Origin of the sequence: Pseudomonas sp. RIT-To-2 (assembly GCF_029623465.1) — a bacterium.
GTDB lineage: Bacteria > Pseudomonadota > Gammaproteobacteria > Pseudomonadales > Pseudomonadaceae > Aquipseudomonas > Aquipseudomonas silvicola.
Window position 1 is genome coordinate 55,704 of record NZ_JAPYKM010000013.1, and the last position, 100,501, is coordinate 156,204.

The following is a 100,501-nucleotide window of genomic DNA, read 5'->3' on the forward strand; positions in this document are numbered from 1 at the left end:
TCGACTCGGAAGTGCTGCGCACCTTCGTCGCCATCGCCGACGAGGGCGGTTTTACCCGCGCAGGGGAGCGGGTCAACCGCACTCAGTCGGCGGTGAGCATGCAGATGAAACGCCTGGAAGAAGACATCCTCCAGCGCCAGCTCTTCGAGCGCGACGGCCGCCAGGTACGCCTCACCGCCGAGGGCCAGATTCTGCTGGGGTACGCGCGGCGCATTCTCAAACTGCACAGCGAGGTGTTCACCACCCTGCGCCAACCGCACATGGTGGGTACGGTGCGCATCGGCACCCCGGACGACTACGCCATGCGTTTTCTGCCCGGCATTCTGTCGCAGTTTGCCCAGGCCTACCCGCTGGTGCAGGTGGAGGTGCACTGCGAAAGTTCGAAACAGCTGATGGCCCGCCAAGACCTGGACCTGACCATCGTCACCCGCGAGCCGGGCACGGAAATCGGCCAATTGCTGCGCCAGGAGCGCTTCGTCTGGGCCCAGGCCCAGGGCTTCACGCCCCATGAACAGAGCCCGGTGCCGCTGGCGATGTTCAACAGCGACTGTTTCTGCCGTGCCTGGGCGTGCCATGCCCTGGACGCCCAGCAAAAACCTTACCGCGTGGCGTACACCAGTCCCAGCCTGGCCGCGATCATGGCGGTGGTCAGCGCCGGGCTGGCGGTAACCGCCCAGTTGCAAAGCCTGATCACCGCCGACATGCGCATTCTGGGCGAGGCCGAAGGCCTGCCGCTGCTGCCCATGGCCAGCATCGTGCTGCTGCGCAACGACAGCAGCCGCAGCGACATTACCGAATGCCTGGCCGACCATATTGCCGAAGGTTTCAAGCGCTGATCATTTAACGAACTCTCGGCGATGTTCACCGCTCAAACCTTTCAACACGCCATTGAAAGGCTAAGGCGGATTAGCTGGCGCATTAAACACCTTGACGCTAAATTCGCCGCCACCAATTGAATCAAGGATCAGCATGAACGCCGACCGCCCCACTTCCAGCGCTGCCGAAGGCCACTGCGACGATCTGCTGCTCGACAGCCAATTGTGCTTTGCCCTCTATTCCACCTCGCTGCTCATGACCAAGGTCTACAAGCCGTTGCTGCAGGCCCTGGACCTGACGTACCCGCAGTACCTGACCATGATGGTGCTATGGGAAAAGGACGGCCTGACAGTGGGTGAAATCAGCACGCGGCTGCTGACCGACCCGGGATCGTTGACCCCGCTGCTCAAGCGCCTGGAGGCCGAGGGCCTGCTCAGCCGGACCCGTAGCCGCGAGGACGAGCGCGTGGTGATCGTCGAACTGACCGACCAGGGCCGCGCGCTGCGCGAGAAGGCCAAGAGCATTCCGGGGTGCATTCTGGCGGCCACGGGCGGCTCGGTGGAACGCTTGCGCCAGTTGCAGGGCGAGTTGCTGGAACTGCGCGGCAACCTGCACGACAGCCTTTGATGCTGCCCTCGTTGTAGCCGCTGACGTGCCCTCAAAAGCTCGCTGGAAAGCGAGCGCTGCCGGGCCAATACACCTTGCAGACTTACCGTTCGTCCTGAGCATCGAATTATTATCTTGCGCGCAAACTATTAACGCACTAATCTAATTTCGTACGCAGACAAACGCGCCCTCCAGCGCCACCCCTATCAAGCAGAACGAGGTGTCACCATGCAAACTCTCTACACCGCAACCGTAACCGCTACCGGTGGCCGCGACGGCCGTGCTGTATCCAGCGACAACATCCTGGACGTCAAACTGGCCACCCCCAAGGCCCTGGGCGGCGCCGGCGGTGAGGCCACCAACCCGGAACAACTGTTCGCCGCCGGGTATTCGGCCTGCTTCATCGGCGCCCTGAAATTCGTCGCTGGCCAGTCCAAGCGCGCCTTGCCGGCTGACACCCAAATCACTGCCGAAGTCGGCATTGGCCAGATCCCCGGCGGCTTCGGCCTGGATATCGACCTGCGCATCAGCCTGCCGGGGCTGGAACAAGCCGACGCCCAGGCACTGGTGGACGCCGCCCACCTGGTGTGCCCGTACTCCAACGCCACGCGGGGCAACGTCGATGTGCGCCTGCACGTCAGCGTCTGATAAGACAGCGCCCACAAAAAAGCCCGACTCAAGGTCGGGCTTTCTCGTTACAAGGGCTGGGCCAGAATTACTTGGCGCGGCCTTTGTAGGAACCGCCTTCGCGGGTATCGATCTCGATCATGTCGCCGATCTCGATGAAGTCGGCAACGCTCAGCTCGGTGCCGTTCTTCAGTTTGGCAGGCTTCATGACCTTGCCGGAAGTGTCGCCACGCGCCGAACCTTCGGTGTAGTCAACCTGACGCACGATAGTGGTCGGCAGCTCTACCGAAACCAGGCGGCCTTCGAAGAACACGGCTTCGCAGACGTCGGTCATGCCTTCTTCAACGAACGGCAGAACCGATTCGATGTCTTCGGCGTTCAGTTCGTACATGGTGTAGTCAGTGGTGTCCATGAACGTGTAGGAATCACCGCTGATGAAAGACAGGGTGGCTTCCTTGCGATCCAGGATCACGTCGTCCAGCTTGTCGTCGGCGCTGTAGACGGTTTCAGTCTTGTAGCCGGTCAGCAGGTTCTTCAGCTTGGTCTTCATGATCGCGCTGTTACGGCCCGACTTGGTGAATTCAGCTTTCTGAACCAGCCAAGGGTCGTTGTCGATACGGATCACGGTACCGGGTTTAAGCTCTTTACCAGTTTTCATTGCGGATATCCGAATTTGGATGGATTTACAAAAATCTAGGCCGCGTATCATATCCAATTTCGGTAAAAGTTCACCAGCGCCGATGCAAGATCAGGCTGAGCGGCTTGTGTTTCGCACCATTTCTGCGCATTCGCCTGCAACTCATCCCAGTGCGCCAGCACCTGCCGCCATGGCTCGGCCATGCTCAGCCCCTGGTTCCAGGCACGCCACAACAGGGTCAGGGCCTGCCCGGCATCCGGGCTCAAAGCCTCGACGTAGAGCGAGAGGAAGGCTTCCAGTTTTTCCCAGTGGGCATACTCCTCCTGCTCATAGATGTGCCACAACAGAGGCCGGCCAGCCCACTGGGCTCGCACAAAGGAATCCTCGCCCCGCACGGCGTTGAAATCGCAGCACCACAGCAGGCGATCGTACTGATCCTGCCGGACGAATGGCACCACTTGCACGGTCAGGCTGCCGCGCCGATGGGCGGCGCCTGGCACCAGCTCGGCCTCCGCCAGCCAGGCTTGCACATCGCCCAGAACACGCCCCTGGGGTACCAGCACATGCGTGGGCGTTTCAGCTGCCGCCAGCGCATCAAGCCAGTCGGCCAGGCTGGCATTCTCGTAGGCGAACAAGGACATCAGTCGCGCCCCGGGCGCCACGCTCACACCAAGGCTGGCGAGGAAGGCCTGGCGCGCCGGGCCGTCAGCCTGGAACAGGCGCCGCTGGTCCAGCAGGCCAGCCTCACGCAGCAACCCGCCGGTCTTGGCCTCGAAGCCGGGAAAGAAGAAATACTTCTGCAGGCGGTCGGGCTGCGGTGACGGCAAGCCATGGCAGCCCGACACCCAGGTCTCGGCGCTCAGGTATTCCAGGTTGAACCACAAGGCCGGCGTCGGGCGCGCGGCCATGGCCTGACGGTACTCAGGTGGCAACTTGCACCCGAAGGCTTCAACCACTACGTCGGCAGCGCTGACCGCAAGCCATTGCTGCGGCCATTGGCAGATTTCCACGCCCTCCTGCCACTGGCGCGCCCTGTGCGGCTCAACACTGGGCCACAGCCGCTCGAAGGACTTCAGGTCGTCCACCCAGAGGCGTACCGCCAGCCCGTGTTCGGCCGCCAGTTGGCGCGCCAGGCGCCACGTGACACCGATGTCGCCGTAGTTATCGACCACTACGCAGAAAATATCCCAGGAGGTTTTCACGCCCGCTTTCATCACCGCCCTCCAGGTAAATGGGCCATTGTAGAGGCAAAGTCGCCGCCAGCGGCCACACTCATGCGACAATCATGACCTTGCCCACCCCGCCAGGAGGCCGCCATGCCCTACCGCCCCAACCACCGTCAACTGCTGGTCACCCTCAACCCCGCGCAACTGGTAGGCTGCATCGCCCTGGGCCTCTGGCTGGGCTTTCTGGCCATCGCCCTGACCACGTGGCTGGGCTACAAGCTGTTCTTCAATGCACCTTTGCCCATCACCACCCCGGCGCCACCGCCCCCGGCCATGAACACCCCCGAGGGCGAATCACCCATGTTCGAGCAATACCAGAACAACCTGCGTCGACAGGAACAGAGCCAAGGCGATGCGCAGAACCACAACCAGGACCCCAAGTGCCAGTTCTGGCTGCAACAGGACCGCACCGCGCCGACTGACAAGAGCCGTACCAATGTACTCAAGTTCTGCAATTGACATGGACAAGCACACCCTGCGGCAACTGATCGTCGCGCGCCTGGCCGAAGATTTCGACGTACTGCAACGGGCTGCGCAAACCGCCTACGAGACAGCCACCCACGAAGAAAACGTGGCAGAGAACAAGTACGACACGCTGGGGCTTGAAGCCTCGTACCTGGCGACCGGCCAGGCACGGCGCATGGAAGAAATCCGCCAGGCACTGGGGTTGTTCCAGCAGCTGACCTTGCGTGACTACGACCCGGCGCGTGGCATTCAGGTGGGTGCGCTGGTCACGCTGGAAGCAATGGATGGCACCTTGCAGTGGCTGTTCCTGGGGCCGGAAGCGGCCGGGCTGAAAGTGCGGCTGGCCGAGTGCCTGGTTACGGTGATAACCCCGCGCTCGCCATTGGGCCAGGCACTGCTGGGCAAGTTCGAGGATGACGACGTGGCGATTGTGGTGGCGGGCATGCAGCAGACGTTCACGGTGACACACGTGCGTTAGGCAGCCAGCATCCCCCACGGACCGATGCCTGGCCCCGACCTGGTCTACAGTGAAAGCCTTCCTTCACGCCCGTGAGTACCTGGAGAACCCCCATGTCGAACACCCAACCCTTCACCGGTAAAGTCGCCCTCGTACAGGGCGGGTCGCGCGGCATCGGCGCCGCCATCGTCAAACGCCTGGCCGCCGAGGGCGCCGCGGTGGCGTTCACCTATGTCAGCTCCCAGGGCCCGGCCCAGGCCCTGGCCGATGGCATCACCGCCCAAGGCGGCAAGGCCCTGGCCATCAAGGCCGACAGCGCCGACGCCGTGGCCATTCGCGACGCAGTGGCCCGCACCGTCGATGCGTTCGGCCGTCTGGACATTCTGGTCAACAATGCAGGCGTGCTGGCCATCGGCCCGCTGGACGAGTTCAGCCTGGAAGACTTCGACCGCACCTACGCCATCAACGTGCGCAGCGTGTTCATTGCCAGCCAGGCGGCAGCCCGGCACATGACCGAGGGCGGGCGCATCATCAATATCGGCAGCACCAATGCCGACCGCATGCCCTTCGCGGGCGGCGGCGCCTATGCCATGAGCAAATCGGCACTGGTGGGCCTGGTCAAGGGCCTGGCCCGCGACCTGGGCCCTCGCGGCATCACCATCAACAACGTGCAACCAGGCCCTGTGGACACCGACATGAACCCGGCCGACAGCGACTTCGCCGAGAGCCTGATGGGCTTCATGGCGGTCAACCGCTATGGCCATGTGGACGAGATTGCCGGTTTTGTCAGTTACCTGGCCAGCGCCGAGGCGGGCTATATCACCGGCGCCAGCCTGACCATCGACGGTGGTTTCGGCGCCTGATCGGCAAGCGTCCGTTCGAGCATGGCGACAAACGCCGCTGCCGCCGGGCTCGGGGTGTTCGCCCACACCGCATAGACCCGGCGCACCGGCGCGTCACTGATGGGCATTGCCACTACCCCCTGGAAGCCTAGCGCCACGCCGGCCGGCACCAGCCCCACCGCCAGGCCGCGTTGCACGAACTGCTCCACCAGGCGCATGTCGGTGATCTCGAACTGTACCTGGTGGGCCACCTGGCCGGCGGCGAACGCCTCGTCGGTCTGGCGGCGGGCCCCCGTACCTGCGGCAAAGTCCACCAAGGGCTGGTCCGCCAGCTGCGCCAGCGCCAAGTGGGGCAACCGCGCCAGCGGGTGGTCCGGGTGCACCACCGCCATCAACTCCTCGTCGCCCAGGGCCCGCGTCGCCACGCCTTGCACCGCCGCGCCAGGCCATACGCCAATCAGCGCGACATCCATGCGCCGGGCGCGCACTTCCTCCACCATCCATTCGCTGCGCCCCACATTGAGGTGGATGCGCACATCGGCGTACTGCTGATGAAAGGCAGCGATCAATGCGACCAGGTCCAAGCCGGTCAGCGACGAAATCATCCCCAGGCTCAGCCGCCCGCGCACTTGCCCGCACGCCGCCGCCACCTCGTCACCAATGCGTCGCGTCGCCTCCATGGCCGCCCGCGCGCTATGAACGAACGCCTCCCCTGCCGGGGTCAGCGCCACACGCCGGGAGGTGCGCTCGAACAACTGCGCGCCCAGTTGCCGCTCAAGCCGGGCGATCTGGTGGCTCAGTGCCGACTGCACGGTGTGGCAGCGCTCCGCCGCACGCGTAAAACTACCCTCTTCGGCCACGGCCAGGGCGTATTCGATCTGCTTGAGGTTCATCACGGCTATCTCGTTTTACGATCGTTTCGATGACAACAATACATTTGTGTCATGGATCCACACTACCGATACTCGCGCCATCTTCCACTGCCTTGGAATACCCGCATGCCCGCCTCCCGTGAAACCCCATTGAGCAGCGCCCTGATCCTGCTGATGGCCATCGCCACCGGCCTTACAGTAGCGAGCAACTATTACGCCCAGCCATTGCTGCACACCATCGCCCAGCACCTTGGGCTCAGTACGGCGACGGCCGGCACCATCGTCATCACCGCCCAACTGAGCTATGGCGCCGGGCTGTTCCTGCTGGTGCCGCTGGGCGACCTGCTGGAACAGCGCAGGCTGATCGTCGGCATGACCCTGCTCAGCGCCGCCGGCCTGTTGATCAGCGCCTCCGCCCCCAGCCTGCCGGTGTTGCTGCTGGGCACGGCCATGACCGGGCTGTTCTCGGTGGTGGCCCAGGTGCTGGTTCCCATGGCCGCCAGCCTGGCTAACCCGGAGCGCCGCGGGCGCGTGGTCGGCACATTGATGAGCGGCCTGCTGCTGGGCATCCTGCTGGCCCGCACCGTGGCCGGGCTGGTGTCGTCGCTGGCCGACTGGCGCGCCATCTACCTGCTGGCCGCCGCGCTGCTCACGGTGTGCGCCATCGCGCTGCGCTGCTCATTGCCGCGCCGCCAGCAGTCGGCCGGGCTCACCTACCCGCAACTACTCGGCTCAGTGCTGACGCTGTTCGTCGAAGAGCCCGTGCTGCGCTTGCGTGCGGCGCTTGGTTTGCTGTCGTTCTGCCTGTTCGGCCTGTTCTGGACGCCCTTGGCCTTCCTGCTGGCCTCAACGCCCTACGGTTATTCCGACGCAGTGATCGGCCTGTTCGGCCTGGCGGGTGCCGCCGGCGCCCTGGCCGCCAATGCCGCCGGCCGCCTGGCCGACCGTGGCAAGGGACACGTGGCCACCCTGGGCGGACTCGTCGCACAGTTGGCCGCCTGGCTCATACTCGCCTTTGCAGACCACTCGCTCGCAGCACTGCTGGCAGGCGTGCTGGTGCTCGACCTGGCGGTGCAGTTGTTGCACGTCAGCAACCAGAACGCGGTTTACGCCCTGCGCCCGGCAGCCCGCAACCGCCTCAACGCGGGTTACATCACCTGCTATTTCATCGGCGGCGCCCTGGGCTCGACCCTCGGTGCGCAACTGTATGAGCGGCTGGGGTGGATGGGCATCGTCGGCGCTGGCGTGGTCATCAGCCTGGTGGCCATGGGCATCTGGCTCACCCGTGAAACAGCAGGCAACGTGCGACCGCACACTTCGTCGCCCGACATTGACTTGCCCCAGCGTTAAGCTATTCCGAAGGGTTGAATATCAATGCATTCAACCTGGAAATCCCTCATGAAGCTCACAATAAAAGCTGGAGATTTCTTGCAGTGTGAAGGCGAATACAGCAATGGATCGCTCACGCTCAAGACTGCCACCCACCCCTCGCCTGGCGAACGCATTCCCGTCAGCCGCATCAAGAACATCACGGTCGCCAACCATGAGATCAACCGCAGCCTCGGCGGCGCGCTGGGCTGGGGCATGGCCGGCGCCCTGGTGCTGGGGCCGGTCGGCCTGGTGGCGGGGTTGTGGCTGGGGGGCAAGGAAGAGCAGGTGACGTTCATCGCGACCCTGAAGGACGGGCGCAAGCTGACGGCGGTGGCCGATAGTCGTACGTTTTCCAAGCTTAATGGGACCTTGAATGAGCGGCGGGTTTCCTGATGTATTTCCTGGGCGTGGAACATAGGTATACCAAGCGATGCTTTCAGTCGGGAGGCTGCCTTCGGCCAGGAGCTGCCGATCCCACCCCCCCAGTCACGCACTGTAGCCGCTGCCGACAGGCTGCGCTGGCCGCTGGGTACGCTGGAGATTTCCAGTGTGGTTGAATGCCAGCGCAGCCTGCGGCAGCGGCTACAGTGCTGGGCCCGCCCATCCGCAATGGGTCGTTAGCGATCAGACGTGACCGGCCGTTATCGCCACTTAGACGCCCTTGACGGAGAGTTATTAGCGGCCAATTGCAGGCCGAATTGCAGCCGAGAAGTAACCTCCAAGCCAGAATGGTTCATGATACGCCAGCGAATTTCCTTTCAACCTGGTCCTGCTCACGCCCCCCATTTTTCCAGCCTCGGAGTTCTTCAGCGTATCGCTGAGAATCAACAACGCGCGGCCGCAGCTCGGCAATCTCGACCCTACCTTTGGTCGTAAATCCGGTCGCATCCAAGGTATGGGCCAAAGTAAGGGCTGTGATTTTTTTCAAAAACGCAAAAACGAAAAAGCCCTGAATAATCAGGGCTTTTTCGTTCAAATATGGCGGTGAAGAAGGGATTCGAACCCTTGATACAGTTTCCTGTATACACACTTTCCAGGCGTGCTCCTTCAGCCACTCGGACACTTCACCGTTTCTCTTCAAACATGTTCTGTCTGTCGAGGCGCGCTAATGTAGTCGAAAGCTTTTCCGATGGCAAACATTTTTTTCAGATTTTTCATGCGGTTATGCCCTTTCGGGTAAAAACGCCTGTATTCACGGCAAACCGGCCACCGCGGCGCTGTACACGCGCAGGCACGGGGCCCGGGCCGTGGCGCGTGACCGAGCAGTCAGTCACGGCGCTTTACCTCGGCGAGCGGGCTGAGTAACGTCTGCGGCAAAACCTAATAAAGGAATACCCGTCATGAGCGAGTTGATCGACTACCAACTGGACGATGGCGTCGCCACGCTGACCCTGAGCAACGGCAAGGTCAATGCGATTTCCCCCGACGTGATCGCTGCGTTCAACGCGGCGCTGGATCGCGCAGAGCAGGACCGCGCCGTGGTGATCATCACCGGGCAGCCCGGTATTCTGTCCGGGGGCTATGACCTCAAGGTCATGACCGCGGGCCCGCAACAGGCAATCGGCCTGGTAACCGCTGGCTCTACCCTCGCACGCCGACTGCTGTCGCACCCCTTCCCCGTCATCGTCGCCTGCCCCGGCCACGCGGTGGCCAAGGGCGCTTTCCTGTTGTTGTCGGTGGACTACCGTATCGGCGTCGAGGGGCCGTTCAGCATTGGCCTGAACGAAGTGCAGATCGGCATGACCATGCACCATGCGGGTATCGAGCTGGCGCGCGACCGGCTGGGCAAGGCTGCGTTCCACCGCTCGGTGATCAATGGCGAAATGTTCAACCCGCGTACCGCGGTGGATGCCGGCTTCCTGGATGTGGTGGTGGGCGCCGAGCAACTGCGCGACACCGCCCTGGCCGCGGCGCAGCAATTGAAGAAGATCAACATGAGCGCCCACCGCAAGACCAAGCTCAAGGTGCGCAAGGCGCTGCTGGAACTGCTGGACGACGCGATCATTCGTGACCAGGAGCATCCGCTCTGACACGGCCTCGAGCCCCCACGCCGAGACTCGCGGTTGTGCAGGTGTGGTCCATTTAGTTAATTGATCCAATCCCGCAGGGGACCTTACACTCCAGCGCTCTGCCAAAGGTGAGTCGCTGGATGCTTTTTATCGTTCGCATGTTTCTGATGGGCCTGCATTTTCTTGCAGTGGGTGGCGTGGGCCTGGTGATAGGCCTGTGCCGGCCGTTCCACCCCGACAACAGCCGGGTGTTCGCCCGCCTCTATTCACGCCCCGCCATCAGGATTCTGGGGCTGACACTGGATGCCCAGGTGCGCCCGCTGTTCGAACAGCCGCCCGGCTGCGTGATCATCGCCAACCACCAATCGAACTACGACCTGTTCGTGCTGGGCCAGGTGGTACCGCGCCGCACGGTGTGCATCGGCAAGAAGAGCCTCAAGTGGGTGCCCTTCTTCGGCCAGCTGTTCTGGCTGGGCGGCAATGTGCTGATCAACCGCGGCAACGCCTACCAGGCCCGGCGTGCACTGCAGACCACCACCCGCACGTTGAAGCGTGATACGTCCATCTGGGTGTTTCCCGAAGGCACGCGAAACCAGGGCAGCGAGCTACTGGCCTTCAAGAAAGGTGCGTTTCAGATGGCCATCGATGCTGGCGTTCCTATCGTGCCGCTGTGTGTCAGCCGCTATGCCCGCAGTGTGCGCTGGAACCGCTGGCGTGCCGGACGCGTGGCAGTACGCTCGCTACCGGCGATTCCCACCCAGGGCCTGACCAGCAAGGACATCCCGGTGTTGATGCGCCAGTGCCGAGAGCAAATGCAAGCGTGTATCGATGAGCTGGAGCGCGAGTTGCACCACGCTTGAACCCTGCGCGGCTTGCCGACTCTCAACACTGAGACCAAGCTGCATTGACTGCCACCAGTACAAGAAGCCAAACCATGGGTAGAGTGGTTGCCGCGGCGGTATACAGCGCCGGAAAGAAAGTCGTGGACATCAGCCTGGACGAAGGCGCGGCATGGGCGAAGAAGCCCGGCCATTTCGTCTGGATCGGCCTAGAGCAACCCAGCGCCGCCGAGCTGGCCACGCTGCAACGCCAGTTCGGGCTGCACGAGCTGGCCATTGAAGATGCGCTGGAGAAGCACAGCCGCCCCAAGCTGGAAACCTTTGGTGACGCGCTGTTCATCGTCACCTATTCACCGGTGCGCCACGAAGGCAAGCTGGAGTTCATCGAAACCCATATCTTCGCTGGCCAAGGCTATGTGATCACCGCCCGCAATGGCCATTCCGCGTCGTACTCGCTGGTACGCCAGCGGTGCGAAGCACGGCCGTTGCTGCTGGAGCACGGTGAGGACTTCGTGCTGTACGCTTTGCTGGATTTCGTCACGGAAAATTACCAGCCGGTCAGCGAAGCCATTCATGCCGAGATCGAGCAGATCGAAGCCAATGTGCTGGCCGACTGCCTGCGCGAAGCCGATGTGCAGCGCTTGCACAGCCTGCGACGGGAATTGCTGCGCCTGCGCCGCTATGTGGCGCCCATGGTGGAGATCAGCGAAGAGTTGCAGCGCCTGTCGTTCCCCTTTATCGACAAGAACATGCGCCCGTATTTCCGCGACGTGGAAATTCATGTCACCCGGCAGATGGAAGACCTGGGCACCATGCGCGATATCGCCAGCCAGACCATCGAAGTGGGCATGCTGCTGGAGTCGTCTCGCCAGAGCATCGTGCAGCGCAAGTTCGCGGCATGGGCGGCGATCCTGGCGTTTCCCACAGCGGTGGCCGGCATCTACGGCATGAACTTCCAGAACATGCCGGAGCTGCATTGGCAGTACGGGTATTTCGCGGTGCTGGGGGGCATTGCGGTGGGGTGCAGCGCGCTGTACATCAGCTTCAGGCGTTCAGGCTGGCTGTAATGTGGGGGCTGGCCAGGCCAGCCCCCACCGGTTACTTCTGCGCCACGAAACGCAACATCCACTCACCGACCACCGTGCCCTGGTGCTCACGCGCCAGGCTGGCCACAGCGGCGCTGTGAACAGCTTGGCCCAGGCTCTGGGCACGCAGGTCGAGCAACGCGCGGGAATAGTCGTGCTGGAATTCCGGGTGCCCCTGGAAGCACAGCACCTGGTTGCCAATGTGATAAGCGGCGTTCGGGCAGAACGCGCTGGAGGCGACCACCGTGGCGCCTTCCGGCAGCGCCGTGACCTGGTCCTGGTGGCTGATCAACAGCGCCAGCTCGCCGGCGGGCGGGTTCATCCATTCGGCCTGGGTGTCGACCTTGTAGTCATGCACGCCCACGCCCCAGCCCTGGCTCGCACGCTCGGCCCGCCCGCCCAGCAGCAAGGCCAGCAACTGGTGGCCGAAGCATACGCCCAACAGCTTGTCGCCCCGCTTGTAGCGCTCCAGCAGGTAAGTCTTGAGGGTTTGAATCCAGGGGTCGGTACCGAAGGAGTCGGCCTTGCTGCCCGTGACCAGGTAGGCGTCGAACACCTCATCGTCAGCCGGGTAATCACCGTTCAGCACGTTATGAATGACGAATTGCGCAGCGATGGGCTGGCGCGCGAACAACTGCTCGAACATCCGGCCGTAGCCCTGGTATTGCTCGACCAGCTCCGGCCGCAGGACATCGGTTTCCAGGATGCAGATACGTAACGACATAGAAAAAGTACCCGACACAGTAAGAGGCAACAGTGCACGGCGCTGAGACTGCGCGAAACGACGCCCGCTGGCAAGTCCACCGGTGCAGGGAGGCAACCGACGCTACCGTTCAGCGGCGCCTGACGAATGGTCATTCACCGCCAAAGGGAGTCTACGGGCAACCAGCCTCTCTAGCATGGGAATCACTTTGTTGTTCCACTGAATACTAGACAGATTGGCAATGATGTCGCGATAGGAACAGATGAAAGCGTTCTAAGGCACAGCCCGCGCGGGCCCTACTGTTACAAATATCGCCTTGGGTGGCTCGATTCAGCGTCAATGGATATCGAGCAGGCGATCGCTCCACCAGGTGCACGTCTTCGCCTGGCCAACAAGGCCCGCAGTCGGCGCAAAGGAAGAATAACAAGAAGGCAGCCAACCATGTTCAAACACGACAAAGTACGTCAGGCCGGCATTATCGTCGCCATCACCACGCTGTTGCTGATACTCCCCAACCTCTCGCGGCTGTTCGGGTGAGCTCACAGGGAAAAGCGCCAGATAAAAATTGCCCCACTCGCTTTCGAGGCCCGTGCATCTGTGCCAATCTTCCAGACTGAACCCCTGGAGATTGGCCCATGCGCAGATGGATTGCCCCCCTCGTATTACTGATGAGCGCCCACGCCAACGCCTACGTGGACATTGATGAAGCGGTGGACCAGATAGGCAACGGCGTAGTCATTCTCGATGTGCGCAACTATGACCAGTTTGCCGCAGGCCATATCAACAATGCGCTGCAGGTGGACATTGCGCTTCGCCCCCTCTCTTCCAGCGACACCGATGCCCGTGGGCTGGCGTACCAGTTGGCCAAGGTGATCCAGAACAAGAGTCAGGTGGTGGTGATGTACAGCGACACCGATGCGAACGCCGACAAGGCCGAAGCCGCGCTGAAGAAGGCGGGCTTCCTGAGCATCGTCAACGGTGGCAATTACATGGACTTGAACTCGGCGTTGTTCCGGCTGTGCCAGAAGGACAACTTCTACTGCTGAGTCGCGCGAACCTGCCGGTGCCGGACGGCCGCGAGCTTGCAGAACTGCAAAGCTCGCGATCAGGCCAGCACCTGCCCGTCATTGGACCTGTATCTGCACCTGTGTCGTCGGGGTGACCACCACCTTGGCGTGCATCTGCTCGAAGCCACCGCCACGGCGCATGCCGCGCACCGGGCAGGCGTCCAGGTAATCCAGCCCTACCGCCAGCTTCAAGTGCCGCTCCGGCTTGGCCAACTCGTTGGTCACATCAAAGCTGTACCAAGCGTCATCAAGCCACGCCTCAGCCCAGGCATGGCTGGCCAGGTGCTCGCTGTCACCACTGAACAGGTAACCCGACACATAGCGCGCTGGCACCCCCAGACTGCGGGCGCAGGCCAGGAACGCATGGGTGTGGTCCTGACAGACCCCGGCACGGGCTGCGAACGCCTGGGCAGCGCTGGTATGCACCTCCGTTGCGCCGGGGGTGTAGGTCATGTGCTGATTCAAGGCGTGCATCAGGTCGATCAGGGCGCTGCGGTCATTGCGCTGCTTGCACTGTTGGTCAGCGAAAGCACGCAGCGCCTCATCGGCCTCGGTCAAGCGGGTGAAACGCCGGAACGGCAGCGGTGATTGCGACTCATGCTCGGCCTCGCGGGTTTCGTCGATGTCCACCTGGCCACGGGCGCCGATGATGATGTCGTGGTGCGGTTCGTCCAGGGTCAGTACATGCAGGATATTGCCGAACGGGTCCAGTTGCGCACGCACATGGCGGGGCAGGTCCAGTTGCCAGCTGAGCACGTGCTGGCGCTCGCTGTCGTGCGGGGTCAGGCGCAGGTACTGGATGCTGGCGCGCACCTCGTCCTCATAATGGTAGGCGGTCTCGTGGCTAATGGAGAGTCTCATACAGCCTCCAGGTAGGAACTGTGAATGGCGTTGCCCAATTCGGCGACCTTGGGAATGAATTCGGTGAGCCAGGCGTGCAGGCCTTCGTCGAGGATTTCGCCGATGCCGGTGTAGCGCAGGCGCGCGTCCAGCTCGGCGGCCAGGCGCTGGGCCGGGCGGCCGTTGAGGCCCGGCAACGAGGCCAGGATCTGGTCGATCTCCTCGGTGCAGGCGCGCAGCGAACGCGGTACGTCGGCGCGCAACAGCAACAGTTCGGCCACGTTGTGGGCCGATGGCGCGTCACGGTAGATCTCGGTGTACGCCTCGAATGACGACAATGCACGCAGCAGCGCGCTCCATTGGTAGTAGCTGCGCGCCGAGTTCTCATCCACCAGTTCGGCTTCATCGCCGAGCATTTCATAGCGTGCATCCACCAGGCGCAGGGTGTTGTCTGCGCGCTCGATGAACGTGCCCAGGCGAATGAAGCGAAACGCATCGTTGCGCATGATGGTGCCGTAGCTGGCGCCACGGAACAGGTGCGAGCGCTCCTTGATCCATTCACAGAAGCGGCTGAGGCCATAGCGCCCCAACCCCTGCTCGGCGATGCCGCGAATTTCAAGCCAGGTGGAGTTGATGTTTTCCCACATGTCGGCGGTAATGCGCCCACGTACCGCATGGGCGCTGGCACGGGCCGCGCCCAGGCAGCTGTAGATACTGGCCGGGTTGCTGGCATCCAGGGCGAAGAAATGCAGCAGCCGTTCGGCGTGCAGCTTGCCGTGACGCTCCAGGTAATCGTCCAGGGTGCCGGTGATCAGCAGCGGCATGGCCATTTCGTCCAGGCCGTCGCCGCGGCCGTCCTGTGGCATCAGCGACAGGGAATAGCTGACGTCGAGCATCCGTGCGAGGTTTTCGGCCCGCTCCAGGTAGCGCGACATCCAGTACAAGTCAGAGGCAGTTCTACTCAGCATTGGCAGGCATCCTTAATCCTCGACCACCCAGGTGTCCTTGGTTCCGCCACCCTGGGACGAGTTGACCACCAGCGAGCCCTCGCGCAGCGCCACGCGGGTCAGGCCGCCGGGCACCACACGGGTTTCGCGGCCGGCCAGGACGAACGGGCGCAGGTCGATATGGCGCGGGGCAATGCCGTTTTCGACGAAGGTCGGGCAGGTCGACAGCGACAGCGTCGGTTGCGCGATGTAGGCATGAGGCCGGGCCTTGAGCCGGGCACGGAAGTTCTCGATCTCGGCCGCGCTGGCGGCAGGCCCCACCAGCATGCCGTAACCGCCGGAGCCCTGGGTCTCCTTGACCACCAGCTCCGGCAGGTGCGCCAGAACGTGGGACAGCTCTTCAGGCTTGCGGCACTGCCAGGTCGGCACGTTCTTGAGAATCGGCTCTTCGTCCAGGTAGAAACGAATCATGTCAGTCACGTAGGGGTAGACCGACTTGTCGTCGGCCACCCCGGTGCCGATGGCATTGGCCAGAATCACGTTGCCCGAACGGTACGCGGCCAGCAACCCCGGCACACCGAGCATCGATTCAGGGTTGAAGGCCAGTGGGTCGAGGTAGGCATCGTCCAGGCGGCGGTAGATCACATCAACGGCCTTGGGGCCGTCCGTGGTGCGCATGAACACCCGGTCGTCACGCACGAACAGGTCCGCGCCTTCCACCAGTTCCACGCCCATCTCCCGTGCCAGGAAGGCATGTTCGAAGAACGCACTGTTGAAGCGCCCCGGGGTCAGCACCACCACGCTGGGGTTATCGATGGGGCTGGAGCTCTTCAGGGTGTCGAGCAACAGGCTGGGGTAGTGATCGATGGGGGCGATGCGTTGCGCGGCGAACAGCTCGGGGAACAGCCGCATCATCATCTTGCGGTCTTCGAGCATGTAGCTCACGCCGCTGGGGGTGCGCAGGTTGTCTTCCAGCACGTAATAGCTGCCATCGCCATCACGCACCAGGTCTACCCCGGAAATGTGCGAATAGATGTCACGGTGCAGGTTCAGGCCCTGCATTGCCAGTTGATACTGTTCGTTGGCCAGCACCTGTTCGGCGGGAACGATCCCTGCCTTGATGATGCGCTGGTCATGGTAGAGGTCGGCAAGGAACATGTTCAGCGCCTTGACCCTCTGGATACAGCCGCGCTCCACCACGCGCCATTCACTGGCGGGAATGCTGCGTGGAATGGTATCGAATGGAATCAGCCGCTCGGTGCCTTGCTCATCGCCATAGAGCGTGAAGGTGATACCCGCCCGGTGGAACAGCAGATCGGCTTCCCGGCGCCGCTGGGCCAGGAGCTCTTCGGGGGTGTCGGCCAGCCATCGCGCGAACTCCCGGTAATGCGGGCGGACAACGCCGCCGGCATCGTACATCTCATCATAAAAGGTGCGGATCATGCCGTACTCCTTGTCACCCGGACACCAAGGCCATCGCAAGGCCCGTGCCAGCGGCATAAACGCTTATAAAACAATCGGTTGGCTAAAACACCAGCAAACTACGCACCATTCCTGTGCGTGATCCACCACAACCGGCTTATGGACGCTTCATTGCGAAGCGTCCTAAGGATAGCTGCAAGCCCCAAGTTGTCAGTTTGAGGCTTGAACCTTTCACCTGATTTCAGGCTTGAAGCCGTTGGACCTGATGCTTGACGCCCCAGCCTTCGATCTCGCCGCCCAGCGGCTCGATGACGGCCTCGAAGTCTTGCTCGAACTCGCCGATGCCGCCGTAGGTGGCGTACATCACCTTGCTGAGCTCCAGGTACCAGGCGCCATCGTCCCGTTCACTGACCTGCGCGTTGAGTGATTCACCCTGAAACTTTCCCGCCGCCGTACGCGCACGCTTCTCGTCCGGGAACACGGCATAAAACTCGATGGGGTGGATGCTGGCGAAATCAAATCCGCCTTCTTTCATGCGGCGCAGCACGTGGGTGCTGATGTCTTCTTGATAGGCTGTGCTCATGGATCGTCCTCCTCATCATTGATGGATAGACTTTCAGTACTTCCAGGACCTCCGTTGACAGATGACTGCAAAGGGAATACGCGGCCCCTCAGGGACCACCCGGAAACAAGCATGAAGCTGACAAGACAAGGTCACGGCCAACGGTCGGCCGTCCTCGGTTGCAGAGTAGCGCGAAGGCAGCGCCTGTGCCAGAGGGTCAGGCGCACAGGGTATGGATCAGTCGACTTGTGTCACAGAAACGATTTCCATGGCATTCATCTCCTTGAGCGCCTTCGCCGCCGGGTCCGGGGCGCGGTTGTCGAAGTCGTTCAGGTCGGCCTTGGCCAGCACGGGCCGGTAGTAGGCGCGCACATGCCGGGCCGCTTCATCCTTGTCGGGACGCTGATCGGCATCGATTTGCAGGTTCAGTTGCTGACCGTGCTCATCGATAAAAGCGATTTGCCACTTTTTCATCAGTATCTCCTCGGCAGACTGAGGCAACCGCCTCACTTAACTTGACCGAGGGACAGGGGCATCGTTCCAAGGGAATGCCAAATGGCACCGCTGGCACTGAAACGACTGTGGGAGCTGGCTTGCCAGCGAGCTTTCGAGGTTGAAAGCTCACCGCCAAGCCAGCTCCCACAGAAGCCGGCATCGAATCAGAACACCCTACTGCTTCGAGTCGGCGACACCCGCGGTGTTGTCCAGCAGGCTCTTGGTGGCCGTCTGGATGAACGAGTCGAGCTTGTGCAGCAGGTCGGCCTGATCAGGCTGATCGGCGATCGACTCGGCTTTCGGGTCGCTGCCCAGTTGGAAGCGGAACATGCGCGGTGGCATGTCCTTGGGCTGCACCAGTATCCGATCACCCGTGATGATGGCCACGGTCTGCTCGTTGCCCGACGGCTTGATCACGCCAAAGCCCTTGTCGCCTTCCGGCAGGTTCAGCAGGTCACGGCCCCAGCACTGGTTGCGGGTTTCGCCACCGACACGGCCCATGATGGTCGGCACGATGTCGATCTGGGTACCCACGGTGTGGTTCACCGCGCCGAACTTCTCCTGCAGGCCTTCGCCGATCATGAGCATGGGCACATTGAAGCGGCCCAGGTCCATTTCGGTGATCTGCTGCTCGTTGCCGAAACCGTGGTCGCCGACGACGATGAACAGGGTGTCCTTGAAGTAAGGCTCTTTCTTGGCCTTCTCGAAGAACTGGCCCAGGGCCCAGTCCGAGTAGCGCATGGCTGTCAGGTGCTGGTTAAGCGGGCCACGGTCAGTGACCTGGGGCACCGGCAGCGGCGACGGGATGGCGTACGGGGTGTGGTTGGACAGGGTTTGCAGCAGGGCATAGAACGGTTTGCCGGCCTTGTCGCGCTTGGCCAGTTCCTCGGCGCCACGGTCGAACATGTCCTGGTCGGACACGCCCCAGGTGGGGTCGGAGAACACCGGGTTGACGAAGTCATTGCGGCCGATGAAGGTGGTCATGCCCTGGTTGGCGAAGAAGCCCGACTGGTTGTCCCAGGCGAAATCACCGTTGTACACGTACACGTCATCGTAGTTGCGCGCGCTGAGCAGCTCCGGCAGGCCCGACAGCTTGTGAGCGCCTTCGGGGGTCTGCATCAGGTATTCGAAGCCTGGCAGGTTGGGGAAGCAGCCCATGGTGGCGAACATGCCCTGGTGGGTATGGGTGCCGTTGGAGAAGAAGTGGTCGAATAGCACGCCCTGCTTGGCCAGCTTGTCGAAGTACGGGGTGATGTTGCCAGGTGCGCCCAGCGCGCCCACCGAGTGACCGGCGAAGCTTTCCATCAGGATCACCACGACGTTCTTGTAGCCCATCACGTTCTGCGCCGGCGGCGTGAAGTCGCGGCGCACGGCGGCGGTGTCGGCGTCCACGAGTTTGTCGCTGGCGGTCAGCAGCATGTTGCGCACGGTCTGTTGAGCGTCATCCTCGGGGATGGTGGCTTTCCAGATGTTGTCGCGCTCGTCGGAGAAGCTGCTCTTGGCCGCGCCGATCAGGCTCAGGGTACCGTTGAGGCCCAACTGGTTGGCGAAGTTCGAATCCGTGGTGTACGCATCGCCCCAGCGCAGCGGCGGCCCCTGGCGCAGGGTGCCACGGGCAGCGACCACAGCCACGGCCAGCAGCACCACGAACACGGCCACGCGCCCATACCACGGCGCTACCGGGCGACGGCCGCTGGCAACGTAGTCAATACGCGGGCGGGTCATGCGGTCGATACCCTTGAACACCAGGCTCAGCAGCCAGGTGACAATGGCCCAGGCCACCAGGTAACGCACCACGGGGTAGCCGTACCAGAGCATGCTCAGCACGGTCTTGGGGTCTTCCTTCACGTACTGGAACACCAGGCCGTTGAGGCGCTGGTGGAATTCGCGGAAGAAATCCAGCTCCATCAGGCCCAGGAACATCATGACGCTGGAGGTAATGGTCAGCCAGAAGCGCCACAGCCCGCGACGCGCCATCAGCCAGGGCACCAGGGTGGCGATCACCAGCGGAATAAGCGTGTAGACCACCAGGCGCACATCGAAGCGCAGGCCATTGCCGAACGCTTCAATGAAGGTCGCGGCCGGAGTGTCGAGGATCATTTCACGGTTGTAGATCAGCAATGCCAGGCGCAACAGGCTGAGCAGGACCATGATGGCCAGGCCGCTGAGCAAGGTGTAGGCAAGGTGAGATTTGACGGTCGGCTGCCGGCGTTTATACGCCTGCGCCGGTTCCAAGGCGTCCGTGATGGCCATGTCGATTGAAAATCCGTGGATGGTTTTATTGGAATCGTGAAACACGAGGCGGCAAATGGTGCATCAAGATGGCAAGTGATGCACTGCAATTTTTAGACAGTGTCGCCCACTCCCCGAGCTTCGCCCGGCCCACAGGGTGGATCGCATAACCCTGTGGGACCGGGCGAAGCTCGGGAAGCGGGCGATACAAGACCCACTTTCAGGTGGCGTGAGGTAGCACCAGGTAACAATTAAAGGCGCACATTACCCCGGGGGCCGGCGATGGCCCAGATGATCAGGCCCAGCACGGGCAACAGCAGGATCAACAGCACCCACAGCACTTTCATGCCCACTTCGGCACTGCTCTTGAGCACATTGATGATGGCCCAGATATCGAGCGCGAGGATGATCAGGCCAATCAGGCCGTTGAACGTGGAACCCATGGCAGACGCTCCGGGAAAGGGATTCCCCCTTCAGCGTAGCTGCGTATGGCAAACACAGGCGGTGCAGGAGCTGGCGTGCCAGCTCCTGCACATCGTCAGACGTGAACGGCGACTTTCAGCGCTTCCAGCGACGGCGCGGCGGCAATGTTCAGGCCTGCGCACAGCTCCAGGACCCGCTCCACGTCCTTGCCGAATACCAGCACGCATTGCAGCTCATCATCCAGCGGCTGGCTGAAGTTGACCAGGGTGTAACCGCCGTCTTCCTTGGCCAAGCTGCTCATCTGTACCTGGATGCGGTTCAGCGCCGTCAGCGGCTCGACCTTGGCCAACTGCTTGGCCTTGAAGTTGAAGGCCACACCTGGGCCGAACGAGTCGGTGATCTGCTGGAACAGGTCTTGATAGGTGTCGGCCTGGAACAGCACGGTCTCGGGCAGGCTGCCCACCACTACCCATTCGCCCAGGGCGATGGGGAAGCTGTCGTCGTAGTTGATGTCCGGGTTGGCGGCCAGGAATGCCGCAGGGTCGGCGTAAGCCTGGGCGGCCTCGTCGGCGATGCGGTCGATGTCCGCTTCGGCCAGGCACCCCGAGCTGATCTTGGTGATGAGTTCAATCAGTTGGTCTTTCATGGGGGCGGCCTGTGACGGTAAAAAAGGGCGCAAAGGATAGCCGCATTCGCGCCCGGAGGGTATCAGGCCGTCAGCTTGGCCAGCTGGGCGGCGGTATCCTGAGCCCCCATGGTCTGGGCGGCGGCCAGCGCAGTGGCGCCGTTGGCGTCCTTGGCATGGGGATCGGCACCCTGGCTCAGCAAGTAGTCGACGATGGCGGTACGGTTGAACATCGCTGCCATCATCAACGCCGTGCGGCCGTCGCCGCCCGCACCTTCGACGCTGGCGCCACCTTCCACCAGCAGTTTGACCGTGGCCAGGTCACCCTTGAAGGCCGCGCCAGCGATGGGGCTCTGGTTGTTGTCGTTGCGCAGTTCGGGGTCGGCCTGGTGCGCCAGCAGCACTCGCACGGCATCCTGGTGGCCGTGGTAGGCGGCCAGCATCAACAGGGTGTCACCCTTGTGGTTGCGCAGGTTTACCGGCAAGCCGTTGGCCAGCAGGCGCCCGAGCATCTCGGCGTCACCACTGCGCGCCACATCGAATACCTGCGCGGCGAATTCGGCGGCTTCGTCGGCGGTCATCTGGCGGGCTTCACGGGTGTCGGTCATGGGCTTTCTCCTTGGCTATTGACGGTCAGTTTCCAGTGACGCCGACAGGCGGTCAACAGAACCTGCCTATGGGGGGCGCCAATGGAATTTATTGGCAATTCGTTGTCATAGACCATAGGGCCATGGAAAAAGTGTCCCTGCCCTCTCCCCGGTTCGTCCTGAACCCGTCGCGCAAAATGCCGTGCAACAAATGACCATTCATGCATTTTGCACGAAAGAAAAAATTACCTTTTCGCTCAACCCCCCGGTTTTACGGGGCCAAATCGTGATGGCAAAACTGGCACGGGCGCTGCACTCCTTACTCACAGGTTTGCCAACCAAAGAGCCAGGAGCTGACATGAACTTTATTCAAGAAAAATTCGCTTCCGTATTCGCCGGCTACGACGTCACCACCCAACCGCGTCCGGACGGTGCTGTGCTGTTGACCCTGCGTGACAGCGAAGGAAAAGTGACCCGCCGCTCGATTTCCTACCAGCAACTGCACACGGGCGAACAACTGACCTGGGTCATCAGCGCCATTCGCCGCGACCTGGCCGGCCAGGCCAGCGAACTGCCGGCCATCAATATGCTGCAAAGCCAGAACCGTTTCGCGCTGCCTACCTACCACTCCGCGTGAGTGACACGGGCTTCATACCCAGGGCTGTGGGCCTGGGCGAAGCTCGGGAATGGAACGCCGCGCAGTATCAGTGATTGCACGGTTGCCGTTCCCGAGCTTCGCCCGGACCCTCGGACGCTAGCGGCGAGCCCGATTTGTCTCAGCTATCCAGACCCGGGAAACAGCGGGCAAGTTCCGTACCGGTGTAGTGGGCTGCCTGGGCTTGAGGTGTTTCGAACAGGCGAATAGCCACCAACCGCGGCGCCTCCCCCATGTCGAACCAGCGCGCGATGCCCGCTGGCAACACGACCAGGTCTTCCTTCTCGCACTGCACGGCGTAGACGTAGCCGCCGATGTGCACGCTCAACAAGCCCCGCCCCGCCACGAAGTAGCGTACTTCCCTGCCGTCGTGACTATGCTCGTCGAGAAACTGCTCACGCCATTGCTGGCGGTGCGGATGGTCGCGGTCCAGGCTGATGACGTCGACGTGCGGCGTGCCCCACTCGCTCATCAGGCGGTCGAGGGTTTCGCCATGGGCCTGCAACACGTCCTCCTGGCTCGCGCCAGCCTGAACGGCTACCTCCACCGGCCTGCGTTCGAAGCGCACCCCTTGCTCGGCCAACGTCGCGGCGATGTCCTCGAAATGGGTGAGGACCTTGTTGGGAATGTCCGGGGTGGACACCGAGTAGACGGACAGGATGCTCATGGCGGCGTTTCCTCTGCAAGCCGGGTGGAAATGATGACAGCCGCGGCCAGCGCGGCAAGGCTGGCCAGGGCGAACGTCCAAGTGGGGCCCAGGGTGTTCCAACTGTAACCCGAGTACAGCGCGCCCAACGCACCACCGGTACCGGCCAGCGCCGCATAGAGTGCCTGGCCCTGACCTTGCTGGCGAGCACCGAAGGTGCGCTGCACGAAGTGAATGCATGAAGCGTGAAAGCTGCCGAACGTGGCGGCGTGCAGCACCTGGGCGACTATCAGCAACCACAAGTGCTCGGCGAAACTGCCCAGCAGCCACCAGCGCAGCGCGGCCAGCAGGAAACTGGCGGCCAGGACCCGGCGTACCGAAAAGCGGCCCAGGACGCGGCTCATGGCCAGGAACATCAGCACCTCGGCCACTACCCCCACCGCCCACAGCAAGCCGATGAACGCGCGGCTATAGCCCAGGTGTTCCAGGTGCAGGCTCAGGAAGGTGTAGTACGGCCCGTGGCTGACCTGCATCAATGCCACGCAGGCATAGAACGGCAGCACCCCGGGGGCCAGCAACTGCTTGAGGAACCCGTCACCGGCCAACCGCCTGGCATCGACCCGTGGCTGAACGTTCGGCACCCAGAAACTGCTGACCACAATACCGGCCATGATCGTCACCAGGGCGTAGGGGTAGACGTCCAGGCTCCACCACTCGTACAACCGGCCCATCACCACCACCGTGAGAATGAACCCGATGGAGCCCCACAACCGCACCTGGCTATAGCGTGCCGGCTGACCGTGCAGGTGGGCCAGGGTAATGGTCTCGAACTGGGGCAGCACCGCGTGCCAGAAAAACGCATGCAAGGCCATGACCATGGCCAGCCAGGCATAGTCCTTGCGGATGAAAATCAGCGAAAAGCAGGCCAGGGTACACACGGCGCCGAACCGCACGATGGCCAGGCGCTTGCCGGTACGGTCACCCAGCCAGCCCCACAGGTTGGGGGCCACGCAGCGCATGAGCATAGGGATGGCCACCAGCTCGCCAATACGGGCACTGGCGAACCCCAGGTGGTCGAAGTACATCGCCAGGAAGGGCGCCGTGGCGCCCAGCAGGGCGAAGTAGAACAGGTAAAACCCCGAGAGCCGCCAGTAGGGAACCCCGGCAGCCCCGTGGGCCGGGGCCATTACAGCTGGCCCAGTACCGGGGTGGTGACGCGCACGTCAGCGTTCTGGCCGCGGTGGCGCAGCAGGTGGTCCATCAGCACGATGGCCATCATGGCCTCGGCGATCGGCGTGGCGCGGATACCCACGCACGGGTCATGCCGGCCTTTGGTGATGACGTCCACCGGGTTGCCGTGAATGTCGATGGAACGCCCCGGGGTGGTGATGCTCGAGGTCGGCTTCAGCGCCAGGTGAGCCACGATCGGCTGGCCCGAGGAAATGCCGCCCAGGATGCCCCCAGCGTTATTGCTGAGGAAGCCTTCGGGGGTCATTTCATCACGATGTTCGGTGCCGCGCTGGGACACGCAGGCAAACCCCGCGCCGATTTCCACACCCTTGACCGCGTTGATGCTCATCAGCGCGTGGGCCAGTTCGGCGTCCAGACGGTCGAAGATCGGCTCGCCCAGGCCCGGCTTGACACCCTCGGCCACCACGGTGATCTTCGCGCCCACCGAATCCTGGTCGCGGCGCAGCTGGTCCATGTAGGCTTCCAGCTCCGGCACCTTGTCCGGGTCAGGGCTGAAGAACGCATTCTCCTCCACCGAGTCCCAGCTCTTGAACGGGATTTCGATAGGACCCAGTTGGCTCATGTAGCCGCGGATGGTGATGCCCTGGCTGGCCAGGTACTTCTTGGCGATGGCGCCAGCGGCCACGCGCATGGCGGTTTCGCGGGCGGAACTGCGGCCACCGCCACGGTAGTCGCGCTCACCGAACTTGTGGTGCAGCGTGTAATCGGCGTGGGCCGGGCGGAACAGATCCTTGATCGCCGAGTAGTCCTTGGACTTCTGGTCGGTGTTGCGGATCAGCAGGCCAATGGAGCAACCCGTGGTGCGCCCCTCGAAAACACCCGAGAGGATCTCGACCTCGTCGGGCTCCTGGCGCTGGGTGGTGTGGCGGCTGGTACCAGGCTTGCGGCGGTCGAGGTCGCGCTGCAGGTCTTGCAGGGACAGCTCCAGGCCGGGCGGGCAGCCGTCGACGATGGCGACCAGTGCCGGGCCATGGCTCTCGCCAGCGGTGGTGACAGTGAACAGCTTGCCGTAGGTATTGCCGGACATGCAGGACGCTCCGCGAATTCAGCCAAATCAGATCGGACCTGGAGTATACGCACGCTGGGCGCCTGATTCATCCCTGGATGTGCGAACCTTCGCCCATGGTATAAGTCCAAGGCCCATCCTCCCCATACTGGCTTGATGATGCTACGTTTTGCTGCCCTCCTTGTTCTGCTCGTAAGCCCCCTGCTGCAGGCGGCCCCCGTGGTCTCCCAGCGCCCCATCGACCTGGACACCGGCACCGGCGTGTTGCAGGGCTCCTTGTTGCGGCCGGTGTCGGACAAACCGGTACCCGTGGTCCTGATCATTTCCGGGTCCGGCCCCACCGACCGCGACGGCAACAACCCCCAGGGCGGGCGCAATGATGATTTGCGCAAGTTGGCCATGCTGCTGGCCCGGCACGGCATCGCCAGTGTGCGCTATGACAAGCGCGGCGTGGCCACCGGGCTGCCGCTGGCCCCGGACGAGCGCACCCTGAGCGTGGAAGGCTACGTGGCTGACGCCCAGGCCTGGGCACGCCTGCTCAAAGCCGACCCGCACTACGGCCCGCTGATCCTGCTGGGCCACAGCGAAGGCGCGCTGATCGCCAGCCTGGCCGCCCCCGACGCCGGCGCCGCGGCGGTGATCTCGGTGGCCGGCAGCGGCCGGCCGCTGGACCAGGTCATTGGCGAGCAACTCAAGGGCCGCCTGCCACCGGACCTCGAACAGCGCAGCCTGCAGCTGCTCCAGCGCCTGAAGGCCGGCCAATACGACAGCGATGTGCCTGCCCCCTTGCAGGTGATCTTTCGCCCCAGCGTGCAGCCCTACCTGGTGTCCTTGCTGCGCCAGGACCCTGCCGCCGCCTTCGGCCGCCTGAAGGTTCCGGCGCTGATCATTCAAGGCCGCAACGACATTCAGGTGAGCGTGGCCGACGCCCGCGCGCTCAAGGCGGCCAAGCCTGACGCGCAATTGGTGCTGGTGGACGGCATGAACCACGTGATGCGTATCGTCGCCGACGACCTCAAGGCCCAGGTCGCCTCCTACAACAACCCCAACCTGCCCCTGGCCGACGCACTGGGCGGCGCACTGACGGGTTTCATCGGCAAGATTCACTGATCACGGCAAAAACCGCGCAAGTATCGGCAAACCCTGCCGATACGCCGATGCAGGTATCCACTTTGATACCCGCAGCGCTGCGCGAAAGAGGATCGCCGTGATGACCGAAACGCAAACCCCAGAGTCACCCGAAGTGGCCATTGAACCTGAACAGGCCCCCGCGCCAGTGGAATTGCCGTGGGCGGACGTGGTGCCTGAGCACTTCAAGATGCTGCGCCTGGTGCCTTTGACGGTGGACCGTACCACCGGTGCGCGGCCCTTGCGCTTCGTGCAGTTCGGCCGCGCCGAGCGCCATGGCAAGGACTACAGCCTGCTGCGCATGGATATTCAGCTGCCGGCGCAGAAGGTGCGCAAAGACCAGAACCGCCTGGAAGTGTGGGCCAACCACCAGACCCGCACCCTCACCTTCGGCCCCGAAGGCGGTTTGCAGATGGAGCCGCTGAACCGTGGCCTGGGCCGCTTCCTCATGGCCCAGGGGGTGATCTGGGCCCAGCGCAAATGGGCGCACTACCGGGTCGAGGGGGCTGCGCTGGCCAGCAAGGACGGCCTCAACGAAGACACCCGCCTGCGCCGCGACCATGTGCTCAAGAGCCAGGGTTTCACGGTCACCTACACCGACGCCCAGCACCTCAAGGGCAGCTATGCGGACGTACAGGTGGGTGAACTGATCGCCACCTGGAACGGTGACAAGGTGCAGGTGGTGGAAATTCTGGATGCTGCCAACATGTTGGTACTGGCCGAGCAGAACCTGCAGGAACAGGAAGTGAAACTGCGCCAGCAGGAAGAGCGGGTCGGCAAGCTCAAGCGCGAGGACAGCGGGCTGCGCTTTACCATCAGTTGCCTGGTAGCGTTCGCAGTGTTCCAGGCAGGGTTGCTGATCTGGATTGCGACCCACCGCTAGCCCTTCCCCCCCTGCGCAACCTGGTGCCCGCTTGGGAAGCAGAAGGCGCGGGGTGTCAGGCATTACGCGGTGAACCGTTCCCGAGCTTCGCCCGGTCCCACAAGGCAACACCCCGAACTTGCCGACAACCCTGTGGGACCGGGCGCAGCTCGGGAAAAGCGCGCCGCGGGGTGTCAGGCGTTGCGCGGTGAACCGCTCCCGAGCTTCGCCCGGCTCCACAAGGCAATACCCCGCCCCCGCCGCCAACCCTGTGGGGCCAGGCGCCGAGTGGATCGTCAGATACGTGAAGCGAACAGCGCCTGGTGTTCGCGGCACTGGGCGGCGCTGAGCATGAACACGCCGTGGCCGCCGCGCTGGAATTCCAGCCAGTGAAAGTCTACCTCAGGGTACAGCGCCTCGACGTGCACCTGGCTGTTGCCCACTTCAACAATCAGCAGGCCCTTTTCGGTCAGGTGGTCAGCCGCTTCGGCCAGCATGCGCCGCACCAGGTTCAGACCGTCATCGCCACAGGCCAAGCCCAGCTCCGGTTCGTGCTGGTATTCGTCCGGCATGTCGGCGAAGTCTTCGGCGTCCACGTAGGGCGGGTTCGACACGATCAGGTCGAAACGCTGGCCCGGCAGGCCGTCGAAACCATCGCCCTGCACGGTGTACACACGCGCTTCCAGGCCATGGCGCTCGATGTTCTGGTTGGCCACTTCCAACGCTTCGAACGACAGGTCGGCCAAGGCCACTTCTGCGTCCTGGAACACGTCGGCGCAGGCGATGCCGATGCAGCCCGAGCCGGTGCACAGGTCCAGGATGCGCGCCGGCGGCTGGGCCAGCCACGGCGAGAAGCCGTCTTCGATCAGTTCGCCGATGGGTGAACGCGGGATCAGCACGCGCTCGTCGACGATGAACGACATGCCGCAGAACCAGGCTTCATTGAGCAGGTACGGCACCGGCACACGGTCTTCGATGCGGCGTTTGAGCAGCGCCTGGATATGCGCGATCTCGTCTTCTTCCAACCGGCAGTCCAGGTAACTATCGGCGATCTGGAACGGCAGGTGCACCGCACCCAGCACCAGCAGGCGAGCTTCGTCCCAGGCGTTGTCGGTGCCGTGGCCGAAATACAGCTCTTCCCCATGGAAACGGCTGACAGCCCAACGAATGTGGTCGCGCAGGGTGCGCAGGCGGGAAGTGATCACGGCAGACTCCTTTGGATACAGCCGAACATTCTAACAGCGAAGCCCGGCGAATGGGCGGCCTGCTGGCGTTTCGCCGTGGCCGGCCACCCGGCAATCGCCCCGATTCTGCGCCGCGCATGTGCGTAGCGATTCACAGAACGGCTCCAGCAGTGGAGAATGTGGCAAAAGCCCTATCCAAAGGAGCCCCCGATGTCCGATACAAAGACGATGTTCCAACTGACTGGCCGCGGCCATCCCCCTGCCGATCTCAGCCGTGCCAGCCTGGTGATCATCGACGCCCAGCGTGAATACCTCAAAGGCCCCCTGGCCCTGGTGGGTATCGACGAAGCGGTGGCCAACATTGCCCGGCTGCTCAAGGCCGCGCGCGCCGCCCATCGCCCCATCGTGCACGTACGCCACCTGGGCACCGTGGGCGGTCTGTTCGACCCGCAGGGCGACCGTGGCAAGTTCATCCCCGGCCTGGAGCCGCTGGGTGACGAGCCGATCATTGAAAAGAACATGCCGAACGCGTTCAACAACACCGCCCTGCACCAGACCCTGCAGGAAAAGGGCCCGATCGACCTGATCGTCTGCGGGTTCATGACCCATTCGAGCATCAGCACCACCGTGCGCGCGGCGAAGGACTACGGCTACCGCAGCACCCTGGTGGAAGATGCCTGCGCCACCCGCGACCTGCCCTTCAAGGACGGCGTGGTGCCTGCGGCTACCGTGAAGCAGGTGGGCATGGCCACCATGAACGACAATTTCGCGTGCGTGGCCCAGACCGACGACCTGGTCTGACCGCAGCCTGGTGACCCGGCGGCCGTGCCTGCGGCCGCCTATCCGATAAACGTATTCATTTCCTCTAATTGCGCTGCACGTCGGAACCCCGACGCCGCTGGCGGGTCGAAGGCCGGATATTCACTGAGGAAATCGGAATGAAGTTATCCGATGGTTTTGATGCTCGCCGCCTGCGCCCACGCGGCCCACGCAACTGGGGCACCCGCCTGGGCCAGGCCTTCGCCGCCGTGCTGGCCGCCCTGGGCGTACTGTTGGCCTTGGCCGGCGCGGCCAGCCTGTTCGGGCACCCGCCGGCCCTTGGCGACCTGAACGCCAGCAAGACCGGCGCCAGCCTGCTGGTGGTGTTCGGGCTGGTGGTGCTGTACCTGGGCGTGGGCCTGTGGCGCCGCTGCCGTCGCCGTCGCCAGCACAACCGCGCGCTGAACCTGGCGCCACACCTGATGAAAAAGCACGATTGACTCGCGTAAACTAGGCCTCCGTAGTGGAGGCTGACATGCAAGACGACGATTTTTCCCTGTTCAGTAGCGAGATGCGCGGCGTCAAGCCGATCAAGCATGACCGCGCCGAGACAGGCAAACCCAAGCCCGACCGCAAGCACCTGGCTGCCGCCCGCCAGGCGGCGACCGTGCGCCAGGACGCCACCACCGTCGACGGCCTGTCCGACCAATTCGTGATTGACGTGGGCCCCGAAGACGACCTGCACTGGGCCCGCGACGGCGTCCAGGAAAGCCAGATGCGCAAGCTCAAGAGCGGCCAGATCCCATTCGAAGGCAGCCTGGACCTGCACGGCATGACCGTGGAAAAAGCCCGCGAGACCCTCTGGGCCTTCCTGGCAGAGGCCACCCGATTCGAAATCCGCTGCGTGCGCGTCACCCACGGCAAGGCCGTGCGCCTGGACGGCAAGCGGCCGATGATCAAAAGCCACGTCAACACCTGGCTGCGACAACATGCCCAAGTACTGGGCTTCACCTCGTGCCAAGCCCGCCACGGAGGCGCTGGCGCGGTGTATGTGATGCTCAAGCGCACCATGCTCGAAGGGCGTGACGAGTAAAGCTTGCGCTTGCAGCCACGCGGCCGGCGCCGTACCCTTCGCGTTTGCGAAAATTCCCACAGGTAGATCCATGTCCCTGGAACAGCACTACACCGCGATTCTCGGCAAACTCGGCGAGGACGTATCCCGCGAAGGCCTGCTCGACACGCCAAAGCGTGCCGCCAAAGCCATGCAGTACCTCTGCCGCGGTTATGAACAAACCCTGGAAGAAGTCACCAATGGTGCCCTCTTCAGCTCCGACAACAGCGAGATGGTGCTGGTCAAGGACATCGAGTTGTATTCGCTGTGCGAGCACCACCTGCTGCCGTTCATCGGCAAGGCCCACGTGGCCTACATTCCCAGCGGCAAGGTGCTGGGCCTGTCGAAGGTGGCGCGTATCGTCGACATGTACGCCCGTCGCCTGCAGATCCAGGAGAACCTCAGCCGCCAGATCGCCGAAGCGGTCCAGCAGGTCACCGGGGCCCTGGGCGTCGCGGTGGTCATCGAGGCCAAGCACATGTGCATGATGATGCGCGGTGTGGAGAAGCAGAACTCGTCCATGATCACGTCGGTGATGCTCGGTGAATTCCGTGAAAACGCCGCTACCCGCAGCGAATTCCTCAGCCTGATCAAGTGATCGGAAGGACTTTGGCATGTTGATGAAAGCCTTGCGCGTGGGCCTTGGCCAATTGATCGTGGTCGGTGACCTGCTGACCCGTGGCGGCAAGCTCAAGCGCAGCCCCCAGGCGCAGGCGGACGTGGAGCAGCAGGCCCGTGGCCTGAGCCTATACCAGTTCCACGCCTGCCCGTTCTGCGTGAAAACCCGTCGCACGCTGCACAAGCTCAATGTGCCCGTGGCGTTGCGCGACGCCAAGAACGATGAACAGCACCGCCAGGCGCTGCTCAATGAGGGTGGCCGTATCAAGGTGCCGTGCCTGCGCATCGAAGAGAACGGCATGACCACCTGGATGTATGAGTCCAAGGTGATCATCGAGTACCTCAACAAGCGGTTCGCTGCCTAGGGCGCGTCGTTGCCTTCCCGCGCTTCGCCCGGCCCCACGCCTGCGGGGCCGGGCGAAGCGCGGGCAGCCCGGCCCTACAGCATTGTCACATGCCCAGGCTGTGCCTGAACCCGCTTGAGCCATGCCTCGATGCCCGGGTACGCCGACAGATCGAACCCACCCTCATGGGCCACATGGGTGTAGGCATACAGCGCAATGTCGGCAATCGAATAGTGCTCGCCCACCAGGAACGGCGTCAGTTGCAGCTGCCGCTCCATCACCCGCAGTGCCTTCTTGCCACGCACCTGGCAATCTTCGTATTCCTTGAGGCGGTCCTGGGGCATGTTCAGGTACAACTGAATGAACCGCGCCACGGCGATGTAGGGTTCATGGCTGTATTGCTCGAAGAACTGCCACTGCAGCACCTGGGTGCGCAACCGCGGCTCGCTGGGCAAGTACGGCGTGCCGTCGGCGAGGAAATTGAGGATGGCGTTGGATTCCCACAGGCAGGTGCCGTCTTCCAGCTCCAGCACCGGAATCTTGCCATTGGGGTTCTTGGCCAGGAATTCCGGGGTCTGGGTATCCCCCCCTAGAATATCGATGTCCACCCATTCATGGGGCAACCCCAACAGGTGCAGCATCAGCTTGACCTTGTAGCAGTTACCCGAGCGGTAATCGCCATAAACCTTGTACATAAACCCTCCTTAAGCGGCCGCCTGGGCAGCCTGAGCCTGACGGATAACCTGTGCCAACCGCGACAGCCCTTCATGCAGGCGGTGCGGGGCGACGTGACTGAAATTCAACCGCAGGCAACCCGGATTGGCGGCCGGGTCGGCGAAAAACGGCTCCCCGGGCATGAACGCGACATCCTGGGCCATGGCCGCAGCCAACAAGGTGCGGGTGTCGATCGGCTGTTTCAAGGTCAGCCAGAAGAATAGGCCGCCCTGGGGCACGTGCCAGTCGGCCAAGTCAGTGAAATATTGCAGCAGCGCCTGCTGCATGGCATCGCGGCGCTCGCGGTAGAAATCGCGCAATCGCGCCAGGTGCTCACCGTACTGCTGCGTACCCAGCCACTGCATGGCCTGCCATTGCCCCAGGCGGTTGGTATGCAAGTCAGCCGCCTGCTTGAGCCGCAGCAAAGGCGGGAACAGGTCAGGGCTGGCGATCAGGTAGCCAACGCGCAGGCCAGGCAGCAGCGTCTTGGACACAGTGCCGGTGTAAATCCAGCTGGCCTTGTGCAAGCGCCCGGCAATGGGCGCTGCCATGACGCCATCGTAGGTCAGCTCGCGATATGGCTCATCTTCGATCAGGGTCACGGCGAACTCGTCCAGCAACGCTGCTACCTGGTCCCGCACCGCTTCGCTGTAACGCACGCCCGACGGGTTCTGGAAGGTGGGGATCAGGTACGCGAACGCGGGAGCGTGTTGCTCGAACTGGCGCCGCAGGGCAGCCAGATCCGGCCCGTCGCGTGTTACAGGCACGCTGAGGCACTGGGCGCCGAACAACTGGAAAGTCTGCAATGCGGCGAGGTAAGTAGGGGCTTCCAGCACCACTTCGGTGCCTTTGTCGATGTACAGCTTGGCGGCCAGATCCAGCGCCTGCTGGGAGCCGCTGAGCACCAGCACCTGGCTGGCCTGGCAAGCGATGCCCTGGGCCCGGGCCTCGGCTGCCAGTAGCTCGCGCAGCTCTGGCTCGCCCTCGCTGGGGCCGTATTGCCCCATGCCAGCGGGCATGCCGGCCCACTCGATGGTGGGCAACATCGCTTCGGCCGGCAAGCCGCCGGCGAACGACATGACTTCAGGGCGCTGGGCCGCGGCAAGGATCTCGCGGATCAACGAACTCTTGAGGCGTGTGACACGTTCTGAGAAAGCCATGGGACCACCGCTGGCAAAGGCATCGTTAGATAGGTCAAACTGCTTGACTGAACTTACGACGCCAGCCCTGGATACGTCAATATGCTTGACCTTAAAAATACCGCAACCCAACAAGTGGCCATGGAAGCCTTCTTCTACGGCTACCAGGCCTTCACCGCCAAGGCCGACGAGATGCTTGCCCGCCGTGGCCTGAGCCGCGTGCACCAGCGCATCGTGTTTTTCGTGGCACGCTACCCGGCCATCGGCGTCAGTGAGCTGTTGGAAAAACTGGGGGTCAGCAAGCAGGCGCTGAACATGCCCCTGCGCCAGTTGATCGAGATGCAGCTGGTGACCAGCACCGCGCCGGCCAGTGACAAGCGCAAGCGCCTGCTGGGCCTGACGGCCGAGGGCGCGCGGTTCGAAGAGGCGTTGCGCAAGGAGCAGGTGAAGTTGTTGCAGCGGGTGTTTGCCGAGGCTGGGCCTGAGGCCGTGCAGGGTTGGCTGGCGGTCAATACCGCGCTGGGGCATTCCCTGTAGCAGGCGCTTGAGCCCCCGTGCATGGCTTGCTAGCGAAAGCCCCCGCGCCGTGTGCTTCCCCAGCAAACTGTGCCCCAACGGCACTGTATGGGCAAATGTTGCCGTGGCTGTATCGCTGGCTTTTCCAGCCGCCGGTTTAGGCTTTCACCCTGCCCTCACCTGCTCAAGGACTCGCAGTAATGACCGACGCCTCCCCCGCGCACCTGCGCCCGCTGGCCGACACGTCCCCTTCCGCCGTGGTGGCCGGCTTCATCGCCATGATGACCGGCTACACCAGTTCCCTGGTGCTGATGTTCCAGGCGGGCCAGGCCGCGGGGCTTACCAGCGCGCAGATTTCCTCGTGGATATGGGCGCTGTCCATCGGCATGGCGGTGTGCAGCATCGGCCTTTCACTGCGCTACCGCACCCCCATCACCGTGGCCTGGTCGACACCGGGCGCGGCGCTGCTGATCACCAGCCTCGGCCATGTCAATTACAGCGAAGCCATCGGCGCCTACATCACCTGCGCCGTGCTGGTGGTGATCTGCGGCCTGACCGGCAGCTTCGAAAAACTGGTCAAGCGCCTGCCCTCCTCCCTGGCCGCCGCGCTGCTGGCGGGTATCCTGTTCAAGATCGGCAGCGAGATTTTCGTCGCCGCGCAGCACCGTACGCTGCTGGTGCTGGGCATGTTCTTCACTTACCTGCTGGTCAAGCGGGTATCACCGCGCTATGCGGTGCTTTCTGCGTTGGTGCTGGGTACCTTGCTGTCAGGGCTGATGGGGCTGCTGGACTTCAGCCAGTTCCACCTGGAAGTGGCGACGCCCGTGTGGACCACGCCGTCGTTCTCCCTGGCGGCGACCATCAGCATCGGCATCCCGCTGTTCGTGGTGGCCATGACCTCGCAGAACATGCCTGGCATCGCCGTGCTCCGTGCCGATGGCTACCAGGTACCTGCCTCGCCGCTGATCTCGGTGACCGGCCTGGCGTCACTGGTGCTGGCCCCGTTCGGTTCCCACGGCATCAACCTGGCGGCGATCAGCGCCGCGATCTGCACCGGCCCCCATGCCCACGAAGACCCGAGCAAGCGCTACACCGCAGCGGTCTGGTGCGGGATTTTCTACGGCATCGCCGGGGTGTTCGGCGCCACGCTGGCCGCGCTGTTCGCCGCATTGCCCAAAGAGCTGGTGCTGTCGATCGCGGCCCTGGCGCTGTTCGGCTCGATCATCAATGGCTTGAGCATTGCCATGAATGAACCGAAGGAACGCGAGGCGGCGCTGATCACCTTCATGGTCACGGCGTCGGGCTTCACCCTGTTTTCGGTAGGGTCGGCGTTCTGGGGGATTGTGGCAGGTGTGTTGACGCTGATGATTCTGAACTGGCGCAAGGCTTGAGTCTTGGGTTGGTCATTTCCCGAGCTTCGCCCGGCCCCACAGGGTACACAACCCCCCTGCAGGACCGGAAAAAGGCCGGCACGGTTCAGAGCCTGAAATGCCCCACCATTCCACGCAACTCAGTACCCAACTGCGCCAGCTCGATACTCGATGCCGCATTCCCACGCATGGCCACCGCCGACTGGTCGGCGCTGGCACGAATGCTGGTGACACTGCGGTTGATCTCCTCGGCCACCGAGCTCTGCTGCTCGGCCGCCGCGGCGATCTGCTGGTTCATCTGCTGAATCCGTGACACCGCGCTGGCAATACTGCCCAATGCGCTCTCGGTCTGCAGGGCGTCGGTGACGGCCAGCTTCACCAGCTCGCCACTGTTCTGGATCTGCGCCACCGACGACTCGGCGCTGGCGCGCAGGGTGCTGACCAGGCGCTCGATCTCGGCAGTGGATTGCTGGGTGCGCTTGGCCAGCGCCCGTACCTCGTCGGCCACCACGGCGAAACCGCGCCCCTGTTCGCCGGCCCGCGCCGCCTCGATGGCGGCGTTGAGCGCCAGCAGGTTGGTCTGCTCAGCGACGCTCTTGATCACCGCTACCACACTGCCAATGCTCTGAATCTCGTTGCTCAGGCTTTCGATACTGTGGCTGGCCGAGTCGGCGGCGCCGGCCAGTTGCTCGATACGCTGCATGCTCTGGCGCACCACCTGCTGGCCACTGCCCACCTTGTCGTCGGCGGACTGGGCTGCCAGCGCCGCCTGTTCCGCGTTGCGCGCCACGTCATGCACGGTGGCGGTCATCTGGTTCATGGCCGTGGCCACCTGCTCGGTTTCCTGCTGCTGGCTACTGACTTCCAGGTTGGTCTGTTCGGTGACCGCTGACAACGAGTGGGCCGAACTGGACAACTGCTCGATGCCCGCCTGCAAACCGCTGACAATGCCACTCAAACCATTGCCCATCTGCTGCATGGCCGCCAGCAGCTGGCCGATCTCGTCACGGCGGTCTACCTCGATACTGCCGCTGAGGTCACCGGCGGCGATCTGCCGGGCTCGGCCGATCACACGGCGCAACGGCTGCACCACCAGGCGGGTGATGCCCCACGCGGCCAGCACGCCCACCAGTAGCGCGAGCAAGGAGGAGCCGATGATCAGCACCGTGTTCTTTTTCAATTCGGCCTGCATAGCCTCATCCTGGGCACCGGCAGCCTGATCGACGCGGCTCACCACCTCATCGGCGCGCGCCCTGAGCTGGGCATAGACCTGCTTTTCCTGGCTCAGCAGGTCGGTGTATTCGCCCAGCTTGTCGCTGAAACTGGCGATGTGGTCGCTGACTTCATTGAGCACGGTCTGGTAACCGGCGTCCTGTACTTCAGCCTTGAGGGCGTTGGCCTGCTTGAGGGCGTCGGCAGCCTGCTCGATCTTGCCACTGGCGTTGTCATCCTCGACACCCTTGCGGCTCTGGTCCAGGCGCACGCGCGCGACATCCATGGCCTGGAGCATCAACCGCGCCACCTGGGCCACGTCGTTGGCCTGGGTCACCAGCTCGCTGCCCTTTTCACCTTTGGACTCCTTGAGCGCATACGTGCCGTCATCGGACAGGCCGGCCTGCAGTACATCGAGGTTGTTGGCCACGGTGCTCACCGACCAACTGGCCATGTCCAGGGCCAGGTCCTTGGCCTGGCTGATGTCCACGAACTGGTCGAATGCCTTGCGGTAGGCCGCCAGCGCCGCGGGAACGCCCTCGACACCCGCGGCATCGAGGGCCAGCGTGTCGACGGCCTTGCGCAGCACCTCGGCGGTCTTGGGGTCGGCGTGCAGGGCAAAGTCCTGCTCCAGAAGACGCACGCGCAACAGGCGGCTGTTGAGCGCCGACATCTGCTTGAGGCCGTCGAAACGGTGGCTGATGGCGGCCAGCGACCAGACCCCGATGGCCGCCACCAGCGCCGTCAGCAACAGCACCAGGGCAAAGCCCAGGCCCATCTTCTTAGCCATGCCCAGGTTGGCAAAACGTCCACTGCCGGCCGATGTCATTGCGCGCTCCCCCCAGAATCAATGGGCGCAGAGTGGCAATGGCAAGGGCGGTGGCACAAGATCCTGGCGTCGGAATAATGGCAAAAAGCTATAACCGTGTCGCTACCAGCAACGTCGGCGGCGTTTTCGACATGGGTGGGCTCAGATGGCGGTAGCGCCACCATCCACCAGCAACGAATGGCCGGTGGTGAACGCCGCCCCATCGCTGCACAAGTACAGCACCGCGCTGGCCACCTCTTCCACCTTGCCCACGCGCCCCACCGGGTGCATGGCAGCGGCGAACTCGGCCTTGCGCGGATCGGCCTCGTACGCCCGGCGGTACATGTCGGTGTCGATCACCGCCGGGCACACCGCATTCACGCGAATATGCTTCTTGGCGTATTCGATGGCCGCCGACTGGGTCAGGCCAATGACCGCGTGCTTTGACGCGGCGTAGATGCTCATCTTTGGCGCCGCGCCCACGCCCGCCACCGAAGCGGTATTGACGATGGCACCACCGCCCTGGGCCAGCATCACCGGCAACTGGTATTTCATGCACAGCCAGACGCCCTTGACGTTCACCCCCATGATGGCGTCGAACTGTGCCTCGGTACCTTCGGCCAGGCGGCTGTTCTCGATCTCGATGCCCGCGTTGTTGAAGGCATAGTCGACACGGCCGTACTGCGCGACGGCCTGGTCCATCATTGCCCGTACCTGGGCTTCCACGGTAACGTCGCAGCGCAGGAAACGGGCTTCGCCGCCCGCTTCGCGGATGAGCGCCACAGTGGCCTCGCCACCCTGGCTATCCAGGTCGACCACGACCACGCTCAGGCCCTCGGCGGCAAAAGCCTGCGCCGTGGCGCGGCCGATGCCTGCCGCCGCGCCTGTCACCAGTGCCACTTGCCCGGAAAATGCCATGCCCATGGGGCGACTCCTGTGAAAATGGGGTTCAGGCGAGTCTAGCCAAGCCCCTGTCGTGCTGCGCATTACTATTGGCCAGCTGTATCAGGGCCTATTCGGCGCAGCGGTTACACTTGCAGACCGGCCCTTGCGCCCTTATCAACAGGGCACCCATGCCTACGAGAGTAACTGCCATGACCGAAACAAACCGCCAATTTCTACTGGCCCGCCGCCCTGTCGGCGCGGCCAGCCGCGACGACTTCACCTTCCAGACCGTTCCATTGGCCGACCTTGGCGACGGCCAGATTCGGGTGAAAAACGAGTACCTGTCCCTGGACCCCGCCATGCGTGGCTGGATGAACGAGGGCAAGTCCTACATCGCCCCCGTCGGCCTCGGCGATGTGATGCGAGCGCTGGGCGTGGGCCAGGTGACCGCCTCGAAGCACCCGGCCTTCAAGGTCGGTGACTACGTCAACGGCGCCTTGGGCGTGCAGGATTATTTCCAGGGCGAGCCCAAGGGCTTCTACCCGATCGACCCGAAACTCGCGCCCCTGCCGCTGTACCTGTCAGCCTTGGGCATGACTGGCATGACCGCCTACTTCGCGCTGCTGGAAACCGGGGCGCCGAAGGCAGGTGACACGGTGGTGATCTCCGGCGCCGCCGGGGCGGTGGGCAGCGTTGCCGGGCAGATCGCCAAGATCAAGGGCTGCCGGGTGATCGGCATTGCCGGTGGCAAGGAAAAATGCCAATCGTTGATCGACGAGCTGGGTTTTGACGGGGTCATCGACTACAAGAGCGAGGACGTGGCAGCCGGCCTCAAGCGCGAATGCCCCAAAGGTGTGGACGTGTATTTCGACAACGTCGGCGGCGACATCCTGGATGCGGTACTCAGCCGCCTGGCGCCCCATGCGCGGGTGGTGATCTGTGGTGCCATCAGCCAGTACAACAGTCAGACCGGGGTCAAGGGGCCGGCCAACTACCTGTCGTTACTGGTGAACCGGGCGCGCATGGAAGGGTTCGTGGTGATGGACCACGCAGCCAAATTCGCCGCGGCCGGGCAGGAAATCGCCGGCTGGCTGGCCAAGGGGCAGCTCAAGAGCAAGGAGCATGTGGTAGAGGGGCTGGAAACGTTCCCCGAGACTTTGCAGAAGCTGTTCAGCGGGGAGAACTTCGGCAAGCTGGTGCTGAAGGTCTGATACTGGCGGCGGTTTTTCCCCGGGCTTCTCCCGGTGCTGCAGGGGGTACCTGCAGCACCGGGCGAAGCCCGGGAACGGAGCGACGCCGGCGGATCAGGCGTTGAGCTGGGCCACTACGTCAGCCAGGGCCTGGGCCGGGTCTTTGGCCTGGCTGATCGGACGGCCGATCACCAGGTAGTCGGAGCCGGCATCCAGGGCCTGGCGCGGGGTGAGGATGCGGCGCTGGTCGTCCTGGGCGCTGCCGGCCGGGCGAATACCCGGGGTCACCAGTTGCAGCGACGGGTGTGCAGCCTTCAGGGCCTGGGCTTCCAGGGCCGAGCACACCAGGCCGTCCATGCCGGCCTTGGCAGCCAGGGCCGCCAAGCGCAGCACCTGCTCCTGCGGCTCGATGTCCAGGCCGATGCCAGCCAGGTCTTCACGCTCCATGCTGGTCAGCACGGTCACGCCGATCAGCAGCGGCTTGGCGCCGGTACGCTGGTCCAGCACTTCGCGGCACGCCGCCATCATGCGCAGGCCGCCCGAACAATGCACGTTGACCATCCACACGCCCATCTCGGCCGCCGCCTTCACCGCCATGGCAGTGGTATTGGGGATGTCATGGAATTTCAGGTCCAGGAACACTTCGAAGCCCTTGTCGTTCAAGGTCTCGACGATACCCGAGGCGCTGCTGGTGAACAGTTCCTTGCCGACCTTCACGCGGCACAGCTTGGGGTCCAACTGGTCGGCCAGTTTCAGGGCGGCGTCACGGGTAGGGAAATCCAGGGCGACGATGATGGGAGTCTGGCAAGCGGACATGGGCGGGCTCTCAAAGGGGCAAGTCGAAATCGGCGCGCATTGTAGCGGATTTTCATGGCCTACGGGGCAGCGAGGGGGATCGGTGGTGCCCCCTTCCCGCGCTTCGCCCGGGCCCACGGCACACTTGTGAACCTTGTGCGACCGGGCGAGGCGCGGGAAAAGCGCACCACCGCCTTCCCACATCCCCATCCGCGACCCATTCGGGGCCATTACGACCCTTTTCCAGCAGGTGGCACGGCCACTGCAGGAAAACCGGTACGAACGTTCCAATCACACGAGGGAGCCGTCATGACTACGCAACTCAAACCCACGCTGGGCACGCTGCACCTGTGGGGTATCGCGGTGGGGCTGGTTATTTCCGGGGAGTACTTCGGCTGGAGCTACGGCTGGGGCGTGGCGGGCACCCTCGGCTTTCTGGTGACCTCATTGATGGTTGCCACCCTGTACACCTGCTTCATCTTCAGTTTCACCGAGTTGACTACCGCCATTCCACACGCGGGCGGGCCGTTCGCCTATAGCCGCCGGGCATTCGGTGAAAAGGGCGGCCTCATCGCTGGGCTCGCGACCCTGATCGAGTTTGTCTTCGCCCCACCCGCCATCGCGCTGGCCATCGGTGCCTACCTCAACGTGCAGTGGCCAGCCCTGGACCCGCACCACGCGGCGCTGGGCGCCTACATCGTGTTCATGGCCTTGAACATACTCGGCGTGCAACTGGCGGCCACCTTCGAACTGGTGGTGTGCGTTCTCGCCGTGATCGAGTTGCTGGTATTCATGGGCGTGGTCGCCCCCGGTTTCAGCGTCAGCAACTTCGTGGCCAACGGCTGGGCGGGCGACAACACCTTCAGCCTGGGCGCAGTCAGCGGCATGTTTGCCGCCATCCCTTTCGCCATCTGGTTCTTCCTGGCCATCGAAGGTGCCGCCATGGCGGCCGAAGAAGCCAAGGACCCCAGACGCACCATTCCCAAGGCCTACATCAGCGGCATCCTCACCCTGGTACTGCTGGCCGTGGGGGTGATGTTCTTCGCCGGCGGCGTGGGCGACTGGCGAGCCCTGGCCAACATCAACGACCCGCTGCCCCAGGCGATGAAAATCGTGGTGGGCGAAGGTTCGGGCTGGCTGCACATGCTGGTGTGGATCGGCCTGTTCGGCCTGGTCGCCAGTTTCCACGGCATCATCCTTGGCTATTCGCGCCAATGCTTTGCCCTCGCCCGCGCGGGCTACCTGCCTCGTGGCCTGGCCAAGCTGTCGCGCTTCCAGACCCCGCACCGGGCCATCATCGCCGGCGGGGTGGTCGGCATCGCCGCCATCTACAGCGACGGCCTGATCAACCTGGGCGGCATGAGCCTGACCGCTGCGATGATCACCATGGCCGTGTTCGGCGCCATCGTCATGTACATCATGAGCATGCTCAGCCTGTTCAAGCTGCGCCGCAGCGAACCTGACCTGGAGCGCAGTTTTCGCGCCCCCGGCTACCCCATCGTGCCGGGCATCGCCCTGGTGCTGGCGGTGGTCTGCCTGGTCGCCATGGCCTGGTTCAACGCGCTGATCGGGCTGATTTTCCTGGCCTTAATGGTTGTGGGCTTCCTGTACTTCCTGATGACCGGCGCGGCCCGCGCCAGCGCCCCGGCGGACGCCATGCTCACGGGCCTGTAGTCTAGGCCCTATAATGGAACCACTGCCGAGCGCTTGGGCTCCAACGGAGTACAAGCCCCGTCTTTCGCCGCCAGCCTGGCGGCGAGCTCGGCGCTCAAGGAGAAGTGGCCATGCCGTGGTATGCCTGGTTGATTCTGGTGGTCGCGATCGGCTCGATCGTCGGCGGCCTGATGATGTTGCGTGACAGCGCCGACAAGGTGGAGCTCACCGATGAACAGCGGCGCAAAGTGGCGCAGCGCAATGCCGAGGCGGATGCCCGGGATGCGCAAAACCGCTGATGAACGGCGCCCCGGTCCTGCGGTGAACAGCGGCATGGGTCTGGTGGCTGTCTATCTGTTAGAATTATACCCACCATTCCATGAGCCATGAGGGAGGGTATCGCTCGTGCGTTACTCCGCAGACCATAAAGCCCAGACCCACGACCGTATCGTCAAGGAAGCCGCTGCGCGCTTTCGCCGTGATGGCATCGCTGCCACCGGCCTGCAGCCCCTGATGAAAGCACTGGGCCTGACCCATGGCGGCTTCTATGCGCACTTCAAGTCCAAGGATGAGTTAGTGGAGACCGCGCTGCAGGCGGCAACCGACGAATTGACCGAGGTGTGCGAGAAGGCCTTCGCCAAGCACAACCCCCTGCACAGCTTCATCGACACCTACCTGAGCCCCGCCCACCGCGACGCCCCCGAGCGTGGCTGCCCGCTGCCGACCATGGCAGCGGAACTGGGGCAACGGGGCCAGGCCAGCGCGGTCACCGACCGCGGGGTGCAAGACCGCCTCGCGCGCATTGCCGCGACGCTGAACGCCGCCGACGCCGATGAGCAAAGCGTGGTCATGCTGTCGACGCTGGTCGGGGCGCTGATGCTGTCGCGCAGTGTCGAAGACCCACAGCTGTCACTGCGCATCCTCGACACCGCACGCCAGGCACTCAAGCAACAGGCCGACGAAGCCTGCTGAGCGTCTTCACGTCCAGCGCTTGAACAGTACGCTGGCGTTCACCCCGCCAAAGCCGAAGCCGTTGGACAGGGCGTACTCGATGTCCATCTTGCGCGACTGGCCACTGACGATGTCCAGGCCTTCGGCGAGCTCGTCCGGGTGTTCCAGGTTCAAGGTGGCTGGAGCGATCTGATCGCGCAGGGCCAACAAGGTGAAGATTGCCTCGATGCCACCCGCCGCACCCAGCAAGTGGCCGGTGGCCGATTTGGTCGAAGTGATGGCCGGCCCCTGCCCGGTGCCGAACAATGAGCGGATAGCCGCCAATTCACCCTTGTCACCCACCGGCGTCGATGTGGCGTGGGCATTGAGGTGCTGCACCTGCGCCGGCTCCACGCCAGCCTGGGCCAACGCCTGGGTCATGGCCCGGCGAGCGCCGCTGCCGTCCTCGGGCCCTGCGGTCAGATGATAGGCATCGGCGCTGGTGCCATAGCCCACCAGTTCTGCCAGCGGGGTGGCGCCCCGTGCCAAGGCGTGGTCCAGGGCCTCGATCACCAGTACACCGGCACCTTCACCCATGACAAAACCATCCCGGTCACGGTCGAAGGGCCGAGACGCCCGGCTCGGGGTATCGTTGAACCCGGTGGACAGGGCGCGCGCGGCGGCAAAACCGCCCAGGCTCACCCGGTCGATCGCCGCTTCGGCCCCACCGCATAACGCGATATCCGCTTCACCGGCGCGAATCAGCCGCGCCGCGTCACCGATGGCCTGCACCCCAGCGGCACAGGCCGTGACCGGTGCGCCCAATGGTCCCTTGAAGCCGTGCTGGATCGAGACATGCCCGGCCGCCAGGTTCACCAGGAACGCGGGAATGGTGAACGGCGACAATTTGCGCGGGCCCCGGCTGTCGGTAGTACGCACCGCATCGACGATGGTGCCAAAGCCGCCGATGCCGGAACCAATCACGGTGGCGGTGCGCTCACGCTCCGCTTCCTCCGTCGGTGCCCACCCGGCCTGGGCCAAGGCTTCACGGGCAGCGCCCAGGGCGAACAGGATGAAGCGGTCCATCTTTTTTTGTTCCTTGGGTGGCGCGGCGGTATCCGGATCGAAGCCCGCCTCCGGGTCTTCAGCCAGCGTAAGCACCCTGCCACCGATGCGCGCTGGCAAATCGGCGATCACGGCCTCGGGCAGCTGGCGCAGGCCGGACTGACCGTCCAGCAGGCGGCGCCACACAGCTTCCACGCCGGTACCAAGGGGGGAAACCAGGCCCATGCCGGTGATGACAATTCTTCGGTTATTCATAGGGAATCTGCGTGTGAGGGAAGGGAAAGATTAAGATTATAACCATAATCCAATGTCTTTATATTAAGACCATCATTAAAGGAATTCAATGGACCCTGCTTCGCTCATGGCGCCGTGATGGCAAATTATGCGGCGAAGCGCTTCAACAACCATTACAGTCCACGCGGCGCCACTAGCCGGTGCCCGTTGCCTGTGCAGAGCGACACGGGGTTATATGGACATTCGATGATCAGGGTCCTGCACTTCTACAAAACCTACTACCCCGACAGCCTTGGCGGCGCCGAACAGGCTTGGTGGTACGCCCCGCGGCCCCACCACGCCGTCGTGGAGGCCATGCGAACGCTCTGGGATGACCAGCAACTGTGCGCGACCTTCGGCCGCAATGCCCGCGCCCTTACGCACTTTTCAGTGGAAAAGATGACCGCCGCCTGCGCTCTTGCCTATCGGGACTGCATCGAGATGCACGGGCACGGCACGGCTGCCGTGGTTGGGGCGGCGAACCGACAGGGGTAAGGAGTGGAGGAACGGGGTGCTTGATGCAGCAGTACTGCCATACGCGGTGGTGAGGCAGCGTCGAGATGGCAGCATTGAGGTGATCGATTGAAAAGGCCGACTCATGAAGTCGGCCCCTGACCCGCTTGCTTACTCCAGCGACAGGCGCTCGTGGTTCTTGTCCAGCAATGACTTGCCGATCCCCTTCACCTCCAGCAATTCATCGACCGAGTTGAACGGGCCGTTGGTTTCGCGGTGGGCAACGATGGCCTGGGCCTTGGCCAGGCCGATGCCGGCGAGTTCGCGCTGCAGGGTTTCGGCGTCGGCCTTGTTCAGGTTGACCTTGTCACCCTGCACCATCACCACAGGCGCGGCGGGCTGAGCGGTGGCTGGCGGGGCCGCGTTGGCGGCGATGGAGGCGCTGGCGAGGATGACGAACAGCAGGGACGCGAGAGACGGTATACGCATTGGGAAGCTCCATGACATCAAAGGGTTCAAGGGCGGCTTTCCTGAGCCGCCTCTTCAACCTAGCTGCCGGGGGAACATTGTCCAATGGGGTTGAGTGAGCAAATGTGTATCACGACTCCGAGCGTTGCTGCTGGTAGATCCAGTCGACGATTTCGCCCTCCGGGGTGTAGCCACTGACAGTGTCGCGCAGCAACTGGCGCACAGTGCCGTAATCATCGCCCTCAACCGCCGCCAGCAGGGCCACGAAGCGCTCCTTGAGCAGGTCCCAATGCAGGAAGTCTTCGTTTGCGCTCATGATCATGGGGTGTCGAGTCATCGATACGTTGTCCCCGATCAGCAATTCCTCGTAAAGCTTTTCCCCCGGCCGCAGGCCAGTGAACTGAATGGCAATATCGCCCTGAGGATTCTTTTCCGAACGGATGCTCAGGCCCGACAGGTGAATCATCTTCTCGGCCAGTTCCGCGATACGCACTGGCTCCCCCATGTCGAGGACAAACACATCCCCGCCCTGCCCCATCGAGCCGGCCTGGATCACCAGTTGCGCCGCTTCGGGGATGGTCATGAAATAGCGAGTGATCTTGGGGTGGGTCACCGTCAGCGGCCCACCGGACTTGATCTGCTTGTGAAACAACGGAATAACCGACCCCGAAGACCCCAGCACATTGCCGAAGCGCACCATGGTGAAACGCGTCTTGTTGACCCGCGCCACATTGCTCGGGTCGCCATAGAGAACAGGAGCAACCTCCCGGCTCAGGGCCTGGAGCGTCATCTCCGCCAAACGCTTGGTGCTACCCATCACGTTGGTGGGGCGCACCGCCTTGTCGGTCGAAATCAGGACGAAATTCGCTACCCCTGCCTGTAATGCCGCCTGGGCTGTATTCAGCGTACCAATGACATTGTTGAGCACCCCTTCGGCAATGTTGTGCTCCACCATGGGCACGTGCTTGTAGGCTGCGGCGTGGTAGACCGTATTGATGCCCCAGGTCTTCATCACGTCCAGCAGTTTGTGGGGGTGGCGTACCGAGCCCAGTATGGGTAGCAGCTTGACGCTCAGCGATTCGCGCTCCAGCCGCTGTTCCAGTTCAGTGACGATGCTGTAAAGGTTGAACTCGCTGTGCTCGAACAAGACCAGCACAGTGGGCCTGAGCGAAATGATCTGGCGGCATAGTTCGGAGCCGATCGAACCGCCGGCGCCCGTGACCATCACCGCCTGATGGCTGATGCAGTGCGCCAGCAGGTCGGCTTGAGCCGGAACGGCGTCGCGCCCCAGAAGGTCGGCGATATCGACCTCCTGGATATCATCGACCTTGACCCTGCCACTGGCCAGGTCGGTGAAATTGGGCACACTGCGCACGTGCAACGGAAAACTTTCCAGAAAGCTGAGAATCTCCCGGCGGCGGGCGCGTGTCGTGGAGGGCAGCGCAAGCAGCAACTCCTGGGCGCCGGTGACATCGATCATCTGCTGGATATGTTTGGGTTTGAACACCTGAAGGCCGGAGATAACCCTATCGGCAATATCAGCATCATCGTCGATGAACGCCACGGGGCGCATCGAGCGCCCCATTCGCAACGCAGCGACCAGTTGGTTACCGGCGACACCGGCTCCGTAGATCGCGACTTTGGTCAGCCCTTCGTCGCGGCTATTGTTATTGCGAAAAGGAACATAGTTGACGGAGGTAAACCAATCGCCCATGAAATACTGCCGCATGGCCAAGCGCAAGCCACCAATGATGACGAGGCTCAACCACCAGTAGTTGAAGATGATGGACCTGGGCACCACGGCATTATGATTACTGTACCAGTAGACCACGACCGCAAGAATAAGCGACGACAGACTGACGGCCTTGACGATCGCCACCAGCGCATCGTTCCCGAAGTACCGCATCACCGCCCGGTACATGCCAAACCGTATGAACAGTGGAATGGCAATGAGGGGCGCACAGATAAACAGCCAGAAGTGGACTTTGATGGGGTTGTACATATCCTCGATTCCGAGGCGAACCATGAAGGCCAACCACAGGGAACCCCACACCAGGCCGACATCGGCCCCTACCTGTATCAAGCGCTTGTGCCGCCTGGGCAACGCCAACAGGAACGTCCTTAGCTTATCCATAAAATTGACCCAATGGCCCGGTACTCCAAGATCCCGCGTTGAAGCCTTGATTATGCAGAAATATCCAAATGCGGGGGTAGCGTTTTATCCACGCTGGCTGACGAAAATGTGCAAGCACCCCCCCCTCCCCCCCGAGACACCGGGCGCAGAGGCACTGGCATGGCCCCGAAGCCACCCGACCGATTGTATCCCGCGTGTAGGAGAAGTCGCTTTGGGCTGTACGAAACTAGATGTCAGAATGCTACACTCGGGGCCACCGCGTCCGCTGCCCTGAAGAACTCTACCAATGCCTACGCAAAACATGCACGCAAGAAAGCTGGTTTCGATTGTCGTTCCATTCTTCAATGAAGGGGAAAACGTTAAAACCTTCCACACTTCAATAAGCAGTGTTCTGGAAAAACTGTCTGACTTTGAATTCGAGATAGTGTGCATCGACGACGGCAGCCGCGATAACACACTGGAGCATCTGGTCAGCATCGCTGCTGTAGACAGCCGATACAAGGTACTGGAACTTTCTCGCAACTATGGCAAGGAAGCGGCCTTGACGGCAGGCATCGACCACGCGCGCGGGGATGCCGTGATCCCCATCGATGCCGACCTGCAGGACCCACCCGAGCTCATTGGGCCGATGCTGGCCGAATGGGTAAAAGGCTATGAAGTAGTGCTGGCAAGGCGTGTCGACCGGTCCTCCGACTCCTACTTGAAGCGAAAAACAGCTGAACTCTTCTACAAGTTCCACAACCAGCTGTCCCACGTCAAGATCCCGGAAAACGTCGGTGACTTCCGGCTGATGGACAGGCAGGTGGTGGAGGCGGTCAAGCTGCTGCCCGAACAGCAACGATTCATGAAAGGCATCTTCGCGTGGGTCGGGTACAAGACCACTACCCTGGACTACGTAAGAAACGCGCGAACCGCCGGCGACTCGAAGTTTTCCGGCTGGAAGCTGTGGAACTTTGCACTCGAAGGCATCACCAGCTTCAGCTCCGCACCGTTGAAGCTGTGGACCTACATAGGCGGTATCGGCGCGACACTTTCGCTGATCTACGCCGCCTATATCGTTCTGCGAACCCTGATCCACGGCGTCGACCTGCCGGGCTACGCCTCCATTCTGGTGGCCGTTCTCTTTGTAGGCAGCCTGCAATTGATGAGCATCGGCATGCTGGGCGAATACGTGGGCCGTACGTACATAGAGTCGAAAAAGCGACCGATCTACCTCATCCGCAACACCTACTCCACAAAAGAAAACTAAAACCAGAACCAACACCAGGGCATGTACATTGATGAATCGTGAAAACGCGGATGCCGGGCATCCGCACGAGTTAATAAAGGAAAACTCGGGATACGCCTTTTCAGACACACTGAAAACGCTGGTCGCACTAGGTGTTCTGGTGCTGATCGGCGCCCTCATTGTGATGCACAAGGCACCTTTTTCATTTGGGAATGGAGACCATGCCCTGTTCCACGCCTTTGGGCACTGGATCAACCAGGGTGAGGTGTTCACCAGGGATTTCATTCACTTCAGAACCCCCGGCCCTTACTATTACTACGCGCTGGTGCAACATCTCTTTGGGGAAACCCAACTTTCCACCAGCATGGCACTGCTCTCCGAAGCCCATATTGGGCAGGTCATCGCCTCGTTCGTCATGGCGCTTGCCGTGTCGAAAGCATTCTGGAAGCGCAGCTCACTGCCGCTGGCCTTCTGCATCGGTGCATTGTTTCTGGCCCTGCCTGCCATTTATCAATTAAGGACTGCGATCCCGGCCCTGGCACTGGCTACCTATGTGTATTACCTGCTGGCTCCCCGGAAAAGCCCTACTTACCTGGTCGTGACCGGTGCACTGCTCGGTCTGTCGTTCTGGTTCGGCCAGGAAGTCTCGCTGTTTCTGATCATCTCCATTGGCGCGGCGGAGATTTCGTTTCATCGTGAAAAAACCGTCAAGCTGTACCTGGAACGCATCGCAGCACTGGCCGTCGGCATCGCCGCAACATTGTTGCCGGTACTCTTCTACTTCTACGCCGAAGGCGTAAGCCTGCAAGAGTTCTTTTACAACACCTTGTATTATGCGTTCTTCATTCAGCCCAAGGGGATGGACAGCCCATTCCCGGACTTGCACGCTGACACCCTGATATTTTATGCCTGGATCTGGGTCTACATCGCCTGCGCCTTTGTGTTCGCGATCAAGAAGCAGCTCGCCAACCCCGTCGCCATCGTAGTGTTCAGCTATATTGGCCTCAGAATGATTTCGATGCTGGGCCGCTCTGACTTTCTCCATTTGCTGTTTTCAATATCAGAGCTGTTTGTCCTCATTCCGATTACCCTCGGCCTGCTTCTCACCAAGGGACAGCCCCTGTCCACCAAGGCGCTGGTGCAAGGCATTGTCAGCGCCCTGTTGCTCGGGCTGATCTTCCTGGTTGGCATCAACGGTAAATCCAGCGCATTGCTGGCAATCCCTTTCCTGCTGATCGCCTACAGCTATTCCGACCGAGTGCTAGCAGTCTTCACGGCTCCCGGCGGGTCGCCGCACCCCTTGGCAGGCCTGTTCGCGACAGCGCTTGGAACAGCGGCGGTAGTGGTGCTGACACTGCCTTACTCCGTCGATAATGTCAGGGGCACCATCGGAACATTCAAGGCGACCCCGTCGAGCGTGGTCCTTGGTACCCAGGTACCTGCGGAGCGGAAAAAGGAAGTCGACGAAGTCCAGGCAATCATCCGCCGCGAGAAGGCCGACAATATCTTCAGTTACCCGATCAGGACTGAGTATTACGCGTTGGTACCGAAACACGGGACACGTTTCGTCGAGTTCGCACCCCAGACCACACCCGATGATGTGCGCGGCGCCATCGCCGATCTGAAGGCGTCCCGCCCCAAGCTGGTATTCCGCGATCTGGACCAAGTGTCGTTCCTGTCTCCGATTCTCCATGACTTGTCCGACTACGTAATGTCGAACTACACCCCCATCACGATCATCGAGGGTTATAGCCACCTGGAAGTGCTGGAGTTGAAAAGCGCTCCCACTACCATCAAGCGGTTGTTCGACAACGTGTACACGCTGAACACTGACCACGCCCATGTCACGGCGGGTACCCGCACCTACGCTGACGGCCACACCGTCCTCGTCATTGCGACAAACAGTGGGCAAGGCGTCTTCAAGCTTGAGCGTGAAAGCGCTCAATACGTAGAGGCGAAAATCTACCCAGAGCCAGGCGCCGGGACCTCCGGTATCGTCACTGCCACCCTGGACGGCAACACGATCAAGCAGCAAGTAACAACCGCGGACGGAACGGTATTTATTCCGCTTCCCGCTGGTAGTGGTCAGGTCACCGTCACCCTGGAAAGTGCAGAACCCGGAAGATCGGTACTGTGGGAAGATCCCAAAATCGTCACCGAGAAAAACTGATACGCACTGACGGGTGAGACATGTTTGGACTTTTGTTTTTGAAATTCGCAGGAGCGGGCCTGATCGGGACAGGGGTCCACTACATCACCCTGATCTCGCTGGTCCAGATCGCAGGGGCTGGGCCGGTAACGGGGTCACTCACCGGGGCAATCGCAGGTGCGATCATCAACTACCTGCTCGCCTACCACTACGTGTTCGCCAGCGATAAGAAACACAGTGAGACCGCAAGCAAATATGGGGTGATCGCTACAGGCGCAATCATATTGAATACAGCGTGCATGTACGCCTTCGTGCATTGGCTGTCGCTCAACTACCTGGCTAGCCAGGTATTGACGTCAGCTCTTTCACTCGGCTACAGCTATGCTGCGAATTCGGTCTGGACGTTCAGAAAGGCATGACGTGAAGAATAAGACATTGCGCGGTTCATCCGAGCGCGCAATGTTTTATTGTCTATGGAAGGAGTATCGCAAAGCGGCAGGTGGGTAGTTTACCTTTGCCGCTCTGCTCCACCGAGGCGGGGTGCGTTTTGGGTGCTTTCAGACAAGGAAGTAGCAACAAGAAAAAAATCAACAATCCCTGTACATCGAACCTCTATATAAATCCCGCCGCACTGACGCACTGACGGCTCAATGACTCAGAGCCCAGACGCCTTGATCCAATCAAAGGTATTCCTGATACCTTCATCAAACGAGATTTTCGGCGCCCAGCCTAAATCCCTGGAAGCCCGGCTGACATCCAGTACGCTCACCGGAACGTCCATATTCCTTCCAGGAAGGTAGTTGACATCGATACTCGAGCCGACAACCGCCTCCAACGAAGCGATGATTTCCTTGATACTGATTCCGCGACCGGAACCAATATTGAAGATCTTTTCCTTGTAGGAATTGAACAGTGCCAACTCGATCGCATTAACCACGTCATCAATGTAGACGTAGTCCCTGACAACCGAGCCATCCCCCCAGACATCAATAGGCTCATCATGGATGATGTGACGGAAGAACGCAGCAATAACGCCCTGGTTTTTCTTGTTGGTCTGATAAGGACCGTAAGGGTTTGCCACCCTTAGCACACAATAATCGAGACCATAAAGATGGTGGTACAGCGACAAATACTTTTCTATCGTGAGCTTGCTGACGCCATATGCGGTGATGGGGTCATTAGGTGCACTTTCAGGTGTCGGCACCACGGAAGGTACCCCGTAGACGGTCCCCCCCGACGAAATGAAGATGACCTTCTTCACTCCTGAGTTGACGCAGGCATCAAGCAAGTTCAGCGTTGATACCACGTTGGCCTCGAGGTCCGCGACCCTGTTCACGTTCGCACTGGCCGGCGTGGTTGCGTTGACCAGATGGATGACCGTGTCACAGTCGGCAATGGCGTTGGAGACCTGATTGACATCCGAAAAATCACCTTCAATCCAGCGGCACTGTTTGAATGCCCCCGGATAAAGAGGATTTCTGCCAAACGCTTTCAGGTTCGGCATCTTCGAACCAAGCACCTCGCACAACCGGGAACCGATAAAGCCACTGGCCCCCAGGATGATACAGCGCTTATTGAGAGGCATGTGCTTGCTCCAACCTCAATGACGAGGTGCTGATATGCAACAGCGCATCACTTAGTTTTTGAGCTTCCGCTTCCCAACTGGAATGATTGGCGACCTTGATACCTTCCTCGCGAATCGCCGAGTGCAGTTTCGGGTTGGTGAGCAACTCGCAGATACCGTCGGCAAGGTCTTCCACGATAGGACGCTTCAGTACGGCGTTACTTTCATTCAACAGCCACTCCGTGCACGGATGCTTGTTACTGACCACCGGTACACCACAGGCCATCAGCTCCAACGGCAACAGCGACAGGTTGGTAAAGGACAAGACCAAAGCGACGTCGCACTGATTATAGAGATCAGGCAACTCTGCAACGTTCAAGGTGCCGGCATTCAGATGCTCGAACGGGATTTCGTAGTTTGAAACATCCCATCCCGCGAAGATCACCTTCACGTTCGGCAGGCGCTTGACAACTTCGTGCAAGGTCAGCAAGCCGAGTTCGAAAGCCCGTCGCTGGGTAGGCGGCCTGGCATAGAAAAAGACGCGCTTGATCTCAGGCTCCCGACGTGGCATCAGGCGATACAGCTCACGCTCGTAAGAGAAACTGACGGGGAACGTTTCAGCACCGTACTCTTGCGACAACTTATCGGACAACCAGGTACCGGCCGTGATCGCAGTAAAACCAAACGAATAGGTGGCTTCCGCCATGGCAGACTCGGAACCCACGGCGTAAAAGTAGGGTTCAAAATCCTGGACGAAATAACACTTGTGCCGGGTGCCTTGAAAATTCTTCACATAGTAGGCGGTCTGCCAGGAAGTGGCGACCGAGTACTCGGCATCCGGGATCCCTTCGATGCCATCGTACACCTCGGCCTTGAGCGGGAAGAACCATTCGGAAATCTGTGCTTTGGCCTCGGCGACGTTATACGGCGAGTGCCCGCCGACAATGATCACACGGCATTCAAACCCGAGCTTTTCGAGCAAAAACATGAATCGAAAAATATTCAGGTGGCCGCCCGACCCACGCCCGTAAGGCGGGATGAACCAGTTTAGGGTTCGTGGGGACGTTGCCTTCGCAGGCGGCTTGCCAAACGGCTTGTCGAGCACGAAATCGTAAAAACCCAGCACATCGGTTTTTCTGAAAATCGCTACAGACGATGTATTAACAGTGGAGCTGACCTTTCTTGTCAAAGACAGCAGCCCATGCGCTTTGTAGTAGGATACCGCCTGGCGCCACTTGTAAGAAAGCATCTGAAAATTCATAACATGTTCCTTCACTGCGACTGCGCAAACAATTTTTTGTCCCTAGAGATCTTCGACCTGACGTAGCTCGGAATTCTTTCGCCGCGTGCGCCAAGGTAATGACCGAAAACCCGCATGAAGTTATCAAGCACCGCAAAGGCCACCACGAATGGCTTGCGTCGTAACAGCCCAATGCTGCGCGAGTAGGAGATATCACGGCGGCTTAGCGCCATGAACGACTCTACCATCGGCTTCAAACCAGGTGAAAGGATATAGCCGAAGAACCTTTTGAATGCATAACTTTCATCAAAGCTTCTCTGGAACCGCTCAAACAGCCCGTAGTCGTGAGAGTGGTAGACAACCGCTTCTTCTGAATACGCCTTGAGAAAACCTGCCTCGATGATCGATTTGGCCCAGGACTGATCTTCAGCAAAATCCACATCCGGGTAGGGTATCTTTTCCCACACCGACCGGCGAAGCAGCGCATTGTTGTCGGAGAAGAAATGGAGGAACTGCTTGTAACCCAGATCGGCTTCGTAACGGGCGCTGTCTTCGAGAAATACCAACGGTGCATCCCGGAAGCCGGAGAAGTGCAACTCAAGCTCTCGCTTGGTAAAGATAGAGGCGTGATCATAGGCGACATGCCGTCCAAATACGCCAGCAATGCGTTCATCTTGCTCGGCCGTCTCAACTAGCGACTTGAGCCAGTTGTCCTTGACGGGCTGAGCATCATGCGTGATGACGGCAACGAACTCACCGGATGATTGTTCAATTGCGTAATTGCGAGACTTCCCATGGCCGAAATCCGAGGGCAGGATTTCAATAAGCTTTACAGGGGGCTTGCTTCTCACAAACTCCAGGGTGCCATCCGTTGAGCCCGAATCTATGACAACGATCTCAAACGGCCAGGGCGTACTCTGAGACAGCACGGAGTTCAAAACAGCCTTGAAAACCGCACCTGGGTTTTTAGTCGGTATGATAACCGAAGCTTTGAATTGAGTCATAATAATCCACCTAAAGACTCCCAATGGTACCAATTACGACGCAATTCAACCACTTTTTTCCTTAAGGGCAGTGATTTGGGCTTCCAAAACCTCGATTAATTTGTCTCGGTAGGTTATCTGCGCAAAGGAGTTTTCCTTCTCGGCCTCATGCAGTCCCCGCAGCTCTTCGATCAGCCTGTCTCGGTACTCCACTTGTTCCACCGCATTCTGCTTCTCAGCGGCGAGCCTGCACCCCAGATCGGCGAGCTGGCTGCGGACGATGGACTCTCGAAAGGATGACTTTGCGTGAGCCCGCTTGTAGATGCTGTCAACGGCTGGAGAAAAGGCGGACGCCGCCCCAGGGGACGAACGGATCAGATCGGTAATGAAATCCAGGATGAGTTGAGTCTTCAGCGCCGTCAGCGGTTGCTTGCGCCCGCCGTCCGCCTCGAAAACACCAACCACTCGTTCGACATTACCTCTCAATAGTGAAAAGTCACTGAACAGAATGCCGTGCCCCTCATTCGAAAAGTATTCGGTGATCTTGTGAGAGTATTTACCCACGTAAGAAAAATTCTTGACCCCGTAGGCGTTGGAAATAATATTTCCGTGCAAACTTGAACCGATGAAGCCATGGCTGGCGGCAATCACCGCAACTTTCTGCTCCAGCGTGATCTCAGGAAACCTTCCCCTGCTGACCAATGGATAGCCGGTAATGTCGGAGAGCTTTTCAAGATAATCCGTGTCTCCCAAGCAACCACCTATCTCGATCAGCACGAACGGCTTGCCCACGCGCTGCTCAATTTCCTTTAGCGTTTGCGCAGCGATGTCGACCGGCTCACAGACATCACCATGCCCCTGAAAGCAGAGATAACCCTGTTCGAATTCAGGCAGCATCGCACGCACCAGATCATCACACTTCGCTTGCGGCAAGAACGACGGAATGGCATGCACGAAATCCGGCACTATCGAGATAGGGACATCAACGCAGGGCTGCAGATAAGCCGCACTTCTGGAATCTCGCAGCGCGATAGCCTTCAGGCGTGAAAAGCTGTTGGTCAAAAACTCGCGAAAGTCCCCTTCCACCTCGTAGGGCAGCCCCGCAGCCAATACCCCCAAGCGCCTGGTACCGCTGACCGTCGGTGAAAGAATCGAGGTGAAGGTCAATGCTGGCGTTTGTTCGCCATAGATGGCGTACAACGAATAATCATCATCGCGCAGCAAGTCGCCGCCCCCTATCAGCACCCAATCAAAAGGCGCGACGGCATCCTCGGCATCCAGCGCGTCAATATTTTTATACTGACACTGATCACTGTAAAAATAGGCACCTTCAGTAGGGCTGAAACAATGATATTCAAGCTGATTTTCCGCCCCATGAATCGACGCAAAAAGACGACTCGTCACCCAGGGAAACAGCAAGTCACCCAGATTATCAAGATCAAATGTACCTACTTGAGCGATTTTCATGTTAGATACTCAAATTCCACGGTTGAGTTCAGGTCGAACAACCCGATTATTGTTTTATCCGCCAGAATCGTCAGCTTCGCTGCCTCATAGCGCCTGTCGAGCGGGGTACTGACACCGTCTACGAAATTGGAAAGCCCCAGTGACAGCGAATACTCGCCCGGGGCCAGACGGAACGTCTGCTTGAAGGTCGCCGTAACGACCGAACCACTCGATTGTCGGCCAATAGGGCTGTTTAAATAATAGCTATTGCCACTGTAGAGCTCGATGCCACGCCGATCTTTTATGTAAAACCCGACGACTGGATTTTCAACCGCTTGAGCGAACTCCAACCTGACTCTGATTTCCACCGCCTCATCATTCTGAATCGCGCCGTCGAGTTTTTCCCCGGCGCTGTCATAGAGCCCGAATTGCGTAATCAGCGCCTGCTGGTTGCCATAACGGTATTCGGCCTCCTGCTCTTGCTGGCGCTCGACCTCATGATTGAGTTCATCGACGAGGTGATGGTTTTCCTCGTCCTGATGCTCGATGACCTGGTTGACACTTTCAGTTTCACTCTCATCATGGGCATTGATTCGAATGTATTCGTTTACCACGACTTTTGGGTCGCCTATCTTCAGCAGTTGGCCTTTATGCAACAGCAACGCTTTATCACACAGCAACTTCACTGAGGTAACATCGTGAGAGACGAACAGCAAGGTCACGCCGTCCTCTTTCAACTTCTTGAGGCGCTCGAAGCATTTTTGCTGAAAAAATACATCGCCGACGGCCAATGCCTCATCGATGATCAGAATTTCCGGCGCACTGTGGATGGCTACCGAAAACGCGAGCCGTATGAACATGCCGCTGGAGTAGGTTTTCACCTGCTGATCAATGTATTCCTCAATTTCCGAGAAATCGATGATCGCCGGTATTCTTTCGTCGATCTCACGTCTGCTCAGGCCAAGGATCGAACCGTTCAGGTAAATGTTTTCCCGCCCGGTGAACTCGGGGTTGAATCCCGCGCCCAGTTCCAGCAGTGCCGCCACGCGACCGTTGCAGGCAATGGAACCTGTAGACGGTGAAAGCGTGCCGCAAATCATCTGAAGCAGTGTCGATTTACCGGACCCATTTCGACCGATAATACCAACGGAGTCACCTTTGTTGACCTGAAAACTGAGAGGGTTCAACGCCCAGAAATCACGGTAGAACTTTTTCTTGCTATTAAAGAAACGACGATAGACAAATTGCTTCAACCTGTCTTCGGGTTTTGCATAGACGTGATAATTCTTGGAAACTTCGTCAACAATGATGGATGGCGTAGGAGCGACATCTTGAGTATTAGAGGACATCTGCAAACCCCTTCCGCGCCTTTTGAAAAACAGAATATCCGATCCAGAAAATGACGATACTGGCAACGATGGAAACACCATAATCCGCCACGTCAAAAAGCTTGCCGTCGACCAGCACCGCGCGCGCCTGCTCGATGATGTTGGTCAGTGGATTGAGGCGTAACCATGGCTGGAACTGCTCAGGCAGCGCGCTGACGGGGTAAAAGATAGGGCTGAGAAACATCAGCACACTGGTCAGGACACCGATCAACTGCCCGATGTCCCTGAGGTACACACCGGCTGCAGCCAGCAGCCAGAGAATACCCGCAGTGGAGAGCAACAACGGGATGAGGACGATCGGGAACAGAATGGCCGTATAAGGGAGAACTTCCTTGAAAAAAAGTTGTGCCAACAGCAAGACGATCGAACTGATAAAAAGTTGAAAGAGCGACACGCCGATAGCCACAAATGGCAGAATTTCGAGAGGGAATACGATTTTCTTCACGTAATTGGCGTTTGATACGATTATTTGCGGCCCTCTGAGCAAGCACTCCGCAAAGAACGTATACACCATCAGCCCCGCAAACAACATAATGGCGAAGTCAGCCTTGTTGGTAGGGACAACGTTGTTCCACCTGGACTTGAACACTTCCGAGAATACAAAAGTATAGACCCCCAACATGAACAAGGGCGTAAAAAACGCCCACCCCAGGCCAATGAAGGACTCTTTGTACTTGACTTGAATCTCCCGCTTAACCATGCCAAGAATCAATTGGCGGTGCCGGCTAAACGATCGTAATATTGCAATCATCTTCTAATCCAGTTATCCAGAAATCCATGCGCCTACCGACGCCTCGTCCATCACCGTGCATTCTATAATTTCCTGGGCATGATGTCCTGATTTCTTCCCCAGGGCGCCCAGTGTCCGATTCATATTTTGTTCAGGAAAATAGCCAGGCCCAGTCCGAGCGTACCGAAAAAAGTCTGCCTATAAATACCCAATCGGCAAAACAGGTAGCATCGCTTTGCCAAGCCTGATTGCCTGGCCTCCACGAAGCCATCAAGCAATACAAGGTTCTCTTGGGTCAACCGCTGCCGATACAGGGCCAGCCCCGTGATGTTATCGTCACTCCACTCTTTCAGAACCCCTTTGAACAGCCTTGCCAGCCGCTCGAATCGGCTGGCGATCGATACATTGGCCCCAATGGCATTCGCCCCGTGCTGCCGGTAGAAAATCATGGGGACGTCATCATAGTGAACCCTCCCCCCTACGCTGGTCACCAGCAGGTAGGACCACCAGTCATGGGCGGCCAGCCGTAACTGGCGGGGCGTAGAGGCCAGCAGTTTGCAGGCTGCCTGGTTGATGATCATCGTATTGCCCGCCGCGATATTCTGTACCAGGGCATTCCTGAAGGAGGGAGCCTTCGAGAACCTCGGCGATAACCCCACAGGGTGCCCTGCCTCATCGGCGATGGTGGTGCGGCCACAATACAACTGGGGGATGCTGGCGTCGCCACCCTCGAAAAAAGCCATGCCCCGGGCAATTTTTTGCGGGTACCAGAAATCATCCTGGTCACAGAAGGCATAAAAATCAGCCTTGCCGCAGGCATGATTCAATACGTGAAGAAAGTTCCTGGTAAATCCTTGACGCGGACCCGAGATAATCTCGAGACGCCCCTCGAACTTGTCCCGGTAATGATGCAGTACCGCCAGGGTCGCGTCATCGGAACCGTCGTCGGAGGCATAGATGACCCACTCCTTGTGAGTTTGCTCACCGATCGAATCCAGCTGGGCAGACAAGTACCTGGCCCCATTGTATGTACACATCAGTATCGCAACTGTTTGCATAAACCCTCACTCAAGACCCTTTATTCGTCAATGAAACTATTTGGTCTCGTCTCCGGCACCAAACCAGTAAGCACCCACGAATAATGGCGTATAAGCCAAGGCCAGAACCGCTGCGCCATTCGCCCCGCCTACCCCCACCCACAGAGCGAGTGGAAACAACCAGAAAATCGTGATACCCGCATAGGCCACCGTCACTACTTTATGACTTCGAAACTGCCTGGATGCGATTTGATAGCAATGACTGCGGTGTGCCTCATACACGCGCTTACCGCGCAAAACCCTCGCCACCAGGGTCCATCCCGAATCAACGATGAACACGCCGGCGAGGATGAGCCAGCAAAAGAAGTAGAGTGTATTTACCGCAGCAGCTTGCAATGAAAAAAGCCCGATAACGAGCCCGAGGAACCCGCTGCCAACGTCACCCATGAAGATCTTTGCCGGCGGAAAATTCAGCACGGCAAAGCCCATCACAGCCGCCGTCAACATGACAGGCATGACGGCCAGTTCGGGGTGGCCGGACCCCATGTAGATAGCGGCCGCCCCGAGACATATACAGATGGCCTCGGCACTTGCCAGCCCATCGATACCGTCCATGAAATTGTACAGGTTGAGCATCCAGGCAAGGTAAAGCGTGGTGACAATGCCTGCCAACCAGGTCGCTTCGACCGTCAGCCCAAGGATGTCGACGACCGGAATATGAAAGCCCCAATATACCGCCCAACCAGCGGCGACCAGATGACTCAACATTCGCCACTTGGCAGGCACATGGCCACGATCGTCAGCGAAGCCGACCACCCCGGCCAAACCTCCTGCCCCGAGGTAGCCAATAGCTTGATCAAGCGTCAACAGGCCATGCAAGCAACACACGGGCACCAGAAGCAAAAATATCAAAAAGAATGAAATGCCCCCTCCCCGCGGGGTTGGCAAGGCGTGCGACGAGCGGTTGTTCGGTATGTCCACCAACTTTAAAACAGAGGCATTGAAGCGGACCCAACGCGCGATGCAGTACGACAAGACCATCACCAGCACGGCCCAACCTGAAACAATCATTTAGCGTGTTCCTTGAAAGCCTGGACCGTGGTGTAAAGACCGAACTCATAGCGATGGGGAGGCGCCCAACCCAACCGCTCTGCGTTCTTTTGTACATCCACCTGCAGCGACCCTGTCAATCTGGCAAGGGAAGAAAATCTGCCGGCCATGACCTTCAGGACAAAGGACGGCACAGGGAATGCAAATAGCCGAACATTGAACGCCTTTGCCAGCGCACTCAAGAGTTCGACGGTAGACAGGTCCTCGCCGTCGCTCACCAGAAAAGCTTCATTTTCAGCGTTGGGATTGCCCAGGCAGGTCACAACGAGATCGGCCAGATTTTCGACGAACACCAGGCTTCTCTTATTCTTGATAGCGGCAACCGGCATGGGCACTCGCAGCGACACGGCGTGCATCATTCGTTGGAAATTCGCGCGCACGCCCGGCCCATAAACCAATGGGGGCCGGATGATCGTGATGACCATATCCGTGGTTCTGGAAAGTTCTTTCAACTGAACTTCCGCATCCACCTTGGATTGAGCGTACGCGTCCTTCGGCGCATAGGGGGCCTGCGCATCGAAAGGCTTACCCAGTGGAGTCGATTCCCCGTGCACCTTCACCGAACTCAGGTAAATGAACTGCCTGACTCCGCTCGCTGCAGCGGCCCTTGCCAGCAATAGCGTGCCGTCTACATTAAGGCGTGAAAACTCGGCCTGATCACAATCGTGCTGGCGCATCACGTGTACACGAGCCGCGCAATGCACCACGGTGTCGATGTCCTCCATCCGCGGCAGGTGCTCCGCCTCTGCCAGCACGAATGCCCGAGCCTCGAGCCCGCCACTCCATTGCTGGGGGGATCTCACCGCTGCAATCGGCTCCAGGCCATCCTGTACCGCCAGCCGGGACAGCACATGACCGCCTACCAGCCCCGTTGCACCGGTGACCAACACCTTTCGAACGCTCATCGTGGCCTCCGAGTGAAGGCGCAATAGATGCAAACAAGCAGAAGAAATAATTTGTCTCGCATACGCCGCCTGCAACGAGTGAAATTCAATGCAATAAAAAGATACTCACGAAAACCGGGCGTCGCTTGTTTCTTCAGCAGGCCCATCTCCTGCTGACCGAAGAGGCGAATCATCAGAAATACTTGAGCAAACCACCAGCCAGCACTGATTTTTCGAAACCGGGCATATAAAGAAGCCAGTCCAACATTGGCGCCCACCACGTTTTCAGCATGCTGCCGATAGCGCATGGAGGTAACAGGGTCGATGTACCAGGTAAACCCTCTGCTCCGGGCAAATGCGTAGAGACACCAGTCATGCAGCGACACCTGCTGCACCTCGTCTTCATGGGCCAGCAGCAAATTCCTGAACGCCGTCGCAAGGCCTTTGCTGAATACATAAGTACAGCCTGGCCCTGCGGCTTCAAAATAATGGTCCCACTTGACTTGAGGCTGTGCCTTATCAATGAGTGCTTCTCGCCCATCAGCCCAGAAGGCCGTCACGTTACTGGAGTACGCCTGAACGCCCTTGCTATCCAGCGCTTGAACAGCGCGATGCAGCTTGAGGTCGTCCCAGATATCATCCTGGTCAGAGAGCGCAACGTAATCAAAGCCATCGAGCGTTACGTCCCGAAAGAGCCTGAAAAAGTTCTGCGAGGCGCTGCCGAGTGAAACAGCGGGCAACAGGGTGAGATTCGCATGATGTTGCGCATACACACGACACCACTCGAAAGTTTCATCTGTGGAACTGTCCACGCTCACGAAGATACTGACATCCACGTGAGCCTGGGCCTGGATGGAGGCAACCTGAGCTTCGATCCAGGGATACCCATTATGCGCGGCCAATAACACGGCGATTGTCGGCCCGGCACTGGACTTGAGAGCGCCCTGCTCCCTACCGACCATGACTGGCCGCCGTATGAGCGCTAGCCAAGCCACGAACAAACCCACTACCAGGAATCGAATTTGTCATGTAACCATCAAGACCTAAAAAAAACACGGGGAACAGGGGCGACAGCGGGGTCTTTGGCAAGAGAGACATCGGTCGGTATCGGGTGACGCTTGCCCGCAGGTGGCTGGAAATACTACCGTCATCGGCCTGGAAGCCGGTACTGACGCGCTTATTCTATAGAACGCCCTGACCGCTTCGACAGGTAAATATGGACTGAATATTTCGACCGCGCCTTCGCGAGAGGCTGAACACCCGCGGGTTGGACGCTCGTTCGGCGAAAACGTTTCACACCGTTGGAATCAATAGCCAACCCTCTTCTGGGTCGCTGCCCATGAAGCGGCATAGCCTGCTGCAGCGAATGCTAAATACGCTTGTGGCGATACCTGCCGCGCCACAGAAGCACAACAGCAAGGGCTGGACCGATGAGGGCTCCGATCAGAAGCGCAGCCACCATCAACACCGAAACCGGAATATTGGGAAGGTTGTAGCCAAGGAAAACCAGAGAAACCGGCGACTGGTTCTCGAGCGTAAAAATCAGGACGACTGCTACCACCGCCAGCACCAGCAGTGCCAGCACCAGTTTTTTCAATTTATGCACCATTCGCTCCAAGCTTGTCAGGCACGCACCTGTTCTTCTTCCTCATTCACGCGATCTCTCAGCTCTTTCCCCGGCTTGAAATGCGGCACAAACTTCCCATCCAAGCTGACCGACTGCCCGGTCTTCGGGTTACGCCCCACCCGCGGCGCGCGGTAGTGCAACGAAAAGCTGCCAAAGCCGCGGATCTCGATCCGGTCCCCGGTTGCCAGGCACTGGGACATCTGTTCAAGCATGGTCTTGATGGCCAGTTCCACATCCTTGGATGAGAGCAAGCCTTGATGGGTGACAATACGGTCAATCAGTTCAGACTTCGTCATATTTTTCCCTTCTTTATCAAGAAGCTAGACAATCGCTTCAAAGGTTTTAGCATGGCTGGAGGGATTTGAACAGCCCGCATATTGACTTGTTGCAAACCTTTACGGTAGATGCACCCGCGCCGACGACACTCCGAGCCTCATGACTGCTTGCATTTCACCACCAGGCTGCGACTCGATACCCCTGCAGGATTGATACCAAAGGGATAGTCCGGCGTGTCATCCGTCAAATCAGTGCTCTTGGCCAGTACGCTATAACCGCGCGCACCGCACGCCTGCTCCGCCTTCTCATAGCACTTGTCCCACGAAGACGTGATGCCTGAGCAATTGATATGCAGCGTGGCCACCCCCTTTACTTCATGGGATGACATCGTGGCCGCGCACCCCGACAACACCATGAGCGCAGTCATCAGCAACGTTCCTTTCATTCCCGGTTCCTTGTGTCGCCCCCAAAACGCGCACCACTCACTGGCTGTGGTGTCCGCACGCCCTGTTTTAGGTAGACAACTGATTTCACTGGAGATTCTTTCTGCAAAAGGATTTCTTGCAGACGGCTAGGGTGACGCCCCGCGATGACCGTTTAATGTAGCCACGCTGAGAAGTTTCGCTCATCGCAGGCCAGGAGAGCGCCTGCAACAGCCAAGGCACCCCATGGAGGCGCCTTGGCACGGCCAGTCAGACCGGCGTCACACTTTTGGCCTGAGGACCCTTCGGCCCATTGGCGTCGATATCAAACGTGACGGCCTGGTTCTCAACCAGCGACTTGAAGCCATCGACCTTGATTTCCTTGAAATGCACAAACACGTCCGGCCCACCACCATCGACCGTGATGAACCCGAAGCCCTTTTCATTGTTGAACCATTTAACTTTACCGGTAGCCATATGCTGTTCCTTGGAGGTGTCGGGCAAGCCACCGGCTTACTCCGCGACCTCGATATTGATTGCGTAAAGCCTGCCGTCCGGGCCCTCCTGGACCTCGTAGGTGACGGCCTGCCCTGGGATAAAAGTGGGACCACCTTCCACGCTGGATTTGACCCTGAAAAAGACTTCACGGCCATCGGCGTCATTAGTGATGTACCCGATACCCGCCCTGGAAGAATCGAGCGGTCCATCCGCGTGCGCTTCCATGGCGACCTACTCGATTTCCACGTCGATAGCCTGTTCGCCCTTGGGGGTGCGCTCGACGTTGAAGGTGACTTTCTGGCCCTCGGCCAGGCTCTTGAAGCCAGGCGCCTTGATGGCCTTGTAATGGACGAACAGGTCCTTTCCGCTCTCGGATGAGATAAAGCCGAACCCCTTGTCGTTGTTGAACCACTTGACGGTGCCTGTCGGCATGGAACGATCTCCTTGAAAAACCAGATATGCAGATTGCAGGAATCTGCGTGCATCCTGCGGGAACATGAGTGGATCCGGACAGGTACAGGAGATAGTGCGCGAGGGTGTGCAGAGGATCAACGAAGGGATTGTTTCAAAAATGGACGGTGTGGGAGGCGTTGACGGACGGCGTGATATGCGGTGATGGAGGGTGTAGGAAAGAAGATAACAGCGCGGAAGGAACAGCAAATCGCAGGCATGAAAAAGGGCGACCGAAGCCGCCCTTTTTCTTAATGGTCAGTCAGAACTCAGTTCTGCTTTTCCATTTGAGCACGCAGCAGGTCACCCAGGGTGGTTGGACCGGTTGCGATGTCCGAAGCAGCTGGCTTGTCGCGCAGGCTCTGGATTGCTTCTTTCTCGTCTTCAACGTCTTTCGACTTGATGGACAAGTTGATCACGCGCGACTTGCGGTCAACGCTGATGATCTTGGCTTCGACTTCTTCGCCTTCCTTCAGAACGTTACGCGCGTCTTCAACGCGGTCACGGCTGATTTCGGAAGCTTTCAGAGTGGCTTCGATGTCGTCGGCCAGGGTGATGATGGCGCCTTTGGCATCAACTTCTTTAACGATACCGCGAACGATAGCGCCTTTGTCGTTGACAGCAACGTAGTTGGAGAACGGATCGCTTTCCAGTTGCTTGATGCCCAGGGAGATACGCTCACGCTCTGGATCAACCGACAGGATCACGGTGTTCAGCTCATCGCCTTTCTTGTAGCGGCGTACTGCTTCTTCGCCAGCTTCGTTCCAGGAGATGTCGGACAGGTGAACCAGACCGTCGATGCCGCCGTCCAGACCAATGAAGATACCGAAATCGGTGATCGACTTGATGGTGCCGGAGATTTCGTCGCCCTTGTTGAACTGGCCAGAGAAGTCTTCCCATGGGTTCGACTTGCACTGCTTGATGCCCAGGGAGATACGACGACGCTCTTCGTCGATGTCCAGAACCATGACTTCCACTTCGTCGCCGACTTGTACGACTTTCGAAGGGTGGATGTTCTTGTTGGTCCAGTCCATTTCGGAAACGTGTACCAGACCTTCAACGCCTTCTTCCAGCTCAGCGAAGCAGCCGTAGTCGGTCAGGTTGGTCACGCGCGCCATGACGCGGGTGTTCTCTGGGTAACGAGCCTTGATAGCAACCCATGGGTCTTCACCCAGTTGCTTGAAGCCCAGGGAAACGCGGTTGCGCTCGCGATCGTACTTCAGAACCTTGACGTCGATCTCGTCGCCAACGTTGACCACTTCGGAAGGGTGCTTGATACGCTTCCAGGCCATGTCGGTGATGTGCAGCAGGCCGTCCACGCCGCCCAGGTCCACGAAGGCGCCGTAGTCGGTGAGGTTCTTGACGATACCTTTGACTTGCTGGCCTTCCTGCAGGGATTCCAGCAGAGCTTCGCGCTCGGCCGAGTTCTCTGCTTCCAGGACGCTGCGACGGGAAACGACAACGTTGTTGCGCTTCTGGTCCAGCTTGATGACCTTGAATTCCAGCTCTTTGCCTTCCAGGTGCGTGGTGTCACGAACCGGACGGACATCAACCAGGGAACCAGGCAGGAACGCACGGATGCCGTTAACGTCGACAGTGAAGCCGCCTTTAACCTTACCGTTGATAACGCCCTTGACCACTTCTTCGGCGGCGAAAGCTGCTTCCAGAACAATCCAGCACTCGGCGCGCTTGGCTTTTTCACGGGACAGCTTGGTTTCGCCAAAGCCGTCTTCGACCGCGTCCAGCGCAACGTGAACTTCGTCACCGACCTTGATGGTCAGCTCGCCAGCTTCGTTGTAGAACTGCTCGAGCGGGATGACGCCCTCGGACTTCAGACCAGCGTGGACAGTAACCCAGTCACCGTCGATATCGACAACGATACCGGTGATGATCGCACCTGGTTGAAGGTTGAGGGTTTTCAGGCTTTCTTCAAAGAGTTCTGCAAAGCTTTCGCTCATTTTAATTCCTGTAGATTTGGGCGGAGAAAACGCCCATCAGCCGCACTCCAGACAATGCGGGTTCGTTCATAGTAAAGAAAGCGCACGGGCTAGGGACTGGTTTCCCGTGAGCTTTCTGGTCACCCGGCGATATCGCGGATTGCGATTTCGCTCATGATGCGTTCCAGCACCTGCTCGATGGACAATTCCGTGGAATCCAGCTGAATGGCGTCGGCCGCCGGTTTGAGCGGGGCCACCGCTCGCTGGGTGTCGCGTTCGTCACGCGCACGTATCTCATCTAGCAGACTCGACAGACTAACATCTTCGCCTTTGCCCTTCAACTGCAAGTAACGTCGACGCGCACGTTCCTCGGCACTGGCGGTCAGGAAGACCTTCAGTGGCGCATCGGGGAACACCACGGTGCCCATGTCACGGCCGTCGGCGATCAGCCCCGGGGCCTCGCGAAAGGCGCGCTGACGCTGCAGCAAGGCTTCGCGCACGGCCGGCAGGGCCGCGACTTTCGAAGCGCCGGCGCCGGCGGTTTCGGTGCGAATGACGGTGCTGACTTCATCGCCTTCCAGAATGATGCGCTGCAACTGACCTTCGGTCGCGGCGATGAACTGAACATCCAGATGAGCGGCCAGCTGAGCCAGCAGCACTTCATTGTCCAGGGCCACCCCATGGTTGCCGGCATTGAAGGCCAGCAGGCGGTACAAGGCGCCGGAGTCAAGCAGGTTCCAGCCCAGGCGCTTGGCCAGGATGCCGGCCACGGTGCCCTTGCCCGAGCCACTAGGGCCGTCGATGGTAATTACTGGCGCGTGGGAAATCACGACTTGCCCTCTTCGGTTACACGGATCCCGACCTGGCCACACAGCGCCAGGAAGTTGGGAAAGGAGGTGGCGACATTGGCGCAATCGAGGATGCGCACCGGCCCGCTGGCCCGCAGCGCCGCCACACTGAAGGCCATGGCGACGCGATGATCGCCGTGGCCCTGGACTTCGCCGCCGCGCAGCGCGCCACCGTCGATGATTATGCCATCTTCGGTTGGCTGACAGGTTACACCCAAGGCACTGAGGCCATCGGCCATTGCCTGGATGCGGTCCGACTCCTTGACCCGCAGCTCCTGGGCGCCGCGCAGCACCGTACGCCCCTGGGCGCAGGCGGCGGCAATGAACAGCACAGGAAATTCATCGATGGCCAGAGGCACAAGCGCCTCGGGAATCTCGACACCCTGCAGTGCGGCCGAGCGCACATGCAGGTCGGCCACGGGCTCGCCGCCCACCTGCCGCAGGTTTTCCAGGCAAATGTCGGCACCCATCAGTTTCAGGATGTCGATGACACCCGTGCGGGTCGGGTTGACCCCCACATGCTCCAGCACCAGGTCAGAGCCGTCGGCAATCGACGCGGCCACCAGGAAGAACGCGGCCGAAGAAATATCACCCGGCACTTCAATGCGCGTGGCTGTCAGGCCATGGCCGGATGCCAACGACACAGCGCCACCCTGGATGGACACCGGGTAGCCGAAGCCGCGCAGCATGCGCTCGGTGTGGTCGCGGGTCGGTGCAGGCTCCGTCACACGGGTTTCACCCAGGGCGTACAAGCCCGCCAACAGGAGGCTGGACTTAACCTGGGCACTGGCCATCGGCAAGGTGTAATCAATCGCCGTGAGGCGCTGCCCACCCTTGATGGTCAGCGGCGGCAGGCCATTGAGGCCGGTGTCGATCTGCGCGCCCATTTCCCGTAGCGGCGCGGCCACGCGGCTCATTGGCCGCCTGGACAACGACGCGTCACCGGTCAGCACACTGTCAAAGCGCTGAGCCGCGAGCAAGCCGGCCAGCAGGCGCATGGACGTACCCGAATTGCCGACGTAGATCGGCCCCGGCGGCGGCTGCAGGCCATGCAGGCCAACTCCGTGGATCGTCAAACGACCGTGGTGCGGGCCTTCGATGACGACGCCCATGTCCCGGAAGGCCTGCAAGGTTGCCAGGGCATCTTCCCCCTCCAGGAACCCTTCCACTTCGGTGGTACCGTCCGCCAGTGAACCGAGCATGATCGAACGGTGGGAAATGGACTTGTCGCCCGGCAGGCGCACGCTGCCCGACACGCGGCCGCCCGGCTGCGCGATGAAATTCAGGCCCTTGGCCGGGCGCTTGTCCACGTAGGCACGGCGCGCGAGGATCTTGCCGAAATGTTCGCGGGCGACCCGGGCGCGGGTGAATACCCCAAGCATGTGGTGCCCATCACCGGCATCCACGGCATCGCGCAGGGCATCCAGGTCACTGCGGAACGTGTCCAGGGTGCGCAGCACGGCCTCGCGGTTGGCCAGGAAGATGTCGTGCCACATTACCGGGTCGCTGCCGGCGATGCGGGTAAAGTCTCGAAAGCCGCCCGCGGCATAGCGGAAGATTTCCAGGTTTTCATTGCGCTTGGCCAGCGAATCCACCAGGCCGAAAGCCAGCAGGTGCGGCAGATGGCTGGTGGCGGCCAGCACTTCGTCATGGCGCTCGATGGCCATGTGCTCCACATCGGCGCCCAAGGCGCGCCACAACGCGTCCACGACCGACAGCGCACGCGGCGCAGTCTCTTCCAGCGGCGTGAGGATAACCTTGTGACGACGGAACAGCTCGGCGTTGGAGGCTTCCACCCCGCTCTGCTCGGAACCGGCGATAGGGTGGCCAGGGACGAAATTGATCAACTGCGCTGGCGCCAGCACCTCGCGGGCCGCACGCACGACGTTGCCTTTGGCGCTGCCCACATCGGTGAGTATCGCGCCACCCAGGTCAAGCACCGCCAGCCGGGCCAGGAGTTTCTCCATGGCCAGGATCGGCACCGCCAACTGAATCACGTCGGCACCCTGGCACGCGGCAGCCAGGTCCTCTTCGCAACGGTCTACCACCCCCAGCTCCACCGCCAGCTTGCGCGACTGCGGGTCCAGGTCCAGCCCGACCACCTCGCCACACAGGCCACTTTCACGCACACCCTTGGCAAACGAACCACCAATCAGCCCAAGGCCGACGACTACCAGACGGCCGATCAACGGCGCGGGTTTTGCAACGAAGGAAAAATCAGGCACGAGCCAGAACCTTGCTCAGCGCTTCCAGGAAACGGGCGTTTTCGGTGGGCAGGCCAATGGTCACCCGCAGGTGATTGGGCATGCCGTAGTTGGCGACAGGGCGCACGATCACACCTTCCTGCAACAAGCCCTGGAACACCGGCGCGGCCACGCGGCCCAGGTCGATGCAAAGGAAGTTGCCCTTGGACGGGATCCAGCCCAGCCCCAGTTCGCGGCAACCGTTCTCCAACTGCTGCATGCCGAACTCGTTGAGCTCGCGGCTCTTGGCCAGGTAGTCGCTATCGGCCAGCGCCGCGCAGGCGGCGGCCAGGGCCAGGCTGTTGACGTTGAACGGCTGGCGCACGCGGTTGAGCACATCGGCGATCACCGGCGATGACAACGCGTAACCCACGCGCAACGCCGCCAACCCATAGGCCTTGGAGAACGTGCGTGATACCAGCAGGTTGGGGAATTCGGCCAGGTAGTCCAGGCCGTCCGGCAGGTCGCCACCGGTGGCGTACTCGATGTAGGCCTCATCCAGCACCACCAGCACGTCCGTCGGCACGTCACGCAGGAACGCATGCAGTGCCTGGGCGTTGAACCAGGTGCCGGTGGGGTTGTTGGGGTTGGCTACGAAGACAATACGCGTATTGGCATCGATAGCGGCCAGCATGGCCGGCAGGTCGTGCCCCCACGCTTTCGCCGGTACCACGCGCGATTCCGCGCCTACCGCCTGGGTGACAATCGGGTACACGGCAAAGGCATGCTCGCTGAACACGGCATTCTGGCCGGGCGCCAGGTAAGCACGGGCCACCAGTTCGAGAATATCGTTGGAGCCATTGCCCAGGGTCACCTGACTGGCCTGCACGCGGCAGCGCTCGGCCAGCCGGGATTTCAGCTCGAACCCATTGCCGTCCGGGTAACGGGTCAGTTCGGCCAGCTCGTTGGCGATGGCTTCACGCACCTTGGGGCTGGCGCCCAGCGGGTTTTCGTTACTGGCCAGCTTGACGATGCTGGCCGGATCCAGGTTCAACTCGCGCGCCAGTTCGTCCACCGGCTTACCGGGCACGTACGGCGACAGCTTTTGTACGCCCGACTGTGCAAGGGCGAGAAAATCACTCATGACTAGACCTCGGAGCTAAAACCTCAAAGTACAGCTTTCGGGTAGGAACCCAGCACCTTCAGTGCGACGGCTTCCTGGCTGATTTTTTCCAGCACGCCCTTGATCAGTGGGTCACGGTGGTGGCCAACGAAATCGATGAAGAACACGTAAGTCCATTTACCGCTGCGCGACGGACGAGTCTCGATGCGGGTCAGGTCGATGCCGTTGTCATGGAACGGCACCAGCAGTTCGTGCAGCGCGCCCGGGCGGTTGCTCATGGACACGATGATCGATGTCTTGTCGTCGCCCGTTGGCGGTACTTCCTGGTTGCCGATGATCAGGAACCGGGTGGCGTTGTCCGGGCGGTCCTCGATCTTCTCGGCCAGGCGCTGCAGGCCGTAGAGGGTAGCGGCCATGTCACCGGCGATGGCGGCGGAATTCCACTCGCCCTTGACCCGCTTGGCCGCCTCGGCATTGCTGGACACCGCGATGCGCTCGACGTTGGGGTAGTGGGCATCGAGCCACTTGCGGCACTGGGCCAGTGACTGAGCGTGGGAATAGATGCGGGTAATGGCATCGGTCTTGGTGTTTTCACCGATCAGCAGGTGGTGGTGGATACGCAGCTCCACCTCCCCGCAGATGACCATGTCGTGCTCCAGGAAGCTGTCCAGGGTGTGGTTGACCGCACCCTCGGTGGAGTTTTCCACCGGCACTACGCCGAAATTGACCGCACCCGCGACCACTTCGCGAAACACTTCGTCGATGGCGGCCATTGGCTTGCTGACCACAGCGTGGCCGAAATGCTTCATGGCCGCCGCCTGGGTGAAGGTGCCTTCCGGCCCCAGGTAGGCGACGTGCAACGGGTTCTCAAGGGCCAGGCAGGAGGACATGACCTCGCGAAACAACCGCGCCATCTCTTCGTTGCTCAGCGGGCCCTTGTTGCGCTCCATGACACGCTTGAGCACCTGGGCTTCGCGCTCGGGCCGGTAGAACACCGGCTTCTCGCCTTCGGCCAGGGAAGCCATCTTCACCCGGGCGACTTCTTCCGCGCAGCGGGCGCGATCGCTGATCAGTTCGAGAATTTTCTCGTCCAATGTATCGATGCGGACCCGCAGGGCCTTGAGTTCCTGTTCAGACATCAGGCGTTTTCCTTTTCGAATTCGGTCATGTAAGTGACCAGAGCCTCGACGGCATCCAGGCCGAGGGCGTTGTAGATAGAGGCACGCATGCCACCGACCGAGCGGTGACCTTTCAGGTTCAGCAGGCCACGGGCGTCGGCACCGGCCAGGAAGGCCTTGTCCAGGCGCTCGTCCGCCAAACGGAACGGTACGTTCATCCACGAGCGGGCATTGTGAGAGATGGGGTTGGTGTAGAACTCGCTGCTGTCGATGAAACCGTACAGGCGGTCCTTCTTGGCGCGGTTGCGCACTTCCATCGCGGCCACGCCACCCTGCTCTTTCAGCCACTCGAACACCAGGCCCGAGAGGTACCAGGAATAAGTGGCCGGGGTGTTGTACATCGAACCGTTATCGGCTGCGATCTTGTAGTCGAGCATGGTCGGGCAGGCACTGCGGGCACGGCCCAGCAGGTCTTCGCGAACGATCACCACCACCAGGCCGCTGGGGCCGATGTTCTTCTGCGCGCCGGCGTAGATCATGCCGAACTGCGACACATCGATAGGGCGCGACAGAATGTCGGAGGACATGTCGACCACCAGCGGCACGTCACCGGTCTGCGGCACCCAGTCGAACTCCAGGCCGCCGATGGTTTCGTTGGACGCATAGTGGACGTAGGCGGCACCCGGGGTCAGGTTCCACTCGTTCTGGCCAGGAATGGCCAGGTAGTCGTAAGGCTTGGCGCTGGCGGCGACATTGATGTTGCCGTAGCGACGCGCTTCCTCGATGGCCTTCTTCGACCAGATACCGGTCTCGATGTAGTCGGCGGTGCCGCCTTCAGGCAACAGGTTCAGGGGGATCTCGGCGAACTGCTGGCTGGCGCCGCCCTGCAGGAACAGAACCTTGTAGTTCGAGGGAATGGACAGCAGGTCACGCAGGTCCTGCTCGGCCTTTTCGGCAATGGACACGTAGTCGTCGCTGCGGTGGCTCATCTCCATCACGGAGAGGCCCTTGCCGCGCCAGTTCAGCATCTCGGCCTGGGCGCGCTGCAGAACAGCTTCGGGAAGCGCAGCAGGACCTGCGCAGAAGTTAAAGGCTCGGTTGCTCACATCCACTCTCGCTCTGCTTGATGTCTATTTGCATTGGCCGAGGGCGGTGGTGCCTGCTTCCCCAGCTTCGCCCGCCCCCACAGAGAACCTCTGCGGGACCGGGCGAAGCTGGGGGGAACAGACGCCACCGCCCCCAAGCCTTACACGCACGACTGTTGTTTATTCCTGCGGCAACTCATCGTCACCCGCGACGTCTTCCGGTGCATCGACACCGTCCACCGGCGCTTCGAAGCCTTCTTCGCCTTCGAGCAATTCCTCGCCCTCGACTTCCGATGGCTCCTGCACCCGCTCCAGGCCTACCAGCGTTTCGTCGCTGGCCAGCTTGATCAGGGTAACTCCCTGGGTGTTACGGCCCAGGCTGGACACTTCACCGACACGGGTACGCACGAGGGTACCCTGGTCGGAGATCAGCATGATCTCCTCACCGTCCAGTACCTGTACAGCCCCGACCAGGCGGCCGTTGCGCTCGTTGCTGACCATGGCGATCACGCCCTGCCCGCCACGCTTGTACTCCGGGAACTCGCTGATGGCGGTACGCTTGCCATAACCACGCTCGGAAGCGGTGAGGATCTGGCTGCCTTCCTCCGGGATCAGCATGGAAATCAGCTTCTGGCCTTCCGGCAGGCGCATGCCACGCACGCCTCGGGCAGTACGGCCCATGGCCCGGACGTCGGACTCCTTGAAGCGGGTGACCTTGCCACCATCGGAGAACAGCATCACTTCACGCTCGCCGTCGGTGATGGCGGCGGAGATCAGCACATCGCCCTCGTCGAGCTCCAGGGCGATAAGGCCCACGCTGCGCTGACGGCTGAACGATTCCAGCGGGGTCTTCTTCACGGTGCCGTTGGCGGTCGCCATGAAGATGAAGTGGCCTTCGGTGTATTCCTCGACCGGCAGCATGGTGGTGATGTACTCGCCATCGTCCAGCGGCAGCAGGTTGACCAGCGGGCGACCACGGGCGGCACGGGAGGCCTCCGGGATCTCGTAGGTCTTGAGCCAGTAGACCTTGCCCTTGCTGGAGAACAGCAGGAGGGTGGTATGGCTGTTCGCTACCAGCAGGTGAGCGATGTAGTCCTCATCCTTCACGCCGGTAGCCGACTTGCCCTTGCCGCCGCGGCGCTGGGCCTGGTAGGCAGCCAGTGGCTGGGTCTTGGCGTAGCCGCCGTGGGAAATGGTCACCACGCGCTCTTCTTCCGGGATCATGTCACCCAGGGTCAGGTCCAGGCGCGCATCAAGAATCTCGGTGCGGCGCACATCGCCGTATTCGGCGCGGATCACTTCCAGCTCTTCGCGGATCACTTCCATCAGGCGCGCGGCGCTGTTGAGGATGCGGATCAGCTCGCCGATCTGGTTGAGGATTTCCTGGTACTCGGCCAGCAGCTTCTCGTGCTCCAGGCCGGTCAGGCGGTGCAGGCGCAGGTCGAGGATGGCCTGGGCCTGTTCCGGCGACAGCCAGTACTTGCCATCACGCAGGCCATATTGCGGGTCCAGGTTCTCGGGGCGCGAGGACTCGGCGCCGGCCGCTTCCACCATGGCCACCACGGCGCTGGATTCCCAGGCGGTGCTGACCAGGGCTTCCTTGGCCTCGGAAGGCGTTGGCGAGGCCTTGATCAGGGCGATGACCGGGTCGATGTTCGACAACGCCACGGCCTGGCCTTCCAGGATATGGCCACGCTCGCGGGCCTTGCGCAGTTCGAAGACGGTACGGCGGGTCACCACTTCGCGGCGGTGACGCACGAATGCCTCGAGCAGGTCCTTGAGGTTCAGCACACGTGGACGGCCATCGATCAGCGCGACGACGTTGATGCCGAACACGGCCTGCATCTGGGTCTGGGCGTACAGGTTGTTGAGGATGACCTCAGGCACTTCGCCACGGCGCAGCTCGATGACGATACGCATACCGTCCTTGTCGGACTCGTCGCGCAACTCGGTGATGCCTTCCAGTTTCTTCTCTTTCACCAGCTCGGCGATCTTCTCGATCAGGCGAGCCTTGTTCAGCTGGTACGGCAGCTCGGTGACGACGATCTGCTGGCGGCCACCGACCTTGTCGATGTCTTCCACCGTGGAGCGGGCGCGCATGTAAATGCGGCCACGACCGGTGCGGTAGGCTTCGATGATGCCGGCGCGGCCGTTGATGATGGCCGCGGTCGGGAAGTCGGGGCCAGGAATGAACTGCATCAGTTCATCGATGGTGATGTCGGCGTTGTCGATCAGCGCCAGGCAGCCGTCGATGACTTCGCCCAGGTTGTGCGGCGGAATGTTGGTGGCCATGCCCACGGCGATGCCGCTGGAACCGTTGACCAGCAGGTTTGGGATGCGCGTTGGCATCACCGCCGGAATCTGTTCGGTGCCGTCGTAGTTGGGCACCCAGTCCACGGTTTCCTTGTGCAGGTCGGCCAGCAGTTCGTGCGCCAGCTTGGTCATGCGTACTTCGGTGTATCGCATGGCCGCGGCGTTGTCGCCGTCCACCGAACCGAAGTTGCCCTGGCCATCCACCAGCAGGTAGCGCAGGGAGAAAGGCTGGGCCATGCGAACGATGGTGTCGTAGACCGCGGTGTCACCGTGGGGGTGGTACTTACCGATCACGTCACCGACCACACGGGCGGATTTCTTGTACGGTTTGTTCCAGTCGTTACCCAGCTCGCTCATCGCAAACAGAACGCGGCGATGCACGGGCTTCAAGCCATCACGCGCATCAGGCAGTGCACGCCCGACGATGACGCTCATCGCGTAGTCGAGGTAGGACTGTCTCAGTTCGTCTTCGATATTGACCGGGAGGATTTCTTTGGCCAGTTCGCCCATGAGAAGCCTGATTCCTTTTTCTGGTGAAACTCCGCGACATCCACCGGGACGTGCGAAGCTCGCCGCCGACGGCCAGTGCCGCGAGGCGACTTACGACAAATCAACGAGTTATGCTCAGGATCTGCGCAGTGGGGGCCGCACCTATAGGCGACCCTGGAAACCGTCGGATGTTACCACAATCGCCGTCAGGCACCTATCCCCCTCAAGGCTTGCAAACCCATTAATTCATGGGCAAACGAGCTTGAAGGTGGGTCTGAGGGGCTTTCGGGGGGATGGTGGGTATTTTTGGGTGGTTTTTTGGGCGACTCTGGGCGGGTTGGGTGGCGCCTGCTTCCCAGGCAAGCCTGGTCCCACACCTTTCGCGGCAGCAGTGCCAGGGAGGCAAAGCCATTAGCCATTGGGTGTGGGACCGGGCTTGCCCGGGAAGCGATGCCCCCCCATCAATGCAACCGTTTGCGGCACATCAATTGTGCCATCTTCGCTGCATCCGGCCGCTCCACCACGCCCTTCTCGGTCACGATCGCGTCGATCAGGTCGGCCGGTGTTACATCGAATACCGGGTTGAAAACCTCGACATCAGCGCCCAAGCGCCGCCCACCGACCTCCAGCAGCTCACTGGCGGCGCGCTCCTCCAGGTGAATGTCGTCGCCGCTGGCCAGGCTCATGTCGATGGTCGAACTGGGCGCCACCACCATGAAGCGCACGCCGTGATGCATGGCGGTGACAGCCAACTGGTAGGTGCCGATCTTGTTGGCCACGTCGCCGTTGGCAGCGATGCTGTCGGCCCCCACCACGACCCAGGTGATGCCCTTGGTTTTCATCAGGTGGGCCGCCGCGGAGTCGGCGTTGACGGTGACCGGAATGTTTTCATTGGCCAACTCCCAGGCCGTGAGGCGCGAGCCTTGCAGCCAAGGGCGCGTTTCGTCGACAAACACCCGCTCGACCATTCCCTCGATGAACGCCCCGCGAATGACCCCCAGGGCGGTACCAAAGCCGCCCGTGGCCAGCGCACCGGTATTGCAATGGGTTAGCAGGGCCTGCATGTTGCCCTGATGGCGGCGAATGAGGTCTACCCCCAGCTGTGCCATGGTCAGGTTGGCTTCGCGGTCACTTTCGTGGATGGCAATGGCCTCGGCTTCCAGCAACGCCAGAGCATCCGGGTGCAGACGAACACGCGTGAGCCGCTCACGCATGCGGTTCAGCGCCCAGGACAGATTGGCCGCGGTCGGCCGGGCAGCGGCCAGGGTGCGGAAATCGGCGTCCAGCGCCGACACCCAATCCCCGCCCTGCGCCTGACGCTGGCGAGCTGCCAGCACCAGGCCGTAGGCGGCACTGATACCAATGGCCGGCGCACCGCGCACCACCATGGCACGGATGGCCCCGGCGACCCCGGCGGCGTCGGTGTAGGCCAGCCAGTTCTGCTCCACAGGCAGGGCACGCTGGTCAAGCAAATGCAGGGTACCGTCACGCCAATCAATGGCCCTGACTTTCTCTGCTGCCAATAGACGTTCGCGCATTGCCTACCCCTGATCTGAAAGCCGACATCAAAAGCGGTCGATTATAGCGATCCCCCGGGGAAGACGCTCGGGTATACTTCGCCATCATCGATTGAAAGCACCGGATATTTCCCATGCCCAATGCCACCTCGCCGCTCGACCTGCTGCTCCTGCCCACGTGGCTGGTGCCCGTGGAACCGGCCGGCGTGGTGCTCAAGGACCACGGCCTGGGCATCCGCGATGGCAATATAGTATTCATCGGCCCGCGCGCGGAAGCCTTGAAGCACCCGGCGGCAGAGGTTCGGGAGTTGCCCGGCATGCTGCTGACCCCCGGCCTGGTCAATGCCCATGGCCATGCCGCCATGACCCTGTTCCGCGGACTGGCCGACGACCTGCCGCTGATGACCTGGCTGGAAAACCACATCTGGCCGGCCGAAGCCCGCTGGGTGGACGAGGATTTCGTGCGCGACGGCACCGACCTCGCCATCGCCGAGCAACTGAAGGGCGGGATAACCTGCTTTTCGGACATGTATTTCTACCCGCGCACCGCCAGCGAACGGGTGCACCACAGCGGCATGCGCGCGCAGATCAGCATCCCGGTGCTGGACTTCCCCATTCCCGGTGCGCGCGACGCCGACGAAGCCCTGCACCTGGGCATGGAGCTGTTCAGCGACCTCAGGCACCACCCACGCCTTTGCGTTGCATTCGGCCCCCACGCCCCTTATACCGTGGGGGACGCCAGCCTGGAGAAAATCCGCGTGCTGGCCGACGAACTGGACGCGCCCATCCAGATGCACATCCATGAAACCGCCTTCGAAGTGGAGCAGGCCGTGGCTGCCACCGGCGAGCGCCCGCTGGCACGCCTGGCGCGGCTGGGCCTGCTCGGTCCGCGATTGCAGGCGGTGCACATGACCCAGATCAATGAAGACGACCTGGCCCTGCTGGTGGAAAGCAATACCAGCGTGGTGCACTGCCCCGAGTCCAACCTGAAACTGGCCAGTGGCTTCTGCCCGGTGGAACGCCTGTGGCAGGCCGGCGTCAATGTGGCAGTAGGCACCGACGGCGCCGCCAGCAACAATGACCTGGACCTGCTGGGCGAAACCCGTACCGCCGCGCTGCTGGCCAAGGCTGTAGCGGGCAGTGCCACGGCCCTGGATGCCCACCGGGCGCTGCGCATGGCCACCCTGAACGGTGCCCGCGCACTGGGACTGCAGGCGTCCATCGGCTCGCTGGAGGTAGGCAAGGCTGCGGATATCACCGCCTTCGACCTGTCGGGGCTGGCGCAACAACCGATCTACGACCCGGTGTCGCAATTGATCTATGCCACGGGGCGCGAGTGCGTGAAGCACGTCTGGGTGGCCGGCAAGGCCCTGCTCGAAGACCGGCGCCTCACGCGCCTGGACGAACAGGGGCTGGTCGACACAGCCCAACGCTGGGGCCAGCGCATTGGCGCCCGGCACGAATAACCGTCACGGCGGCCCCCAGGCCGCCGGCAACACACCGATTTCAAGCAAGTTTTCAGAGGACACCCCCATGAGTAACGTCGACCACGCCGAAATCGCCAAGTTCGAAGCCTTGGCGCACCGCTGGTGGGACCGCGAAAGCGAGTTCAAGCCACTGCACGACATCAACCCGATGCGGGTCAACTGGATCGACGAACGCGCCAAGCTGGCCGGCAAGAAGGTGCTGGACGTAGGCTGCGGCGGCGGCATTCTCAGCGAGGCCATGGCCCTGCGCGGCGCGACCGTGACCGGTATCGACATGGGCGAAGCGCCGCTGGCCGTCGCCCAGTTGCACCAGCTGGAGTCCGGCGTGCAGGTGCAATACCGGCAGATCACCGCCGAAGCCCTGGCCGAGGAAATGCCCGCTCAGTTCGACGTGGTCACCTGCCTGGAAATGCTGGAGCACGTGCCGGACCCGTCTTCGGTCATTCGCGCCTGCTTCAAGATGGTCAAACCCGGCGGCCAGGTGTTTTTCTCCACCATCAACCGCAACCCCAAGTCTTACCTGTTCGCCATCATCGGTGCCGAGTACATCCTCAAGCTGATGCCCCGCGGCACCCACGACTTCAAGAAATTCATCCGCCCCTCCGAACTGGGCGCCTGGGCCCGCACGGCAGGCCTGGCGGTCAAGGACATCATCGGCCTGACCTACAACCCGCTGACCAAGCACTACAAGCTGGCCGCCGACGTCGACGTCAACTACATGGTCCAGACCCTGCGGGAGGAGTGATCGATGCGCTTGAGAGCGGTTCTCTTCGACATGGACGGTACCCTGCTGGACACGGCGCCGGACTTCATCGCCATCTGCCAGGCCATGCTCGCCGAACGCAACCTGCCGGCCATCGATGACCAATTGATCCGTGACGTGGTCTCCGGCGGCGCCAAGGCCATGGTCTCGGCCACCTTTGCGCTGTCACCCCAGGCGCCGGAATTCGAGGCCCTGCGCCTTGAGTTCCTGGAGCGCTACCAGGCTGGCTGTGCGGTGCACAGCCACCTGTACGAAGGCATGGCCGAACTGCTGGACGACATCGAGAAAGCCGGCCTGCGGTGGGGCGTGGTCACCAACAAGCCCGTGCGCTTTGCCGAGCCGATCATGCAGCAACTGGGCCTGGCCGAGCGCTCGGCACTGCTGATCTGCCCGGACCACGTGACCCACAGCAAACCGGACCCGGAGCCCCTGACCCTGGCGTGCAAGATGCTGGACCTGGACCCCGCCAGCGTGCTGTTCGTGGGCGATGACCTGCGCGACATCGAATCAGGCAGGGACGCGGGCACCCGCACGGCCGCGGTCCGCTATGGCTACATCCACCCCCACGACAACCCCAGCCACTGGGGCGCGGATGTGGTAGTGGACCGGCCGCTGGACCTGCGCAAGGTACTCGACCAGGCACTGTGCGGCTGCTGACCTGACAACCGGCGTCACCTGCCGTGATGTGGGACCGGGCGAAGCTCGGGAAGGCGGCACCGCGTAGTGCCCGCCATCACGCGGTGTACTTTTCCCGAGCTTCGCCCGGTCCCACAGGGGGCCGATGCAAACCCAAAGGACAACCCATGTTCGATTACACCGCCCCACCCGGCCTGCTCAACGGCCGCGTCATCCTGGTCACCGGTGCCGGCCGCGGCATAGGTGCCGCCGCAGCCCTGGCCTATGCCGCCCACGGCGCTACCGTGCTGTTGCTGGGCAAGACCGAAGCCAACCTGGACCAGGTCTACGACCAGATCCAGGCCGCCGGCCACCCCCAGGCCGTGGTCATCCCCTTCAATCTGGAAACCGCCCTGCCCCACCAGTACGACGAACTGGCGGTGATGATCGAGAACGAATTCGGCCGCCTCGACGGCCTGCTGCACAACGCTTCGATCATCGGCCCGCGCACGCCGGTGGACCAGCTCAGCGGGGAGCACTTCATGCGCGTGATGCACATCAACGTCAACGCCATGTTCATGCTCACCAGCACGCTGCTGCCGTTGCTCAAGCTGTCCGCGGACGGGTCGGTGGTCTTCACTTCCAGCAGCGTCGGGCGCAAGGGCCGGGCGTACTGGGGAGCGTATGGGGTGTCGAAGTTCGCCACCGAAGGGCTGATGCAGACCCTGGCAGACGAACTCGATACCATGGGCGCCTTGCGCGCCAACAGCATCAACCCGGGCGCCACCCGCACCAGCATGCGGGCCCAGGCTTACCCCGCCGAAGCCCCGGAGAAAAACCCGCTGCCCGAGGCCATCATGCCGGTGTACCTGTACTTGATGGGCCCGGACAGCAAGGGCGTGAACGGCCAGGCGTTCAACGCCCAGTAAAGCGTCAGTGCTGGGCGATGGCCACCACGCGCTCACGGCGCACGGTGCGCTGCTCCAGCTCCAGGGCCATGCAGCGCTCCAGGAAATTGAACATGTAGTCGTAGCTCATGCAGATGGCGCGGCGCAGTTCTGCCTGCAAGGCGCGGCTGGGGTTGTGCCCGGCCAGCGTGCAGATGATCTCCAGCGCCTCCCACGGGTGCGCATCATCATACTGAGCATGCATCTTCAGCCATTTCATGGCGCGCTTGCGGCCTTCCTCAGGGAAGGCGTTGGCATAGGTGTCGTTCTCGCACACAACGGCGGACCATTCACCGGTAGCCCCTTCGATGGCGTAATTGGTCGCCGCCATGGCGATGATCAGCGAGTCGGCCGTAGTGCTCTGCCAGCACCAGTGGCTCAGGGACAGCAGTTCGGCAGGCACTTCCTGAGCCTGCAGATCTTCCAGCGTGACGCCGTGGGCGTTGCACCAATGCACCCAATAATCGGCATGGTTGAGCTCCACGCGAATGTTGCGCATCAGCCAGCGCCGCGCCATGTCTTCGCCAGGGTGGCGGCCGAAGCGTGTCTTGGTCAGGCTGTTGGCCATGTACAGGGAGAACTGCTCGACGACCGGCCACCCACCGATCAGGTACTGGCGCATGGTCTTGGCGCTGAGCGTTGCATCGCGCATATGGCGGTACAGCTCATGCTCGACCACCCGGCGCTTGCTTTCACTGCAATCGCGGATCAGTTGCTGAGCCCAGAGCGGGTAACTGGTGGCTTCCATGAGGGGGCCAGTACGGACGAACGCCTCGATCACTTTTCAGATTCCTTCTTTATGGAGTGATGGTCACGGCTGCCAGCGTCAGCGAAACGTCCCCGGCGCCGTGAACAACAAAGGGCGGGGGCGGATCTCGCGTCGCTGCAGACTTTCGCAGGTGAATACCTGTGGACGTTCTATCAGATAACCCTGGGCATAATCTACCCCGATTTCCAACAGTGCCTGCTCTATCAGGGGAGTTTCGACGAACTCGGCGATGGTTTGCTTGCCCATCACATGGCCAATATGGTTGATGACCTCAACCATGGCGCGGTTCACGGGGTCATCGAGCATGTCCTTGACGAAACTGCCGTCGATCTTCAGGAAGTCCACCGGCAAGTGCTTGAGGTAGGCGAACGACGACATGCCGGCGCAGAAATCGTCCAGCGAGAACCGGCACCCCAGGCCTTTGAGTTCGTTGATGAAGCGGATGGCGCTGCCCAGGTTGGAGATGGCGGCCGTTTCGGTGATTTCAAAGCAGATCAGCTCCGGCGGTATGGAAAACCGCTGGAATTGCTCACGCAGGTAGGCCAGGAAGGCGTCATCACCGATGCTGGTGCCGGACAGGTTGATGGCGCAGATAGCCAAGGGCTGGGAGGCGCCTTCGGTCAGGCACTGCTGAATGACCTTGAATACATTTTGCACTACCCAGCGGTCCAGGGCCGTCATCAGGCCATAACGCTCGGCGGCGGGAATGAAGTTCTCCGGCATGATCACCCGCCCGCTCTCATCGTGCAGGCGCAGGAGGATCTCCACATGGCCACCGGAATTATCGGTACGCCCCAGCGAGGCGATTTCCTGGGCATAGAGGACGAAACGGTTCTCCTCCAGGGCCATGTGCAGCCGCTGCACCCACGCCATCTCACCGAAGCGCATGGACAATTCGGTGTCGTCGGCATGGTAGACCTGGACTCGGTTGCGACCTTTTTCCTTGGCCATGTAGCACGCCATGTCGGCGGCGCGCAGTGAGGCTTCCAGCGTGGAAGGCGCCTGGGCGATGTGCACCAGGCCGATACTGACCGTGGTGACGAACGGCCGCCCCTTCCAGACGAAATGCAGGTTCTGCACGGTCTGACGCAGGTTTTCGGCAATGCGTTCAGCCATGTCGCCCGGACAGTTTTCCAGCAGAATGCCGAATTCGTCGCCGCCCAGCCGTGCCAGCGTATCGCCTTCGCGCAGGCCCGATTGCAGCAAGGTGCAGATGTGCCGCAGCAACTCGTCACCCGCGGCATGGCCGCAGGTGTCATTGACCAGCTTGAACTGGTCCAGGTCCAGAAACATCAGTGAGTGGCGGCTCTGGGCGCGGTTGAGCTTGCCCAGCGCCTGCTCGAGACGGAATTCGAATTCGCGGCGGTTGGCCAGCCCGGTCAGGGCATCGTGGGTCGCCTGCCACGACAGGTTGGCGATGTACTGACGTTCCTGGGTCATATCATGCAGCACCAGCACGGTGCCGCTGATGCGCCCATCGGTGCGAATAGGCGCGCCTACCAGCGTCACCGACACGGTACTGCCGTCCAGGCGCTGGATCAGCTTGGCGTGCTCGCTGCCCCCGGACAACTGCCCCGCCAGAATATGTTCGATGAGGGTAAAGCTGTCTTTCTCGGCATTCTCGTCCAGCAGGTTGAACAACGAAGCCAGTGGCAAGCCATTGGCCTGCTCGGCGTTCCAGTGAGTCAGTTGCTCCGCCGCCGGGTTCATGTAGGCGATGCAACCGTCGAAGTCGGTGGCGATCACCCCGTCGCCGATGGAGGCCAGCGTCACCTGGGCCCGCTCCTTTTCCAGCTCCAGGGCATTGGCAAAGGCATGGCGCTGGCCCAGCAGGCGGTGCACGCGCCATAGCGCCAGGGCGATAAGCAGCACCGCCGTGCCCAGGTTCACCACCATCAGCAGGCGCCACAAGAACCGCGATCCCTCGCCCAGGGCATCGCTGAAGGCCTTGGCCGCGGGCGTGACGCCGTCGTTGATGGCCAGGATCTGATCCTTCCAGCGCATGATGTCTTCTTCGGTGGCACTGCCCCGGCTGATGCCGGCATGCATCTGCTGGGCCACGTTGTCCAGTTGCACCAGGTAACTGTCGCCCACGGTCCAGCGCTCGATGGCGCGTTCCAGGTAACTGAAGTGGCGGAAATTGAGGTAGAGCCAGATGAGGCTGGATACATCGTCGGGGTGGTTGCCGCCCTGGAGAATGCCTTGGCGCGCCGCCACCAGGTCGGGGGCCGGCCGGTCCAGGGCCACGCGCAGGTCATGGCTGCCCTGTGGCACGGCGATGGCGGCCTGGTATTTGCTGAAAATGCGCTCGTCGCGGCTGTCGGCGTAGAGATTCAGATAATAGATGGCGTCTTTCTGGCCCTTGGACCACAGGCTCTCACCCGCCACATAGCCTCGTACGGCCGACAACGCGTACAGGCTGATGCAACCCAATAGTGCCTGGAACAGCACGACTGCGATAAATGGCCAGACGATGCCCAATAATCTCGGCGTTTCGAGAGTCCGATTTTGCTTCATGAGGTCCCTTGCATCAGCAGCGCCAGACAACCACCAGGGAAAACTCCAGCTCCATCAGCACAGCCTAGGCGAAAACTGCGCGAACAGGGGATTTCTGGCGGTCAGGCATCTTGTTTCATTCAACGCGGCACTTTACAGGCCTATCCAAATGAATGGCTAGCGTTGTCTTTGGTACAAATGTACCGGTAACGCCTGCGCTAGACCTGTTGCAGGTGGCCATACAAGCGCGCGTAAAGTCCGCCCTCCGCAATCAGCTGCTGGTGATCGCCGTCCTCGGCGATGCGGCCACCGTCGAACACCAGCACCCGGTCGGCCTGCTTCACTGCCGAAAGACGGTGGGCGATGATCAGCGTGGTACGCCCGCCCAGAAAGCGCGCCATGGCCTGGTGCAGGTTGTACTCGGTGGCGGCATCCAGCGCCGATGTGGCTTCGTCGAGGATGACCACCTGCGGATTGGCCAGAATCATCCGCGCGATGGCCAGGCGCTGGCGCTGGCCGCCGGACAGGCGCACCCCGGAACGGCCGACGATGCTGTCCAGGCCCTGAGGCAACGCACGGATGGCCGTGTCCAGCTGGGCCGTTTCCAGCGCCTGCCAGCAGGCGTCGTCACTGCGCTCACGGCCCAGGGTGAGGTTGGCGCGCACGGTGTCGTTGAACAACGCGGGGTGCTGCAGGACCACCGCCACATGTTCGCGCAAGGTCGCCAGGCCAATTTCCTGCTGGGTGCAGCCGCCAAAACGGATCACGCCGCTCTGGGGCGTGTACAGCCCCAGCAGCAGTTGCACCAGGGTGCTCTTGCCACCGCCACTGGCGCCGACGATGGCGACTTTCTCGCCAGGGCCGATGGACAGGTTCAACTGGTCCAGCACTTTTTCCTCGCCATACCCGAAACTCAGGTCTCGCACCTCGATTCCCACCGTCTCACGGTTACGGAACGGGTTGATGCCGCCAGGGTATTGAGGCTCGTCGGCACGGGCCAGCAGCTCGTTGATCCGCGTCAAGGCACCATCGGCGGCGTAGTAGGCATATTGCAGGTTGAGCAGTTGCTCCACCGGCCCGATCATGAACCACAGGTAACTGAACACCGCCAGCATCTGGCCGATGGACAGGTCGGAAAACAGCACGGTGAGCATGGCCACGGCACGGAAGATGTCGATGCCGAACTGGAACAGCAAGCCGCTCGCCCGCGCCGACGCGTCACTCTTCCACTGCGACGCCACGGCGTAGTCACGCACCTCGCGCGCACGCTGGCCAAGGCGCCCGAGAAAAAAGCCCTGACGGTTGCCGGCACGCACTTCCTGAATGGCGTCCAGGGTTTCGGTGAGTGCTTGAGTGAACCGCGCCGTGCTGTCGTTTTCCAGCTTTTTCAGGGACTTGACCCGCTTGCCCAATTGCACGGTGGCGAAGATCACCAGCGGGTTGAACAGCAGAATCAGCAGCGCCAGCTTCCAGTTCATCCACATCAGGATGGCCGCGGTGCCGACCAGGGTAAGCATGGCGACCAGAAAGCGGCTTAGCGTCTCACCGACGAATTTGTCCAGGGTGTCCAGGTCAGTGACCAGGTGCGTGGCGACGGTGCCACCGCCCAGGCTTTCGTATTCACTCAGGGAAATACGCTTGAGGCGCTCGATCAGGCGGACGCGCAGGCGGTAGACCACGTCCTTGGCCAGCCCGGCGAAGAGCTTGGCCTGCACCACGCTGAACACCAGCGCCAGGCAGCGCAGGCAGAAGGTCACCAGCAACATCAGGCCAATGTAGCCGGCCGCCTGCTGCCAGGCCGAGGGCAACGCATGGTCCATGACCTTGAGGGCCGCGTCGCCATGGCCCAGCAACACTTCGTCCACCAGCAACGGCAGCAACAGCGGAATCGGTACGCTGCACAGGGTGGCCAGCACGGCCACGCCATTGGCGATCCACAGGGCTTTACGGTGCCTCAGGGCCAATTGCCGGATATTCGCCCAACTGAGCCGGTCAGGGCTGACCGGCTCGGGCCGCAGGGGCAATTCGGTCGGCCCGGGCAGTTCAAGCATGGGCAGCCCTTTCCAGCCACCGGGCGAACAGCGGCGCCAGTTCCTCCAATGGCTGGTAGCCATTGGTCAACAGGGCCATCTGCCCGCCGCGCTGGGCAAGCATGGTGGGGAAACCGGCGATGTTGAGGTCGCGCACCCAGCTGAAATCGTCCGCGGTGGCGCTGAGCAACTCGGCGCTGTCGAAGGCCGCAGCGAATTCGATACGCGGAATGCCGGCCGCTTCGGCCAGCTCCACCAGCACGGCCACCTGGGTCACGTCGCGGCCCTCGGCGTAAAATGCATGCTGGATCAGCTTGGCCATGTCCCAGGCCGCGCCCTCGTCGAGGCTGCGCACCGCCACCACTGCCCGGCACGCGGGTTCGGTGTCGTAGACAAAGCCATCGGGCAGCGCGCCCTCGAACCGGAAGGGCTGGCCCGTGGCGTCGTGCACGGCATGCCAGTGGTGCAGGATGCTGCTGCGCAGGGACGGTTCCAGGGCTGCCCCGCCCCCTGTGCGCAAACCACCCATGACCAGGTGCACGCCCACGCCGGCGGCCTTCGCCTGCTGGATCAGTGCTTCGGCCACCGGGGCAAAACCCCAGCACCAGGAACACATGGGGTCCATCACGTACAGCAGGCGGGTTTGCATGGCGTCAGTCCTGGGCGGCTTTGCGGTAATTATGGCCTATCGGGTGAGGAAGATTGCGCGCCTTTGCCAATTCAATTTGTTTCTGGCGGTCGATGGCGCTCTTGCGGGTCTTTTCGCTGAGGCTGTCCCAGCAATGGGGGCAACTGATACCCGGCGAATAGTGCTCGCTGGCACGGTCCTGCGCACTGATGGGGGTGCGGCAGGCGTGGCACTGGTCGTAGTCGCCTTCGGTCAGGTCGTGGCGCACGGTGACGCGGTTGTCGAACACGAAGCAGTCACCCTGCCACTTGGTTTCTTCCTGAGGCACCTCTTCCAGGTACTTGAGGATCCCGCCCTTGAGGTGAAACACCTCGCCGAATCCCTCACCCAGCATATAGCTGGAAGCCTTCTCGCAGCGGATGCCACCGGTGCAGAACATGGCGACCTTCTTGTGCACCGCGGGGTTGAAGTTGGCCTTGACGTAGTCCGGAAATTCGCGGAACGAGGTGGTCTTGGGGTCAATGGCGCCCTCGAAGGTGCCGATGGCCACTTCGTAGTCGTTACGGGTGTCGATCAGCAGCACTTCGGGGTCGCTGATCAGGGCGTTCCAGTCCTTGGGGTCGACGTAGGTGCCGACGCTGCGGTTAGGGTCCACGCCGGGCACGCCCAGGGTCACGATTTCCTTCTTGAGCTTGACCTTGGTGCGGTAGAACGGCTGCTCGTCGCAGTACGACTCCTTGTGGTCGATGTCCACCAGGCGCGGGTCGTTGCGCAGCCAGGCCATCAGGCCGTCAATGCCTTCGCGGGTGCCGGACACGGTACCGTTGATGCCTTCCTCGGCGATCAGCAGGGTGCCTTTGATGCCGTTGTCGACCATGGCGTTGAGCAGGGGCTCGCGCAGGTCAACGTAATCTTCCAGGGTGACGAACTTGTACAGTGCCGCCACGACAATGGCTTGTGTCATGGGTAAAAACTCCAGGTGGTCATCCTCGCAAAGGAAGGACCGGGTCGAAAAACACGTGAGTTGAAACGACTGTAGGAGCGCCCCACCCTCCCCCACGAATGGGGGTGGCGAAGTGCTCCTACAGGGGAACCTAAGGCCGCGATTCTATCAAAAAAGCGGCCCTGGAAGTATTGCTCTGGATCAATGCCCGCCCGCGCAGGTAGGCGACGCCGGCGCTGAGCCGACGGCCGCCCATTCCTCGGGGGTGTAGGTGTGCTGGGCCAGGGCATGGAATTGCCCCATCAGCTCACCCAGGGTGGCATAGACCATCTGCTGGCGCTTCACGCGGCTCAGGCCCACGAATTGCTCGCACACCAGCACCACCTTGTAATGGGTTTCCTGGCCTCGGCTGTGCATGTGGCTCTCGTCGAGCACCTGCACATGAACCGGGTTCAGGGCGCCGAGCGCCTGCTCAATGCGTTGCTGCATGGACATGGCTGGCCCCGCTTACGGCTTCTTGGCCGGTGCGGCGGCTGGGGCCGCGGCTTTCGGCGGCGCCAGCTCGGTGGTCATGTCAGACAGCAGCTTGTTGACCACCGGCACGGCACTTTCCAGCTTCTGCTGGGTGATCTGGGCCGACTGCTGGGTGACCGCAGGCATTTTTTCCAGCACTTTCTTGCCCAGAGGCGACTGGTAGAACTTGACCAGGTCCTTGAGCTCCTGCTCGGTGAAGGTGTCGGTGTACAGCTTGATCATGTCCGGCTTCAGTTTCGGCCAGCCAATGGCCTGGTCCAGGGCGGCGTTGGCCTTGGCCTGGTAGGTTTCCAGCACCGCGCGCTTGGCTTCCGGCGCCTTGGTCTGCTCGAAACGCTGGGCAAACATCTGCTGCACCTGCATGTAGACCGGAGTCCCGAGCTTGTCGGCGTGCGCCATCATCAGGAACGATTCAGCACTGGCGTTGTGGCTGGCGGTGTCGGCGAAGACCTGGCCGCTGGCGCAGACCAGAGCAACCGCGGTACAGATGGCACGAAGACGGGTCATCGAGTTTCCTTAAGTTAGCAGGCGAGGTAATTCCCCCGGAATCAAACATTCTGCGCCCAAGCGAGCCTATCACTCAACCCCGGCACAGGCCCCGGCACATGAAACCTGATGGAACCGCCGGGCCGTTGCACAGCCTAAACTGCGAATCAAGCCCGTTCAGGAGGACCATCGCATGAGCCGAACAGAAACTGACAGCCTGGGACCTATCGAAGTTCCCGAAGAGGCGTACTGGGGTGCGCAGACCCAGCGCTCGCTGATCAACTTCGCCATCGGCGACCAGCGCATGCCCCTGGCGGTGCTGCATGCCCTGGCACTGATCAAGAAGGCGGCGGCGCGGGTCAATGACCGCAACGGCGACCTGCCCGCCGACATCGCCCGGCTCATCGAACAGGCCGCCGATGAGGTGCTGGACGGCGAACATGACGACCAGTTCCCGCTGGTGGTCTGGCAAACCGGCAGCGGTACCCAGAGCAACATGAACGTCAACGAGGTGATCGCCGGGCGCGCCAATGAACTGGCCGGCAAGGGCCGCGGCGGCAAGGCGCCGGTGCACCCCAACGACCACGTCAACCGTTCCCAGAGCTCCAACGACTGCTTTCCCACCGCCATGAGCATCGCCGCCGCCCAGGCGGTCAACCAGCAATTGCTGCCGGCCATCGCCGAACTGTCGGCGGGCCTGGCTGAATTGTCGGCGCGGCACATGACACTGGTGAAAACCGGCCGCACCCACATGATGGACGCCACGCCCATTACCTTCGGCCAGGAACTCTCGGCCTACGTCGCCCAGCTGGATTACGCCCAGCGCGCCATTCGCGCGGCCTTGCCGGCAGTGTGCGAGCTGGCCCAGGGCGGCACGGCGGTCGGTACCGGGCTGAACGCGCCCCATGGCTTCTCCGAAGCCATTGCCGCGGAACTGGCTGCGTTGTCGGGCCTGCCCTTCATCACAGCACCGAACAAATTCGCCGCCCTGGCCGGGCATGAGCCGCTCACGACGCTGGCGGGGGCATTGAAAACCCTGGCCGTGGCCTTGATGAAGCTGGCCAACGACCTGCGCCTGCTGGGCTCGGGCCCCCGCGCCGGGCTGGCCGAAGTGAAACTGCCCGCCAACGAGCCGGGCAGCTCGATCATGCCGGGCAAGGTCAACCCCACCCAGTGCGAAGCGCTATCGATGCTGGCCTGCCAGGTGCTGGGCAACGATGTGGCCATCGGCTTCGCGGCGAGCCAGGGCCACTTGCAGTTGAACGTCTACAAGCCCGTGATCATTCATAACCTGCTGCAATCGATCCGATTGCTGGCCGATGGCTGCAGCAACTTCCAGGCCCATTGCATCGCGGGGCTGGAACCGGACCCTGTCCAGATGGCCGACCACCTGGAGCGTGGCCTGATGCTGGTGACGGCGCTGAACCCGCACATCGGTTACGACAAGTCCGCGCAGATCGCCAAGAAGGCCTACGCCGAGAACCTGACCCTGCGCCAGGCGGCGCTGGACCTGGGCTACCTGACCGACGCCGAGTTCGACCAATGGGTACGCCCGGAGAACATGCTCGAATCAGGCAAGAATGGCTGACCGGCGGTAGACACCGCGCCGCTCGGAACTCGATAAGATGAAACACCCGCAATCTGGGAGACTTTCCATGTATGGCAAGCGCGCACAAGACCCGGCCGACACCGTGCACTACCGCAGTGACCGGGTGATCATGGTCAACGGTGAATTTTTCTTCACCACCCGCGAAAACACCCAGGAAGGCCCCTACCCTTCCAAGGAAATCGCCGCCCGGGAAACCGAGGCCTACATCGCCCGCATGCAAGGCCGCGCTTGACGCGACGCCTTGATCCCTGTGGGACCGGGTGCAGCTCGGGAACCGGCCGCCGCTCCATGTCAGCCACTGCGCGGTGGTCTTTTCCCGAGCTGCGCCCGGTCCCACAGGGTCGTTAAAACGCCTCGAACAGGCCCGCCGCGCCCATGCCGCCGCCCACGCACATGGTCACCACCCCATAGCGCAGTTTCTGGCGCTGCAATTCGCGCACGATATGCCCCACCTGCCTGGACCCGGTCATGCCGAACGGGTGGCCGATGGCGATCGAACCGCCGTTGACGTTGTACTTCGCGTTGTCGATTTCCAGACGGTCGCGGCAATACAGGCACTGGGAGGCAAAGGCTTCGTTGAGCTCCCACAGGTCCACGTCCTGCAGGCCCACCCCGGCGGTTTTCAGCAGCTTGGGCACGGCGAACACCGGGCCTATGCCCATTTCATCCGGCTCACAGCCGGCCACGGTGAAACCACGGAACACTGCGCGGGGCGTGAGGCCCAGGGCCTGCGCCCGTTCCAGGCTCATCACCAGGGTCATGGAGGCGCCATCGGACAACTGCGACGCGTTGCCGGCCGTCACCGAACCGTCCTCGCTGAATGCCGGCTTCAAGCTGGCCAGGCTTTCCAGGGTAGTGTCCGGGCGATTGCAGTCATCGCGGTCGACCACGCCGTCCAGCCATTTCTGCTCACCCGTGGCTTTGTCTTCCACCAGGTAGCGGGTGTTCATGGCCACGATTTCGTCGTCGAAACGGCCATCGGCCTGGGCCTGGGCCGTGCGCTGCTGGCTTTGCAGGGCGTATTGGTCCTGGGCCTCGCGGCTGACCTGGTAACGCTTGGCAACTACCTCGGCAGTCAAGCCCATGGGCATGTAGATACCCGGCGAGCTTTCCTGCAGGGTGGGGTTGAGCAGGCGGTCCTGGTTGACGCTGCGCAGGGTCAGGCTGATGGACTCCACGCCGCCGGCAACGATGACATCACTGAAGCCCGAGGCAATCTGGTTGGCAGCAATGGCGATGGCCTGCAGGCCTGAAGAACAGAAACGGTTGAGGGTCATGCCCGCCGTGCCGGTACCCAGCTTCGACAGCACCGCCACGTTGCGGCCGATGTTGAACCCCTGGGCGCCTTCGTTGGAAGCCGCGCCAACGATGCAGTCCTCGACGCTGGCCGGGTCGATGCCGTTGCGGGCCAGCAGGGCGTTCACGCAATGGGCCGCCATGTCATCGGGGCGGGTCTGGTTGAACTTGCCACGGAAAGACTTGGCCAGGCCGGTCCTGACACTGTCGACGATCACCACTTCACGCATGGGGCACCTCCTTCGGCGTTGAGCTGCAAGCTGAAAGCGAAGGCAACAACGCGCTGCCTTTCGCTCGTAGCCAGTAGTTTGTAGCTTGCAGCTTGCGCCCAAGCCACCATCATTGAAGCGCTTGATGCAGCACCATGACAGATCAGGCGCCCGGCCCGGTACGCTTACTTGTCCTTTTTGAAGGCTTTCTCCAGCGCCTCGTTGATGGTGCGCAGTACCTTGACCCGGGCCCAGCGCTTGTCATTGGCTTCGATCAGCGTCCACGGGGCGATTTCCGTGCTGGTGCGGTCGACCATGTCCTCCACCGCTTCGCGGTACTGGTCCCACTTCTTGCGGTTGCGCCAGTCGTCATCGGTTATCTTGAAACGCTTGAAGGGCACTTTCTCGCGGGCCTCGAAGCGTTCCAGCTGGGTGTCCTTGTCAATCGCCAGCCAAAACTTGACCACCACGACGCCCGCGTTGGCCAACTGCTCTTCGAAATCATTGATTTCGCCATAGGCACGCATCCAGTCGCTGGTGCTGCCCAAGGCTTCCACCCGCTCCACCAGTACGCGGCCATACCAGGAGCGATCGAAGATGGTGAACTTGCCTCGCGCCGGGATCTGACGCCAGAACCGCCACAGGTAAGGCTGCGCCAGTTCATCCTGGGTGGGCGCGGCGATCGGCACGATGTTGTACTGGCGCGGGTCCAGGGCCGCGGCCACCCGGCGAATGGCGCCCCCCTTGCCCGCCGCGTCATTGCCCTCGAACGCCGCCACCAGGGCATGACGGCGCATGTGCTTGTGCCGCAGCAGCCCGGCCAGGCGCGCCTGCTCGATTACCAGCTGTTCGTTGTAATCATCCTTGTCCAGGTGCTGGCTCAGGTCCAGGCTGTCGAGCAGGCCCTTGCCGTCCAGGCTGTGCCCCAACGGCGCGACGCTCTGGTGCAGCGGTTCGGTGGGCGCCTTGAGGGCTGCCTGCAAGCCTTCCAGCAGCAGCTTGCCTACGGTGAGGCTGCGGTAATGAGGGTCGACACCTTCGATCACATGCCAAGGCGCGTAGTCACGGCTGGTGCGGCGCAGCACGCGCTCGCCGAAACGCACGAAGCGGTCGTAGGTTTCCGATTGCTGCCAGTCCAGCGGGCTGATGCGCCAGCTGTGCAGTGGGTCGTCCTGCAGGGCCTTGAGCCGCGCTTTCATCTGTTTCTTGGACAGGTGGAACCAGAACTTGAAAATCAACGCGCCCTCGTCGCACAGCATCTGCTCCAGGCGCTCGGCACCGTTGATGGCCTGGTCCAGCTGGGCGTCCTTGAACTCGCGGTGCACACGCCCCTGGATCATCTGGCTGTACCAATTGCCGAAGAACACGCCGATCTTGCCCTTGGCCGGCAATTGCCGCCAGTAACGCCAGGCCGCGGGCCTTGCCAGTTCTTCATCGGTCTGCTGGTCGAAGGAGCGCACCTCGATCAGGCGCGGGTCCATCCATTCGTTGAGCAGTTTGACGGTCTCCCCCTTGCCCGCCCCCTCGATGCCATTGATGAGGATGATGACCGGGAAGCGCGCCTGGGCCTTGAGTTCGTTCTGGGCTTCCAGCAGCGCCTCGCGCAGCGCCGGCACTTCGGCGTCGTAGGTCTCCTTGTCGATGGCGTGGCCGATCTCGGCGGACTCGAACATGGGCAGTACTCCTTGACCAATAAGCTCTAGAGCCTAGCGCATCAGCCTCGCTATCATGAACCCTTGTCTGTCATCGAGCCGAACATGAGTACCGAACCGCTGCACGCCCAGATCGACTGGGACGACCTGGGCCGCCCGACGTCGCGCCACTATGGCGACGTGTATTTCGCCGCCTCGGGCTTGGAAGAAACCCGCCATGTGTTCATCGACCAGAACGACCTGACGGCGCGCTTCGGCGCCTTGGCCGACGGGCAGCGGCTGGTCATCGGCGAGACCGGCTTCGGTACCGGGCTGAATTTCTTCTGCGCCTGGCAGTTGTTCGCCGAACACGCCACACCGGGCGCACGCCTGCATTTCATCAGCGTGGAAAAGTACCCCCTGAGCCACGCCGACCTCACCCGCGCCCTGGCCCTGTGGCCAGCGCTGGCGCCTTACACTCAGCCACTGCTGGCCCAATACGTGGGTATTCACCAGGGTTTCCAGCGCCTGGTGTTCGACGGCGGCCGTGTCACCCTGACGCTGCTGATCGGCGATGTGCTGGAGCAGTTGCCACAACTGGACGCCCAGGTGGATGCCTGGTTCCTGGATGGCTTCGCCCCGGCCAAGAACCCTGAAATGTGGACCCCTGAACTGTTCGCCGAACTGGCCCGCCTGGCCGCGCCGGGTTCCACCCTGGGCACCTTCACCAGCACCGGCTGGGTGCGCCGCGGGTTGATCGCGGTGGGATACAAGATGAAGCGCATCCCCGGTATCGGCAAGAAGTGGGAAGTGCTGCGCGGTGTGTTCGAGGGGCCGGTGTCGGCACCCGCCCTGGCCAAGCCCTGGTTCGCCCGCCCCCCTCGCCCCGAGGGCGAGCGCCATGCCCTGGTGGTCGGCGCCGGCCTGGCCGGTTGCGCCACCGCCGCCAGCCTGGCCGCCCGGGGCTGGCGCGTCAGCCTGCTGGAGCGCCACGACGCCGTGGCCCGGGAAGCGTCCGGCAACCCCCAAGGCGTGCTTTACCTGAAACTTTCGGCCCATGGGACGGCGCTGTCGCAGTTGATCCTCAGCGGTTTTGGCCACACCCGCCGGCTGCTGGAACAGTTGCAGCGTGGCCGCGACTGGGACGCCTGCGGCGTCCTGCAACTGGCCTTCGACGACAAGGAAGGCCAGCGCCAGGCGCAACTGGCCGACGCCTTCGACCCGCAACTGCTGCAGGTGCTGGACCGCGAGGCCGCTCAGGCAGTGGCGGGTGTGAAGCTGCCCAGCGGTGGCCTGTATTTCCCGGAAGGCGGCTGGGTACACCCACCCGCTTTGTGCCAATGGCAGGCTGGGCAGCGCGGCGTGCACGTGCAGCCCCACCACGAGGTACTGCACCTGCGCCGCGTCGACGGCCAGTGGCAGGCCTGGGACGGCGAACGCTTGCTGGCGAGCGCCCCCGTGGCCGTACTGTGCACGGCGGCCCAGGTACGCGACTTTGATGAAACGGCCACCCTGCCGCTCAAGCGCATCCGCGGCCAGATCACCGCCCTGCCACGCACGGACAGCAGCGCCAGCCTGGCCACCGTGGTATGCGCCGAAGGCTACGTAGCCCCCGCCCGCCTGGGCGAACACACCCTGGGTGCCAGTTTCGATTTCCACAGCGACGACCTTACCCCGACCGTGGCCGAGCACCAGGGCAACCTGGCCATGCTCGATGAAATCTCCACCGACCTGGCCGAGCGCCTGGGCACCCATGGCCTGCCGGCGGAACACCTGCAGGGCCGCGCCGCGTTCCGTTGCACCAGCCCGGACTACCTGCCCATCGTCGGGCCGGTGGCCGAGCGCGAGGCGTTTCTGCAGGCCTACGCCATACTCAGCCGCGACGCCCGCCAGGTACCGGACGTGGCGTGCCCTTGGCTTGAGGGCTTATACGTGAACAGCGGGCATGGCTCGCGTGGGTTGATCACTGCGCCGTTGAGCGGGGAGCTGGTGGCGGCCTGGCTGGACGGCGAGGCGTTGCCCTTGCCGCGTGCGGTGGCGGAAGCTTGCCACCCGAATCGGTTTTGGGTGAGGGGGTTGGTGAAGAACAAGGGGTAGGGCCGTCAGGTACAGGGCGTTGGGATTTTGCTGCGCTCGAGATCGAGCGCCACACCCCCATGCAAGGCACCGGGTGGCCTTCACACAATTATTTGGCATGCATTAATTTGCCTTCGCCTGCGCTCGGACAAAACAATACCCCCATGCTGACCATCACCCACCTGCAAAAATCCTACCCCACCCCCCAAGGTCCACTTCCGGTTCTGGCCGGGGTAGACCTGCAGCTTGCCCAGGGCCAGAGCCTGGCGCTGATGGGCGAGTCGGGCAGCGGCAAGAGCACCCTGCTGCACCTGGTGGCCGGGCTGGACCGGGCCGACAGCGGCCGCATCGAGGTCAACGGCCAGGCGCTGGAACACTTGAACGAGGGCCAACTGGCCGCCTGGCGGCGCCATGGCGTCGGCTTGATCTTTCAACAATTCAACCTCATCAGCAGCCTGAACGTAGCCGATAACCTGGCCTTTCAGGCCCGCCTGGCCGGGCGCCACGACCCGGCCTGGCATGCCGAACTGGCCGAGCGCCTGGGCCTGACTGCCCTCCTGGCACGCTACCCCGAACAACTGTCCGGCGGCCAACAGCAACGCGTGGCACTGGGGCGCGCGCTGGCGCCACGGCCGCCGCTGTTGCTGGCCGACGAACCCACCGGCAACCTGGACGAACGCACCAGCACCCAGGTGCTGGACCTGTTGCTGCAATTACAGGCCGACAGTGGATGCAGCCTGCTGATGGTCACCCACAGCCCGGCCATCGCCGCCCGCCTGCAGCGCAAGGTGGTGCTGCAGGCCGGCCGCGTGAGGGCCGACTGAGTTGGCCAGCTTGTGGTGGACCCTCACCGCCCTGCTCAGCCACTGGCGCAGGCACCCCCTGCAACTGGCAAGCGTGCTGGCGGGCCTGTGGCTGGCCACTACCTTGCTGATCGGCGTGCAGGCCCTCAACGGTCAGGCCCGCCATAGCTATGCCCTGGCCAGTGAGCTGATTGGTGGCCGCCCCCAGACCAGCCTCGCCCCGGAAAAAGGCGAATACCTGCCGCAGTCGCTGTTCGTCGACCTGCGGCGCCGCGGCTGGCCAGTGTCGCCTCTGCTGCAAGGGCGCCTGGACCTCAACGGCCAACGTTTGACCGTGACCGGCATCGACCCGCTGACCCTGCCGACAAACACCGCGCTGGGCGGCCAGGTACCCACTGAGTCAGACCTCTATCGCTTCATCGGCGCCCCGGGCGTAACCTGGGTAGCACGCCAGACCCTGCACAGCCTGGGGCTTGGCGACGGTGACAGCGCCGATGCACGGCTACCGCCCCTGCAGGGTCGTGACGACATGGCCCCCGGGGTACTGATGATGGACATCAGCCATGCCCAGGCCGTGCTCGGTGCGCCCGAGCGATTGTCACGCCTGCTGCTGCCGGAGGACTTCCAGCGCGCAGTGCCGGACGACCTGGCCGGGCAGTTGCGACGCCAGCACAGTGACCCTGGGCAGGACATGAACCGCCTGACCGAAGCCCTGCATTTGAACCTGGCGGCGCTGGGCCTGCTGGCGTTCGTGGTCGGTCTGTTCATTGCCCAAGCGGCCATCGGGCTGGCCCTGGAACAACGCCGGGCCCTGATGCGCACCTTGCGCGCCTGTGGTGTGGGCGTGCGCCTGTTGGTCGTCGCCCTGCTTCTGGAACTGACCGTTCTGGCCCTGCTGGGCGCTATGGCCGGGGTGGCCAGTGGCTACGGCCTGGCAAGTGCGTTGCTGCCCGACGTCGCGGCCAGCCTGCGCGGCCTGTATGGCGCCGAGGTCGGCAACCAGCTCAGCCTGAGCCCGCAATGGTGGCTGGGGGCCGTTGCGTTGAGCCTGACCGGTGCGCTGCTGGCCTGCGGGCATACCTTGTGGCGAGCGGCGCGCCTGCCACTGCTGGCATTGGCCAGTCATCAGGCCTGGCAAGGGGCTCACCGCCAAGGCTTGCGGCGACAGGGTGCGGCGGCTGGTTTACTGGGCATACTGGCCCTGGCCTTGGCAGGCGGGGGGGACAGCCTTGCCGCGGGCTTCGCCCTGCTGGCCTGCCTGTTGCTGGCCGCCGCGCTGGCGCTGCCGGTGCTGCTCGAGGGCCTGCTGGCCGGCCTGGCCCGCTTGCCAACGGGCAGTGCCGTCGGCCAGTGGTTTCTGGCCGACTGCCGTCAGCAACTGCCTGCACTGAGCCTGGCGCTGATGGCGCTGCTGTTGGCCATGGCCACCAACATCGGTGCTTCGAGCATGACCCAAGGCTTTCGCCAGACCTTCAACCACTGGCTTGAACAACGCCTGGTCGCCGAGCTCTATGTGCGCCCCGCCGACGCCGCGCAAACAGCCCAGGTCCAGGCCTGGCTGCGACAGCGGCCCGATGTGCAGGCCGTGCTGCCCGAGCGCGAGCAGGACGTTGCGCTCAAAGGCTGGCCCGTGCAGGTGCATGGCATTATCGACAATGCGCTCTACCGTGAGCATTGGCCCTTGCTGGAGCAAGCCACAGGCAACCCGTGGGACCGGTTATTCCACGGCGACAGCCTGATGCTCAGCGAACAACTGGCTCGGCGGCTGAAGGTCGGCATCGGCGACACCGTGGAACTGCCCGAAGCAGGCCCGTTGACCGTGGTGGGCATTTACGCCGACTACGGCAACCCCAAGGGCCATGTGCTGCTTGACGCGGCCCGCTGGCAACGGCTGTGGCCGGCCCAGCCACCGACGCGTCTGGCACTGCGCCTGCCGCCCACGGCGGTACCTGCCTTGAAGCGTGACCTGCAGGCAGCTTTCGCCCTGGGCGATGAGCGCCTGGTGGACCAGGGCCAGCTCAAGCAATGGGCGCGGCAGGTATTTGACCGCACCTTCAGCGCCACCAATGCCCTGGACACGCTGACCCTGGCGGTGGCTGCCGTGGCGCTGTTCATCAGCCTGCTGACCCAGAGTGACAACCGCCTCGCCCAGTTGGCTCCCTTATGGGCGCTGGGCATGCGCCGCCGCCACCTGATCATGCTCAACCTGGCCCAGACCTGGCTGCTGAGCCTGTTGACGCTGCTGCTGGCGCTCCCTTTGGGCGTACTGCTGGCCTGGTGCCTGGTAGCAGTGGTGAATGTACAGGCATTCGGTTGGCGGCTGCCGCTACAGGTGTTCCCCGCCCAACTGGTGCAACTGCTGGGTTGGGCGATGCTGGCCACGGTATTGGCGTCGGTCTGGCCCATGGTGCGTTTGCTGCGCAGCCAACCGACGGACCTGTTGAGAGTGTTTGCCGATGAACGTTAGAAAACAGGGTTCGTGCCTTGCACTGTTGTGCCTGCTACTGACCGCCTGCGACGCCCCGCCCCCTCCAACAGGCTTCGCCGGGCTGGGAAGCCAGGTCGAGGGGTTTGCCCCAGTGACGCCGGGCGCCCCGCTGATCTTTCCCCGCGACCATGGCGCCCACCCCGACTACCGCATCGAATGGTGGTACGTGACGGCCAACCTCAGCGCTGGCGATGGTCGTTCGTTCGGCGCCCAGTGGACCCTGTTTCGCAGTGCCCTGGCGCCCGGCGCCGAAGCCCCTGGCTGGAGCCACAAAACCCTGTGGCTCGGCCACGCCGCCCTGACCGGCGAACACTGGCAGCACAGCGCCCAGACCCTGGCCCGCGGTGGTATCGGCCAAGCGGGGGTACAAGCGCAGCCGTTTGCCGCCTGGATAGACGACTGGCGCCTGGACAGCCTTGCGCCGTCAACTGCCAACCTGGGCACGCTGCGGGTCACCGCCCGCGGCGCCGACTTCAGTTACGAATTGGACCTGCACACCGATCGCCCCCTGGTGCTGCAAGGCTTGCAGGGCTACAGCCGAAAATCGCAGCAGGGCCAGGCCTCCTGGTATTACAGCCAGCCGTTTTACCAGGTCAGTGGCCAGGTCCGTACCCCGGACGGCCACTGGCAGGTGAACGGCCAGGCGTGGCTGGACCACGAGTGGAGCAGCCAGCCGCTGGCGGCGAACCAACAGGGATGGGACTGGTTCTCCCTGCACCTGGACAATGGCGCCCAGGTGATGCTGTTCCGCCTGCGTCAGCAGGGAGGTGCCGATTTTGTCAGTGGCAGTTGGACCGATGCCGATGGCCGCAGTGAGCCACTGGCCAGCAACCAGGTGCAACTTCGCCCCTTGGCCACCCATGCCACGCTTGAACAGCACCGCGCGCCGACGCAATGGCAAGTCACCATTCCCACGCACGGGCTGGATGTGCGCCTCGATGCGCTGAACAGCGGCGCCTGGATGAACATTACCCCGCCTTACTGGGAGGGTCCGGTGCGGATGTCCGGCAGCCATGCCGGCCAGGGTTACCTGGAAATGACGGGGTATTGAACCCTTATATCAGCCCGTACTGGGTGGCCTTGACCACCGCGGACAATTTATTGCAGGCGCCGAGCTTCTCGATGCAGCGTGCAATATGGAAATTGACCGTTCTCTGGCTGACCGCCAGCGCAATGGCGACCAACTCCGAGGTCATCCCCATCGAGGCACATTTCAACACTTCCAATTCCCGGCTGGACAAGTGAGGCTGGATGACAGCGTGGAGTTCGGCTTGCCGTGAGGCATGTTCGCAACGATAGGCCAATGCCTCATGAACCAGGTTCGTCAACCACATGAAGTCAGCCACGTTGTCGTAGAACTCTGCCCCCGCTACATCCCCCTCACCACGGCACAGGCTGATCAATGTATTAAAGCCATGCAGCCCTTGAACCATCCGTGTCACACCATGGCGCACGCCATGAGCCTGGCAGTGTTGCCAGACTTCGGGGTTGGCGCTGAACAGCGCTTCACTCCATACGAAGGGAAGTTGGGTGCGCTGTACTTTTTCCAACAAGGGCTCGATTAATGTACGGGAATTATCCCGATACAACTGATTAAAGGCAGCGGGATAATTGTGGTGTTGAAAACACGTCAACCCACCCCTCGCCCGATCAACCAGCACCACCACTTCACAATATTCAAAACCCAGATTTCTCGCGCCCCAGACCAACGCGTCAAAGATTTCTCCATCATCCTGGGCGGAGGAAAAGCGTTCCAGCGCTTGCGCTATCCACTGCATGATAGGACCTGTCTGACTTGTTTTTTTGGATCCAGATAAACACAGACGAATTTAGTCCAGCCAAACATTCGCTGCAAATAACTAATCGCGATTGCCCAACGCTGGCAAAAACTCCAGGTAAAACAGACGTTCGATTAAAGTCATTGCGTGAAGTAGCCGTATGGAATTATTTGATGGAATGAACTTCTGGAGCGTTTCTGTATCCGCAGGCAGTAGCCGTTTGCTTATTACCGATTGTTATGAAACTCCTGCGGCGCCTGCCGGTCAGTTCCATAAGCGCGCCCTATCCACGGCGCCCTCCCCAACGGAAAACCGGTAAGGAATTATGTGCGGATTAGCAGGTG

The 100,501-nt window shown here is 61.8% G+C and carries 100 protein-coding genes, 1 tRNA gene and 1 pseudogene (1 of these 102 running past the window's edge); 40 read left to right on the plus strand and 62 right to left on the minus strand.

The genetic code is table 11. The features are described from left to right. From QBK88_RS13915 to QBK88_RS13925, 3 genes are all read left to right on the plus strand, one after another. Positions 1–836 carry the 3' portion of a LysR substrate-binding domain-containing protein gene (locus QBK88_RS13915; protein WP_277962446.1) on the plus strand. The gene continues 19 nt to the left of window position 1, outside the view, so 836 of the gene's 855 nt are visible here — the last part of the coding sequence; the start codon falls outside the window, past its left edge; it ends in the stop codon at positions 834–836. Positions 837–969: 133 nt separating this feature from the next. Further along, the gene (locus QBK88_RS13920; protein WP_158156525.1) at positions 970–1,443 is read left to right on the plus strand and encodes a MarR family winged helix-turn-helix transcriptional regulator; all 474 of its coding nucleotides are present in this window, start codon (positions 970–972) and stop codon (positions 1,441–1,443) included. 207 nt (positions 1,444–1,650) lie between these two features. Next, positions 1,651–2,070 carry an organic hydroperoxide resistance protein gene (locus QBK88_RS13925; RefSeq protein ID WP_176571694.1) on the plus strand — a complete coding sequence of 140 codons (420 nt, stop codon included), beginning with the start codon at positions 1,651–1,653 and terminating at the stop codon, positions 2,068–2,070. 67 nt (positions 2,071–2,137) lie between these two features. On the opposite strand, the gene QBK88_RS13930 is transcribed toward QBK88_RS13925, so the two are convergent. Both QBK88_RS13930 and earP read right to left on the minus strand, forming a co-directional pair. Beyond that, complete coding sequence (locus QBK88_RS13930; RefSeq protein ID WP_027977430.1) at positions 2,138–2,707, minus strand: elongation factor P; 570 nt, start codon at positions 2,705–2,707, stop codon at positions 2,138–2,140. Positions 2,708–2,754: 47 nt separating this feature from the next. Beyond that, positions 2,755–3,888 carry an elongation factor P maturation arginine rhamnosyltransferase EarP gene (earP, locus tag QBK88_RS13935; RefSeq protein WP_277962512.1) on the minus strand — a complete coding sequence of 378 codons (1,134 nt, stop codon included), beginning with the start codon at positions 3,886–3,888 and terminating at the stop codon, positions 2,755–2,757. Positions 3,889–4,002: 114 nt separating this feature from the next. On the opposite strand from earP, the gene QBK88_RS13940 reads away from it, so the two are divergent. The 3 genes from QBK88_RS13940 (at position 4,003) to QBK88_RS13950 (ending at position 5,697) form a co-directional block, all read left to right on the plus strand. Further along, complete coding sequence (locus QBK88_RS13940; RefSeq protein ID WP_277962447.1) at positions 4,003–4,371, plus strand: hypothetical protein; 369 nt, start codon at positions 4,003–4,005, stop codon at positions 4,369–4,371. Between the two features lies 1 nt (position 4,372). Further along, a complete protein-coding gene (locus QBK88_RS13945) occupies positions 4,373–4,855 on the plus strand; it encodes a transcription elongation factor GreAB (protein ID WP_277962448.1) in 483 nt (160 codons plus the stop codon). A gap of 92 nt (positions 4,856–4,947) precedes the next feature. Then, the gene (locus QBK88_RS13950; protein ID WP_277962449.1) at positions 4,948–5,697 is read left to right on the plus strand and encodes a 3-oxoacyl-ACP reductase family protein; all 750 of its coding nucleotides are present in this window, start codon (positions 4,948–4,950) and stop codon (positions 5,695–5,697) included. Here the strand turns inward: QBK88_RS13950 and QBK88_RS13955 are convergent. Continuing rightward, entirely contained in the window at positions 5,649–6,569 is a 921-nt protein-coding gene (locus tag QBK88_RS13955; protein ID WP_277962450.1) for a LysR family transcriptional regulator, read from the minus strand. The genes QBK88_RS13950 and QBK88_RS13955 overlap by 49 nt on opposite strands. A 105-nt stretch (positions 6,570–6,674) precedes the next feature. Between QBK88_RS13955 and QBK88_RS13960 the strand changes: the two genes are divergently transcribed. Together QBK88_RS13960 and QBK88_RS13965 are read left to right on the plus strand one after the other, a co-directional pair. Further along, positions 6,675–7,898: an MFS transporter gene (locus QBK88_RS13960; protein ID WP_277962451.1), complete on the plus strand. Its 1,224-nt coding sequence runs from the start codon at positions 6,675–6,677 to the stop codon at positions 7,896–7,898. Between the two features lie 48 nt (positions 7,899–7,946). After that, positions 7,947–8,312 (plus strand): hypothetical protein, encoded by a 366-nt coding sequence (locus QBK88_RS13965; RefSeq protein WP_176571699.1) that lies wholly within the window; start codon positions 7,947–7,949, stop codon positions 8,310–8,312. 340 nt (positions 8,313–8,652) lie between these two features. Here the strand turns inward: QBK88_RS13965 and QBK88_RS13970 are convergent, their stop codons facing one another. Together QBK88_RS13970 and QBK88_RS13975 are read right to left on the minus strand one after the other, a co-directional pair. Further along, entirely contained in the window at positions 8,653–8,895 is a 243-nt protein-coding gene (locus tag QBK88_RS13970; protein ID WP_277962452.1) for a hypothetical protein, read from the minus strand. A gap of 3 nt (positions 8,896–8,898) precedes the next feature. After that, positions 8,899–8,988, minus strand: a tRNA-Ser gene (locus QBK88_RS13975). A 271-nt stretch (positions 8,989–9,259) separates the two neighbouring features. Between QBK88_RS13975 and QBK88_RS13980 the strand changes: the two genes are divergently transcribed. From QBK88_RS13980 to QBK88_RS13990, 3 genes are all read left to right on the plus strand, one after another. Further along, complete coding sequence (locus tag QBK88_RS13980; protein WP_268149582.1) at positions 9,260–9,949, plus strand: crotonase/enoyl-CoA hydratase family protein; 690 nt, start codon at positions 9,260–9,262, stop codon at positions 9,947–9,949. A gap of 119 nt (positions 9,950–10,068) precedes the next feature. After that, positions 10,069–10,788 carry a lysophospholipid acyltransferase family protein gene (locus QBK88_RS13985; protein ID WP_268149580.1) on the plus strand — a complete coding sequence of 240 codons (720 nt, stop codon included), beginning with the start codon at positions 10,069–10,071 and terminating at the stop codon, positions 10,786–10,788. A gap of 74 nt (positions 10,789–10,862) precedes the next feature. Continuing rightward, the gene (locus tag QBK88_RS13990) at positions 10,863–11,834 is read left to right on the plus strand and encodes a magnesium and cobalt transport protein CorA (protein ID WP_277962453.1); all 972 of its coding nucleotides are present in this window, start codon (positions 10,863–10,865) and stop codon (positions 11,832–11,834) included. A 31-nt stretch (positions 11,835–11,865) separates the two neighbouring features. Here the strand turns inward: QBK88_RS13990 and QBK88_RS13995 are convergent, their stop codons facing one another. Beyond that, on the minus strand, positions 11,866–12,576 hold the full coding sequence (locus QBK88_RS13995; RefSeq protein WP_277962454.1) for an amidotransferase: 711 nt from the start codon (positions 12,574–12,576) through the stop codon (positions 11,866–11,868). A 614-nt stretch (positions 12,577–13,190) separates the two neighbouring features. Here QBK88_RS13995 and QBK88_RS14000 point away from each other — a divergent pair. Continuing rightward, a complete protein-coding gene (locus QBK88_RS14000; RefSeq protein ID WP_268149574.1) occupies positions 13,191–13,601 on the plus strand; it encodes a rhodanese-like domain-containing protein in 411 nt (136 codons plus the stop codon). 78 nt (positions 13,602–13,679) lie between these two features. Here the strand turns inward: QBK88_RS14000 and QBK88_RS14005 are convergent, their stop codons facing one another. The 9 genes from QBK88_RS14005 to QBK88_RS14045 all read right to left on the minus strand — a co-directional run bounded on the left by QBK88_RS14005 (position 13,680) and on the right by QBK88_RS14045 (position 21,776). Continuing rightward, positions 13,680–14,483, minus strand: a complete 804-nt coding sequence (locus QBK88_RS14005; RefSeq protein WP_268149572.1) for a transglutaminase family protein — start codon at positions 14,481–14,483, stop codon at positions 13,680–13,682. Continuing rightward, positions 14,480–15,430: an alpha-E domain-containing protein gene (locus tag QBK88_RS14010; RefSeq protein ID WP_268149570.1), complete on the minus strand. Its 951-nt coding sequence runs from the start codon at positions 15,428–15,430 to the stop codon at positions 14,480–14,482. Before QBK88_RS14010 ends, QBK88_RS14005 begins: the two co-directional genes overlap by 4 nt. Before the next feature lie 12 nt (positions 15,431–15,442). Then, complete coding sequence (locus tag QBK88_RS14015; protein WP_268149568.1) at positions 15,443–16,852, minus strand: circularly permuted type 2 ATP-grasp protein; 1,410 nt, start codon at positions 16,850–16,852, stop codon at positions 15,443–15,445. 220 nt (positions 16,853–17,072) lie between these two features. After that, positions 17,073–17,414, minus strand: a complete 342-nt coding sequence (locus QBK88_RS14020) for a ribonuclease E inhibitor RraB (RefSeq protein ID WP_027977410.1) — start codon at positions 17,412–17,414, stop codon at positions 17,073–17,075. 216 nt (positions 17,415–17,630) lie between these two features. Then, positions 17,631–17,867 carry a hypothetical protein gene (locus QBK88_RS14025; RefSeq protein ID WP_268149565.1) on the minus strand — a complete coding sequence of 79 codons (237 nt, stop codon included), beginning with the start codon at positions 17,865–17,867 and terminating at the stop codon, positions 17,631–17,633. Positions 17,868–18,062: 195 nt separating this feature from the next. After that, positions 18,063–20,141 (minus strand): LTA synthase family protein, encoded by a 2,079-nt coding sequence (locus QBK88_RS14030; protein ID WP_277962455.1) that lies wholly within the window; start codon positions 20,139–20,141, stop codon positions 18,063–18,065. A gap of 230 nt (positions 20,142–20,371) precedes the next feature. Then, positions 20,372–20,563, minus strand: coding sequence for a PLDc N-terminal domain-containing protein (locus tag QBK88_RS14035; RefSeq protein ID WP_268149561.1), 192 nt, complete (start codon positions 20,561–20,563; stop codon positions 20,372–20,374). A gap of 95 nt (positions 20,564–20,658) precedes the next feature. Beyond that, the gene (locus QBK88_RS14040; protein WP_277962456.1) at positions 20,659–21,189 is read right to left on the minus strand and encodes a hypothetical protein; all 531 of its coding nucleotides are present in this window, start codon (positions 21,187–21,189) and stop codon (positions 20,659–20,661) included. A gap of 62 nt (positions 21,190–21,251) precedes the next feature. Continuing rightward, the gene (locus QBK88_RS14045) at positions 21,252–21,776 is read right to left on the minus strand and encodes an ankyrin repeat domain-containing protein (protein WP_277962457.1); all 525 of its coding nucleotides are present in this window, start codon (positions 21,774–21,776) and stop codon (positions 21,252–21,254) included. A gap of 337 nt (positions 21,777–22,113) precedes the next feature. On the opposite strand from QBK88_RS14045, the gene QBK88_RS14050 reads away from it, so the two are divergent. Continuing rightward, on the plus strand, positions 22,114–22,392 hold the full coding sequence (locus QBK88_RS14050) for a DUF3509 domain-containing protein (RefSeq protein WP_268149555.1): 279 nt from the start codon (positions 22,114–22,116) through the stop codon (positions 22,390–22,392). Between the two features lie 139 nt (positions 22,393–22,531). On the opposite strand, the gene QBK88_RS14055 is transcribed toward QBK88_RS14050, so the two are convergent. The 3 genes from QBK88_RS14055 to aroC are packed head-to-tail and all read right to left on the minus strand — an operon-like array spanning position 22,532 to position 25,334. Continuing rightward, positions 22,532–23,077, minus strand: a complete 546-nt coding sequence (locus QBK88_RS14055) for an acireductone dioxygenase (RefSeq protein WP_277962458.1) — start codon at positions 23,075–23,077, stop codon at positions 22,532–22,534. Continuing rightward, positions 23,074–24,243, minus strand: coding sequence for an MFS transporter (locus QBK88_RS14060; protein ID WP_277962459.1), 1,170 nt, complete (start codon positions 24,241–24,243; stop codon positions 23,074–23,076). The genes QBK88_RS14055 and QBK88_RS14060 overlap by 4 nt, the downstream gene beginning before the upstream one ends. Further along, positions 24,243–25,334, minus strand: coding sequence for a chorismate synthase (gene aroC, locus QBK88_RS14065; protein ID WP_268149551.1), 1,092 nt, complete (start codon positions 25,332–25,334; stop codon positions 24,243–24,245). The genes QBK88_RS14060 and aroC overlap by 1 nt, the downstream gene beginning before the upstream one ends. 135 nt (positions 25,335–25,469) lie before the next feature. On the opposite strand from aroC, the gene QBK88_RS14070 reads away from it, so the two are divergent. Together QBK88_RS14070 and QBK88_RS14075 are read left to right on the plus strand one after the other, a co-directional pair. Next, positions 25,470–26,423, plus strand: coding sequence for an alpha/beta fold hydrolase (locus tag QBK88_RS14070; RefSeq protein WP_277962460.1), 954 nt, complete (start codon positions 25,470–25,472; stop codon positions 26,421–26,423). Between the two features lie 100 nt (positions 26,424–26,523). After that, on the plus strand, positions 26,524–27,324 hold the full coding sequence (locus tag QBK88_RS14075; RefSeq protein ID WP_277962461.1) for a hypothetical protein: 801 nt from the start codon (positions 26,524–26,526) through the stop codon (positions 27,322–27,324). Positions 27,325–27,599: 275 nt separating this feature from the next. On the opposite strand, the gene prmB is transcribed toward QBK88_RS14075, so the two are convergent. Then, positions 27,600–28,508 (minus strand): 50S ribosomal protein L3 N(5)-glutamine methyltransferase, encoded by a 909-nt coding sequence (gene prmB, locus QBK88_RS14080; protein ID WP_277962462.1) that lies wholly within the window; start codon positions 28,506–28,508, stop codon positions 27,600–27,602. 189 nt (positions 28,509–28,697) lie between these two features. Between prmB and QBK88_RS14085 the strand changes: the two genes are divergently transcribed. From QBK88_RS14085 to QBK88_RS14105, 5 genes are all read left to right on the plus strand, one after another. After that, the gene (locus QBK88_RS14085) at positions 28,698–29,288 is read left to right on the plus strand and encodes a cysteine hydrolase family protein (RefSeq protein ID WP_158152693.1); all 591 of its coding nucleotides are present in this window, start codon (positions 28,698–28,700) and stop codon (positions 29,286–29,288) included. Between the two features lie 137 nt (positions 29,289–29,425). After that, the gene (locus QBK88_RS14090; RefSeq protein WP_268149541.1) at positions 29,426–29,746 is read left to right on the plus strand and encodes a hypothetical protein; all 321 of its coding nucleotides are present in this window, start codon (positions 29,426–29,428) and stop codon (positions 29,744–29,746) included. A 35-nt stretch (positions 29,747–29,781) separates the two neighbouring features. After that, the gene (locus QBK88_RS14095) at positions 29,782–30,339 is read left to right on the plus strand and encodes a Smr/MutS family protein (RefSeq protein WP_277962463.1); all 558 of its coding nucleotides are present in this window, start codon (positions 29,782–29,784) and stop codon (positions 30,337–30,339) included. A gap of 70 nt (positions 30,340–30,409) precedes the next feature. Beyond that, on the plus strand, positions 30,410–30,955 hold the full coding sequence (gene folE / locus QBK88_RS14100) for a GTP cyclohydrolase I FolE (RefSeq protein WP_249676689.1): 546 nt from the start codon (positions 30,410–30,412) through the stop codon (positions 30,953–30,955). A gap of 16 nt (positions 30,956–30,971) precedes the next feature. Next, positions 30,972–31,340: a glutaredoxin gene (locus QBK88_RS14105; protein WP_268149532.1), complete on the plus strand. Its 369-nt coding sequence runs from the start codon at positions 30,972–30,974 to the stop codon at positions 31,338–31,340. Positions 31,341–31,414: 74 nt separating this feature from the next. Here the strand turns inward: QBK88_RS14105 and QBK88_RS14110 are convergent, their stop codons facing one another. Then, positions 31,415–32,014, minus strand: a complete 600-nt coding sequence (locus QBK88_RS14110) for a glutathione S-transferase family protein (RefSeq protein WP_268149530.1) — start codon at positions 32,012–32,014, stop codon at positions 31,415–31,417. Between the two features lie 9 nt (positions 32,015–32,023). After that, positions 32,024–33,193, minus strand: a complete 1,170-nt coding sequence (locus tag QBK88_RS14115; RefSeq protein ID WP_277962464.1) for an aminotransferase-like domain-containing protein — start codon at positions 33,191–33,193, stop codon at positions 32,024–32,026. Positions 33,194–33,274: 81 nt separating this feature from the next. Between QBK88_RS14115 and QBK88_RS14120 the strand changes: the two genes are divergently transcribed. Together QBK88_RS14120 and QBK88_RS14125 are read left to right on the plus strand one after the other, a co-directional pair. Next, positions 33,275–33,709, plus strand: a complete 435-nt coding sequence (locus QBK88_RS14120) for a MarR family transcriptional regulator (RefSeq protein WP_277962465.1) — start codon at positions 33,275–33,277, stop codon at positions 33,707–33,709. A gap of 179 nt (positions 33,710–33,888) precedes the next feature. Beyond that, positions 33,889–35,079 carry a benzoate/H(+) symporter BenE family transporter gene (locus QBK88_RS14125; protein WP_277962466.1) on the plus strand — a complete coding sequence of 397 codons (1,191 nt, stop codon included), beginning with the start codon at positions 33,889–33,891 and terminating at the stop codon, positions 35,077–35,079. Positions 35,080–35,164: 85 nt separating this feature from the next. On the opposite strand, the gene QBK88_RS30880 is transcribed toward QBK88_RS14125, so the two are convergent. The 3 genes and pseudogenes from QBK88_RS30880 to QBK88_RS14135 form a co-directional block, all read right to left on the minus strand. Next, a complete protein-coding gene (locus QBK88_RS30880; protein ID WP_445764933.1) occupies positions 35,165–36,037 on the minus strand; it encodes a methyl-accepting chemotaxis protein in 873 nt (290 codons plus the stop codon). A gap of 36 nt (positions 36,038–36,073) precedes the next feature. Continuing rightward, positions 36,074–37,099 (minus strand): annotated as a pseudogene (locus QBK88_RS30885) (methyl-accepting chemotaxis protein); the annotation flags it as partial. Between the two features lie 141 nt (positions 37,100–37,240). Next, positions 37,241–38,002 (minus strand): SDR family oxidoreductase, encoded by a 762-nt coding sequence (locus tag QBK88_RS14135; protein WP_277962468.1) that lies wholly within the window; start codon positions 38,000–38,002, stop codon positions 37,241–37,243. Positions 38,003–38,172: 170 nt separating this feature from the next. On the opposite strand from QBK88_RS14135, the gene QBK88_RS14140 reads away from it, so the two are divergent. Next, on the plus strand, positions 38,173–39,174 hold the full coding sequence (locus QBK88_RS14140) for an MDR family NADP-dependent oxidoreductase (protein WP_277962469.1): 1,002 nt from the start codon (positions 38,173–38,175) through the stop codon (positions 39,172–39,174). A 93-nt stretch (positions 39,175–39,267) separates the two neighbouring features. Here the strand turns inward: QBK88_RS14140 and pyrF are convergent, their stop codons facing one another. After that, positions 39,268–39,969, minus strand: coding sequence for an orotidine-5'-phosphate decarboxylase (gene pyrF / locus QBK88_RS14145; RefSeq protein WP_277962470.1), 702 nt, complete (start codon positions 39,967–39,969; stop codon positions 39,268–39,270). 288 nt (positions 39,970–40,257) lie between these two features. Between pyrF and eat the strand changes: the two genes are divergently transcribed. The 3 genes from eat (at position 40,258) to QBK88_RS14160 (ending at position 42,573) form a co-directional block, all read left to right on the plus strand. Continuing rightward, on the plus strand, positions 40,258–41,622 hold the full coding sequence (gene eat, locus QBK88_RS14150) for an ethanolamine permease (protein WP_277962471.1): 1,365 nt from the start codon (positions 40,258–40,260) through the stop codon (positions 41,620–41,622). A gap of 110 nt (positions 41,623–41,732) precedes the next feature. Further along, on the plus strand, positions 41,733–41,900 hold the full coding sequence (locus QBK88_RS14155) for a DUF2897 family protein (protein WP_268149513.1): 168 nt from the start codon (positions 41,733–41,735) through the stop codon (positions 41,898–41,900). 106 nt (positions 41,901–42,006) lie between these two features. After that, positions 42,007–42,573, plus strand: coding sequence for a TetR/AcrR family transcriptional regulator (locus QBK88_RS14160; RefSeq protein ID WP_277962472.1), 567 nt, complete (start codon positions 42,007–42,009; stop codon positions 42,571–42,573). Positions 42,574–42,579: 6 nt separating this feature from the next. On the opposite strand, the gene fabF is transcribed toward QBK88_RS14160, so the two are convergent. Beyond that, on the minus strand, positions 42,580–43,851 hold the full coding sequence (fabF, locus tag QBK88_RS14165) for a beta-ketoacyl-ACP synthase II (protein ID WP_277962473.1): 1,272 nt from the start codon (positions 43,849–43,851) through the stop codon (positions 42,580–42,582). A 225-nt stretch (positions 43,852–44,076) separates the two neighbouring features. Here fabF and QBK88_RS14170 point away from each other — a divergent pair, with 225 nt between their 5' ends. Further along, positions 44,077–44,364: a hypothetical protein gene (locus tag QBK88_RS14170; RefSeq protein ID WP_277962474.1), complete on the plus strand. Its 288-nt coding sequence runs from the start codon at positions 44,077–44,079 to the stop codon at positions 44,362–44,364. Positions 44,365–44,493: 129 nt separating this feature from the next. Here the strand turns inward: QBK88_RS14170 and QBK88_RS14175 are convergent, their stop codons facing one another. Next, positions 44,494–44,811 carry a helix-hairpin-helix domain-containing protein gene (locus QBK88_RS14175; protein WP_277962475.1) on the minus strand — a complete coding sequence of 106 codons (318 nt, stop codon included), beginning with the start codon at positions 44,809–44,811 and terminating at the stop codon, positions 44,494–44,496. Between the two features lie 109 nt (positions 44,812–44,920). After that, positions 44,921–46,924: a nucleoside-diphosphate sugar epimerase/dehydratase gene (locus QBK88_RS14180; RefSeq protein ID WP_277962476.1), complete on the minus strand. Its 2,004-nt coding sequence runs from the start codon at positions 46,922–46,924 to the stop codon at positions 44,921–44,923. A gap of 286 nt (positions 46,925–47,210) precedes the next feature. Here QBK88_RS14180 and QBK88_RS14185 point away from each other — a divergent pair, with 286 nt between their 5' ends. The 3 genes from QBK88_RS14185 to QBK88_RS14195 are packed head-to-tail and all read left to right on the plus strand — an operon-like array spanning position 47,211 to position 50,720. After that, positions 47,211–48,173 carry a glycosyltransferase family 2 protein gene (locus QBK88_RS14185; protein WP_277962477.1) on the plus strand — a complete coding sequence of 321 codons (963 nt, stop codon included), beginning with the start codon at positions 47,211–47,213 and terminating at the stop codon, positions 48,171–48,173. Positions 48,174–48,204: 31 nt separating this feature from the next. After that, positions 48,205–50,322, plus strand: a complete 2,118-nt coding sequence (locus QBK88_RS14190; protein ID WP_277962478.1) for a hypothetical protein — start codon at positions 48,205–48,207, stop codon at positions 50,320–50,322. 20 nt (positions 50,323–50,342) lie between these two features. Then, complete coding sequence (locus QBK88_RS14195) at positions 50,343–50,720, plus strand: GtrA family protein (RefSeq protein ID WP_277962479.1); 378 nt, start codon at positions 50,343–50,345, stop codon at positions 50,718–50,720. A gap of 236 nt (positions 50,721–50,956) precedes the next feature. Here the strand turns inward: QBK88_RS14195 and QBK88_RS14200 are convergent, their stop codons facing one another. The 24 genes from QBK88_RS14200 to mtnA all read right to left on the minus strand — a co-directional run bounded on the left by QBK88_RS14200 (position 50,957) and on the right by mtnA (position 76,590). After that, positions 50,957–51,886, minus strand: a complete 930-nt coding sequence (locus QBK88_RS14200; RefSeq protein ID WP_277962480.1) for an NAD-dependent epimerase/dehydratase family protein — start codon at positions 51,884–51,886, stop codon at positions 50,957–50,959. Next, positions 51,873–53,126 carry a glycosyltransferase family 4 protein gene (locus QBK88_RS14205; RefSeq protein WP_277962481.1) on the minus strand — a complete coding sequence of 418 codons (1,254 nt, stop codon included), beginning with the start codon at positions 53,124–53,126 and terminating at the stop codon, positions 51,873–51,875. Before QBK88_RS14205 ends, QBK88_RS14200 begins: the two co-directional genes overlap by 14 nt. An 11-nt stretch (positions 53,127–53,137) precedes the next feature. Continuing rightward, positions 53,138–54,109: a glycosyltransferase family 2 protein gene (locus QBK88_RS14210; protein WP_268149489.1), complete on the minus strand. Its 972-nt coding sequence runs from the start codon at positions 54,107–54,109 to the stop codon at positions 53,138–53,140. A gap of 45 nt (positions 54,110–54,154) precedes the next feature. Then, positions 54,155–55,555 carry a polysaccharide pyruvyl transferase family protein gene (locus QBK88_RS14215; RefSeq protein ID WP_277962482.1) on the minus strand — a complete coding sequence of 467 codons (1,401 nt, stop codon included), beginning with the start codon at positions 55,553–55,555 and terminating at the stop codon, positions 54,155–54,157. Further along, a complete protein-coding gene (locus QBK88_RS14220; RefSeq protein WP_277962483.1) occupies positions 55,552–56,883 on the minus strand; it encodes an ABC transporter ATP-binding protein in 1,332 nt (443 codons plus the stop codon). The genes QBK88_RS14215 and QBK88_RS14220 overlap by 4 nt, the downstream gene beginning before the upstream one ends. After that, on the minus strand, positions 56,873–57,673 hold the full coding sequence (locus QBK88_RS14225; RefSeq protein ID WP_268149483.1) for an ABC transporter permease: 801 nt from the start codon (positions 57,671–57,673) through the stop codon (positions 56,873–56,875). The genes QBK88_RS14220 and QBK88_RS14225 overlap by 11 nt, the downstream gene beginning before the upstream one ends. A 119-nt stretch (positions 57,674–57,792) precedes the next feature. Further along, positions 57,793–58,710 (minus strand): glycosyltransferase family 2 protein, encoded by a 918-nt coding sequence (locus QBK88_RS14230; RefSeq protein ID WP_277962484.1) that lies wholly within the window; start codon positions 58,708–58,710, stop codon positions 57,793–57,795. Positions 58,711–58,746: 36 nt separating this feature from the next. Further along, the gene (locus tag QBK88_RS14235) at positions 58,747–59,760 is read right to left on the minus strand and encodes an MraY family glycosyltransferase (RefSeq protein WP_277962485.1); all 1,014 of its coding nucleotides are present in this window, start codon (positions 59,758–59,760) and stop codon (positions 58,747–58,749) included. Further along, positions 59,757–60,704 carry an NAD-dependent epimerase/dehydratase family protein gene (locus QBK88_RS14240; RefSeq protein WP_277962486.1) on the minus strand — a complete coding sequence of 316 codons (948 nt, stop codon included), beginning with the start codon at positions 60,702–60,704 and terminating at the stop codon, positions 59,757–59,759. Before QBK88_RS14240 ends, QBK88_RS14235 begins: the two co-directional genes overlap by 4 nt. Continuing rightward, entirely contained in the window at positions 60,701–61,645 is a 945-nt protein-coding gene (locus QBK88_RS14245; protein WP_277962487.1) for a glycosyltransferase, read from the minus strand. Before QBK88_RS14245 ends, QBK88_RS14240 begins: the two co-directional genes overlap by 4 nt. Before the next feature lie 407 nt (positions 61,646–62,052). Then, positions 62,053–62,280 (minus strand): LapA family protein, encoded by a 228-nt coding sequence (locus tag QBK88_RS14250; RefSeq protein WP_445764932.1) that lies wholly within the window; start codon positions 62,278–62,280, stop codon positions 62,053–62,055. 26 nt (positions 62,281–62,306) lie between these two features. Continuing rightward, positions 62,307–62,606, minus strand: a complete 300-nt coding sequence (gene ihfB, locus QBK88_RS14255) for an integration host factor subunit beta (RefSeq protein WP_268149473.1) — start codon at positions 62,604–62,606, stop codon at positions 62,307–62,309. Positions 62,607–62,743: 137 nt separating this feature from the next. Further along, the gene (locus tag QBK88_RS14260) at positions 62,744–63,031 is read right to left on the minus strand and encodes a hypothetical protein (protein ID WP_268149472.1); all 288 of its coding nucleotides are present in this window, start codon (positions 63,029–63,031) and stop codon (positions 62,744–62,746) included. A gap of 247 nt (positions 63,032–63,278) precedes the next feature. Beyond that, the gene (locus tag QBK88_RS14265; RefSeq protein ID WP_268149471.1) at positions 63,279–63,485 is read right to left on the minus strand and encodes a cold-shock protein; all 207 of its coding nucleotides are present in this window, start codon (positions 63,483–63,485) and stop codon (positions 63,279–63,281) included. A 36-nt stretch (positions 63,486–63,521) separates the two neighbouring features. After that, positions 63,522–63,731 carry a cold-shock protein gene (locus QBK88_RS14270; RefSeq protein ID WP_268149470.1) on the minus strand — a complete coding sequence of 70 codons (210 nt, stop codon included), beginning with the start codon at positions 63,729–63,731 and terminating at the stop codon, positions 63,522–63,524. Between the two features lie 6 nt (positions 63,732–63,737). Further along, positions 63,738–63,938: a cold-shock protein gene (locus QBK88_RS14275; RefSeq protein WP_268149469.1), complete on the minus strand. Its 201-nt coding sequence runs from the start codon at positions 63,936–63,938 to the stop codon at positions 63,738–63,740. 287 nt (positions 63,939–64,225) lie between these two features. Next, positions 64,226–65,914, minus strand: coding sequence for a 30S ribosomal protein S1 (rpsA, locus tag QBK88_RS14280; protein WP_008370720.1), 1,689 nt, complete (start codon positions 65,912–65,914; stop codon positions 64,226–64,228). Positions 65,915–66,033: 119 nt separating this feature from the next. Then, the gene (gene cmk, locus QBK88_RS14285; RefSeq protein ID WP_158152657.1) at positions 66,034–66,723 is read right to left on the minus strand and encodes a (d)CMP kinase; all 690 of its coding nucleotides are present in this window, start codon (positions 66,721–66,723) and stop codon (positions 66,034–66,036) included. Beyond that, positions 66,720–68,930, minus strand: coding sequence for a bifunctional prephenate dehydrogenase/3-phosphoshikimate 1-carboxyvinyltransferase (locus QBK88_RS14290; RefSeq protein ID WP_277962513.1), 2,211 nt, complete (start codon positions 68,928–68,930; stop codon positions 66,720–66,722). The genes cmk and QBK88_RS14290 overlap by 4 nt, the downstream gene beginning before the upstream one ends. Before the next feature lie 28 nt (positions 68,931–68,958). Further along, positions 68,959–70,068, minus strand: coding sequence for a histidinol-phosphate transaminase (gene hisC, locus QBK88_RS14295; RefSeq protein WP_277962489.1), 1,110 nt, complete (start codon positions 70,066–70,068; stop codon positions 68,959–68,961). 23 nt (positions 70,069–70,091) lie between these two features. Next, a complete protein-coding gene (gene pheA, locus QBK88_RS14300) occupies positions 70,092–71,186 on the minus strand; it encodes a prephenate dehydratase (protein WP_277962490.1) in 1,095 nt (364 codons plus the stop codon). Beyond that, positions 71,186–72,271 (minus strand): 3-phosphoserine/phosphohydroxythreonine transaminase, encoded by a 1,086-nt coding sequence (gene serC, locus QBK88_RS14305; protein WP_268149465.1) that lies wholly within the window; start codon positions 72,269–72,271, stop codon positions 71,186–71,188. Before serC ends, pheA begins: the two co-directional genes overlap by 1 nt. A 159-nt stretch (positions 72,272–72,430) precedes the next feature. Beyond that, positions 72,431–75,073 (minus strand): DNA gyrase subunit A, encoded by a 2,643-nt coding sequence (gyrA, locus tag QBK88_RS14310; RefSeq protein ID WP_277962491.1) that lies wholly within the window; start codon positions 75,071–75,073, stop codon positions 72,431–72,433. A 440-nt stretch (positions 75,074–75,513) separates the two neighbouring features. Continuing rightward, entirely contained in the window at positions 75,514–76,590 is a 1,077-nt protein-coding gene (gene mtnA, locus QBK88_RS14315) for an S-methyl-5-thioribose-1-phosphate isomerase (protein WP_277962492.1), read from the minus strand. A gap of 113 nt (positions 76,591–76,703) precedes the next feature. Here mtnA and QBK88_RS14320 point away from each other — a divergent pair, with 113 nt between their 5' ends. The 4 genes from QBK88_RS14320 (at position 76,704) to QBK88_RS14335 (ending at position 80,363) form a co-directional block, all read left to right on the plus strand. Then, positions 76,704–78,035 (plus strand): TRZ/ATZ family hydrolase, encoded by a 1,332-nt coding sequence (locus QBK88_RS14320; RefSeq protein WP_277962493.1) that lies wholly within the window; start codon positions 76,704–76,706, stop codon positions 78,033–78,035. A 67-nt stretch (positions 78,036–78,102) separates the two neighbouring features. Next, a complete protein-coding gene (gene ubiG / locus QBK88_RS14325) occupies positions 78,103–78,801 on the plus strand; it encodes a bifunctional 2-polyprenyl-6-hydroxyphenol methylase/3-demethylubiquinol 3-O-methyltransferase UbiG (protein ID WP_277962494.1) in 699 nt (232 codons plus the stop codon). Between the two features lie 3 nt (positions 78,802–78,804). Next, positions 78,805–79,476, plus strand: coding sequence for an N-acetylmuramic acid 6-phosphate phosphatase MupP (gene mupP, locus QBK88_RS14330; protein ID WP_277962495.1), 672 nt, complete (start codon positions 78,805–78,807; stop codon positions 79,474–79,476). A gap of 146 nt (positions 79,477–79,622) precedes the next feature. Continuing rightward, positions 79,623–80,363, plus strand: a complete 741-nt coding sequence (locus QBK88_RS14335) for a YciK family oxidoreductase (protein ID WP_277962496.1) — start codon at positions 79,623–79,625, stop codon at positions 80,361–80,363. Positions 80,364–80,367: 4 nt separating this feature from the next. On the opposite strand, the gene QBK88_RS14340 is transcribed toward QBK88_RS14335, so the two are convergent. The 7 genes from QBK88_RS14340 to QBK88_RS14370 all read right to left on the minus strand — a co-directional run bounded on the left by QBK88_RS14340 (position 80,368) and on the right by QBK88_RS14370 (position 88,288). Then, complete coding sequence (locus tag QBK88_RS14340) at positions 80,368–81,162, minus strand: TenA family transcriptional regulator (RefSeq protein ID WP_268149435.1); 795 nt, start codon at positions 81,160–81,162, stop codon at positions 80,368–80,370. A gap of 45 nt (positions 81,163–81,207) precedes the next feature. Next, complete coding sequence (locus QBK88_RS14345; protein WP_277962497.1) at positions 81,208–83,667, minus strand: EAL domain-containing protein; 2,460 nt, start codon at positions 83,665–83,667, stop codon at positions 81,208–81,210. A gap of 197 nt (positions 83,668–83,864) precedes the next feature. Beyond that, complete coding sequence (locus QBK88_RS14350; protein ID WP_277962498.1) at positions 83,865–85,697, minus strand: ABC transporter ATP-binding protein; 1,833 nt, start codon at positions 85,695–85,697, stop codon at positions 83,865–83,867. Further along, positions 85,690–86,325 carry a DsbA family protein gene (locus QBK88_RS14355; RefSeq protein ID WP_277962499.1) on the minus strand — a complete coding sequence of 212 codons (636 nt, stop codon included), beginning with the start codon at positions 86,323–86,325 and terminating at the stop codon, positions 85,690–85,692. The genes QBK88_RS14350 and QBK88_RS14355 overlap by 8 nt, the downstream gene beginning before the upstream one ends. Before the next feature lie 4 nt (positions 86,326–86,329). Beyond that, on the minus strand, positions 86,330–87,268 hold the full coding sequence (trhO, locus tag QBK88_RS14360; RefSeq protein ID WP_277962500.1) for an oxygen-dependent tRNA uridine(34) hydroxylase TrhO: 939 nt from the start codon (positions 87,266–87,268) through the stop codon (positions 86,330–86,332). 180 nt (positions 87,269–87,448) lie between these two features. Next, entirely contained in the window at positions 87,449–87,742 is a 294-nt protein-coding gene (locus tag QBK88_RS14365) for a BolA family protein (protein ID WP_277962501.1), read from the minus strand. Positions 87,743–87,754: 12 nt separating this feature from the next. Next, positions 87,755–88,288, minus strand: coding sequence for a DUF2059 domain-containing protein (locus tag QBK88_RS14370; protein WP_277962502.1), 534 nt, complete (start codon positions 88,286–88,288; stop codon positions 87,755–87,757). A 172-nt stretch (positions 88,289–88,460) separates the two neighbouring features. Here QBK88_RS14370 and QBK88_RS14375 point away from each other — a divergent pair, with 172 nt between their 5' ends. Together QBK88_RS14375 and QBK88_RS14380 are read left to right on the plus strand one after the other, a co-directional pair. Next, positions 88,461–89,855 (plus strand): class II fumarate hydratase, encoded by a 1,395-nt coding sequence (locus tag QBK88_RS14375; protein WP_268149421.1) that lies wholly within the window; start codon positions 88,461–88,463, stop codon positions 89,853–89,855. 67 nt (positions 89,856–89,922) lie between these two features. Further along, positions 89,923–90,108, plus strand: coding sequence for a DUF6316 family protein (locus QBK88_RS14380; protein WP_158158049.1), 186 nt, complete (start codon positions 89,923–89,925; stop codon positions 90,106–90,108). A 112-nt stretch (positions 90,109–90,220) separates the two neighbouring features. On the opposite strand, the gene QBK88_RS14385 is transcribed toward QBK88_RS14380, so the two are convergent. Then, positions 90,221–91,402, minus strand: coding sequence for a thiolase family protein (locus tag QBK88_RS14385; protein ID WP_277962503.1), 1,182 nt, complete (start codon positions 91,400–91,402; stop codon positions 90,221–90,223). Positions 91,403–91,566: 164 nt separating this feature from the next. After that, positions 91,567–93,054, minus strand: a complete 1,488-nt coding sequence (gene pap, locus QBK88_RS14390; protein ID WP_277962504.1) for a polyphosphate:AMP phosphotransferase — start codon at positions 93,052–93,054, stop codon at positions 91,567–91,569. A gap of 84 nt (positions 93,055–93,138) precedes the next feature. On the opposite strand from pap, the gene mnmC reads away from it, so the two are divergent. The 4 genes from mnmC to QBK88_RS14410 all read left to right on the plus strand — a co-directional run bounded on the left by mnmC (position 93,139) and on the right by QBK88_RS14410 (position 99,430). Then, on the plus strand, positions 93,139–95,109 hold the full coding sequence (mnmC, locus tag QBK88_RS14395) for a bifunctional tRNA (5-methylaminomethyl-2-thiouridine)(34)-methyltransferase MnmD/FAD-dependent 5-carboxymethylaminomethyl-2-thiouridine(34) oxidoreductase MnmC (RefSeq protein ID WP_277962505.1): 1,971 nt from the start codon (positions 93,139–93,141) through the stop codon (positions 95,107–95,109). Positions 95,110–95,252: 143 nt separating this feature from the next. Continuing rightward, positions 95,253–95,912, plus strand: a complete 660-nt coding sequence (locus tag QBK88_RS14400; protein ID WP_277962506.1) for an ABC transporter ATP-binding protein — start codon at positions 95,253–95,255, stop codon at positions 95,910–95,912. Between the two features lies 1 nt (position 95,913). Next, positions 95,914–98,358, plus strand: coding sequence for an FtsX-like permease family protein (locus tag QBK88_RS14405; RefSeq protein ID WP_277962507.1), 2,445 nt, complete (start codon positions 95,914–95,916; stop codon positions 98,356–98,358). Continuing rightward, positions 98,348–99,430, plus strand: a complete 1,083-nt coding sequence (locus QBK88_RS14410; protein WP_277962508.1) for a lipocalin-like domain-containing protein — start codon at positions 98,348–98,350, stop codon at positions 99,428–99,430. Before QBK88_RS14405 ends, QBK88_RS14410 begins: the two co-directional genes overlap by 11 nt. Positions 99,431–99,434: 4 nt before the next feature. Here the strand turns inward: QBK88_RS14410 and QBK88_RS14415 are convergent, their stop codons facing one another. Next, on the minus strand, positions 99,435–100,157 hold the full coding sequence (locus QBK88_RS14415) for an autoinducer binding domain-containing protein (protein ID WP_277962509.1): 723 nt from the start codon (positions 100,155–100,157) through the stop codon (positions 99,435–99,437). Positions 100,158–100,501 lie beyond the last annotated feature (344 nt).

Bases quoted from the DNA above. Each gene is read 5' to 3' on its own strand.
- QBK88_RS14030 (WP_277962455.1), bottom strand. From the start codon at position 20,141: ATGGCCATCACGGACGCCTTGGAACCGGCGCAGGCGTATAAACGCCGG.
- QBK88_RS14105 (WP_268149532.1), top strand. From the start codon at position 30,972: ATGTTGATGAAAGCCTTGCGCGTGGGCCTTGGCCAATTGATCGTGGTC.
- ihfB (WP_268149473.1), bottom strand. From the start codon at position 62,606: ATGACGAAGTCTGAACTGATTGACCGTATTGTCACCCATCAAGGCTTG.
- QBK88_RS13985 (WP_268149580.1), top strand. From the start codon at position 10,069: ATGCTTTTTATCGTTCGCATGTTTCTGATGGGCCTGCATTTTCTTGCA.
- QBK88_RS14260 (WP_268149472.1), bottom strand. From the start codon at position 63,031: ATGAAAGGAACGTTGCTGATGACTGCGCTCATGGTGTTGTCGGGGTGC.
- QBK88_RS14060 (WP_277962459.1), bottom strand. From the start codon at position 24,243: ATGGCCCCGGCCCACGGGGCTGCCGGGGTTCCCTACTGGCGGCTCTCG.
- QBK88_RS14230 (WP_277962484.1), bottom strand. From the start codon at position 58,710: ATGCAAACAGTTGCGATACTGATGTGTACATACAATGGGGCCAGGTAC.
- QBK88_RS14135 (WP_277962468.1), bottom strand. From the start codon at position 38,002: ATGGGCATGGCATTTTCCGGGCAAGTGGCACTGGTGACAGGCGCGGCG.
- QBK88_RS14225 (WP_268149483.1), bottom strand. From the start codon at position 57,673: ATGATTGCAATATTACGATCGTTTAGCCGGCACCGCCAATTGATTCTT.
- QBK88_RS14170 (WP_277962474.1), top strand. From the start codon at position 44,077: ATGATCAGGGTCCTGCACTTCTACAAAACCTACTACCCCGACAGCCTT.
- QBK88_RS14005 (WP_268149572.1), bottom strand. From the start codon at position 14,483: ATGAGACTCTCCATTAGCCACGAGACCGCCTACCATTATGAGGACGAG.
- QBK88_RS14140 (WP_277962469.1), top strand. From the start codon at position 38,173: ATGACCGAAACAAACCGCCAATTTCTACTGGCCCGCCGCCCTGTCGGC.
- QBK88_RS13960 (WP_277962451.1), top strand. From the start codon at position 6,675: ATGCCCGCCTCCCGTGAAACCCCATTGAGCAGCGCCCTGATCCTGCTG.
- QBK88_RS14050 (WP_268149555.1), top strand. From the start codon at position 22,114: ATGAACTTTATTCAAGAAAAATTCGCTTCCGTATTCGCCGGCTACGAC.
- QBK88_RS14180 (WP_277962476.1), bottom strand. From the start codon at position 46,924: ATGGATAAGCTAAGGACGTTCCTGTTGGCGTTGCCCAGGCGGCACAAG.
- QBK88_RS14210 (WP_268149489.1), bottom strand. From the start codon at position 54,109: ATGACTCAATTCAAAGCTTCGGTTATCATACCGACTAAAAACCCAGGT.
- eat (WP_277962471.1), top strand. From the start codon at position 40,258: ATGACTACGCAACTCAAACCCACGCTGGGCACGCTGCACCTGTGGGGT.
- QBK88_RS14155 (WP_268149513.1), top strand. From the start codon at position 41,733: ATGCCGTGGTATGCCTGGTTGATTCTGGTGGTCGCGATCGGCTCGATC.
- QBK88_RS14240 (WP_277962486.1), bottom strand. From the start codon at position 60,704: ATGAGCGTTCGAAAGGTGTTGGTCACCGGTGCAACGGGGCTGGTAGGC.
- QBK88_RS14400 (WP_277962506.1), top strand. From the start codon at position 95,253: ATGCTGACCATCACCCACCTGCAAAAATCCTACCCCACCCCCCAAGGT.
- pheA (WP_277962490.1), bottom strand. From the start codon at position 71,186: ATGTCTGAACAGGAACTCAAGGCCCTGCGGGTCCGCATCGATACATTG.
- QBK88_RS14270 (WP_268149470.1), bottom strand. From the start codon at position 63,731: ATGGAAGCGCACGCGGATGGACCGCTCGATTCTTCCAGGGCGGGTATC.
- QBK88_RS14205 (WP_277962481.1), bottom strand. From the start codon at position 53,126: ATGAATTTTCAGATGCTTTCTTACAAGTGGCGCCAGGCGGTATCCTAC.
- gyrA (WP_277962491.1), bottom strand. From the start codon at position 75,073: ATGGGCGAACTGGCCAAAGAAATCCTCCCGGTCAATATCGAAGACGAA.
- QBK88_RS14045 (WP_277962457.1), bottom strand. From the start codon at position 21,776: ATGACCGACACCCGTGAAGCCCGCCAGATGACCGCCGACGAAGCCGCC.
- QBK88_RS14085 (WP_158152693.1), top strand. From the start codon at position 28,698: ATGTCCGATACAAAGACGATGTTCCAACTGACTGGCCGCGGCCATCCC.
- QBK88_RS14185 (WP_277962477.1), top strand. From the start codon at position 47,211: ATGCCTACGCAAAACATGCACGCAAGAAAGCTGGTTTCGATTGTCGTT.
- QBK88_RS14365 (WP_277962501.1), bottom strand. From the start codon at position 87,742: ATGTCCATGCAGCAACGCATTGAGCAGGCGCTCGGCGCCCTGAACCCG.
- QBK88_RS13995 (WP_277962454.1), bottom strand. From the start codon at position 12,576: ATGTCGTTACGTATCTGCATCCTGGAAACCGATGTCCTGCGGCCGGAG.
- QBK88_RS14090 (WP_268149541.1), top strand. From the start codon at position 29,426: ATGAAGTTATCCGATGGTTTTGATGCTCGCCGCCTGCGCCCACGCGGC.
- QBK88_RS14410 (WP_277962508.1), top strand. From the start codon at position 98,348: ATGAACGTTAGAAAACAGGGTTCGTGCCTTGCACTGTTGTGCCTGCTA.
- QBK88_RS14000 (WP_268149574.1), top strand. From the start codon at position 13,191: ATGCGCAGATGGATTGCCCCCCTCGTATTACTGATGAGCGCCCACGCC.
- QBK88_RS14040 (WP_277962456.1), bottom strand. From the start codon at position 21,189: ATGAAAGACCAACTGATTGAACTCATCACCAAGATCAGCTCGGGGTGC.
- hisC (WP_277962489.1), bottom strand. From the start codon at position 70,068: ATGAGTGATTTTCTCGCCCTTGCACAGTCGGGCGTACAAAAGCTGTCG.
- QBK88_RS13940 (WP_277962447.1), top strand. From the start codon at position 4,003: ATGCCCTACCGCCCCAACCACCGTCAACTGCTGGTCACCCTCAACCCC.
- QBK88_RS14020 (WP_027977410.1), bottom strand. From the start codon at position 17,414: ATGAGCACAGCCTATCAAGAAGACATCAGCACCCACGTGCTGCGCCGC.
- rpsA (WP_008370720.1), bottom strand. From the start codon at position 65,914: ATGAGCGAAAGCTTTGCAGAACTCTTTGAAGAAAGCCTGAAAACCCTC.
- QBK88_RS13955 (WP_277962450.1), bottom strand. From the start codon at position 6,569: ATGAACCTCAAGCAGATCGAATACGCCCTGGCCGTGGCCGAAGAGGGT.
- QBK88_RS14235 (WP_277962485.1), bottom strand. From the start codon at position 59,760: ATGATTGTTTCAGGTTGGGCCGTGCTGGTGATGGTCTTGTCGTACTGC.
- trhO (WP_277962500.1), bottom strand. From the start codon at position 87,268: ATGACACAAGCCATTGTCGTGGCGGCACTGTACAAGTTCGTCACCCTG.
- folE (WP_249676689.1), top strand. From the start codon at position 30,410: ATGTCCCTGGAACAGCACTACACCGCGATTCTCGGCAAACTCGGCGAG.
- QBK88_RS14345 (WP_277962497.1), bottom strand. From the start codon at position 83,667: ATGAAGCAAAATCGGACTCTCGAAACGCCGAGATTATTGGGCATCGTC.
- QBK88_RS13925 (WP_176571694.1), top strand. From the start codon at position 1,651: ATGCAAACTCTCTACACCGCAACCGTAACCGCTACCGGTGGCCGCGAC.
- QBK88_RS14220 (WP_277962483.1), bottom strand. From the start codon at position 56,883: ATGTCCTCTAATACTCAAGATGTCGCTCCTACGCCATCCATCATTGTT.
- QBK88_RS14110 (WP_268149530.1), bottom strand. From the start codon at position 32,014: ATGTACAAGGTTTATGGCGATTACCGCTCGGGTAACTGCTACAAGGTC.
- QBK88_RS14115 (WP_277962464.1), bottom strand. From the start codon at position 33,193: ATGGCTTTCTCAGAACGTGTCACACGCCTCAAGAGTTCGTTGATCCGC.
- QBK88_RS14095 (WP_277962463.1), top strand. From the start codon at position 29,782: ATGCAAGACGACGATTTTTCCCTGTTCAGTAGCGAGATGCGCGGCGTC.
- QBK88_RS14035 (WP_268149561.1), bottom strand. From the start codon at position 20,563: ATGGGTTCCACGTTCAACGGCCTGATTGGCCTGATCATCCTCGCGCTC.
- QBK88_RS14375 (WP_268149421.1), top strand. From the start codon at position 88,461: ATGAGCCGAACAGAAACTGACAGCCTGGGACCTATCGAAGTTCCCGAA.
- QBK88_RS14075 (WP_277962461.1), top strand. From the start codon at position 26,524: ATGACCGAAACGCAAACCCCAGAGTCACCCGAAGTGGCCATTGAACCT.
- QBK88_RS13930 (WP_027977430.1), bottom strand. From the start codon at position 2,707: ATGAAAACTGGTAAAGAGCTTAAACCCGGTACCGTGATCCGTATCGAC.
- QBK88_RS14355 (WP_277962499.1), bottom strand. From the start codon at position 86,325: ATGCAAACCCGCCTGCTGTACGTGATGGACCCCATGTGTTCCTGGTGC.
- QBK88_RS14370 (WP_277962502.1), bottom strand. From the start codon at position 88,288: ATGACCCGTCTTCGTGCCATCTGTACCGCGGTTGCTCTGGTCTGCGCC.
- QBK88_RS14265 (WP_268149471.1), bottom strand. From the start codon at position 63,485: ATGGCTACCGGTAAAGTTAAATGGTTCAACAATGAAAAGGGCTTCGGG.
- QBK88_RS13950 (WP_277962449.1), top strand. From the start codon at position 4,948: ATGTCGAACACCCAACCCTTCACCGGTAAAGTCGCCCTCGTACAGGGC.
- QBK88_RS14320 (WP_277962493.1), top strand. From the start codon at position 76,704: ATGCCCAATGCCACCTCGCCGCTCGACCTGCTGCTCCTGCCCACGTGG.
- QBK88_RS13965 (WP_176571699.1), top strand. From the start codon at position 7,947: ATGAAGCTCACAATAAAAGCTGGAGATTTCTTGCAGTGTGAAGGCGAA.
- QBK88_RS14380 (WP_158158049.1), top strand. From the start codon at position 89,923: ATGTATGGCAAGCGCGCACAAGACCCGGCCGACACCGTGCACTACCGC.
- aroC (WP_268149551.1), bottom strand. From the start codon at position 25,334: ATGTCCGGCAATACCTACGGCAAGCTGTTCACTGTCACCACCGCTGGC.
- QBK88_RS13980 (WP_268149582.1), top strand. From the start codon at position 9,260: ATGAGCGAGTTGATCGACTACCAACTGGACGATGGCGTCGCCACGCTG.
- QBK88_RS14010 (WP_268149570.1), bottom strand. From the start codon at position 15,430: ATGCTGAGTAGAACTGCCTCTGACTTGTACTGGATGTCGCGCTACCTG.
- QBK88_RS14025 (WP_268149565.1), bottom strand. From the start codon at position 17,867: ATGAAAAAGTGGCAAATCGCTTTTATCGATGAGCACGGTCAGCAACTG.
- mupP (WP_277962495.1), top strand. From the start codon at position 78,805: ATGCGCTTGAGAGCGGTTCTCTTCGACATGGACGGTACCCTGCTGGAC.
- mtnA (WP_277962492.1), bottom strand. From the start codon at position 76,590: ATGCGCGAACGTCTATTGGCAGCAGAGAAAGTCAGGGCCATTGATTGG.
- QBK88_RS30880 (WP_445764933.1), bottom strand. From the start codon at position 36,037: ATGCAGCAGATGGGCAATGGTTTGAGTGGCATTGTCAGCGGTTTGCAG.
- QBK88_RS14245 (WP_277962487.1), bottom strand. From the start codon at position 61,645: ATGGTCGGTAGGGAGCAGGGCGCTCTCAAGTCCAGTGCCGGGCCGACA.
- mnmC (WP_277962505.1), top strand. From the start codon at position 93,139: ATGAGTACCGAACCGCTGCACGCCCAGATCGACTGGGACGACCTGGGC.
- QBK88_RS14190 (WP_277962478.1), top strand. From the start codon at position 48,205: ATGAATCGTGAAAACGCGGATGCCGGGCATCCGCACGAGTTAATAAAG.
- QBK88_RS14195 (WP_277962479.1), top strand. From the start codon at position 50,343: ATGTTTGGACTTTTGTTTTTGAAATTCGCAGGAGCGGGCCTGATCGGG.
- QBK88_RS14215 (WP_277962482.1), bottom strand. From the start codon at position 55,555: ATGAAAATCGCTCAAGTAGGTACATTTGATCTTGATAATCTGGGTGAC.
- QBK88_RS14070 (WP_277962460.1), top strand. From the start codon at position 25,470: ATGATGCTACGTTTTGCTGCCCTCCTTGTTCTGCTCGTAAGCCCCCTG.
- fabF (WP_277962473.1), bottom strand. From the start codon at position 43,851: ATGAATAACCGAAGAATTGTCATCACCGGCATGGGCCTGGTTTCCCCC.
- pyrF (WP_277962470.1), bottom strand. From the start codon at position 39,969: ATGTCCGCTTGCCAGACTCCCATCATCGTCGCCCTGGATTTCCCTACC.
- QBK88_RS14350 (WP_277962498.1), bottom strand. From the start codon at position 85,697: ATGCTTGAACTGCCCGGGCCGACCGAATTGCCCCTGCGGCCCGAGCCG.
- QBK88_RS14175 (WP_277962475.1), bottom strand. From the start codon at position 44,811: ATGCGTATACCGTCTCTCGCGTCCCTGCTGTTCGTCATCCTCGCCAGC.
- QBK88_RS14120 (WP_277962465.1), top strand. From the start codon at position 33,275: ATGCTTGACCTTAAAAATACCGCAACCCAACAAGTGGCCATGGAAGCC.
- ubiG (WP_277962494.1), top strand. From the start codon at position 78,103: ATGAGTAACGTCGACCACGCCGAAATCGCCAAGTTCGAAGCCTTGGCG.
- QBK88_RS14055 (WP_277962458.1), bottom strand. From the start codon at position 23,077: ATGAGCATCCTGTCCGTCTACTCGGTGTCCACCCCGGACATTCCCAAC.
- QBK88_RS14125 (WP_277962466.1), top strand. From the start codon at position 33,889: ATGACCGACGCCTCCCCCGCGCACCTGCGCCCGCTGGCCGACACGTCC.
- QBK88_RS14415 (WP_277962509.1), bottom strand. From the start codon at position 100,157: ATGCAGTGGATAGCGCAAGCGCTGGAACGCTTTTCCTCCGCCCAGGAT.
- QBK88_RS14335 (WP_277962496.1), top strand. From the start codon at position 79,623: ATGTTCGATTACACCGCCCCACCCGGCCTGCTCAACGGCCGCGTCATC.
- QBK88_RS13990 (WP_277962453.1), top strand. From the start codon at position 10,863: ATGGGTAGAGTGGTTGCCGCGGCGGTATACAGCGCCGGAAAGAAAGTC.
- QBK88_RS14385 (WP_277962503.1), bottom strand. From the start codon at position 91,402: ATGCGTGAAGTGGTGATCGTCGACAGTGTCAGGACCGGCCTGGCCAAG.
- QBK88_RS14275 (WP_268149469.1), bottom strand. From the start codon at position 63,938: ATGCCGACAGGCACCGTCAAGTGGTTCAACAACGACAAGGGGTTCGGC.
- QBK88_RS14015 (WP_268149568.1), bottom strand. From the start codon at position 16,852: ATGATCCGCACCTTTTATGATGAGATGTACGATGCCGGCGGCGTTGTC.
- QBK88_RS13920 (WP_158156525.1), top strand. From the start codon at position 970: ATGAACGCCGACCGCCCCACTTCCAGCGCTGCCGAAGGCCACTGCGAC.
- QBK88_RS13945 (WP_277962448.1), top strand. From the start codon at position 4,373: ATGGACAAGCACACCCTGCGGCAACTGATCGTCGCGCGCCTGGCCGAA.
- QBK88_RS14200 (WP_277962480.1), bottom strand. From the start codon at position 51,886: ATGCCTCTCAATAAGCGCTGTATCATCCTGGGGGCCAGTGGCTTTATC.
- pap (WP_277962504.1), bottom strand. From the start codon at position 93,054: ATGTTCGAGTCCGCCGAGATCGGCCACGCCATCGACAAGGAGACCTAC.